Origin of the sequence: Tropicimonas sp. TH_r6 (assembly GCF_033101155.1) — a bacterium.
Classification (GTDB): Bacteria; Pseudomonadota; Alphaproteobacteria; order Rhodobacterales; family Rhodobacteraceae; genus Tropicimonas.
In genome coordinates this window covers 1-94,981 of record NZ_JAWMPX010000021.1, presented here as the reverse complement: position 1 = coordinate 94,981, position 94,981 = coordinate 1, and the positions used below count along the sequence as shown (strand labels likewise).

The following is a 94,981-nucleotide window of genomic DNA, read 5'->3' as shown; positions in this document are numbered from 1 at the left end:
AAGACGGAACGGGCTGGGCGGGGACGGCTCGCGCCCCTCGCCCTGCCTCGTCAGACCTGTGCTGTTCAGGGAGAAGGCAACCGGCCCAAAACTGTGCTGAACCGGCCGCACAGGCCGGTTCTGTTCGAAACCGGGTCGCACCCAATGTCAGAAATGGGTTGCGGCGCATGAAGCAATCGTGGGATCGGTCCGTTCGACGCGAAATGCTGGCTGGCCGTGATCACGCGGCCTGACGGGCCATCGAAGACGGTAAGATGAACGAAACGACCGGGAAATACAGAGCGCCGGCCCTGGAGAGGGGCCTGGATGTTGTTGAGCTGTTGAGCGAGCAGGACGAGGCGCTCTCCAAGAAGGAGATCTCCGAGAGGCTCGGTCTATCGGTCAACGAGTTGTTTCGGATGCTCTATGTCCTCGAGGAGCGCGGCTTCATCGCTGCCGACGAGGAGACAGGAAAGTTCCGCCTGACCCTCAGGACCTTCGAGCTGTCCAACCGGCATCCACCGCTGCAACGACTGCTGAGCGCTGCCAGCACGGAGCTCCAGGATCTGGCCGACCAGACGCAACAGGCCTGCCATATTGCTGTGCACCAGGACAACATGATGGTTGTCGTTGCCCAGCAGGACAGCCCCTACAAGATGGGTTTCACGATCCGGTTGAGCGCCCGGATCGATATCCACGGCTCTGGGTCCGGTCTTGCCTTTCTCGCGTTCCAGACAGACAGTCAGGCCAATGCCATTCTCGAGAAGTCGAACGCAACGGCCGAGCAGAAGCAGATGGCGCTGAGCCAGTTGGAGAAGATCCGCAGGCAAGGCTATTTCGTTGGCGCCAGCCCTCAGATCAGCGGCGTGACCAACATCACCTACCCGATCTTCAACTCGACGAAGAAGGTCGAAGCGGTGTTGACGATGCCGTTCCTGACGCTGAATTCGGACAGCCTGCACCATCAGGTTGTCAGCTTCGAGGACTCCCGCAAGGCGGTTGGCGAGACCGCCGAACGTCTCATATCGGCGATCGGCGGCGTCCACCCCGACGCACGGTAGCTTCCGTTCCTGAGTTGCATTCACTGCGCTGCGCCGGCTCTTCGGCCGCCAGCAGATCGTCCAGTTGACGGTCGTGCGGGGCAAACGATGAATCGTATTCTCGTTCATATATAAAATGGATTCTCTGAATCCATCCCTGGTCCTCTTTCATTTTCGCCAGCAGACCTGACGCAACCGCCCACTGGGCACAATCCCCTCATCACCACAAGAAGCACAAACATCTGTTAAAATTCACTTTTTAGGAATCGGTGAATTCAAGACGGTGCTGACTTGTGATTTTCATACTTGACGGACGCATTTTATTTCTGAATGCTTTGGTTGACTCATGAATGATCGCAACCATTCTCCAGGAGACCAAAATGGCGACTGAACGAAAGCAATACGTCTATACGATCAAGGATCTGCCCTTGACGCCGATCGTTGAAGACCAGGGGATCAGCACCCGCTTCCTGCTCGGCGACAACCTCATGGTCAGCTTCATCGAGAACCCGCCGGGCGCGATGTTCCCGATCCATCAGCATGAATGTGAGCAGATCATGATCATGACCGAAGGCACGGAAGAGCACGAGATTGACGGCAAGATCTTCCCGATGAAGGCCGGCGACGTCGCCGTCCACCCGTCCAACGTCCCCCATGGCGGCAAGTCCGAGACCGGAATGAAGGCGATCGACATCTTCGCGCCGCACCGGCCCGAGCATCTCGCCAAGATGACGCAATACGGCACCCTGCCGAATGAAGACGGCACCTATCCGGCCAAGAATAACCTGGACCAGTAGGTCATGCCTTACGATGCGGGAGGAGACTTGCATCGTCACACTGGAATGCAATGGGAGGAAACTATGAGCATTCTGACTAAATCCCTGAAGATCACGGCCTGCAGCGCGGTTCTGAGCGTGCTGGCCGCGAGCGCCGGTCTCGCCGAGATCACCCTCAAGCTCGGCCACTATGCCGAGACCAACCACCCGGCCCATGTCGCCGCCCAGCAGATGGCGGACAATGTCGCCGAGCGGACCGGCGGTGAGGTCAAGATCGAGATCTTCCCGGCCAACCAGCTGGGCGCGCCGAATGACGTTCTGGAGCAGAACGTGCTCGGCGCCATCGACATGTCGCTGCCCACCCAAGGGCACCTGTCGCGCTACTCGCAGAAATTCGCGACCGTCATGACGCCTTTCGCCTTCCGCGATCGCGAGCATGTCTATGAGGTGCTGGACGGACCCTTCCTCGAATGGGCCGGCCCGGATCTCGAAGAGCAGGGCCTTGTCTACCTGTCCAACTGGGACTGGGGCTTCCGCAACATCACCAATGGTGTTGGCCCGGTGAACACCCCCGAGGACGTCAAGGGGCTGAAGCTGCGCACGCCGCCTGAAATCCAGCTGCAATCGGCGATGTCGGCGCTTGGCGCCAATGTCACACAGATGGCATTCAACGAACTCTACCTGGCCCTGCGCCAGGGCGTCGTCGACGGGCAGGAGAACCCGCTCTCGGTGATCTACCACCACAAGATCTATGAAGTGCAGGACAACCTGGCGATCACCCAGCATGTCTACAACTCCATGGTCAGCGTCGTCTCCAAGGTCAGCTGGGACAAGCTCACCCCCGAGCAGCAGCAGATCCTCAAGGAAGAGAGTGCGGCGGCCGGCAACCTGATGCGCGAGCAGATGACCGCAGAAGATGCCAGCCTGATCGAGAAGCTCGAGGAGAAGGGCATGAAAGTGACCTATCCCGACCGCGCCGAATTCCAGAAGCTGATGGGCCCCGCGCATAAGGCCATTGGCGACTATGCCGGCGAAGAGAACATGAAAATGTTCCTCGAAATGCTCTGATCCAACCGTGCCCGGCGCGTGCATCTCGCCGGGCGCATTCTTCTCTTCGGGAGCATGTGATGACTGCCGCGCTGATCTTTGCTGGTCTGATCTTCCTGATCATGATGGGCGTGCCCATTGCGATCGCCCTCGGCGCCGTCTCCCTGGTGGCAATGGCCGACAACCTTCCCGCCCTCGGCCTGATGGCCCAGCGGATGTACTCCTCCACGACCGGCTTCACGCTTTTGGCGATCCCCTTCTTCATTCTCGCCGGAAACCTGATGAATACTGGCGGCATCACCGAAAAGATCTTCCGCTTCGCCAAGGCCAGCGTCAGCCATTACTGGGGCGGGCTCGGCCAGGTGAACATCCTCGCCTCCATGATCTTCTCCGGCATGTCCGGCGCCGCCGTAGCCGACGCCGCGGGCCTGGGCAAGATCGAGGTCAAGGCCATGGTCGATGACGGCTACGACCCGGAATTCGCCGGCGCGGTTACCGCCGCCTCCTCGACCATCGGCCCGGTCGTCCCGCCCTCCATTCCCTTCGTGATCTATGGCTCGCTGACCGGCGTGTCCGTCGGCAAGCTCTTCCTCGCGGGCATGGTGCCGGGCGTGCTGATGGCCATCGCAATGGCCGTGGCGGTCAACCTGATCTCGCGCAAGCGCAACTACCCCCGCCGCCCCAAGGCCGGATACGGCGAATGGTGGGCGAGCTTCAAGGACGCGATCCTCGCGCTGCTGACGCCGCTCATCATCATCGGCGGCATCCTCGGCGGCTGGTTCACCCCCACCGAGGCGGCGGTCATCGCCTGTATCTATGCCCTTCTCCTCAGCACTTTCGTCTACAAGGAGCTGACCTGGCGCAAGCTGCTGCACATCCTCGAAGACACGCTGCTGCACACGGTCCGGGTCATGTTCATCATGGCGACCGCCGGCTTCTTCGGCTGGGTCCTGACCCTCAACCAGGTGCCGCAAACCCTCGTCTCCGGGCTGACCACCGTCACGCAATCCCCGACGCTGCTGATGCTGATCATGATCGGCGTGCTGCTGATCCTGGGCATGTTCCTTGAAGGCATCGCCGTGATCCTGATCTGCGTGCCGATCTTCATCCCCGTTGTCGCCTTCATCGGCATGGACCCGATCCAGTTCGGCGTCGTGATGATCCTGGCCTCGATGATCGGGTTGCTCAGCCCGCCGGTCGGCATGTGCCTCTACGCAGTGGCATCGATCAGCAACGTCAAGGTCACGGCGCTGAGCCGCGAAGTGCTGCCCTACATCCTCGGGATCTTCCTGGTGATGCTGATGGTCGCCTTCATCCCCGCCATCTCCCTCTCCGCAACCTACCTGATCGAGTGATGCCATGATGGACGCAATTCACATGCTGGACCGCTGGATCTGCCGGATCATGGGGGCGCTCGCCGTGGCCCTTCTCTGCCTGCTCTTCTTCCTGATGTCCTGCAACGTGATCGCCCGGTTCGTTCCGGTCTTCTCGATGGGCTGGTTCGACGAGATCGTGGAACTGTCCTTTGCCTGGATGGTCTTTGCCACGGCCGCCGTGCTGTGGCGTCACAAGGCGCATCCCTCGATCGATATCCTCGAAGGGATGCTGGAGGGCCAGCGCGCCCGCTATGTCGTCTCGATCCTGATCGATCTGGTGAATATCTGCTTCCTGCTGGCCTTTACCTGGTACAGCTACTCGCTGGTGATGAACGCCTCGGCTTCCTCGCCGATCTTCCAGATACCGCGCAAGCTCTTCTACGTCATCATGCCCGTCACGGGCGCCTATATGACCACCGTTTCCCTGTTCTTCTTTGTCGACCATATCCGCGGGCTGCTGGCCCCCGGAGCCGTGGACGACACCCCTTCCCACTGATCCATTCGATCGAAAGGCACCCAATCATGGCCAAGATTCTCATCACAGGCGCGAGCACGGGTATCGGGGCGGAGACCGCGCGTCTCCTCGCGTCGGGCAATGAGCTGTTTCTCGTCTACAATCGCTCGGTGGATGCCGCCAAGGCGCTGGCCGCCGAGACCGACGCGCTCGGCGCCACCACGCATCTGCTTCAGAGCGACATCACCAGCGAGATCGCCTGCATCGATCTGTTCCGTCAGATCGGCACGCTGACCGACAGTCTGGACGTGCTGGTCAACAATGCCGGCGGGCTTGTGCGCCGCCAGGCCGCCGATGCGCTGGAATGGAAGCTCATGGAGGAGATCTATGCGCTCAACGTCTTCTCGCTGATGAAGATCACCTCGCTGGCCATCCCGCTCCTGCGCAAGGCCGAGGGCGCGAGCATCGTCAACATCACCTCCATCGCCTCGCGCCACGGGGCGGCGGGCGCGACGATCTATGGCAGCGCCAAGAATGCCGTGGATTCGCTGACGCGCGGCTGGGCCAAGGAGCTGGCACCGGCCATCCGGGTCAACTCGGTTTCCCCGGGCGTCATTGTCACACCGTTCCATGACAAGGTCTCCACACCTGAACAGATGGACGCCTGGGCCGAAGGCAACCCGTTGGGTCGCAACGGCCAGCCGGAGCATATCGCCTCCGCCATCAAGTTCGTCATCGAAAACGACTTCATCAATGGCGAGAGCATCGACATCAACGGTGGTCTCCTGATGCGCTGATCCAGCGCTCCTCCCGGCCGCCAGCCTCCTCTTTGCTTCGGCTGGCGGCCTCGAAAACAAATTCCTGCAAGAACCGAGGTGTCGCAATGACCGCTCCGTCGGACGGGCGTGCTCTTGTCTATGGAAATATCGACAGGATCATGGCCAATGCCCAAAAGTTCCGGGCCGAAGAAACCGTCTCTCTCATCGATCTTCTCACCGATGACTTCATGGCCGAACACACCGATCTCGACTCCATAGGCGCGCTGTTCGCATTGGCCGGGGAGCAAGAGGTGAGCGAGGACGCGCTTGCCCGCATTCCGGACGAGTTCTGGGAGGGGCTCGTCCGCGCGCATTCGGGCTTCGAGTCATGGTCGGACATGTTCACGGCAGCCACGCAGACGCTGGTTCGGCAGCGCCTGCTGGACGGCTGCGAGGCGTGATGCCGTCCGTTTCTCAGAGGCTCAGGACAATGTGCTCGACCGAGGGCTCCGACATGAGCGCCAGCAGCGTCTGCGTCTCTTCGCCGTTCCGGGCGCGCTGTGGAGAGGCCAGCGCGGCCAGCATCCCGGCCTCATCTTCGTACCGCATATCGAGGATGAGCTGCACATCGGACAGGGACGGATCGCCGCTCACGGGAAGCAAGGCGTCGGCCGAGAGGATGGCGGGGAAATCCCTGATGAGGGGAAGCATCCGCGCGTTCAGATGGGCGACGAACTCCGCCCGATTCTCGTCCGGCAATGTGCCGCGAAAAATGGCAAGTCGAGCCAGCATGACGCGCCCTTTCTATCATGTTTCGGAGCTTTCATGAACACAAGTTAATATAATTTTGTCAACCACTTAGGGAGGAAAAACTATGGTTGCCTACAACACTCTGATCGCGGGTGTATCGCTGTCTCTCGTTGCCGGTCTGGCGACGGCTGCGGACTATCCCGCGAAGGACGTGACGATGATTGTTCCATGGTCTGCCGGCGGCGGCACGGACACGATCGCAAGAAGCCTCATCGCGGAAGCGGAGGAATGTTTCGGCACCAATATCAATGTCGTCAACAAGACCGGAGCAGTCGGTGCGGTCGGCATGGGCGCCACGGCGGCGGCGCGCAATGACGGCTACACGATCGGGCTGATCACTTTCAATCTGTCGACCTATGGGCTGCTGAGCCAGGCGGATCTGAGCTACGAGGATTTCGACCTGATCCAGATGATCAACCAGAGCCCCGGCGCGATCACCGTTGCCGCCAATTCCGATTGGCAGACGCTGGGTGACCTGATGACCTATGCCGCCGAGAACCCGGGCGTTGTGACGGTCGGACATGCGGGCACCGGTGGCGCCTGGCACCTGTCGGCGGAAGCGCTGGCCTCCGAGCATGGCGCGGGCTTCAACTACGTCCCCTTTGACGGCTCGGCCAATGTGCGCACCGCGCTGATCGGCAACCATGTCGCCGTTGCCACGACCGGCATCGACGAGATGAAGCAGCTGCTCGAAGCAGGCCAGGTGCGTGTGCTGGCGGTGAACGCGCTGGAGCGGGCCGAGGCTTTCCCTGATATCCCGACGATTGCCCAAGCCGGCTACCCGCTGGAAGCGCCGATCAATGACTGGCGTGGTCTCGCGGCGCCCAAGGGTCTGAAGCCGGAGATCAAGGACGAGATCATCGCCCGGATCAAGACCTGCTACGAGTCCGAAAGCTTCCAGGCCCTTGCCCAGGAACGCGGCCTGCCGCTGGTCTACAAGGACCCCGCCGAGTTCGGCACATTCCTTGCCGATCTGGAAGCGAGCCTGTCCGTCGCGATTTCCAATCTGGGAATCGGCGAGTGATCGGCGCCACACAAACAAAAAGGGGGGCTCCCGCTTCGGGAGCCCTTCTTGAAAAGGCGGTTCTGGCCGTGCTGGTGCTTCTGGCAGCCAGCGCCTTTCACATTGCCGGCGATTATGGCGACGGAACGCGCAGTGGCGGAGATGTCTTTCCCCGCATGACCGCAGGTGCCGTTTGCGCGACTGGCCTCTTGGCCTTGTTCCTGCCATCGCCAGCAACAGAGAGACCGACGATCTCTCCGAAATCCCTGCGTATCCTGGCGCTCACGCTCGCCTTTCTGGGACTGATGCCGAGCATCGGATACCCGCTGGTCGCCCCGCTCTGGATTGGCGGCGCGATGTGGGTCTTCGGCCTGCGAAACCCATTCCTGCTTCTCTCAATTGCGCTCGGCTTGAGTGCCACGGCCTGGATCATGCTGTCCCGGCTCGCCTTCGCGCCGCCACCAGCCGGATTATTCGAAGCATTATTCTAAGGAGGCTTCGGAATGGAAGCACTGAGCATCTTTCAAGGCATGACGACGGTCCTGGGAGACCCGGTCACGTTGATCTTTGTCTTTCTCGGGGTCATCGCAGGCGTCTTTGTCGGCGCGATGCCGGGGCTGACAGCCACGACAGGTTGCGCGCTGCTTCTGCCTTTCACCTTCGGACATGAACCGCTGCACGGGCTGCTGATGCTGGTCGGTGTGTTCACCGGCGGTATCTATGGCGGCTCGCTCTCCGCGATCCTGCTGCGCACGCCGGGAACGCCCGCCGCCGCCGCCACGATGATCGACGGGTTCCCGATGTCCGAACGCGGCGAGGCCGGGCGGGCGATTGGCCTCGCCACCGTCGCCTCCTTTGTCGGCGGCAGCGTCGGTGCCATCGTCATGACGTTGCTGGCCCCCAAACTGGCTGCACTCGGCCTCGCTTTTGGCCCGCCCGAGTTCTTTGCGCTGACGCTTTTCGGCCTCGCCATGATCGTGGCCGTCTCCGGCGACAGCCTCGTGCGCGGAGTCATGGCGGCGGCGATCGGTATGTGGATCTCGACCATTGGCTTCGATCCCATTGCCGGTTCTTCGCGCTACACTTTCGGCATCCGCGAGTTGCTGGGTGGGGTGGAACTGATCCCGATCCTGGTCGGGCTTTTCGGCGTCGCGCAGGTCCTGGCGCGGGCCGAGAAGCTGCTCGTATTTCCCAAAAGCCCCGAGAAGGAGAAATTCCTTCCCCGGCTCTCCGATCTGGCACTGACCAAATGGACGGCGGTGAAATCCGCGCTGATTGGGGTGTTCGTCGGCTCCGTGCCCGGGGCGGGCTGCGATATCGCGGCTTTTGCCGCCTATTCCGAGCTGAAACGCAGCGAGGGCGTGGGCTCCGATCTCGGCAAGGGCAACCCGAAAGGAATCGTCGCGCCGGAAGCCGCCAACAATGCCGCAACCACTGGCGCGCTGATCCCCATGCTCTCGCTCGGGGTTCCCGGAGATGCCGTAACGGCCGTGCTTCTAGGCGCACTGACCATTCACGGCTTCGAGCCGGGCCCGGTCTTCTTCTCCTCCAACCTGGACCTGATCTACGCGCTGTTCGCTGGCGTTATCTTCGCGCAGCTCGCATTGCTGATCGTCGGCCTCAGCCTGACCGGGCTCTTCGCGCGGCTGATCCGGATCGACCAGCGGATCATGATCCCGGCGATCCTGTTCCTGTGCATGATCGGCTCCTACTCCGTGCGCTACAGCCTGTTCGACATGTATGTGGCCCTGATCTTCGGCTGCGTCGGCTTCCTGTTCGAGAAAGTGCGCATCCCCCTGTCGCCGCTCCTGCTCGGGGTCGTGCTGGGGACGTTGTCGGAGCAGAATCTCCGGCGCTCCCTGATCATGTCGCATGGCGATCTTGCGATCTTCGTCCAGCGTCCCGTGTCGCTCGCCCTGACCGCAGGCGCCTTCTTTGCGATTGTTTTCATGGTCCTGCGGCTGCGCCGATCAACTACCTGACGGCAGGCCAGCCAGCGGGACGTTGACACAATATCATCCTAAACCTCTGTAATTATTTTATAACTCTGACTTTTTACGTTTCAGAGCATCAGGAGTCTGACGGTCGCAATCATCATGTTCGGCACATTCTTTCCGGAATTACGTTACGCGCAACTCTCTATTTTGGGTTTTTCGTAACATTTCTTCTTGCTTCGAATCGCCCTTCACCTCATGTTCGACCGAGCGGTCGGCTAATGACCAGGGGGGAGAGCAAAGCCATGGACGCATTTATCTGCGACGCCATAAGAACGCCAATCGGGCGTTATGGTGGCGCCTTGTCATCGATCAGGACCGATGACCTTGCCGCGCTCCCAATTGCTGCACTTGTTGCGCGCAACAGCCAGGTGGACTGGGCCAGCGTAGACGAGGTGATCCTGGGCGATGCCAACCAGGCCGGCGAGAGCAATCGCAACGTGGCCCGGATGGCAGCCCTGCTGGCGGGGCTTCCGCAGGACGTGCCCGGGACAACGGTGAACCGGCTCTGCGCCTCCGGCATGGATGCCGTCGGCATGGCGGCGCGAGGCATTCGCGCCGGCGATTACGACCTCGCCATCGCGGGCGGCGTCGAGAGCATGAGCCGGGCGCCCTTCGTCATGCCGAAGGCGACCACCGCCTTTACCCGGGCAAATACGGTCCATGACACGACCATCGGCTGGCGCTTCGTCAATCCGAAGATGAAGGCGATGTTTGGCACCGACTCGATGCCGGAAACCGCCGACAATGTCGCCGCCGATTGGGGCGTGAACCGCGCTGATCAAGACGCTTTCGCGGCCCGCTCGCAGGCCCGCTGGGCAGCGGCGCAGGCAGCGGGAGCATTTGCGGAGGAGATCGTCCCCGTGGAGGTGCCGCAGCGCAAGGGCGCGCCGGTCATCGTCGATACGGATGAGCATCCCCGCCCGGGCACCACGGCCGAAATGCTCGGCAAACTCAAGGGCGTAAACGGGCCGGAGCTGACCGTCACAGCCGGAAATGCCTCTGGTGTCAATGACGGCGCAGCGGCGCTGCTGCTGGCTTCGGAGGAAGCGGCGGAGAAGAACGGACTGGAGCCAATGGCGCGGGTTGTGGCGATGTCCGCGGCCGGTGTCGCGCCGCGCGTGATGGGTATCGGACCGGTGCCTGCGACCCGCAAAGTTCTGGCACGGGCCGGGCTTACAATCGAGCAGATGGACGTGATCGAGCTGAACGAAGCCTTCGCCGCGCAGGGGCTCGCGAGCCTGCGTGAGCTTGGCCTGCCTGATGATGCCCCGCATGTGAACGCCAATGGCGGCGCGATTGCGATGGGTCATCCGCTGGGGATGTCCGGCGCGAGGCTGGTGCTGACGGCGGCCTATCAGTTGAAACGCACCGGCGGACGCTACGCGCTCTGCACGATGTGCGTCGGAGTTGGACAGGGCGCGGCCCTGATCCTTGAGCGCGTCTGAACGGGAGGGCAGACATGTACGCACAGATGATCAAGACGGCTCGGAGCGGGGTAAAATCCCGCGACGAGATGAGTGAACAGGAACGCGCATTCCAGGACAAGATCGACGCCGATATCAAGATCGAGCCGCGCGACTGGATGCCGGATGATTACCGCGCCACGCTGATCCGCCAGATCGGCCAGCATGCGCATTCGGAGGTCGTGGGACAGCTCCCCGAGGGCAACTGGATTACCCGCGCTCCGACGCTGGAGCGCAAGGCGATCTTGCTGGCCAAGGTGCAGGATGAGGCGGGGCACGGGCTCTACCTTTACTCAGCAGCGGAAACGCTGGGCGAGAGCCGGGACGAGCTGGTGCGCCTGTTGCATGAAGGCCGGATGAAATACTCCTCGATCTTCAACTACCCGACGCTGAACTGGGCCGATATCGGCGCGGTTGGCTGGCTGGTGGACGGGGCGGCCATCGTCAACCAAGTGGCGCTGCAACGGACCTCGTACGGCCCCTATGCCCGCGCGATGGTGCGGATCTGCAAGGAAGAAAGCTTCCACGCCCGCCAAGGCTACCATGCGATCATGAAGATGGCCTTCGGCTCACCGGAGCAGAAGAAACAGGCACAGGATGCGGTCAACCGTCTCTGGTTCCCGTCGATCATGATGTTCGGTCCGAATGACAGCGAGTCGACCCATTCCGAGCAGTCGATGGCCTGGAAGATCAAGGTGAAGTCGAATGACGAGCTGCGCCAGCAGTTCATCGACCAGACCGTTCCCCAGATCGAATATCTCGGCCTTGAGTTGCCCGATCCGGGCATCAAGTGGAACGAAGAGCGCGGCCATTACGACTTCTCGGACCCGGACTGGTCAGAATTCTTCGATGTCATCAAGGGCAACGGGCCCTGCAACGTGGATCGCATGACCGCGCGGCGCAAGGCCTGGGACGACGGCGCATGGGTGCGCGACGGTCTGCTGGCCCACGCGCAAAAGAAGACCGCTCGAACGGCCGCCGAATAAGCCTCAAGGGGAGGAAACGAATATGAGCAATGAATGGCCCCTCTGGGAGGTCTTTATCCGTGGCCAGCATGGTCTGAGCCACCGCCATGTGGGCAGTCTGCATGCGCCGGATGCCGAGATGGCGATCAAGAATGCCCGCGACGTGTATACACGTCGCAATGAAGGCGTGTCGATCTGGGTTGTCGAGGCGCGGCATATCTCGGCCACGGCGCCGGGAGAGAAAGGGCCGCTCTTCGAGCCTTCCGAGAGCAAGGTCTACCGCCACCCGACCTTCTTCGACATCCCCGAAGACGTGGGGCATATGTGATGACCCGCGATGAAGCCCTGTTTGAATACCTGCTGCGGCTGGGGGACAATACGCTGATCCTCGGCCACCGGGTCTCCGAATGGTGCGGGCATGCGCCCGTTCTGGAGGAGGATATCGCGCTCGCCAACACGGCGCTGGACATGATCGGCCAGACGCAGATGTGGCTCGGGCTGGCTGCGGAGGTCGAGGGCAAGGGGCGCGACGCCGACAAGCTCGCCTTCCTGCGCGACGCCTGGGATTTCCGCAACCTGCTATTGGTCGAGATGCCGAATGGCGATTTCGGCCAGACCCTGATGCGGCAGTTCCTCTTCGACGCCTTCCATTCCGTGCTGCTCGGTCGGCTGATGACCTCTTCCGACGAACGCGTTGCCGCGATTGCTGCCAAGGCGAGCAAGGAGGTGACTTATCACCTGGAGCGCTCTGCCGACACGGTTGTCGGCCTCGGCGACGGCACCGAGGAGAGCCATGCCCGGATGCAGGCAGCGCTGGACTACCTCTGGCCCTATGTGGGCGAGATGTTCCGCGCCGACGACGTGGACACGGAGATGGTCGCCGCCGGTATCGCGCCGGATCCGAGCACATTGCGTGCGGAGTTTGACGACATCGCCACGCGGGTGCTGTCGCAAGCGACACTGGAGATCCCGACGAGCAGTTTCGGCCACAAGGGCGGCAAGGATGGCAGTTTCCACACAGAACATCTTGGGCATCTGTTGAGCACCATGCAGTGGCTGCAACGGGCCTATCCGGGCTGCGAGTGGTAATAGGTCCAACGGTTGGACACTGCGCAGAGGGCAACGCCCGCCCATGGGGCGGGGCTGGCGCTGCCCGGCGTTGTCGCCGGGCGGGACATCTGGACAAGGCACCGCAATGACTGAAGCAATTCACAAGCCAAGCGAAGCCGCGATCTGGCAATGGCTCGACGCCGTTCCGGACCCCGAGATCCCCGTGATCTCGGTGGTCGACCTCGGCATCGTGCGGGGAGTCCAATGGCAAGGCGACACACTCGAGATCGCCGTCACGCCGACCTATTCCGGCTGCCCGGCGACCTCGATCATCTCGATGGATATCGAGACGGCCTTGCGCGACAGGGGCATCGACAAGATTACGATCAAGCAGCAGATCGCCCCTGCATGGACAACCGACTGGCTCACAAAGAAGGGCCGCGCGGAGATGGAGAAGTTCGGCATCGCGCCCCCGTCCCCCGCCCAAGGGCCCGAGCGCTGCCCCCATTGCGGCGGCACGGATCTGGAGCGCCTCAGCCAATTCGGGTCCACCCCCTGCAAGGCGCAATGGCGCTGCAAGGGCTGCCTCGAGCCGTTCGACTATTTCAAGTGCATCTAGGGCGCTTCGCACCGAAGCGCCGGGACCATCACATCGACGCGCCGCCGGGTCCGGAAGAGCACCCGCCGCGCATCGCACCGTAGGGAGGAGACCCCATGGCACAATTTCACGAACTGACCGTGCGGGAGGTCCGCAAGACCATCCGCGACGCTGTCGTCCTGACGCTGGAACCGGGAAACGGCGCGGCGGGGGAATTCGACTTCACCCAGGGCCAATACCTGACCTTCCGCCACGATTTCGACGGCGAGGAGTTGCGCCGCTCCTATTCCATCTGCTCCGGAAAGGATGACGGCACGCTTCAGGTCGGTATCAAGCGTGTCGATGGCGGCGCCTTTTCGACCTGGGCCAACGAGGCGCTGGAACCGGGCGCAGTTCTTGAAGCCATGCCCCCGATGGGTGGCTTCTTCACGCCGCTCGATGCAACGGCTGCGAAGCAATATCTCGGCTTCGCCGGCGGCTCCGGCATCACGCCGCTCTTGTCGATTATCAAGACCACGCTCGCCCGCGAGCCGCAGTCGAGTTTCACGCTGGTCTATGCCAATAAATCGGTCTCCACGATCATGTTCCGCGAGGAGCTGGAAGATCTGAAGAACACCTATATGGGCCGCTTCAACGTCCTGCATATCCTTGAAACCGACGCCCAGGAGATCGACCTCTTCACCGGGTTGGTGACGGAAGAGAAATGCGGCGAGCTGTTCAAGGGTTGGATCGATATCGAGCATGTCGACACGGCCTTCATCTGCGGCCCCGAGCCGATGATGCTCGGCATCGCCGCCGCGCTGCGCAGCTCCGGGCTTGAGGACAGCCAGATCAAGTTCGAGCTTTTCGCCTCTGCCCAACCGGGTCGCCTCGCGCGAAAGGCGGTTTCGAAGGACGCCAGCCGTGACAGCAAGGAGACCACCGCCGCCATCACGCTCGACGGCGCCACGCAGACCATAGCGATGGACAAGGACACCACCCTGCTCGACGCAGCACTGGCCAACTCCATGGATGCGCCTTTCGCCTGCAAGGCCGGCGTATGCTCGACCTGCCGTTGCCGGGTGCTGGAAGGCGAGGTGGACATGGTCGCCAACCACGCGCTCGAAGATTACGAGGTGGAGAAGGGCTATGTGCTCTCCTGCCAGTCCTTCCCGGTCAGTGACCGGGTGACCGTCGATTACGACCAGTAAGGAGCACCGACATGACCGAGATGAGCATCGAGAGCTACCTCGCCCAGGGCGGTGTGCTGACCTCGCCCGGCAATGCGCCGCCGCGCTACCGCGCCGAGCTGATGCGGCTGATGGCAAGCTTCGTTGACAGCGAGTTGGCCGGGGCGGCGGGCTTCGCGGATATCATCAATGAAGGGCCTGGTATCACGGAACGCATCGCCGCGTCCCGGATCGTGCTGGAGAAGCTCGACCATGCCGAACGTGTCCTGAAAATCATGGGTGATTTTGGCGCCGATACCGCGCGATACGCCAATCACCATCCCTGGACCGCCCGCCTGTCTCGTGAGTCGGATATCGGAGCCACCCGCACCGGGCAGGACATGCGGCTCGCTGTTTTTCACTACCCGCTTCAGGGGTGGGCCGACGCGGTGGTGATGAACCTGTTGATGGGTCTGGCGGTGGGTGTCCAGCTTTCCGAGTACCAGAAGATCTCCTACCAACCATTGGCCGAAGCCTTTCGCGCCATCGCCCCCAGGGAGGCACGCCACGCGGAGCTTGCCCGCGAGGGAATGGAAGCGCTGGCGGCGGATCTCGCCAATCTCGAAATGCTGCGCAGGTCGGCCGCCTATTGGTGGCCGCGCGTGGCGGCAAGTTTCGGCGCGGAAAGCTCGTCGCGCGCGGACAGCCTTGCCGCCTTCGGGCTCCGCAAGCGTTCAAATGGCGCGTTGCGGACGCAGTGGGAGACTGAAGCCAGCGCAGCGCTGGCACAACTGATCGGTGACGGCTGGCGCTAGGATCGACGAAGAAGACGCCAGCGAGACGGTCCACGCCGGATGGCTGCGCCGCGGTCGCACGATCCGGGAGGGGCGCGTGGGAGCACGCCCCGACACTTGGTAGGCAATCCGACCGATCTGGACGAAATGGGCCAGATGCCGTGCATTCGGTCAGCGAGGCTTGCCGCCGAACAGAGTTCGAGCGGCGAAGGCGCCGCTGCGCGGCGCGGTCGTGCCCCTGCGATGGGTTTCCGCCCGGGAAGACCGGACGCGCTCCGCTTCAGCCCCGCAACACCGCCGCCATGCGCGCCACACTCTCGTCGATCTCCACCTCGTTGAAAGCCGCGAAGCCAAGGACCAGCCCTTGCCGCGTCGGCGCACCGGCAAAGAAGCCGGAAAGCGGCCGCATCCGCAGCCCCACGGCTGCACATCGCTCGCTCGCCTCCACATCGGAGATCCGCCGTGCCAGTTCCGGCGCGAGCCCCGCCACGAGATGCATCCCCGAAGGCACATCTTCCACGGCCAGCAACCCTTCGCATCTTCGTTCCAACGCAGCGACCATCGCCCGCTGCCGTTGCGCATAGAGGCGGCGCATCCGGCGCAGATGGGTGGAGAAAAGCCCCTCTTCCATGAACCGTGCCAGCACCGGCTGTGCGACCAGCGCTGCCTGTGCTCCGCGCTGTGTGACCAGGTGTCGAGTCGGTCCTTCCAGAGCGGCGGGAATGGCGAGAAACCCGAGCCGAAGCCCCGAGAACATCACCTTCGAAAAACTCCCCGCATAGATCACCCGCCCGGCCTCATCGAGGCTCATCATCGCCGGCAGCGGCTGGCCGCGATACCGGTATTCGCCGTCGAAATCATCCTCGATCACCCAGCCGCCGGTCTCCGCCGCCCAGCCGAGCAGTCGCAACCGCCGCGCCAGGGGCAGGGTCATGCCAAGCGGGAACTGTCGCGACGGCGTCACCGCGACCGCCCGGATCTCGTCCCCGAGCAGCTCGGGGTCAAACCCATCCGCATCGACCGCAACCGGCCGGACCGTGAGCCCGGTCTCCGCGAAGGCGGACCGCAGAAGCGCATGTCCCGGCTCCTCGACGGCAACGCAATCGCCCGGCTCCAGCGCCGTTCGCGAAACCAGCTCCACGGCCTCCCGCAAGCCCGAGGTAATCACGATCTGAGATGGCGCACATCGGATCCCGCGCCAGTCCCGGAGATGCTGCGCGATCGCCGTCCGAAGCGGTGCCCAACCCAGCGGATCGATCCGCGCAAGTAGCGCGGGCTCGGGAGCGCGCCAGACCTGGTCGAAGAGCCGCGCCCAGTGGCGATGCGGAAAGCCCGTTACATCCGGAGCCGCACTGTCAAACGCGCGGAGCGGCTCTGGTCGCGGCAACGGCTGTGTCTCCTCCGGGGCCAATGGCGGCTGCGGCAGGGCAGACAACTCCGGCGCGATGAACATCCCCGCGCCGCGCCGCCCGACGAGATAGCCTTCGCTGACAAGCTGGTCGTAGGCGGTGACCACCGTCAGCCGCGAGACCGACAGCTCACCCGCCAGCAGCCGACTGGCCGGCAGCCTGTCACCAGAGCCGAGCCGCCCCTCGCGGACAAGCCGCCGGATGCCCTCCGCAAGCTGCGCCTGCAATGGCTGCGATACACGTCGATCCAGTGTTATCGCGAGCCATGAGGAGTCAGAATTGGACTTGTTCATTTCTCCAAATGTGGACATTTCATCAGTCCATGCAAGCGCCTATTCAGAACCGGAAGACGACCTTTTCCAGGAATGAAGACGATGCCAGAGGATCACGCCCCCCACCCCACCGACCGCGCTCGCCTGCGCCGCACGAACCAGCGCGGGTCCTATGACCCCGCCTCGCTCTATGCGATGCTCGATGCCAACCCGGTCTGCACCATCGGATACGTGATCGACGGCAAGCCCTTCGCCACGCCAACCCTGCAATGGCGCGAAGGCAGCCATGTCTACTGGCACGGATCTTCGGCCAGCCGGATGCTCAAGAAGTCACTTGGGCAGGAGGTCTGCCTCACGGTGACCTGCCTGGATGGCTGGGTGCTCGGCCGTTCGGCGATGCATCATTCGGTGAACTTTCGCTCCGCCATGCTCTTCGGAACGGCCTTCAGGGTCGAAGGCCCGGAGGCGAAGACAGACCGGCTCAAGACGATGGTCGATGGGTTCTTCCCCGGCCGCTGGGACATGCTCCGGCCGATGACGGATCAGGAACTGAAGGCAACGGCGGTCTTCGGCATGGAGATCGACGAGGGGGCAGCGAAGGTCCGCTCCGGTCCGCCGATCGACGACGAGGAAGATTATGCCCTGCCGATCTGGGCCGGCGTGGTCCCTACTCGGACCGAGTTCCTGCCGCCCGAACCCGATCCGCGAAACCTCGATGGGGTCGGGCTGCCCGATCATGTACGGGATTTCAGGACCGGCTGAAGCCGTGGGCCGTACTCCCGCCGGAGAGCAAACTGGCGCCGCACCGCCCGGTCCGCAGGAAAGATCATCCTTTCCGGACAGGTTCAGTGCGTTCACCGTCCCGCCTGTGGCGATCAATCCAGCTCGGGATCCCGGCGCTTGGCCCAGAACTTGCGCCAGCGCGAATAGATCGCAAGCCATGTGCAACCGAGTGCGAAGAGAATCGAGAGCGAGATCCACGGGGTGATCCGCACATCCGGTCCGTCCACCGGCTTCACGGAGATCGCGTTGGGATAGATCGACAGGTACTGGCTCCGCCAACCGTATTTCTTGATCGCCACCCATTGCGGATTGTCCCGGGTCGAGAGGAGATCCGAGGCTTGGGTGTGCAGGCTCGAGGTGTTGAACTTGAAATAGGGCGGCCAGCCCCAGCCCGTATCCTCGTTGCGATATTCCATCTCGCTGTCATTGGGACGCTTGGCGCTGATGAAATGGACATCCCGGCTGGCAATGCCGGTGGCTTCGCCAGTATCGGCATCGGCCCAGAACAGTGCATTGTCGCCCGGGTCAATCCTGCGGATATCGGCACTGACAATCCGCACCACGTCGTTGCGCGGCAAGGTGTAGTGCAGGAAACCCGCGATCACGGCCAGCAGGGCAAGCCAGAAGCTCCAGCGGACATAGAACCACATGAGGTCGTCTCCTCAGTTGTAATTGGTGAAATAGATGATGGTGCCGATCAGCAGGATCGGCACGACATACACGCCCAGGATCAGCTTGCGGCGCAGCGACTGATCGTATTCGTCAAGGCCCGCCTCGACGAACTCCTCCCGGTCCGGGTTGCGTCCGGCGCGGTGCCGCAGCCGGTCGAAGAGCGAATCATTGTCGTCTTCCAACCCGGCGCGGGCGACAGCCTCCGGATCATCCTCCTGAAGCTCATCCCATTCCGCTTCGAGCTTGTCGCGGCGAACGCTGCGCGAATAGAGCGACAGCGACACGTAGACAACGCTCAGCAGGGCGAAGAGGATCAACAGCAATCGGGCAAGCGCGGCCATCAGTGGCTCCGGAATGGGCGAGACGGGTTTGCGCCAGTGATAGCCTGCCCGGGCGGGAGACGCGACGCCAAACTGCGACACGCGAGCCATCCTGTCGCGGGCGCCCCCCATTGCCTGTCCGTCGGCTCGGGCCTAGCGTGCCGCCATGGCCAAGGATATCGACACAAGGCTCGCTGCCGCCATCGAGGCCCGGCGCGACGAGCTCATTTCGCTGACACAGGACCTCATCCGCATCCCGACGCTCAACCCGCCGGGACGCAACTATCGTGAGATCTGCGACTATCTTGATGGCCGCTTCTCGGAACAGGGGTTCCAGGTCGAGCTGGTCCGGGCCGAGGGTGCGCTGGCCGATAGCGATCGCTATCCACGCTGGAACATCGTCGCCCGTCGCGAAGGGCGGATCAGCGGCGAGACCGTGCATTTCAACTCCCATCACGACGTGGTCGAGGTCGGCAATGGCTGGAGCTTCGATCCGTTCGGGGCCGAGCTGCACGAGGGCCGCATCTATGGCCGCGGCGCCTGCGATATGAAGGGCGGGCTGGCCACTTCGATCATCGCCGCCGAGGCCTTCATCCATGCCTGCCCCGATTTCGCCGGCGCCGTGGAGATCTCGGCCACTGCGGACGAGGAATCGGGCGGATTCGGCGGCGTGGCCTACCTCGCTCAGGAGGGCTGGTTCGATCCGTCCCGGGTGCAGCATGTCATCATCCCCGAGCCGCTCAACAAGGATCGGATCTGCCTCGGCCATCGCGGCGTCTGGTGGGCGGAGATCGAGACGAAGGGCCGAATCGCCCATGGCTCCATGCCCTTCCTCGGCGATTGCGCCGTGCGCCACATGGGAGCGGTCCTGGCCGAGATGGAGGAAACGCTCTTCCCGCTGCTGGCCTCCAAGCGGACAGAGATGCCGGTCGTGCCGGAAGGGGCGAAGCAATCCACTCTCAACATCAACGCGATCCATGGCGGCGAGCCCGTCCAGGACGCGGATTACACCGGCCTGCCAGCACCCTGTGTCCCCGACCGCTGCCGCATCACCATCGACCGCCGCTTTCTGATCGAGGAGGAGATCTCCGAGGTGAAGGCCGAGGTTTCGGCGATGCTGGAAAAGGTCAAATCCGCGCGCCCGAGCTTCGAATACGAGATCCGCGACCTCTTCGAAGTCCAGCCGACCATGACCCCCGAGGGGGCCCCGGTGGTCCGTTCGGTGGCGAATGCGATCGAGAAAGTCCTGTCCCGGCAGCCCGACTATGTTGTCAGCCCCGGCACCTATGACCAGAAACATATCGACCGTATTGGCAGGCTGAAGAACTGCATCGCCTATGGGCCGGGCATCCTCGATCTCGCGCATCAGCCGGACGAATGGGTGGGTGTGCAGGACATGGTCGACAGCGCCAAGGTGATGGCCCTCACGCTCGCCGAATTGCTGCTCCCCGATCAGCAGGGCTGAACTTTGGGGGGCAGAGCGGCACCGACCGCCCCCCTGCCCCAGACACCATGATCGCGGACACGGAGGGCTCGCCCCAACAGGCCCGAACCGAACCTGACGTGGATCAGTTCGTCGGCGAGTAGAAGATCGGCGAGCCCCAGGCGCGCTCCTGGATCACCGCCGGGACGTCTTCCAGAAGCGGCAGGCCGTTGCGAACGGCGTCGTAGGTGGTCCAGCGCGGGGTCGGGATCTCGATCGCGCGGGCGTAGTAGAAGGCGATCGCCTGCGGGTCATATTCCGCGTCGGTCCAGCGCCCCATCAGGACGGGCGCGCCGATCTCGTTGGTGAACATCGCCGTCTCAAGGTCCACCGTGTTGCCCACGGGGGGCAGCTTGCCGGTGGCCGGGTCGATCTCGCGGCTCCCGGACCAGACCACGTCGATGATCTTCTCGTTGGCATCGCCGTATTCGTCGACCCAACCCTTGATGATCTGGATGCGGTCGAGATTGGCGCCCATCGGGTCCTTCTCGGCATGGACCGTGAAGCTCGGCGCGGCACCGAGCGGCGGCAGGTTACCGCCCATATGGGTGCCCAGCAGGTAGCCTTCCTCGGCCATCGCCACAGGGTCCGTCGGCTCCGAGAACCCCACGCCCCCGAACATGCGAACCTTGATGCGCGGCCCTGAGGTCGCGAAGGTCTCGCGCCGCTTCATCGCGTCCCAGATCGCGCCGCGGGTGTTCTGCGTCGCCCAGACCCCCGCGAGTGAGCCGATGGAGAGGTCCTGCCCGTCGATCCAGCCGGCCACGCTGCCGCTCCGGCGGCGTTCGACGCTGCCATCCTCGGGCCCATGCGCGCCGATGAAACTGTCCTCGGCCACGGCCGACATCATCCCGTTATGGTTGTCGGTGCCGCCGATGAAGCCGTATTTGAACGGGTTCACGCCGAGCGCAAATTCATAGCCGAGGCCGTCGATCAGCCCGCCGCGCACAAAATCCCGCTGGCGAAAGACACGCCCCGAATTCTTCTGGATCGAATCCGCGTTCTCGAATCCGGCGAACTCGTCTGCGGACCAGAACTTGCGATGCACCTCGGAATTGCCCTTCACCTGCATCATCTCGATCAGCGGCTCATAGGCTTGCCGCGTGCGGGCATAGTCGAGATCCATCGCCTCGCCGAAACTATCCGTGTCGGGGAACATCCGCCCCTTGGACGCGTTGGAATTATGCGGAATGGCGAGCAGCCGGCGCCCCTCGGTCTCCTGGTCCTTCATCCAGGCCCAGAGGTTCTCCTCCGCGTTGATGTCGATATAGCTCGGCACGCTGGCGGGCACGTTGCTGTCGCGGAAGAGCACATTGCGGTGCAGATTGGCGCCGTTGGGCGCGGCAGACCACTCGAAGCCGATCAGCGCAGTGAAGGTGCCGGGATCATTGGCCTCTTCGGCGGCATCCACGATCACCTGCCAAGCCGATTTGGCCGTTGCCGGACCCGCGAAGAAGGGCGGATGCTGCGGCGTGGCGGAGCGGTTCGAGGAGACGACATACTTGATGAACCATTGCTGCCGATCCTCGAGGCTCTCCAGCCCACGCAGCGCCACGAGATCCGCGTTGTCATGCCCGGGCGCGTCTTCGAACATGGTCGAGTACATCTCGCCCATATATTCCGCGTGATCGGTCACGGCGGCGAAATCGAGCGGGCGCGTGTGCTGGGCGGTGGTGCCATCGGGGAGGGTCACCGGCTCGCCGCGAGCGTAGGCGAGGCTGTCCGCCGGCATCAGCCGGGTGCCGCCGATATACGCGTCGAGCGAAAAGGCCGTGTGCAGATGCGTCTCGCCGAAATAGGCGTCGCGCAGCGGGTTGGGATCGGCGGCGGCAAGGTTCGCAGCGCCCAATAGCGCGGTCGCCGAAAGAAGACGCTTCAACATCACTTCGCTCCTGTGTCGGGTGTGTACCAGATCGGCGAGCTGTACGCCCGTTCCTGGGTGATCATACTGGCGTCGGACGGCATCTCGATACCAAACCGCACAGCATCATAGGCTGTCCAGCGCGGGGTCGGGATCTCGATGACGCGGGCATAGTAAAATGCGCTTTGCACCGGGTCCCAGTCCGGATCCTGCCAGACCGTGCCGAGTTCGGAAGCGCCGATGGTGTTGGTCCAGGCCGGGATCGACAGATCCACCGTGATGCCGACCGGCGGTACCGTGCCGTCCGCGCCGGGCACCCGGTCGTCCGACCAGGCGACATCATAGACCTTTTCGTGCTGTGTCGCCGACTCGTCGAGCCAGCCCTTCACGATCTGGATGCGGTCGAGATTCGCACCCATCGGATCGCGCAGGGCGTAGACAAGGAAGGAGGGCGGCCCATCCCCGGCAGGCAGGTCGGCGCCCATCGGGACGCCCTTGCTGTAGCCGACAAGCGCCAGGTCGCGACGCAGGGCATCGGCCGGCTCGAAGGAATGACCGCCGAAGAACCGCACCCGCATGCGCGGGCCGGTGGTGGCATAGGTTTCCCGGCGTTTCATGCCGTCCCAGATCGCTCCACGGCTGTTCTGCCCGGCCCAGACCGCTGTCAGCCCGCCGGTGATGTATTGGTGCGACATGAGCGCCACCGAGCCGTCGGCATGGGTCTTCGAGACGTGTTCGGCCCGGTGCGGGCTTGGCTCATAGGCGGTGAACTTTCCGTAGAAATTGTCATTGTCCGGTGCTGTGAGGCCTGTATGCGTATCCGACGCGCCAACAAGGCCGAACTTGAACGGGTTCGCGCCCAGCTCCGCCTGCACCGCAAGCCCGCGCGCCAGGCCGGAGCGCACATATTCCCCGGGCAGCATCTCGGGGGTCTTTGCTTCCGACGCATCGAGATTGCCGTAATCCCAGGTCTCGAAATCAGCAAACGCATCATCGGGCGAGAGCATCGGATGCGCCTCCCCGTCGCCCTTGATCTGGGTCGCCTCGTAGAGCGGCTCCCATTTCTGCCGCGCTTCGGCATAGGCGGCGTCGAGCGGGGCGCCTTCGGCGAAATCATCCTTCAGCGAGAACATCCAGCCATTCGACAGGTTGCCGTTATGCGGGATGGCCAGCACGTTGCCGCCTGTCTGCGCCTCGTAATTCTCCATCCAGGCCCAGAGGTCTCGCGGGTTGGGCGAGCCTATCGGCGGTGTCGTCGTATAGGGCACGATCTGTCCCGCACGCTCCGGTCCGTCGCGGAAGATGACATTGCGGTGCAGGTTGTTGCCCTGAACCAGCGAGGTCCACTCATAGGCGATGAAGGTGGTGAACTGGCCGGGATCGTTGAACTCTTCCGAAGCGGCGATGATGTCGTCCCAGACCCGGGCATAGGCGGGATTGCCGGGTTGGTAGTTCAGCGCCGGGGAGACCTCGCCTTGCGCGAAGGCCGCCACAAGCTCCTGCGCCGCCCGCATCGCGGTCTCGCCGCCCGCGTTGAACTTCTCGTTGAAATACCGCCCCTGCTCGTCCGCCATGATGTTCGGAGCGCCCCCGATTATGTCAGTGATGGCCCCCATCGCATCGGAATGGTCGGTGATCATGAAGAAATCGAGCGGCCGCGACAGCTTCACCGGCTGACCGGTATTGGAGGTCACCTGGTCGCCCCGGGCGAACCGATAGGCGTCGCGTGGCATGAGACGCGTTCCGCCGCCGCCGGCATCCCCGGACAGGCCGGTGTGAACATGGGTGTCGCCGAAATAGACCTGCGTGGGATAGGACCTGTCCGCATAGGGCGAATAGGGGCGACCGGATGGTCCGGACAGCCCTTCCGAGTTGATCGCGTCCTGTGCCGCGGCAAGACTTGCGGTCGTCGAAAGGGCGGTGACGAGAAGAAGTCGAAAAAAGGTCATGTCCTGGGATCCTTGAGTGGGAATTCCTGCAGTCTCGTGATGGTCGCCTGAAGCGGTCCCGGCGTGTCTACCGGGGGCGCAGCCTTTCCAGGATCTATCGGGATTCGGATTCATGCTGCGTGCCTTTGTTTCAAGCCTGCCCAATATGCGTCGTCCGGCATCTGCCGATCAAGCGCGGCGTGGCGGGCGTGTATTTCACAATGCCATTCAGCGCTTGATCGCGCGCATGGCCCAATCCGATGATGACCACCGGATACAAGACCCCATTCCCGACCGGCACGAAGATGGCGTCAGCACACCAAACCGGGTCGGGTCGGTCGATGCGCATCTTCCTCGACAAATGCGGCTAGACCGGATGCCGCGGGTGCGGTTGGCGAGTTCCGGGGCGTTTTTTGGTGAATTGACGATTTCACGCGGCGATCTTGTTCGGGTGCATGTGAGGCTTGGGATACGCTTGGTTGACTGTCCAATGTTTCCGGACCGCCTCCCTTTCATGAAGGGCGACCCCACCCGGCGGAAGCAACGCCGGGGAGAACTTGCCGGTCAGGAAAGCGCGCCATGGCGAGGAACCGGCCCGAGGCCGGTTCTTCGCTGTTCTGCCGACCCACGCTGATCGGCCTACACCCAGAACGGTGACGCCGTCAGACCCAGGGACGCGCCTGGGCTGCCACTTCTTCGAACGTATCGATGGCGGTGACTTTTTCCAGCGTCAGACCGATATCGTCGAGCCCGTTCAGCAGGCAGTGCTTCTTGAACGCGTCGACCTCGAAGGAGATCGTGCCACCATCGGGACCGGTGATGGTCTGGCTCTCGAGATCGACCGTGATGATGGCGTTGGAGCCGCGCTCGGCATCGTCCATCAGCTTGTCGACCTCTTCCTGCGGCAGCGCGATCGGAAGGATGCCGTTCTTGAAGCAGTTATTGTAGAAAATGTCGGCAAAGCTCGGTGCGATGACGCAGGAGATGCCGAAATCCTTGATCGCCCAGGGTGCGTGCTCGCGCGAGGACCCGCAGCCGAAATTGTCGCCGGACACGAGGATCTGCGCATCGCGATAGGCCGGCTTGTTGAGGACGAAATCCTCGACCTCGTTGCCATCGGAATCGTAGCGCATCTCGTCGAAGAGATTGACGCCCAGCCCGGAGCGTTTGATCGTCTTGAGGAACTGCTTGGGGATGATCATGTCGGTGTCGACATTGATCAGCGGCATCGGCGCCGCGATGCCCGTCAGGGTGGTGAACTTGTCCATGTCTGTTTCCTTCTGGCTCTGCCGGGGGACGGGGCCGCCCGGTGGCTCGGATCATGTGGACGCGGCCCGGCGGGGGCCGCGAATTTCATCTCAGAATTCGTCGCTATTGGCACGCAGGAAGAGGGCGAGCAGGGAGAGCGCCGCACCGTTCAGGAGCAGTTCGACGCCAAGCAGGATACCAAGCAGCTTCTCACTGGCCTGCAGGAAGTTGGCGAAGATGAACGCCGCCAGCAGGATCGAGAGCGACCCGGTTGCCAGCATCATCCAGTAGTAGCCCGTCTCGCGCATCCGGAAGGACCAGAAGAGTCGCAGCACGCCGGCAACCGCGATCACCAGCGTGATCACGGCAGTGAGCGACATTGTCCCCTCCAGAGGGTTGCGCATGAAAGACCAGCCCAGCAAGGCGATCAGCACACCCAGCCCCACCGAGAGAATCTTGTTCCAGACCCCGCTATCGGAGAAGCCGACCACGGCTTGCGCGGTGCCGGCCAAGAGCAGCATCGTTCCGGTGACCCAGACGATGGCGATGGAGACCGCCACTGCATTGGCCAGGGCAAGAAGCCCGAGCGCACCCGAGAGCAGTCCGGCGACCAGCCACCTGGCCCATTCACTCATCACACGTATCCCTGCCCAGTCCAGCATGCCCGATACAGCGACCTTACATCACTTCCCGGACATCTGTCAGCTTTCCGCTGATGGCTGCGGCGGCAGCCATGGCGGGGCTCATCAGATGGGTACGGCCCTTGAAGCCCTGGCGTCCCTCGAAGTTCCGGTTGGAGGTCGAGGCACAGCGCTCCTGCGGGGCGAGCTGGTCGGGGTTCATGGCAAGGCACATGGAGCAGCCCGCGAGTCGCCACTCGAAGCCGGCGGCTTCGAAAATCTCGGAGAGCCCCTCTTCCTCTGCCTGGGCCCGCACGAGACCGGAGCCCGGCACGACCATGCCACGGACGCCCTCGGCGATCTTCTTGCCTTTCACGATCTCGGCCGCGGCGCGCAGGTCCTCGATCCGGCCATTGGTGCAGGAACCGATGAAGACGGCATCGATCGACACGTCGGAGAGCGGCGTACCCGGCTCAAGGCCCATATAGTCCAGTGAGCGGCGCGCGGCATCGATCTTGCCACCTTCGAAATCCTCGGGGGAGGGAACGTTCGAGGTGATCGGCAGCACATCCTCGGGCGAGGTGCCCCAGGTGACGACCGGTGCGATATCTTCGCCCTTGAGGGTCACGACCTTGTCGAACTCGGCGTCTTCATCGGTGAAAAGCGTCTTCCACCAGGTCAGCGCGGCTTCCCACTGCGCCCCCTTCGGAGCATGCGGACGGCCCATGACATAGTCGAAGGTCTTTTCGTCCGGCGCGATCAGGCCGGCGCGGGCGCCACCCTCGATGGCCATGTTGCAGACCGTCATGCGGCCTTCCATCGAAAGGTCGCGGATGGCTTCGCCGCAATACTCGATCACGTAGCCGGTGCCGCCGGCGGTGCCGGTCTCGCCAATCACCGCAAGCGTGATGTCCTTGGCGGTCACACCGGGCTTGAGCTTGCCGGTAATCTCGACCTTCATGTTCTTGGACTTCTTCTGGATCAACGTCTGGGTGGCGAGCACATGCTCGACCTCCGACGTGCCGATGCCATGGGCCAGTGCGCCGAAAGCACCGTGGGTCGCGGTGTGGCTGTCGCCGCAGACGACGGTCATGCCCGGCAGCGTCCAGCCCTGTTCGGGGCCGACGATATGCACGATACCCTGACGGATATCATCCACCGGGTAATAGTGGATGCCGAATTCCTTGGCATTGGTGTCCAGCGCCGCGACCTGGATGCGGCTATCCTCGGTCATGTTGGACGGATCTTCCCGGCCTGCCGTTGTCGGCACGTTGTGATCCGGAACGGCGATGGTCTTCTCCGGTGCGCGCACCTTACGGTCAGTCATGCGCAGCCCCTCGAAGGCCTGCGGGCTGGTCACCTCATGGACGAGGTGTCGGTCGATATACAGAAGGCAGGTGCCGTCCTCGGCTTCATGGGCGACATGGGCGTCCCAGATCTTGTCGTAAAGCGTCTTGCCAGTCATGTGGGGGTCTCTCCCGGTTCGGGTATGTGAAATCGACATGCGAAGGGGCGCCGCGCGAAACGCGGGCGCCGGGCGCGCCTCAAAGGTGGCTTGTCACGCGGCGGGTCAGACCGTGGAAGCGCCATGGCAGGCGTGCGTGGTCGTCCATGTCGAAATTCTTGGCCATGGCCGCTCCGATACCGCAGCGAGACCGTGCAAGCAAGGCACAGTCGTGTGCAGACAGAATGCCGCAGGGCTTGATTTCCCGTGCCCGAGCGCTTTTATGCTCCTCTGTCTTTCCGAAATTGCAAGATTTGTGAGGCCTCCGATGTGTCGGGTCTATCGAAACGTCCATATTGCTCTGATCTCCGCCCTCCTGCTGGCGGTCGTTGCCTTCGAGGCTGGCGCTGTCCAGCACGTACCGACGGACCAAGCTGGCTTTGATCAGGTCTATTCTGCTCTGGAAATCCGCTGAAATGCGCGATTTCGAAGCCAATCGCGACGTTTCCGGCACATCTGCCCAGAGAATCGGCACTGTCGTTGAGGCGTCACGGTCTCAGTGCTATCGTGAAGACATGTCCAGCGTCGGGGCTCTGACGGCGCGCAATCTGGAGGGCAATGTCCTGTCTCACCATGCGGAGGCCGCCACGCAAACGGCGGCAGAAGAGGCATCCATGATGCCAGGCGAATTCGAATCGGCGCCGGAAGCTGCGCTGCTGAATCGCATCCTTTCCTCTCTCGATGAAGACAAGGCCGAGGACGTGGTCACGATCGACCTGCGCGGCAAATCCGAGATGGCGGACCATATGGTCGTCTGCTCGGGCCGTTCCTCGCGTCAGGTCGCCTCGATCTCCGAGAAGCTCGTGGAGCGCGTGAAAGCCGATTTTGGCATCTCTTCGAAGATCGAAGGCAAGGATGCCGGCGACTGGGTTCTGATCGACTCGGGCGATGTGATCGTCCATGTCTTCCGGCCCGAGGTGCGCGAGTTTTATCAGCTCGAGAAGATGTGGCTGACCCACGGCAAGGCGGACGCGAAAGCCTGATGCGCCTGCATATCGTGGCCGTCGGCCGTCTCAGGTCGGGGCCCGAAGCCGACCTGATCGGCGATTACCGCCGGCGGGCGGAACGGACCGGGCGCCCTCTTGGCATCTCATCGGTCTCGGTGATCGAGATTGATGAACGCAAGGGCGGCTCGAAATCCGGCGAGGCGGCGCTGCTCGAGAAGGCGCTGCCGAAGGGCGCGACAGTGGTTGCACTGGACGAACGCGGCAAGCTGCTCTCCTCTCCCGATTTCGCAAACAGGATCGCAGGCTGGCGTGACACGGGTTCCCAGGATCTCGCCTTTCTCATTGGTGGGGCGGACGGGTTGGACCAAGACCTGGTCGCCCGAGCGGATTTCAAGCTCTCTTTCGGCAAGATGGTCTGGCCGCATATGCTGGTCCGCGTGATGCTGTCGGAACAGGTCTATCGGGCCGTGTCGATCCTGGCGGGCGCGCCGTATCACCGGGTGTGATGCGAACACAGGACGAATTGAGCTGATACCGGACAAGGGGACTGCGCGCTGAGACGCACGGCCCCCGTCCTGTCGATTGAACTGCTCAGACGTATTCCGCCGCGTCCTGCTCGACCGCTTTCAGCATGTCTCCCATCAGCGAGGGATCGGCCGAATGAACCCGGTTCCAGGTCGGAATCGAGGGCGGCTCGGCCGGGTTGTCGAGGAAGATCTGCCCCGCCAGCACGACATTGCGAGCGAATAGCTCGATGGCGGCCTCTTCCTGATGTCGGTCGATCGAGAGTCCGTTCATCTTCGCGTCATTGTAGTAACACTCCAGCAGGTCGAGCGCGGAGCGGTAATACGTGGCCTTCAAGGTCCGGAAGACCTCTTCGGAGAAGACCGTCCCATCCGTGGCGAGCTTGCGATAGAGCGCCTTGCAGATATCGACAGACATCCGCGACAGCCCGGCATTGGCGTCCTCTTCGGAGAGCGGCTGGTGCTTGTGGTCATAGGTGTCGGCAATCTCGACCTGGCAGACCGATTTCGGCGCGAGGTTGCGCCAGCCTTCGGAGAGCACCCCGATCTCCAGCCCCCAATCCGACGGAATCCGCAGGTCGGCCAAAGTGGAGACCCGCATGGCGAATTCGCCCGAGAGCGGGTAGCGGAAGCTGCGCAGGAAATCGAGGTAGTCGCGGTCGCCGACAGTTCGCTTGAGCGCGATCAGCAGTGGCGAGACCAGCAGCCGTGATACCCGCCCGTTCAGCCTGCTGCCATCGGTGCGCGGATAGAACCCCTTGGCCATCTGGTAAGGGAAGGCGGGGTTGGTGACCGGGTAGACAAGGCGGGCCAGCATGTCCCGGTTATAGGTGGTGATGTCGCAATCATGGATGGCGACAACCGAGCTGTCCTGACAGGCCAGCAGGTAGCCGATGCAGGACCAGACATTCTTGCCCTTGCCGGGTTCGCGCGGCGCGAGATCCATCGCGCGCAGCCGGTCCTGGACGGCGAGCATGCGCGGGCTGTCATTCCAGATCACGGCATGGTTCTGCGGCAGCACCGAGAAGAATTTCCGCGCATGGCGGAACTGTTCCTCGTTGGCCCGGTCCAGCCCGATGATGATCCGGTGCAGATAAGGCGCGCCGGACAGCTCCTTGAGGATGTTCTCCAGCGCCGGTCCTTCAAGCTCCGAATAGAGCGAAGGCAGGATGAGCGAGATTTTTCGAGAGCCGGCGATGGTGACCAACTCGTGGGTCAGGTCTTCCGTCGTGCGGGTACGAAGGTTGTGCATCGTGGCGATATTGCCGTTCTGGTGGAAATCGGCCATGGGCGGGTCCTCTCAGAGCTTGAGCTGATAGAGCAGGTCGAGCACGGCGGAGTTCCAGCCCAGCGGGCCGGGCAGCGACGTGCGGCGAATGAGTCCGGCAGCTTCGCCGGGAAGGTCGGGGAGGGGCGTGCCGTGAGCGTTTGCGATGATCACACCGTAATCGGCCGCCTCGAGCATCTCGATATCGTTGGGCGCGTCGCCAAGCGCGAGCCGGGGCGGGTTGCCGTATCGGGCGGCAATCTCGTCCATCCGGTCAGCCTTGGTGCCACCGAAGGAGAGGGTCAGGAAACGCCCGCCACGCCGGGCCCGGACACCGAGCTTCGCAAGGGCGGCAAGGAACTCATCCGACTCGCCAGGACCGCCAAAAAAGAGGCCCGGCTCGGAGAACTGCCGCCTCGCGGCGCGACGTGCGGCCTCCGGATCGAGGCCGGTGGCCTGCGCGATTCCATCCGGCCCGAGATCGTAGAACCCTTCGAAGAGGGCGCGCAGATAGGGCGAGACCTCGTTGAGCGCCGCGATGAGCTCCGGGTATCGGCCAAGCTCCGGTGGCGCGCCCGGTGCAAAGGGCTCTCCATTGGGCGCGCCGTCCCAGATGGGCTGAGCTTGGTCGGCCGAGTAGCCGGGGAGCGGTCTCGCGTCCTTGCTGTCCCTCGAAACCGGTTCCAGAATGCCCGCGCCATTCTCCACGATGGCGGGAAAGCCATCGCAGCCGATCGCGCGCTGGATCTCGACAATCTCCGCAGCCGTCTTCGACGAAGCCAGGATCAGCGGGATGTCCAGGTCCCGAAGCCGCCCCAAGGCGGTCGCGGCCGGCTCGAAAGAATATGTCTCGTGGTCCAGCAAAGTGCCGTCGAGATCGGTAAAAACGATCAGCGGGGGCTGACCCATACGTCGCTCCTCAGTCGCGCACCGCCCAGCCGGCCAGCGCCTTTTCCAATGCGATGACCACGTAATAGAGCACAATGCCGAGAGCCGCGAGGGCGATCAGCACCGCGAACATCAGCGGGTAATCGGAATTGGTCTTGCCGGAATCGAACAGCGCCCCCAGACCTCGCCCATGCGGCGAGACGATCTCCATCAGGTTGGTGCCGATAAAGGCCAGCGTCACCGCGACCTTCAGCGCGCCGAAGAATTCGGGCAGCGTCTTGGGCAGCGCGATCTTCCAGAAGATCGTGACCTTGGACGCGCCGAGGGCGGCCAGGATGTCGCGATATTCTGGCTCCAGCGTGCTGAGCCCAATGGAAACCGAGACGGCGATGGGGAAGAAGGAGATCATGAAGGCGATCAGCACCGTGTTGAAGTCATGCGCGCCGACGAACATCAGCGCGACGATGGGAACGATGGTCGCCTTTGGGACGGCGTTGAAGCCGACAAGCAGCGGATAGAGCGCCTCGCGCGCGATCTTCGAGAACCCCATGATCATGCCGACCGCAGTTCCGAAGACGATGGCCAGTCCGAGCCCGGCCACGGTGCGCCAGAGGGTCTGCCAGGAATTGAGCAGGAAGAGATCGGCATATTTCACATAGGCTGGCCAGATATCGGAGGGGGAGGCCATCTTGTAATTCGGCCAGCCCATGAACCAGACCAGCGCCTCCCAGAGGATCAGGAAGACGATGATGGCGGCGATCGGGATGAGGACCTTGTGGAGGAGTCCGGAGTTCATGGGCATCAGGCGGGCTCCGCGGGGCTGCCCACGGGCGCGCGGCCCTGAGCGATTTCGATCTGGTGGCGCAGGGTGGTCAGCATCTCGGCGGCCTCGTGGGTGTAGAGATGTTCAAGGTCGCGCGGCCCGTTCATTGGCACATCCAGCAGATATTGCGCGCGCGCGGGTCGGCCCGAGAGCACGACCACCGTGTCCGCAAGGAAGATCGATTCACGCAGGTCATGAGTGATGAGCAGCCCGGTGAAGGGCTCCTTCTCCTTGACCTGATGCATGGTCTGCCACAGGTCCTCGCGGGTAAAGGCATCGAGCGCGCCGAACGGCTCGTCAAGGACCAGAACTTCGGGTTGATGCACAAGTGCCCGACAGAGCGACGCCCGTTGCCGCATCCCGCCGGACAGCTCGGAGGGCCGCTTGTCTTCGAACCCCTCCAGCCCGACCAAGGCGAGGAGATACCGCGCCCGATCCACCTGCTGTTTGCGGCTGGTCTTCGTCGGCACGATTTCCATCGGCAGCATGACATTCTGCAGGATCGTGCGCCATTCGAGCATGACCGGGTTCTGAAACGCCATGCCGACGGTCGAACGCGGAGACTTCACCCGTTCGCCATGCAGCCAGACCTCGCCCTCATCGGGCTTCAACAGCCCCGCGACGAGACGTGTCAGCGTGGACTTGCCACAGCCTGACGGACCGACCACGGCGCAAAACCCGCCCTCCCTGACCGAGAGGTCGAGTTTGTCGAGCACCTGGAGCGGTCCGCTCTTGGTCTGGAACGTATGGCTGACGTTCTTGATTTCGATAAGGGGAGCGTCACTCATGGCCTGCCTTCGCATAATCTTCCTGAGGCCACGGGGGCCGAGGGGCGCCCGACCCGAAGGTCGGGCGCAAGGGTCATTTCAGCGAAAAGAGGCCGTCCGGCAGATAGGACGCATCGAAATACAGCGCGGAATTGGCCGGGTTCTGGAACTCGTAGTTCTTGGCCAGTTGCTCCAGCGCCTTGTCCATGCGCGCGTCGTCAATACCGCCGAAGCCGTTCTCCATCACGTAGTCGGTCAGGACATTGGCTTCGAGACACAGCTCGAGGCGACGCTGTTCGAGCGCGGCATCCGCGGCCGGGTTCCGGGCGACAACGGCGGCGGCGCCTGAGGCGGGATCTGCGGCGACGTCTTTCCATCCCGCGGCAACCGCGGCGAGGAAGGCCTTGATCGTGTCGGGATTCTCCTGCGCGTATTCCATGTTGACGATGATGGCGTTGCCGTAAAGCTCCAGCCCATGGTCGGCCATGAGGATGGTCGAGATATCCGCCTCATCGACGCCTAGCCGCGCGAGATTGAGGTAGGAGGAGAAGGAGAAGCCGGTCACGGCCGCAACCTTGCCCTCGGCCAGCATCGGTTCACGGGTCGGGAAGCCAACGGGTTCGACGGTGACCTTGGACGTATCGATTCCGGCCGCTTCCGCAAAGGCCGGGAACTGCGCCCAGGCACCATCGGGGGGCGGAGCACCGAGGACCTTGCCCTCAAGGTCTTTCGGGGCTTCGACACCGAGAGACTTGCGCCCAACGATGGCAAAAGGCGGCTTGTCATAGACCATCATCACGGCGGTCACCGGGGCACTGGGGTTCTGGTCGAGGAACTTCACCAGCGAGTTGATATCCGCGAAACCCACGGGGAAGGCGCCGGTGGCAACTTTCGGGATGGCGTCAAGCGAACCCTGGCCAGCGGTGACCTCGACCTCGAGCCCGGCGGCTTCGAAATGGCCATTGTCGATGGCGGCGAAATAAGCGGCCGAAGGGCCTTCGAATTTCCAGTCCAGCGCGAAGGAAACCTTCGTGGATTCGGCATTCGCAATGCCGGCCGTGAGGACCATGGCGGCAGATAGGGCTGTAATGGTGCGGTGGAACACGCGCGTACCTCCTGTTGATTTTATTTGGGGGAGCCTGCTGTTAAAGTGCCAAGCGTGGGAGACGACGGCGCGGAAAGCCAGCGTGCACCGCCCGGAATATGTGAATTTGACTATTTTTTAGGCATATTTGCGGAAGATTCGAGCAATCGCTGCGGTGCAGCGTGCCGATTATCTGACCATTTGGTCGAATCCCTTGGTCAGCGATACTCTGCGGAGGTGATGAATTCCCCGAAAGATTCACACCAGATCAGCACGGTCGTGTATGCGGTCAGGTCGGTCCCCTCGGGCAGGTCCACCACAAAGCCGTTGAAGCTTTTGACATCCCCGACCTGCAATGCCGCTGCCTTGAGCGGCAGGAAGCCGGCCTCATCCTCGACGAAGTCCTGAACAAGGTAGAGCTTGTAATCCGGCCCCGGCGCGAGCTTTCCCATATGGACGATCCGCTCGTCGGAGAGTGCGATCTCGCCCTCGCCCCAATGCAGGAAATCGCTGCCGCTCAACTCACGGGTGAACGTGGCCTTGAACGCAGCGCCCTGCGACTGTTCCGCGAGCATCTCGGCGTCCGGCGAGGGCGGCGCGGTCAGGATCGGCAGGAAATAGATGCCGAGCGCAAAGCCGGCGGCAAGCGCGATGGAATGAGTCAGAAGCCAGAGGATGAAGCGACGCATGGGGCCTCCCTGTGTTGGTTTGGCGGGAGTGTGCGACGGATCGCGGGGCGGGTCCACGAAAAGGAAACGCGCCGCCCGATGGGAGCGGCGCGCCGTGTGATCCGGGCCCTGCTATCAGAGCGTGATCCGATAGGCGGCAAAGCCGTCCGCGCCGTCGCCGGCCGGTTCGATCGCCACGCCCTTGACGCCGTCGATGTGATCCGCCGCGCTTGGGCCGGTCTCGAAGAGCACCGTGGTGCCGTCCATCGGCGCGAAGGACCAGTTGGCATCGGCCGAGGGGCTGATCGTGCCTTGCTCGACAATGTAGCGGACGATCACGTCGCGGTTGGTATCCGGGGCTTCGAGGATCACGGTCTCGGCGCTTGCGCCCGGGAAGCTGCCGCCGCCACCGGCGCGGTAATTGTTGGTGGCGATGACAAACTCGGCGTCGTCGGCAACAGGCTCACCGTTGAAGGTCAGGTTGACGATCCGGCTGGCCTGCGGGTTTGCCTCCTCGCCTTTCGGGCCGAAGCGCGAGGGCTGGGAGAGATCGATCTGGTACTCGACCCCGTCGATCACGTCGAAATTGTAGGACGGGAAGGCGGGGTTGAGCAGCAGCGCGTCCTGCGAACCGGGCTCGATCTGGTTGAACATGCCGGCGGAGCGTTCGAGCCAGCCCTTGAGCTGGGCGCCGTTCACCTTCACCGCACGGACGGTGTTCGGATAGAGATAGAGGTCGGCCACGTTCTTGATCGCAACATCGCCCACGGCGACATCGGTGTAATATTCCGGGCCACCCCGTCCACCGGCCTTGAAGGGCGCGGCTGCGGAGAGCAGCGGCAGCGAGGCGTATTCGGTGCCCGCGAGCATCTGCTCGACATACCAACGCTGCGCGATGGAGACGATCTGCACGGACGGATCGTCAGCCACGAGCGCGAAATAGCTGTGCAGCGGCGCGTCGGTCTTGCCGACGGCACGGCGCACATAAGCCAGCGTCTCGTCATGCTCCGTCTGCACGGAGGCGAGCACGTCGGCGTCGTCCTCGGCCAGCGCCGTGTAGGAACGGTCCTCGTTGCGCTTGGCGATCGGGCGGGCTTCGGAGGTGAAGCTCACCACTTTCCAGCTATTGCCGTCGCGTTCCAGCATCAGGTCGATCAGGCCCATATGGGAGCCCCAGAACCCGCCCATGACAGCCGGTTTACCTTGCAGCGTACCCTTCTCGACATCGACCCCCGGCATGTCCGCATAGTCGGGCGACGGGAAGACGAGGTGATGGTGGCCGGTCAGCACGGCGTCGATGCCGTCAACTCCAGCGACCGCGGTGGAAGCGTTTTCCATGCCGTCGACCGGATCTGCCCCGGCAATGCCGGAATGCGACAGCGCAAGGATGAGCTCGGCTCCCTCTTCGCGCATCTGCGGCACATAAGCCTGCGCGGTTTCCACGATGTCGCGGGCCTCGACATTGCCTTCGAGGTGGCGGCGGTCCCAGTTCATGATCTGCGGCGGCACAAAGCCGATGACGCCGATCTTGATCGGGGCTTTGGTGCCATCGCCCAGTTCGATCTCGCGCTCGAGGATCACGTAGGGCTTCAGCATCGTCGTGTCGGCGATGGGGCTGCCGCCCATCTCCTTGACCACATTGGCGGAGACAATCGGGAACTCAGCGCCGGCCAGCGATTTCTCGAGGAAATCGAGACCGTAGTTGAACTCGTGATTGCCGAGCGTGGAGGCGTCGAAGCCCACGGTGTTCATCGCGGTGATGACCGGGTGGGTGTCGCCGTCCTTCATGCCGCGCTCATAGGCGATATAATCGCCCATCGGGTTGCCTTGCAGGAAGTCGCCATTGTCGAGCAGCAGCGAGTTGGTGGCCTCGGCACGGATGCCGTTGATCAGGCTCGCGGTGCGGGACAGGCCGACCGTGTCGCGCGGCTTGTCCGAGTAATAATCATAGGGGAAGACATGGACGTGCAGGTCCGTCGTTTCCATGATGCGCAGATGCGCCTGGTTGCCGGCGGCGCGGGCCGAATAGGGATGCAGCGCAATCAGCGAGGCGCCGGCGAGCCCGGAAGCGACGAAGCCGCGGCGGGAAATCTGGAATCGTGTGTCGGAAGCCATGGAAACACCTTTCGGTCTGAAGTCTGGCGCGGTCGTTAGCGCCGTCACATCACAGTAGCATGAAGCGTTCCGGGAAATGAAAACGAAACTGGTTTCGGTTCCGGCAGCGTCATGTTGCGTGGCAGGGTTTGCCATTGCCTGGCCCGCGTGGCTTAGTCCGCCCGGGCAAGACGGAGAGAATCGTGCGGATTGCGGAGCAGGTTACATTCGGAGGCGGCGCGCTGGATCGCTCCGCGCAGTTGCGGGAAGATGCCGATCTACTGGCGCGGATGCGGTCAGATCCGGGGACGCGGATCCTGCCCTTTTGGCGCGGCAAGCCGCAGATCCGTGGTGAGGGCGCGTTGGCCCTGGCGCCAGTCGCATCGCAAGACACCGTGCTGGAGGCGGCAACGGAGGAGGCGATCTTCCTCGGGCTGAGCGAGGGGCGGCCCTGGTTTGCCGCCGACATCTCTGCCTGGGAACCGGAGAATCTGGAGACCGACGCGCTCGACACCTTCCTCGATCCGAGCGAACAGCGCTTCCCAGGTGCGCCGGATGGTGTGCGTTTTGCTGAATTGCGGGGGGTCATGACCTGTCTGTCCCCGGCCGATGCGGAGCTGGCGGCAACGGCGCGCGGGTTGCTGGAATGGCAGAGGTCGCATCGATTCTGTGCCCGCTGTGGCGCGGAAAGCCTGCCCGCGAAGGCAGGCTGGCAGCGCGACTGCCCGGCCTGCGGCACTTCACATTTCCCGCGCACCGATCCGGTCGTCATCATGCTGATCACGTATGGCAACTCCGTGCTCGTCGGGCGTTCGCCCGCCTGGCCCGAAGGGTTCTTCTCGCTGCTGGCGGGCTTCGTAGAGCCGGGGGAAACCGTCGAGGCGGCGGTTCGGCGGGAGGTGTTCGAGGAGGCGGGGGTCCGCGTCGGTCCGGTATCCTTCCTTGCCTCTCAGCCGTGGCCTTTCCCGGCCTCGCTGATGCTGGGCTGCCGGGGAGAGGCGCTCGGTCGCGAGATCGAGATCGACCCGGTCGAAATCGCGGAAGCGCGATGGATGAGCCGCGAAGAGATGCTCCTGGCGCTGGCCGGCGAGCATGAGTCTGTTCGTGCCGCCCGACCGGGCGCGATTGCGCGATTTCTTCTGGAAAACTGGCTTGCGGATCGGCTTGATTGACGCAAGACGGACGTGGCAGGCGACGAAACAGCAGGGCTTGGTATGAAATTCACGACCCGGGAAGACATTGATGCGCCCATCGGAGCCGTCTGGACGGCGGTAACAGATGCGCGTCGCTTCGAAGACAAGGCAATCCGCAAGGGGGTCCAGGTGCAACGCCTGTCCGAGGACGCCGTGGACTTGGGCGCCAGCTGGACCGCGCGTTTCGACTATCGGGGCATTCGTCGCGAGATGGAGTCGGTCGTCACCGGCTTCGAGGCGCCGCGCCTTCTGGAACTGGACGGGAATGTCGGCGGTCTGGACGGGTTCCTGACCGTGGAGCTGTCAGAGCTGTCACCGGAAACGACGCGCCTGGAATTGACTCTGGAGATCAGGCCAGAGAGCCTGACCGCGAAGATGCTGGTGCAGACCATGCGCATGGCAAAGGGGCGCCTCGACAAACGATTTCGCAAGCGGGTTCGACACTTCGCGAAGCGTATCGCGAGGCAGGCGAAATCTGCGCAGGGTGCATAGAACGTGGCGCGCAAATCGGAGCACGGCTTGAGCGGAACCAGATCGGTCCTGTCGTTTCCGGCGGATCTTGCAAGGCTCCGAGCGGCCAACAGCCGTTGACAGGGACGAAATCGCAGCCCGGATTCAAGCCGAAATCGCCGGGTCAGCGATAGACCGGCGCTCGTTTCTGCATATTGGCCATGATCGTCTCGACCTGGTTGGGCGACCCCATCAACTCGGCCTGAAGCACCGCCTCCAGCCGCAGATGTTCCGCTGGCGTTCCGGCATAGATCGCGTCGACAAGCTGCTTGCCCGCGCGGATTGCGTCCGGTGATTTTGCGGCCAGTTCCTCTGCGAAGGCCCGCGCCTCGGCCAGAGGATCGTCGGCAAGCCGCGTCACCAGCCCGTATTTCTCCGCCTCGACACCCGTCAGGACGCGCACGGACATGATCAGTTCCTTGGCACGATCCGCCGGAAGCAACCTCGGCAGGCTCTGGGAAATCCCCATATCCGGGATCAGCCCCCATTTGCCTTCCATGATCGAGAAACGGCTGTCGGGCGTCGCGATCCGGAAATCCGCGCCAAGCGCGATCTGCGCGCCGCCGCCGAAACAGACCCCGTCCAGCGCCGCGATCACCGGCACCGGCACCTGTGACCAGATCATCGCCGGAAGCTGGAACCGGTTGGCCGCCTCGCCCTCGGGCGGGGTCAGCATCTCCTGTTTCACCGCGTCGAGCTTGCCGGCCATCGCCATCAGCGCGCCGGTATCCAGCCCAGCGCAGAAATCCGTGCCCTCGCCGGACAGGATCACCGCGCGCAGCTTCGGTTTGCCCGCCAGGTCCTTGCCCGCGGCAACCAGCGCATCCAGCATCTCCAGCGTCAGCGCGTTCTTCTTCTCCGGGCGGTTCAGGCGAACCTCCGCAATGGGCTCATCCGCGCCCAGCACGGTCACGAAGTGATCGGACATCGAAATCTCCTCAAGCTTTCGCATGACCAGAGCCCAGGAGTGAGTTTTGCGTCAAGCGTGACGGTGGGTCGGATCGTTGCAGGCATGGCCGATGGGCAGCGCATCGCAGCAGCGGTCCGAAGCGCTCTCCAGTTCCAGCACCGAATGCGTGATGCCGAACCGATCCACCAGCAACGCCTTCAGCGCGGATTTGACATCGCGCGGCGAGGCGTCCTCTTCCAGCACGACATGCGCTTCGAGCGATGTCTCGTGCTCGCCCATCTGCCACAGATGCATGTGGTGGATCTCGTCCACCCCCTCCAGCGCGCCCATCTCCGCCAGCACATCCTCCGCCGCGAGGCTGGTCGGGCTGCCGAGCATCAGGATGCGGATCACCGGACCGACCTCGCGCCCGGTATGCCAGAGGATGTAACCCGCGATCATCAGCGTCACGATCGGGTCCACCAGCCGCCAGTCATAGATCAGGATCAGCGTGCCGCCGATGATCACGGCAACCGAGCCCATCGCGTCCATCAGGTTGTGCAGGAAGGCGGCGCGCATGTTCACGCTGTCCTTCGACATCCGGTAGATCAGCAGCGCCGTCACCGTGTCCACGACCAGCGCGATGGCGGCGACGACGACCACGATCCAGCCCTGCACCTCGGGCGGGTCCATCAGGCGGTTCACGCCCTCGGCGGCAAGGTAGAAGGCGATGACGATCAGGGTCGTGTAGTTGATCAGCGCCGCGACCACCTCGGCGCGGCCATAACCAAAGGTCATTGAGGCATCGGCCGGGCGGCGGGCAATCCGGCGGGCTGCAAAGGCGATGACCAGCGAGATCGCGTCCGAGAGGTTGTGGATCGCGTCGGCGATCAGCGCCAGCGAGCCCGAAAGCACCCCGGCCACGATCTGCACGAAGGTCAGCGCGAAATTCACCGCTACGGCAGCAAAGACCCGACGGTCGCCGCTCGCGGGGTCGACATGGTGATGGTGGTGATGGTCATGCGGCACGGGTGATCTCTCCACAGCTTCTGCCTGCACGGGCAGGATTAGCGCCCTGCTCCGGAAGAGACCACCGGGTTTTCTCAGCTTCCCCGGACAACCCGTCGCAGGATCAATGCGCCTCGGCCCAGTTCGCCCCCTGCCCCGCATCGACCACCAGCGGCACGTCGATCTTCACGGCCGGTTCGGCGGCGGCTTCCATCACCTCGCGGACGCGCGCGACGGTCTCGTCCACGGCGCCCTCGTCCACCTCGAAGATCAGTTCGTCATGCACCTGCAGCAGCATCTTCGCCGGCAATCCGTCGATGGCGTCCTCCATCCGGATCATTGCCCGCCGGATGATATCCGCCGCCGTCCCCTGGATCGGCGCGTTGATCGCCGCGCGCTTGGCAAAGCCCGCGCCCGGCCCCTTGGCGCTGATCTCCGGGGTGTGGATGCGGCGCCCGAAAAGGGTCTCGACCCGCTTGTGTTCCTTCGCGAACGCGACGGTGTCGTCCATATAGGTCCGAATGCCGGGGAACCGTTCGAAATAGCGGTCGATGAAGCCCTGTGCCTCGCTGCGCGGGATGCGCAGGTTGCGCGCCAGCCCGAAGCCGGAAATGCCGTAGATCACGCCGAAATTGATCGCCTTGGCCTGGCGGCGGATGTCGGGCGTCATCTCGTCGAGCGGCACGTCGAACATCTCGGAGGCGGTCATGGCGTGGATGTCCTGCCCCTCGCGAAAGGCCTGTTTCAGGGCGTCGATCCCGGCGACATGGGCGAGGATGCGCAGCTCGATCTGGGAATAGTCGAGGCTGACCAGCACCTTGCCCTGTTCGGCAACGAAGGCCTCGCGGATGCGACGGCCTTCTTCGGAGCGCACGGGGATGTTCTGAAGGTTCGGATCGGTCGAGGCGAGGCGGCCGGTATTGGCGCCGGATTGCACATAGGAGGTGTGGACCCGCCCGGTCTCGGGATTGATATGCTCCTGCAATGCATCCGTGTAGGTCGATTTCAGTTTCGAAAGCTGGCGCCAGTCCAGCACGCGGCCGGGCAGTTCATGCTCGGTGGCCAGATCCTCCAGCACCTGCGCAGGTGTGGACCATGCGCCGGTCTTGCCCTTCTTGCCGCCCTCCAGCCCCATCTTGTCAAAGAGGATCTCGCCGAGTTGCTTGGGAGAGCCGACATTGAAGCTCTGACCCGCAAGTTCGTGGATCTCGGCCTCCAGCCCGGCCATTTTCTGCGCGAAGGCGTTGGACATGCGCGAGAGCGTGTCGCGGTCGACTTTCACGCCCGCCATCTCCATCCGTGCCAGCACCGGGGCCAGCGGCCGTTCCAGCGTTTCGTAGACGGTGGTGACCTTGTTCAAATGCAGCTGCGGCTTGAAGAGCTCCCAGAGTCGCAGAGTTATATCGGCATCCTCGGCGGCGTATTTCGCAGCCGTGTCGATCTCGACCCGATCAAAGGTGATGGCGCTCTTGCCGGACCCGATCAGCTCCTTGATCGGGATCGGCACATGGGAGAGGTAGCGCTCCGAAAGCGCGTCCATCCCGTGGTTATGCAGGCCGGAATGCATCGCGTAGGAGAGCAGCATCGTGTCGTCATAGGGCGCAATCTCGATGCCGTAGCGGGACAGGATCTTCGCGTCATATTTCATGTTCTGGCCGATCTTGAGGACGGCCTCGTCCTCAAGCAGCGGCTTGAGCAGGTCGAGCGCCGCGTTCAGCGGCATCTGCCCCTCGGCCAGTGCTTCCTCGGCGAAGAGCCCGTCCCCGGAGCCCGCCTTGTGCCCGAGCGGGACGTAACAGGCCGACCCTGCTTCGACGCTCAGGCAGATGCCGACAAGATCCGCGACCATCTCGTCGAGCCCGGTCGTCTCGGTATCGACGGCGACACGGCCCATGGCGTTGGCCTTGTCGATCCAGGCCTGCAGCGCGGCGGCATCGCGCACGATCTCGTATTTGTCGTGATCGAAGGGCGGCGCTTCCGGGGCGCCTGCTTCTGCGGCTTCGGCGGCGGGTTCGGCAATCGCTGGTGCCTCGACCCCGAGCTGGTCCGCGATCCGCTTGGAGAGAGTGCGGAACTCCATCTCGCCGAGAAAGCCCAGCAACGCCTCCGGCTCCGGGTCCTTCACCTCCAGGTCGTCCAGCGTGAAGTCGAGCGGGGTGCAGCAGTCCAGCGTGACAAGCCGCTTGGAGAGCTCGATCTGGTCGCGCTTCTCGAGGAGCGTCTGGCGGCGCTTGGGCTGCTTGATTTCCTCGGCGCGGTCCAGAAGAGAGTCCAGGTCGCCGTATTCGTTGATCAGTTGCGCAGCCGTCTTGATGCCGATCCCCGGCGCGCCGGGCACGTTGTCCACCGAGTCGCCGGCCAGCGCCTGCACGTCCACGACGCGGTCCGGGCCGACGCCGAATTTCTCTTCCACCTGCTCGACGCCGATCCGCTTGTTCTTCATCGCGTCGAGCATCTCGACCCCGCCGCCAACAAGCTGCATCAGGTCCTTGTCCGAGGAAATGATCGTGCAGCGACCGCCGGCCTCGCGGGCCTGGCAGGCCAGCGTGGCGATGATGTCATCGGCCTCAAACCCCTCGACCTCCTCGCAGGCGACGTTGAAGGCGCGGGTCGCGTCACGCGTCAGCGGGAATTGCGGGACGAGATCTTCCGGCGCGGGCGGGCGGTTGGCCTTGTAGAGATCATAGATCTCGTTGCGGAAGGACTTGCCGGAATAGTCGAAGATCACGGCCGCATGGGTTGGCGCGTCGGGTCCGGTATTCCCTTCGATATATCGGTGCAACATGTTGCAGAAGCCTGCCACGGCGCCGATGGGCAGCCCGTCGGACTTCCGCGTCAGCGGCGGCAGCGCGTGATAGGCGCGAAAGATGAAGGCCGAGCCGTCGATCAGATGAAGGTGATGTCCCTTGCCGAATGCCATTCCGCGTTCCCCGTGATGCTGCTTGCGCCTTGGTGCCATGTTCCGCCGCCAAGGGCCAGAGAGCCGGTCGCTCACGCGCAGAACACGGGACAGTGAAGCACGGCCTCGTGAGTTTAACATCACCGCCCGTTTCGCCATCGTTTCGAGACACCGCCCCGGTGTCCGATTTCGAAACGCGCAAAGGACATGACATGCGTCTCATCCCCTCTCTCGCCCTCGGGCTCGCCCTCTCCGCCTCGGCCGCTCTCGCGGGCGAGGAATACACCGCCGCCAACGGGCTGGCAGTGTCCGGCTATGATGTCGTTGCCTATTTCGGGCTCGAGCAATCCGAGCTGGGCACGCCTCAACCCGCCGCGATTCCCGGCCATGCCGACCTGACGGTCGAACATGACGGTGCCACCTTTGCGTTCTCCAGCGAGGAAAATCTCTCCATGTTCGAGGCCGATCCGGAGAAATACGTTCCGCAATATGACGGTCACTGCGCCTTCGGCGTCGCCAAGGGCGGCAAGGTGCCGGGCAATCCGAATCTCTGGCGCATCGTCGACGGCAAGCTCTATCTGAACATCACCCAGAACGTGGTCGGCTTCTGGGAAGAGGATATCTCCGGCAACCTGGAGCTCTCCGAGGCAAACTGGGCGGAGCTGGAGGCCCAGCCAGCGTCGACCAAGCCGATTCCGGAATTCGAGCCAATGGCGCCGGTGAACTGATCGGCCTCGATAGGGAATATACAGAAATGTCGCCGCGCGGTCGCCAATGGGCTGTCGCGCGGCATTCCTCTTTCCGGGCAGACCTGCGGCTCGGATCAGTTCCCGTCGCTCGCAGGTGTTGCCCCCGTGGCTTCGCTGCCCTCTGATCCGGATTGGGGCTCCGCTCCTTCGGTGGCTTCCGCCTCTTCCGCGGGCGGGTCTTCGGCGACCAGTTCGCCGTTTTCCCAGGCGCCCGAGCGTTCCTCGCCGCTGGCATAGCGCATGACGCCATCGCCCTGCGGGACATTGTCGAGGAACATACCGTCGTAGACATCGCCATTGGCATAGGTCGCCGCGCCGCGCCCTGTGATCTTGCCCATCTTCCATCCGCCGGTGTAGCGAAAGCCGCTCTCGGTGATCAGAGTGCCCTGGCCGCTGCGCTCGCCCGCGTCGAATTCGCCCTCATAGCTGCTGCCATCGGTATATGTGGCCTTGCCCTGTCCATCGCGCAGCCCGCTCGCCCAGTCGCCGTCATAGCTGTAGCCGTCGGGGTAGGTGATGACACCCTTGCCGTGATACTTGGCGCCCTTGAAGCCGCCTTCGTAGACGCCGCCATCCTGGTAGCGGGCCGTGCCATGGCCTTCCATGACATTTTCGACCCAGTCGCCGTCATAGGAATCGCCGCTGGGATAGGTGATGTTGCCGGTGCCATGGGCCATGTTGTTGCGGGTCTGGCCGATATAGATGGAGCCATCGGGATAGGTCACCTTGCCCTGGCCTTCCATCCGCCCGTCGACCCACTGGCCAGTATAGATGAAGCCGTCCGCGCCAGTGAACGTGCCCTCGCCTTCGCGTTTGTCGTCCTTGAACGCCCCCTCATAGACATCGCCATTGGGGTAAGTCGCCTTGCCGTGGCCATGGCGGCGGCCATCGACCAGCAGCCCCTCATAGACCTCGCCCGAAGGCTGGGTCAGCTTGCCAAGACCATTGATCTGGCCGTTCTTCCACGAGCCCTCGTAGGAGAACCCGTCCGGCTTGGTCAGGTTGCCCTGCCCGGAGCGCTGCCCCCGGCTGAGATTGCCCTCGTAGACCGTCTCGTCGGGATAGGTGATCTTCCCCTTGCCCTCCTGGATGCCAGCCACCCACTGACCCTCGTAGAGATAGCCGTCGGGGCGGGTGTAATTGCCCAGCCCCTCATGCAGCGCGTTGACGAAGGCGCCTTCGTAGCGCGTACCGTCGGGATAGACCGCGAGCCCCTGGCCGGTCATCTCGTTCTCGACCCACTCGCCCTCATAGGTACCGCCATCCGCGAAGGTGATCTTGCCGAAGCCATGCGGCTTGCCACGCGCGAAGCTGCCCTCGTAGACCGATCCATCCGGGAAACGGGCAATGCCCTGTCCGAGGATCTCGCCCTCGACCCAGTCGCCGACATATTCATAGCCGTTGGGCAGCCGGTAGGTGCCCTTGCCGTGCTGCAATCCGTCCTTGAAGGTGCCTTCATAGACACCGCCATTTTCGTATTGCTTCACCTCGACCGTACTGTCCTGCGCGAGCACGGGACCGGTCGCCAGGAAGGCCAGCATGGAAGCCAGAAGGAGCGGGTTTGCCTGTCGGGTCATCTTGTCTCCCCTTTTTGCTAGCGGGGGTCTGCCTTGGTCATTCAGGAGGCAACCCTACTTCCGCCCCCCTTGAGGAGCAACGCTTTTTGCCGTGATCCGGCGGTCAGGCGCTTCCATGCGCGCGCCTTTCTGCTAAGAGAGCCCCGGTCCGCCCCGACCTGCCCCGGTCCGCCGAAGCAAGGAGCCTCGTACATGACCCGTTTTCGCCTGACGCTGGCACAGCTCAACCCGACTGTCGGAGACCTGCGCGGCAATGCCGCCAAGGCGCGCGCGGCCTGGGAAGACGGCAAGGCGGCCGGCGCCGACATGGTCGTGCTGCCGGAGATGTTCCTCGCCGGCTACCAGTGCCAGGACCTTGTGATGAAGCCCGCCTTCGTCGCCGACTGCCAGCGTGTTCTGGAGCAACTGGCCACCGATTGCGCCGACGGGCCGGCGCTCGGCATCGGCCTGCCCTGGTTCGAGGGCGCGGCGCTCTTCAATATCTATGCCGTGCTCAAGGGCGGCGACGTGGCCACGAAAGTGGTCAAGCACCACCTGCCGAATTTCAATGTTTTTGACGAGAAGCGGCAGTTCTCCAGCGGCGATGTGCATGGGCCCACAACCGTTGGCCCGGTCCGGCTCGGCATCCCGATCTGCGAGGATGCCTGGCATCCCGATGTCTGCGAGACGCTGGAGGAGAGCGGTGCGGAGTTGCTCATGGTCCCCAATGGCTCGCCCTATTTCCGTGGCAAGCGCGAGATGCGGCTGACCCATATGGTCTCCCGGGTGATCGAGACCAGCCTGCCGCTGGTCTATCTCAACATGGTCGGCGGGCAGGATGATCAGGTCTTTGATGGCGGCTCCTTCGTGCTCAATCCGCATGGAAAACTGGTCCTGCAGTTGCCGCTTTTCGACGAGGCCATCGCCCATGTCGACTTCGTGCAAGGCGCGGACGGCTGGGAGGCCGAGGCGGGCGAGATGGCGCATCTGCCCGATGAATGGGAGCAGGATTACCGGGTGATGGTCGAGAGCTTGCGCGACTATCTCGGCAAGTCCGGCTTCTCCAAGGTGCTGCTGGGGCTTTCGGGCGGGATTGATTCGGCCATCGTCGCCACGATCGCGGCGGACGCGATCGGTCCGGAGAATGTCCGCTGCGTGATGCTGCCATCCGAGTATACCTCTGCCGAGTCGTTGGAAGATGCGGCGGGCGTCGCCAACGCGCTTGGCTGCCGGCTCGACGAACTGCCGATCTCCGGCCCGCGTGCCGCTGTCACGGAAGCACTCGGTCCGCTCTTCGAAGGCACGAAGCCGGATCTCACGGAGGAGAACATCCAGTCCCGCCTGCGTGGGCTGCTGCTGATGGCGCTCTCCAACAAGTTCGGCGAGATGCTGCTGACCACGGGCAACAAATCCGAGGTCGCGGTCGGTTATGCCACGATCTATGGCGACATGGCCGGCGGCTACAATCCGATCAAGGATCTCTACAAGATGCGGGTCTTCGAAACCTGCCGCTGGCGCAACGCCAATCACCGCGACTGGATGAAGGCCCCCGAGGGGATCGTGATCCCGCCGCGCGTTATCGACAAGCCGCCCTCGGCGGAGCTGCGCGAGGACCAGAAGGACGAGGACAGCCTGCCGCCCTATCCCGTTCTGGACCGGATCCTGGAGCTGCTGGTCGACGAGGAAGCCAGCATCCGCGAAATCCTGGACGAGGGCTTTGACGAGGCGGATGTCCGCAAGGTCGAGCACCTGCTCTACATCTCGGAGTATAAACGACACCAGTCCGCCCCGGGCGCGCGGCTGTCACGGCGGGCCTTCTGGCTCGACCGGCGCTATCCGATCGTCAATCGCTGGCGGGACCGTTTCGAAGGGTAGACGTCACATAAGTTCGATACGCCGCCGGCAAGGCTAGGCGAACCAGTTGGTAGCGGGAGGGTCAGATGAACGAAACCGGTGTTTTCCCCGGCTGGATGTCTGGCGACAGCGAAGAGGCCGCGCTGGCAAACAAGGCCGTGACCCGGCGGATCGAGAAGCTCATCAAGGCGGAAGAGCAACGCAAGGTTCTGGCGATCATTCGCCACTGGTCACCCTCCGACATCCTGTCGCTCTTCGTGCAGATGCGCTCGAGATACGCGCGTCGGTTGCTGGAATGGATGCCGGACGAGGCCGGGATCAAGGTGCTGGCCGAGCTGGACCCGCGGCTGCACGCGGTGCTGGCCGAAGAGGAGACCCGTTCGACCTTCCGCAAGCTGATCGAGGGCATGGAGCCGGACGAGGCCTTCCCGATTCTCGACGAGTTGCCGCATGACTTCGCATTGGAGATCCTCGCGGGCCATCCGCATGAGGCCGCCCTGCGCGCCGCGCTGGACATCGACGAAGACCATGCCGCCGCGCATATGAAGCGTGGTGTGATGACGGCGCGGATCGACGGCACGGTGGGCGATGTGATCGCGGAAATCCGGGCCAATGCGCGGGATATCGAGCGGCTGGAACGGGTCTATGTCGTCGATGAGCATCGCCGCGTGCGCGGAGAGGTGCGCCGGCGCGACCTGCTCATGCACGCCGATGACACCTGCGTGGCGGATATCATGGGCGGAGACGCCGTGGTCGTGGCCGCCGATGCCGACCAGGAAGACGTGCTGCAACTGGCGCGCGAGCGGCGCATCCAGTCCATCGGCGTGGTCGATGCGCAGGGGCGGCTGGTCGGGCTGATCACACAGGACGAACTGCGCCAGATCGCCTCCGAGGAGGTCGAGGAGGACATCCTGCTGATGGGCGGCGTGCACCCGGATGCGACCGAGTTCGACGGCCCGCTCAAGATCGTCGCCCGCCGCCTGCCCTGGATTCTCGGCGGGCTGGTGGGCGCGTCCATCGCGGCCTCCGTGATCGGCTCCTACGAGGAGGCGCTGACCCAGGCCGCGATCCTTGCGAGCTTCATCCCCGTGGTCATGGCGACGGCGGGCAATGTCGGCATCCAGGCCTCGACCATGTCGATCCAGGCGCTCGGCCCCGGGGTGACATGGCGCGGCGACTTCCTGCCCCGTCTCGGGCGCGAGCTGCTGGCCTCGCTAGTCAACGGCGCAGTTGTTGGCAGCGCCGTCGCCCTTCTCGTGCTGCTGGCGACGCGCTTCGTGGAGATCGAGAATGCCGCGAACCTGTCGCTCACCTGCCTGATCTCCATGACCCTCGTCACCATCATCGCCGCGAGTTTTGGCGCCCTGATCCCCTTCGCGCTCAAGGCGTTGAAGCTCGATCCGGCCGTCGCGACCGGCATTTTCATAACCACCGCAAACGACGTGTTCGGGGTTTTGATCTTCTTCACCGTCGCGTCGATCCTTTATCTCTGAGCCCGGTCCCTGAACATGCCTGACGACACCCTGACCCTCGCCCGCGCGCTGACCTTCGCCGCCGATACCCACCGCAACCAGCGGCGCAAGGGCGCGGCGCAGGAGCCCTATATCAATCACCTGATCGAGGTGATGGAGCTGGTGGCGCAGGCAACGGATGGGCAGGATGGGGAGATTCTGGTCGCAGCACTCCTGCATGACGCGATCGAGGATGCAGGGGTGACGGCGGAGGAGATCGAGGCCCGGTTTGGCGCGCGCGTGGCGCGGATCGTGGTCGAGAACACCGATGACATGTCGCTCTCCAAGCCTGAGCGCCGCGCCCGTCGGATTGCGGCCATGGGCGACAAGCCGGTCGATTCCCGGATCGTGAAGATCGCCGACGTGGTGTCGAACCTGCGCTCACTCGTCGTCTCCGCTCCGGCGGGCTGGGATGTTGAGCGCAAGCTGAACTACCTCAAGGGCTGCCGACAGCTGATCGAAGCGGGCCGGGGCGCGAATGCCGCGCTGGAGACGCTGTTCGACGAGACGGCGGTCGAGGTCGAGTCCTCGGTGCGGGGCGACCGGCCGATGACGATTGGCGGGCGTGAAGAGGCGCTGCGGCACCTTGAGGTGGAGATGGGCCAGCATGTCCACCTCGTCTACCTTCCCAACACGCAACTGCGCTGGCTGACTGGCGCTGATATTCAGAAGTTGGCGCAGGAAGCGGCGATCTTCTTCCCCTCCGCTGCGATCCACGAGGCGCATGCGACCTTCGACGGCAAGCTGCGCAAGATCCTGCTGGCGCGAATCCGGACCGATGACAGCGACGCTGTGGTCGCTTTCGGGCAGCGGCTCTGTCTTGCCTTCGAGCAGGAGTTCGTCGGAATCGAGGTTGGTGGGCGCTATATCCGGGTCTATGCGGACGATACGGAATGACGCCGTGGCTCGGTGGCAGAATGTCGAGGCAGCCCCCAAAAGCTGAGCGCATACGGCTGGACGGAAAGCGCCGCAGCCTCCACCCGAAGAACGGCTCTGGCCCTGACGCAATCAGGATCAACCGAGGTCACCCCGGCCTGTTCTCCCCGAGGTTCGCAACCCGCAAACTCTGCCATCCAGCCCCACCCGCCACCTGATCCGTTGACCGGCAATACGCAGCGCCTGTGCAGGCCCCTATGGCGCGGAAACCGCGGGCTTTGACCGAAATGCCTCAACACACAGTGCGACGCTTCAACATCCCGCCCGGACGCCACGCAGCCCTGTCTCTTCCCCGCCTGCCCGCAACTGTGCAGGGCACAACATGTGGATGTCGCGAAGATCACGCCTACAGGACGGCCATGATTTGTTCACAAACTTGATGCAAAGCGGCACCAATCCCCACCAAAAACCGCCAGAAACAAGTCGTTAACCTTAACCAAGTCTTGAGGGACGGCGGCGAACGCGGCAGTTGGTTTGGGAAGTTGGGGTAAAATGTCCGCAAAGGGCGTTTCCAAACCGGACAAGGCCGTGTCAGCGAAATGCGACCGTCCGGAATGGAAGGATCGAGCTGTGTTCTCGAATGCAACCAGTGCGTTCACGCGCGCAATCTTAGTAGGGGCGGTGATTCTGCTTCCATCCCTGCTGGTCCAGAATGTTGGGGTCGAGACACCCCAGATCATGGTGTTGGTCGCACTGGCTTGCGCGGTGCTGACCTTGGCCGAATATGCGTCCACGTATCCCAGCCTGATCGAGTTCCGCGACGCTCCGCCCTTCAACCGGATTCGCTACCTGTCCCTCTTTGCCACTCTCTTCGTCCTGTCGCTGCTGGCGCGTGGTGAGGTCGACCCGAACGGACTTACGCTCCTCGTGGAAGCGATCGGCTCCCTGATTGGCACGAGCCTGGATTTCCCCTATTCGCCGGTGCGACTCGTCCTGATCTCGATGCCCGACGGCGCGAGCCCGGCCGAAATCAACACGGTGCGCGCCGCGGCCGGCATGGCCTATCTCATTTCGCTGCTGGCAATCATCTTCTTCTACCTGATCCTGAAGCTGAAGAACTGGCCGTCCCGTTCCGGCGCCTTCAATGTCTGGATCAACCTGCCAACCTTCGATCCAACCGCCGGTGGCGATGTCGTCAAGCGGCTCAATCGGGATGCGCGCTTTAACCTTGCGTTAGGCTTTCTGCTGCCATTCCTGATTCCGGCGATCGGCAAGGCGGCCGAGTCGTTGTTCAGCGCCGCAATGCTGACCGAAACGCACACGATGATCTGGCTGGTATCACTATGGGCCTTCCTCCCGCTGAGCCTCTTCATGCGCGGCATCGCGATGTCGCGGGTGGCGGACATGATCCTGGAAATGCGCCGCCGCAGCACGGCGGTGGCCACGGCCGGACACGTCTACGCCACCTGATCGGGGCGCTTCTTGCGCTGTTCCTGGCACTTCCGGCAGGCGCCGAGACCATCCGCATCGCAACGTTTTCGCCCGAGTTGTCCCGCAAGGGGCCGGGGCTGCTGCTGCGTGATATCCTCAAAGGCAAGGACGAGCAGATCGCGGCCGCAGTCGCGGTGATCGCGGACGTGGATCCGGATATCCTGCTGCTGACCGGATTCGACTATGACGCCGGACAGGTCACGCTCAGCGCCTTCGCGGAGCGGCTTGAGGCGGCCGGCGCACCCTATCCGCATCTCTTCAGCCTGCGCCCCAATAGTGGCGAGGCGACTGGGGTCGATCTCGACGGCAATGGCCGCACCGGCGAGCCGCGCGACGCGCAGGGCTATGGCCGTTTTGCCGGAGATGGCGGCATGGCGCTGCTGAGTCGTTTCGAAATCGATCGGAACGGAGTGAAGGATTTCACCGACCTTCTCTGGAAAGACCTTCCCCGCGCCACGCTGCCACACCAGGGCGGCACCCCTTTCCCCTCCCCCGAAGCGCTCGAGATCCAGCGGCTCTCGACGACCGGCCACTGGCTGGTCCCGATCCGCTGGCCGGGGCGCGAGACGCTCACCGTGATGGCCTTCTCCGCCACCCCGCCGATCTTCGACGGACCGGAGGATCGCAACGGGTTGCGCAATGCCGACGAGCTGCGCCTCTGGACCCGGCTGCTGGATGGCGACCTTGCGGTGCCGCCGCCCCCGCCGCCTTTCGTTATTCTCGGCAATGCCAATCTCGACGCGGCGGACGGCAACGGGCTACGCGCGGTGATGGCCGATTTCCTCGCCGATCCCCGGCTGCAGGACCCGCGCCCCGCCAGCCCCGGCGGCGCCGCAGAGGCAGACCCAGCCCAAACGGGCGACCCCGCCCTCGACACCGCCGATTGGCGCGCTGTGGCCGAAGATGGCCCCGGCAATCTGCGTGTCGATTACGTGTTGCCATCCGCCGGGCATGTGCTCGCTGGAAGCGGCGTACACTGGCCGTCAGGCGACGCCGCGCTCGACACTGCGCGGACCGCTTCGCGCCATCGTCTTGTCTGGGTCGATCTGGTGGTGGAGCGCTGAGGCCAGCGCGACGTCCAGCGGGGTATCGCGAAACTCTGGCAACAGGGCACGGAAGGCCGCGCTGTCGAGAGTGTGCGGCTTGCGCCAGAGGTAGGACATCTCCAGCAAGTGCCGCCCAGTCGACCAGAAGGGCGCTGCGAAACGCACTGGCAACCAGGACATTCGAGCGAGTTTGATTGCCCGCCCGGTGATCCGCTCCAGCGCCGCCTGCAGTTCCTCGCCGGAGAACGTGTAGCCCGGGAAGGGAATATCCGCGAAACGCGGCAGCGCATCCGACATCTCCGCCAACGCCACCGCCGCGCGGGCCATATCCGGCAGGTAGGCCCAGCTATGCGGGATGTCGGTCGGCCCGGGATAGGTCAAACGCCCACTTGCGAGCTTTGCGGTGAGGATCTTGTCGAACCAGTTCCCGGACGCTTCGGTATCGAGGAAGTCGCCGCCGCGCAGGATCAACACCCGTGCGTTCGACGCCGCCCAGACGGCTTCTATCTCCGCGCGCGCCCGCCCGAGCGGGTTGGTCGCTTCATGCGGGGTCTCGGGCGCCAGTCGCGCCGGCGACCGCGCGCCAAAGGGGTAGACGTTGCCGGGCAAGATCACCCGCGCTCCGCTCGCCTCGGCGATTTCGATGAGCCGTGCGGTCTGGCCCGGAAGCTCGGCCTGCCAGCGCGGATAGGGCGGGTTCCAGCCATTCACGATGATATCGACGCCCCAGCAGGCATCCCAGAGCGATCCCTCCGCCCGGTTGTACCGGGTCACCTTCCAGCCGGCGGCCTCGAAGGCCGTCGCCGCATGGCGCCCGAAACGGCCGGTTGCGCCGAGGATGAGGACGTTTCCAGTCATGAGCTTTCCTTTCGGTGATGTCTGAGCCCGAAGTATCCATTCATTTTCGACAAGAACATTGCTCTAAAATGCCGATATGGTATTCATTTTTGAATGCCACACTCCGCTCCCTCCCCCGACTGGTCGCGCTTGCAATGTTTCGTCGCCGTGGCCGAGACCGGCTCTCTCTCCGCAGCGGCACGCCGGCTCGGTCAGTCGCAGCCAACGCTCGGGCGTCAGGTCAAGGCTCTGGAGGCCGAGCTTGGCGTTGCGCTCTTCGCCCGGCATCCGCGCGGGTTGGAGGTGACCCCGGCGGGGCTGGAGCTCCTGCCGTCCGCCCGCGCCATGCAGGACGCCGCCTCACGCCTCACCCTCGCGGCGGCGGGCCAGGTCGGGGAAGTCGCGGGGACCGTGCGGCTGACCGCCTCGGCCTTCGTGTCCATGCATGTCCTGCCGCCGCTTCTCGCCGAGCTGCGGCAAGTGGAGCCAGAAATCGAGGTCGAACTGGTCCCGTCCGACCGGAGTCAGAACCTGCTCTTTCGCGAGGCGGATATCGCCATCCGCATGTATCGCCCCGAGCAGCTCGACATCGTGACCCGCCATCTCGGCGAGGTCGAGCTGGGCCTCTACGCGGCGAGCCGCTATCTCGGCCGACACGGCCGGCCCGCACGGGTCGAAGAGCTGCCCGGCCATGACCTGATCGGCTATGATCACGACGAGACGATCCTGCGCGAGATGCGCAAAATGGGACTGCCGGCCGAACGAGACTGGTTCGCGCTGCGCTGCGACGATCACAATGTGCTCTGGGAGCTGGTCCGTGCCGGTTGCGGGCTCGGCTTCGCGCAGGTCAGCGTCGGAGACGCGGATCCCGATGTGGAGCGGCTCCTGCCGGAGATGCCGCTGCCCACGCTGCCGGTCTGGCTCACCGCGCCAGATGCGATGCGCCGCACCCCGCGCATCCGCCGGGTCTGGGACTTTCTGGCCGAGCGCCTGCGCCCCTTGCTCGCACTCTCGAAAGCCAACGGTTCTTGACCCTTGGCTGCCCCGGGGATAACCCCGCCGGGACACATCTTCCGAGGACATAGACCATGAGCACCCCTTCCCTTCTGATCCTGCCCGGCGACGGCATCGGCCCCGAAGTCATGACCGAGGTTCGCAAGATCATCGACTGGTACGGCGCCAAGCGCGATCTCGCCTTCGATGTCAGCGAGGATCTGGTTGGGGGCGCGGCCTATGACGCGCACGGCACGCCGCTGACCGACGAGACCATGGCGAAAGCGCTGGAGGCCGATGCCGTCCTGCTCGGCGCCGTGGGCGGGCCGGATTATGACGAGCTCGACTTCTCCGTGAAACCCGAGCGGGGGCTGCTGCGCCTGCGTAAGGAGATGGATCTCTTCTCCAACCTGCGCCCCGCCCAGTGCTTCGACGCGCTGGCCGATTTCTCCTCGCTCAAGCGCGACGTGGTCTCCGGGCTCGACATCATGATCGTTCGCGAGTTGACCTCGGGCGTCTATTTCGGCGAGCCGCGCGGTATCTCCGTCAACGCCGATGGCGAGCGTGAGGGCGTCAACACCCAGCGCTACACCGAGAGCGAGATCGTCCGCGTGGCGCGCTCCGCCTTCGAGCTGGCCAAGCGCCGGGGCAATAAGGTCTGCTCGATGGAGAAGGCCAATGTGATGGAATCCGGCATCCTGTGGCGCGAGACCGTGCAGAAGGTGCATGACGAGGAATACGCCGATGTCGAGCTCAGCCACATGTATGCCGATGCCGGCGGCATGCAGCTCTGCCGCTGGCCCAAGCAGTTCGACTTGATCGTGACCGACAACCTCTTCGGCGATCTGCTCTCCGACGTGGCCGCCATGCTGACCGGCTCGCTTGGCATGCTGCCCTCCGCGAGCCTCGGCGCGCCTGCGGAGAATGGTCGCCCGAAAGCGCTCTACGAGCCGGTCCACGGCTCCGCGCCCGACATTGCCGGCCAGGGCAAAGCGAACCCGATCGCCTGTATCCTCAGCTTCGCCATGGCGCTGCGCTACTCCTTCGACCAAGGCACCGAGGCGGATCGCCTCGAAGCCGCGGTCGAAAAGGTGCTGGCCGATGGGCTGCGCACGGCGGACCTTATGGGTCCGGATGGCGGCACCCCGGTTTCGACCTCCGCGATGGGCGACGCGGTTATCGCTGCGCTCGACGCCTCGCTCTGAGCTCCGGCGCTGTCAGCGCCATGTTATCTGGCCTCTCCGCGCAAACGGGGAGGCCTTTTTTTGTGCGTGGTCACGTCTTCTTTGAGCCGGTTGCGGACGTTTGGGCCGAGCCCTTGTGGGCGCGGAACCAAGCCGAAGGCGCCGTGCCAGCGCCGCGAAGGTCAGCACTGTCCGCAACGCAGCGTTCCGCTTGCCTGCCCAGCCTCCCCTCGCCTACCGCTCGGACGAACAATCCACATGGAGCGCGTATATGCCCCTCGACACAATCGCCGACATCATCCGTTCGGGCCTCTCGAAGAGCGATTTCACCGACAGCCTGAAATTCGACTGTGGACCAGCCGGCACGATTACGCTCGACAATGGCCAGGTCTCGCTTGAGGACCTTCCCGCCGCCTGCACCCTGAAGATGAGCGTCGAGAACCTCGAGAAACTGGTCAAGGGCAAGCTGAACCCGATGACCGCCGTGATGATGGGCAAGAACAAGGTCGGGGGCGACCCGTCCGTCGCCATGAAGCTCGGCAGGCTGCTGAAGGGCTGACCGTCGCGGGCGCCTAGGCCGGCTTCAACGCCCGCGCCGCGAGGCGTCGGTAATGCGGCATGGCCCCGTCCAGCACGCCCTTCAGCGCCACCGGAACCTCGGGCAAAGGTCCTTCGCGTCCGGCAAAGCCGGTGCTGTTCCAGACCGCGCCATACCAATGCGACGCCCAGACGCCGTCGCAAGCTTTCCCGCCCGCGGGCCAGGACAACATGGCGGGGTCGAAATCCAGCCCGATCTCGGCGCAGAGCGCCCGCAGCATCCCTTCGGGATCCTCGCGGATATCATGGCTGTCCACCACGACGGCCTTGCCATGCACCTGCTCGACATGATCGAACAGGTCCGCCTGTTGCCAGAAGCCGATATCATCCAGTGTCGGGTTCTCCCGCTTCGCCGCATAGCTCGCGATCACCCGCGCCGGGTGGCGGATCAGGAAGAGATTGACCATATCGTCCATCCAGTCCCAAGGCATGCCGGCAAAGACGTGATGAGTCATGTGCTTCTGGTAGAAGTGCGGCCTGTCGGCGGGAAGCGGCCCGGTGAGCTGCGCCACCACATCCGCCGGGTCCTTCGGCTGGGCGGCGAGAATTTCCGCTCGCATCGGGTGCTCCAACCCGGTCGCCGCGAGATAGGCCGCATAGAAGGGCTCATCGACCGCGGCAAAATCCGCCCGATTGGCAAAGGCATACATCATCGCCGTGGAAAGGTTTCGCGGTCCGGACCACATCGCGATGCGCATCAGGTGGCCTTCTCGGGCAGCGGGCCCGCCGGGATCATTTCGTCATTCTGTCTCATGACGCGGACGGTAGACGCGGGCGTGCGCGGGGGAAAGAGTGAAACAGGTTTCAACCCCGCGTGAGGTCACGGCTGCTTGAGTTGCGGATGATCCTTATGCCTGCGAAAGATGCGGAGCAACGAAAGGAGCCCAACATGCAAGCACTTGCGTCCAATGTGAAACCGACCCTCCTCGCCATCGCGATCGCCGTTGGCCTCACCGTTCAATGCGACCCGGCTGGCGCCAAGGCGCCTGACTGCCACACGGCCACTGCCGACTGCGTGGTGCAAGCCGGGATCGGGCGCGGCGCGCGCTGAGCGGCGCTTCAGCCGATCTTGAGCTCGGTGACCTCGACCAGTTCCGCGAAAGCCTCGATATCCTCTTTCGGCAGCATGTTCGGGCCAAGTTCGCCCAATGCGCCGAGGGAGAAGGCGGTCGAAAGCCGCGCGATCTCGGGCAGCGAGAGGCCGGAGAGTAGCCCATGAGTGATACCGGCAACCATGGCGTCGCCCGCGCCCACGGTGGAGACGATCCGCGCCTTGGGCGGCACGGCCAGGACGGCGGCCTCGGAGGTGACAAAGAGAGCACCCCGGTCGCGCATCGAGACCACCGACAGCTCTATCGCGCCATCGGCCAACGCCCGCGCCGCCGTGACGATCTCCTCCAGCGTGCCCAGCGAGGAGCCGACAACTTCCTGAAGCTCATCGATATTCGGCTTCACGACATGAGGTCGCGCGGAGAGCGCGCGATCAAAGGGGATGCCGCTGGTATCGAGCACGACCTTGCAGCCCCTGGCCTTCAGTTGCTCGACCATCTGACGATAGGTATCCGTCTGCACGCCCGTCGGCAGGCTGCCGGAGAGAACGAACCACCTGACACCGTCATCGGCCAGCGCAAGAACAGTCTCCATCACAGCAGAGACACTCTCGGCATCGGCCGTAATCCCGGGGAAGTTGATCTCGGTGATCAACTCCCGGATCCGGTCGACGAGCTTGACATTGACCCGTGTGGTGCCCGGCACCTTGACGAAACGGTCGGTGATACCCTTCTCCGCAAAGAGATCCTCGAAGGGTTCGAGATTGGCACGCCCGAGCAGCCCCGTTGCGACGACAGGATAGCCATAGGCGGAGAGGAACGAGGCGACATTCACCCCCTTGCCGCCGGCATCGGCATGTTCGGAGGTGACGCGGTTGACCCGGCCGGTGTGGAAATTGGTTGCCTGGGCGGTCTGGTCCAGCGCCGGGTTCAACGTGACGGTGGCAATTCGCGCAAGGTTCGCCATGGATCTGTCTCCTGTTCAGAGCCGAGCTTGCATGGTCGCGTAGTGATCCAAGCCCGTACAGGTTGCAAGCGCCATAGCGTCGCTGCAGAGACAGAGCCGATTGGGGCAAGCATCCGAGTGCAAGGTCAGGGTTGCGGATAGTGTTGCCGTTCGCTGCAATCGCAAAATGCGCAACCAGAGCCGTGCCAAGACCTGCCCGTGGGGTGGCGCTGCAACAGTTGAGGTCCGCACTTTTTCCCTGCCAAGTCCGAAAGAGATTAGAGCGTTGCGCGCGGGCAGCAAAGCGCCAGCCCGCCGGGACGGGCAGGCGCTGGCACGGCGCCTTCGGCTTGATTCCGTGCCAATCAGTGCGCAAACCAAACGTCCGCAGACTCTACTCTCCCTTGCATTCCCCACACTTGAACGGGACCTCCCCCGCTCCAACGCCCAGATCCAAGCCATGCACCGCGCGAAATCGCGCATTGCCCGCCCTGCGGCGCTGTTTCCGTTTCAATCGAGCGCTAACAGCACTAGGAAAGCGGCAACCAAGGAGACCTCCCGATGAGCATTCCCAAACCTGTCGTTCTGTGCATCCTCGATGGCTGGGGCATTGGCACCAAGCCGCCGGAAGAGGAAGGCAATTCGCCCGTCCTCGCCAGCACCCCGACTTTCGACAAGATGGTCGCAACCTGCCCGACCGCAACGCTGATCACCTTCGGCAATGATGTCGGCCTGCCGACCGGCCAGATGGGCAACTCGGAAGTCGGCCACACCAATATCGGCGCTGGCCGCGTCGTGGCCATGGATCTCGGCCAGATCGACCTCTCCATCGAAGACGGCTCTTTTCCGAAGAAGGAAGCCCTGCAAGGCTTCATCGCCAAGCTGAAAGAGACCGGCGGCACCGCCCATCTTTCCGGCCTCGTCTCGCCGGGCGGCGTGCATTCGCATCAAGACCATATCGTCGAGGCGGCCCGCGTGATCGCCGAGGCTGGCGTCCCGGTGCAGATCATCGCGCTGACCGACGGCCGCGACGTGGCACCGAAATCGGGCGCCGGACAGGTGGCGAAATTCGAAGCCGACCTGCCGGAAGGCGCGAAGGTTGGCGGCGTGGTTGGCCGCTACTGGGCAATGGACCGCGACAATCGCTGGGAGCGGGTGCAGAAAGGGTTCGACCTTTTCACCGCCGGCAAGGCCGAGTTCGACGCCGAAACCGGTGCGGCCGCCTGCGAGGCTGCCTATGAGCGCGGCGAGACGGACGAGTTCATCGGTGCCACCAGGATCGCCGGTTACGTCCAGCCCAAGGATGGCGACGGCCTGCTGTTCCTCAACTTCCGTGCCGACCGCGCCCGCGAGATCCTCGCAGCGCTTGCCGATCCGGAGTTTGCCGAGTTCGACGCCTCCGCCCGCCCGACCTGGGGCGCGATTTGCGGCATCGTCGAGTATTCGGACAGGCATAACGAGTATATGGACGTGATTTTTCCCTCGCAGGAGATCATCAACACGCTGGGCGAATGGGTCGCCAAGCAAGGCAAGACTCAGTTCCGCCTCGCCGAGACCGAGAAATACCCGCACGTGACCTTCTTCCTCAATGGCGGCGTCGAGACGCCCTATGAGGGCGAGGACCGCTTCATGCCGAAATCGCCGAAGGTCGCCACCTATGACCTGCAGCCGGAGATGTCGGCCCCCGAGGTGACGGCGAAATTCGTCGAGGCAATCGAAGCCGGCTACGACATGATCGTGACCAACTATGCCAACCCGGACATGGTCGGCCACACGGGCTCGCTGCCTGCCGCGAAGGCGGCGTGTGAGGCGGTCGATGCCGGTCTCGGCGCGGTCACGGAGGCGCTGGAGAAGGTTGGCGGATCGATGATCGTGATCGCCGATCACGGCAATTGCGAGACGATGTTTGCCGAGGATGGTGGCCCGCATACCGCCCATACGACGAACCTCGTCCCGGTCATCCTCTTCAACGGCCCCGAAGGGGCAAAGCTGCATGACGGTCGTCTGGCCGATGTGGCGCCGTCGATCCTCGAATTGATGGGAATCGAGCAGCCGGCCGAGATGACCGGCGAAAGCCTGATCGACAAATGATTCGAGCCTGTCTGCTTGCCGCATCGCTGTTGATCCCCGGTGCGGCAAGCGCCCAGACAGACCCGTCAGATCTCGCAGACCGGGCAGTCTCCCAGCTTGAGGAAGCTGCCCGTTCGCTTGAGCAAGCCGGGGGCGCGCGCAACCGGGTCCGCGCACTGACTTCGACCGTGCAGGCTTACGAGGAAGCATTGGCCGCACTCCGGTCGGGGATGCGGTTGGCTGCACGCGAGGAGCGAATCCTGGAAGCCGAGCTTGCCGCGCGGGACGAGGATGTCTCGCGGCTGCTGGGCGCGCTGACCACGATGGGCCGTTCGCCGGCGCCGTTGCTGCTGTTGCACCCCGCCGGACCGCTGGGCACCGCCCGTTCCGGCATGATCGCCTCCGATATCGCGCCGGAGCTGCAAGCCCGCGCCGATGCGCTGCGCGATGAACTTCGAAAGCTCGCCATGCTGCGCGCCCTGCAACAGAGCGCGGCCAACCAGATGCAGGAAGGGATGCTCGGCGCCCAACAGGCACGCACCGCACTTTCCCAGGCCATGGCGGACCGCACGGATCTGCCGAAGCGCTATACGTCCGACCCCGATCGCATGCGTCACCTGGTCGAGACCGCCGATTCGCTGGGTGGTTTCACGGCGGGATTGAGGGAGCTCGGCCCCGGCATCGCCGACCTCGCCGGCTTCACCGACCTCAAGGGCGAGCTGGCCCTGCCGGTCGATGCGATCGTGTTGCGCGGCTTCCGCGAGCCGGACGCAGCCGGCATCGCCCGCCCCGGCCTGCTGCTGGCCACCCGTCCCGGCGCATTGGTCACAGCGCCCACCGAGGGCACGATCCGCTATGTCGGACCCCTGCTGGACTACGGAAATGTGATGATTCTTGAGCCCTCTGACGGCATTTTGCTGGTGCTTGCGGGGATGGGACATGTCTATGGTGGGCCCGGCGAGGTTGTGCAGGCTGGTGCGGCACTCGGGCTGATGGGCGAGGCCGCTTCGGGCGAGTTTCTTCTGCCCGGGCAAGAGAGTGGTGGCGCCGGGCGCGATGAGACGCTTTATATAGAGCTGAGACAGGGCGAAGAGCCGGTAGACCCGGCCCCATGGTTCGCCGTGACGGCAAGAGAATGAGGATCGGATGAAGAAATTCGTGATGGCCGCGGTTGGCGGTATCCTGGCAGGCGGCGTTCTGACGACGCAGGTGGCCGGGCCGCTGATTGCGCAAGAAGCCGAGAAGAACAGCTCGATCTATGAACAGCTGGACCTGTTCGGCGACATCTTCGAGCGCATCCGGGCGCAATATGTCGAGGATGTCGACGAGAGCGAGCTGATCGAAGCGGCGATCAACGGGATGCTGATCTCGCTGGACCCGCATTCGAGCTATCTCTCGCCGGATGCGGCCGATGACATGCGCGTGCAGACGCGCGGCTCCTTCGGTGGCCTCGGCATCGAGGTGACGCAGGAAGAGGGCTTCGTGAAGGTCGTCTCCCCCATCGACGACACGCCGGCCGACGAGGCGGGCATCGAGGCGGGCGATTTCATCACCCATGTCGACGGTGACAGCGTGCTCGGCCTGACGCTGGACGATGCCGTGGACCTGATGCGCGGGCCGGTCGGCTCGGAGATCGTCATCACCGTGATGCGGCAAGGCGTGGACGAGCCGTTCGACGTCACCATCGTTCGCGACACGATCAAGCTCACCGCCGTGCGGACCCGCACCCAGGGCGACACGGTCGTGCTGCGCATCACCACTTTCAATGACCAGACCTACCCGAATCTCGAGGAGACGCTGAAAGAGGCGGTCGAGGAACTCGGCGGTATGGACAAGGTCAACGGCTTCGTCATCGACCTGCGCAACAACCCGGGCGGGCTGCTGACCCAGGCGATCAAGGTCTCGGACGGTTTCCTCGACAAGGGCGAGATCGTCTCCACCCGCGGCCGTAACCCTCAGGATGGGGATCGTTACAACGCAAGCGAAGGCGACCTCACGGAGGGCAAGCCTATCGTCGTGCTGATCAATGGCGGCTCCGCCTCGGCGTCCGAGATCGTCGCCGGTGCGCTGCAGGATCACCGCCGCGCCATTGTCATCGGCACCAAGAGCTTCGGCAAAGGATCGGTGCAGACGGTCATGCCGCTCAAGGGTGACGGGGCCATGCGCCTGACCACAGCGCGCTATTACACGCCGTCGGGTCGCTCGATCCAGGCGCTCGGCGTCTCGCCGGACATCATCGTCGAACAGCCGCGCCGCGATCCGAATGAGGAAACCGAGGAAGAGGAGGAGGATCGTTTCTCCCGCTCCGAAGCGGACCTGCGCGGACGGCTGGACAATGACAGCCTGACCGAGGATGAACGGCGCCAGATCGAGGAAGAGCGCCAGAAGGCAGAGGATGCCGCGGCGCTGCGCGAGGAGGACTATCAGCTCGCCTATGCCATCGACATCCTGAAAGGCCTCTCGGCACTGGAACCGTCGAAGTAAGCTCACGCAAACTTGCGGAAACGGGCGGCCTGCAAGGCCGCCCGTTCTCGTTTCAGGACGCGGCCACTGGGCGCGCCATCGTCAGGGCGCAAGCCAGGCAGCGATACGTTCGGGATTGGCCTCGATCCAGGTCCGGACAGCCGCCGGGATCGGCACCCCGTCAATCTGGACCGCGTAAGACAGGCGGGCGACATCCTCTGCATCCATGTCGATCCGCGACAGGAAAGCCGCCACGCGGGGGAACTCCGCCTCCAGCCGCAAAGAATAGGCGACATGCACGGATTTCACCGGATCGCCGGAAGCAACACGGGATTTCTCGAACCAGTCGTTGTCCTCATCCGGGGTCACGACATGATACAGGTCCGGATCATGGGCCGGCTCCTCCAGCATGGTCAGCGCATGGCTGATCTGCTGGTAATGGGGCGTGTAGCAATGGAACGCCGCGCCTTCACCTTCGGCCAGCCGCGCATCCAGTCGGGCCAGGAAATCCGGCTCGGGATCGCTCGTGTATTCCAGGCTCTCCGACAGGCCGTAGTCGCGCATCTTGACCTTGTGGATATAGGTCGAGGCCCACCCTTCGGCACCGATCCAGATCTCGTTCAGACCGTTGCCATCGGCGTCAAGCTCGCCGCGCAACCGCGGCGCCGCAAGATCCTGGAGGGTGCGGATGTCATGCTCCTGCGCAAACACGGTCGGCACGCAGAATCCGCTGCGGCCTTCGTAACTGCCCCGCGACAGCGCGACGCTGCCCTTCTGCCCGACATAAAGTTCAACGAAAAACCGTTGATTGGGCAGCCAGACATCCGGGTGGATGTCCATCCCGCCCTTGCCCTGGTCCATCCCCGCGAAGATCCCGGCATTGGCGCGCGGCGCGTAGCCAACCGGCTGGTCAAGTTCCTCGACTACGATCTGCCCGATGAGATTGGCCATGATCCGGGCGCCGAGCCAGCTCGGCTCTCCGACCATAACCCGCTCCCGCGCGTCGGTTACAGTTGAGGGAACGGCAAGGGCTCCGGCGAGGAGCATGGTTTGCAGGATCTTCGGCACTGCCTCAGCCGAGACCATTCACGTGCCGCCCGCCGGGTCCATGACCAAGCGAATCCTCGATGGCCGCGACAAGCTCGTTGCGCGCGACAGGTTTGGTCAATCGGATATCGCGCATCTCCTCGGCCGCTTTCCGCTCGTCGCTGTCGGTGGCATAGCCGGAGAGGAAGATCACCGGAAGCTCGGGCGACATGCAGCGGATGGCCGATGCCAGGTCCGTCCCCTGCAGCGACCCCGGCATGACGATATCCGTCAGGAGCAGGTCGAAATCGGGGGATTGCTTGAAAGTCTCGAATGCGGCGTCGCCGGAGGGCACCTCGACAAGCTCGTAGCCGGCACGGGAGAGCGTGTGGGCCAGCACCTTGCGCACGTCATACTCGTCCTCGGCCAGCAGGATCCGGGCCTTGCCGCCCTGTCTCTCGACCGGCTCCTCCTGGACTGTCTCTTCCGCCACGACGTCGTCCTGGGCCCGGAACAGGAGTTCTACGGCCGTTCCCTCGTCCGGCTCGGAGGTGATCCGTACCGAGCCGCCGGATTGCTCCATGAAGCCCTGCACCATGGAGAGGCCGAGACCGGAGCCCGCCGTTGGCGGTTTGGTAGAAAAGAACGGCTCGAAGATGCGCGGCAGGATTTCCGGCGCAATACCATTGCCGGTGTCGCTGACCACCAGCCGGACATAGGGCCCGGGCGCGAGCCCCTGGACCTCGCAGGCGGAATCGCCCTCAGCGAGCTGAACGGTCGATGTCTCCACGCAGAGTGTCCCACCGCCGGGCATGGCATCACGGGCATTGACCATGAGGTTAAGCAAAGCGCTTTCCGCCGAGCCGCGATCGATCCGAACCTGCGGCAGGCTCGCCTCCAACCGTGTTTCCAGATGGATCGATTCCGGCATGGTTCGACCAGCCCAGGTATAGGTCTCGCGCACGATATCGTTGAGCGCCAGCACGGCCGGCTCCAGCCGCGCCCGCTGCGCGAAGGACAGCATCTTGCGAGTCAGATCGGCACCGCGCTCGGTCGCCTGAAGCGTGTTCTGGACGAACTCGAACAGTTCGGGCCGATCCGGCGCGATATGTTTCAATTCCTCCCGCAGCAGTTCCTGGTTGCCCATCACCACCGCCAGCAGGTTGTTGAAGTCATGCGCAACCCCACCGGTCAGCTTGCCGATGCTGTCATTCTTCTGCGCCAGGTAGGCCATCTCCTGTTGCCGCTCCAGCTCAGCCGTGCGCTCGATATCCGCCGTGGCATCGACGATCAGCGCATACCAACGGATGGCGCCGTCCGGCTGGCGGATCGGGTGGCCGCGACCGTCCAGCCATTTGACGCTGCCATCGGGACGCGAGGTGGGCCAGACATGGTGCCAGGGACGGAAAGCCTCGGCTGACTCGGAAATGGTTGCGAAGAACTCTTCCAGCAAATGGTCATCCGTCATCTGTGACCAGAGTACCATGACATTCGCCTCGGCCTCCGACGCCTCGACGCCCCAGATCTCCCTGCAGCTCTCCCTGTTGACGAATTCGATCCTGTCGGCGGCGCTCGGCTTCAGCTTTCCCGGTGGCATCGTGTAGGAGACAACCGCACCGGGGATATTCTGCACAACGCCCGAAAGCCGCTCCTGAGCCGCCTCGAGTTCCTCGACCATCCGCCGCCGAGCGACCGCGTACCAGTTGGCGGCAAACGCCGGCACGAAGACCAGTCCGCCTAGCAAGACCAGCCACCCCCAACGGAGCAGCGTCTCTTCCCGGGTTGGCTCCCAGCCGCCGACCGGGCGCGCCAGGATGGTCCAACCGGCCTGTGGAAGCACAATCTCGGAGGAGACCGGCGCGCCGCCGATCACATCCGAATTGCCTTTCACCACGGTTCCGCTGCCTCCAGCCCCGCCTTCTTCCTCGAAGAGGATGGCATAGTCGATCTCGTTCTCCGGATCCGGCACGCCAGCCTGTTGCAACAGCAAGTCGAGGTCCAGCATTACGGACAGGATGCCCTCCAGTACCGTCAGTTCGCCAGCGCTGGACAAGACCGGGACAAGAACCGCAAGGGCCTGCACACCATTTTGATCCTGGAACGGACCATACAGCCGCGCGCTCCGGGTCGAGAGCATGCGCTCGGCGGAGCCGACCGCATGGGGCTGTTCCCGCAGGTCGAGCCCGAGACGCGCGCGATTGCCGTCCAGAGGGTGCACGAAAGAGACGACAAAGTCAGGTGCCAGTTCCACCCGGAGCACCTCGGGCCGCCCACCAAGTCTGTTTGCGACATGGCGGTCGAATGTGGGTTGTTGAAGCCCTTCCAGCGTTTCGAAGGACGCCGCAAGCCGACTGACATCCTGAATTTCGCCGTTCAAGAGCCGTTCGAAGCGGGAGCGGACATTGTCGAGCTCCGAACCAACATTTTCGGTCTTTTCTTGCAGCACGACGCGCCGGTTTTGCTGCTCGGCGACAGCCACAGCAAGCACGATCACCATCGCGATCAGAAGCGATGGAAAAAACCTGAGAATTGTCCGTGCTGCCATGCCTTGGGCCTTCGCCCCCCCCGTTACGCGCAAGTTTAGCGAAAGCGGAATGTGTGGCAAGCATACAAAAAGCTAGGAATCGTCACGATATTGGTAGTTTAGGCGGTCATTCGCCTATGCCACTGCCTCAAATTATCCCTCAGAGATACACGGTCGGCGTTTCGATCCGCATCACGCCAAGATCGGAGAGCCGTTGGGCCACCGCTTCCATCCCGTCTCGGGACGCAGTCGGCCAGACGGCGGCAGGGGGACGCACGCCGTGGGCCTGGAACGCATTGAGCCGAAGTCGGGGCGCCGGATCAAGCTCGTGCAAGAATTCCGTCAGGGCAACGATCTCTGCCTCCGTATCGGTCACGCCTGGAATGACGAGAAAACGGATCTCCTGAAGTTTCCCAGCCGCGTGCAGCAGGCGAGCGCTGTCGAGAACGCGGGCATTGTCCTGCCCCGTCAGGCGGCGATGGGTCTCGGCGTCGAGCGCCTTGATGTCGAGCATCACGCCATCCACGACGGGCAGGAGCCGCGCCCAGCCGCCCGGGCCGAGATAGCCGTTGCTGTCGACGAGGCAGCTCAGATGGGCAAGATCCGGAGCGTATTTGACCGCCGCGAAGAGCGCGACGAGGAATTTGAGCTGGGTCGTGGCCTCGCCGCCGGAGACCGTGATGCCGTCGAGGAAGGGGAGGTTTTCTCGCAGTACATCGAGCACCTCCGGCAACGACATCTCTCGGACCATCGGATTGGCATTGATCGGGCAGGCGCGCAGGCAATCGTCGCATTGGGTGCAGAGCGCCGGGTCGAACTCAACACGGCCCGCGCGGAGTTCAAGCGCGCCAGTCGGACAGGCGGGGATGCAATCGCCACAATGGGTGCAGAGTGCCATCGTGTGCGGATTGTGGCAGGTCAAACAGGCGAAATTGCACCCCTGCAGAAAGAGCACGAGCCGGTTGCCCGGCCCGTCCACGCAGGAGAAGGGCAGGAGCTTACTGACCGTAGCCCTGGGCGTATTCATGACCAATCACACGCGGCTTGCGCTCCAATATGCCGGTCACTTCGGCGGCTTCCGCGCCAAGACCGGTTGTATTGATGCGCGAACCTTCCTTGTTGCGGTATTTCTTCACGTCCGACAGCCGGATCATGTAGCCGGTGACGCGGACGAGATCGTTGCCGGCGACATTGGCGGTGAATTCGCGCATGCCACTGGCCAGCGCGCCTTTCGCCAGCGTGTAAAGCGCCTGCGGGTTGGCCTTCACGGTCTCGTCGATGGTCAGGATTTCGGAGATGCCGGACGGATAGAAGCGGTGATGCGGTGCAAGCGCCTTCACATGGGTCACCGGGTCCGGCTCTGTCCCGTAGGGGATGCGCACACCGGGGGTCGCTTCGAGATCGGAGCTGATTCCCGCCTGGGAATGCAGCAGCGCCCGGCCGCGCCAGGCATGTTTGACAGGCGTCGCCTCGACCTTCGCGGCCATCTGTTCCGAGATGCGATAGCCCAGTTCGTTCGCCTTCGTGTCGAAACCGTACTGGCCGGGCAGGCCGTCCTTCTCGCGCAGCAGGTTCACGGCCTCGGCCATGCCATAGATGCCAAACATGGCGGTGAAGCGGTCGCGGTCGATCCAGCCTTCCTCGACGATGAAATTCTCGAAGAAACCAGAGCGCTCGAAGAGCCAGGACATCCGCGTCTCGATCAGGCGGAATTGCAGCTCCATGTAATGCGGCAGGGCCCGTTGCAGGAAATCCTCCACGCCCTCGGAGCGGCGCGCGACCTCGTGCAGGTTGAGCCGCACCAGCGTCCCCGCGCCGCCCGCCGCCGGGAGCGCGTTGTAGCAGCTCACGATGCCATAGCCGCGCGCGTCGAAGGCGGCCTCATGCAGTGGGTGATTGGCGATATGCGGCTTGGAACAGGCGGCGATATTATCCGTCGCCATGCGCAGCAGTGTCTCGCCAGTGGTTTCAGGGTCGTAGAGCAGGGTCAGGTTCGGGGCGATCTGTTTCAGCTCGGCATCGACCTGCAAGATGGCGCGGGCGACGCGATTGTCCTCGGGGCCGATATTCGTGTGCAGGAAGGCATCTGGCAGGACGCGGTCGATATAGCGCCAGAGCAAGCGGATCTTCGTGACGAGGTCGTCATGGCCGACGCCGTCGCAGAACGGCAGCAGCAGCTGGTCCAGATGGCCGATGAAAACCGGCATGGCGGTGACAGATGGCGTGTGATGCCAGGCGATCATCAGGCAGTTGATCGCCTCGTCCAGCGTCCTTGGCGGGGCCAGTTCGAGATAGTCGGAGCCATTGGCCAGCAACACGCCGAAATCGGGCAAGACATAGCGCGGCTTGTAGGGCGCGTGACCCTCGACGAGATCGCAAAGAACGCCGTCCGCGAGCGCTTGAGCCGCCTCCGGGTCGCCCTCCGGATAAGGCAGCGCGTTCTCCGCTTCCAGCGAGAGGAAGCGTGCTTTCTGGGACGGATTCAGGGTCGGGTCGGTGACAATCTTTTGGATCTTGTCGAGATCGAGGGACATCTGCGGCTCCGGACAGGATGGGTCGTGCCAGCCTACCGCAAAAGCCCCCTCCGGGGAACGGACGAGATCGCCGCGTCCTCGTCGCCCCCGCCGCAGTCAGGCGGCGGCGTCGACACGCTCGACCAGCCGCAACAGTTCCTCGGTGACCGCTTCCGTTCCCATATCGCCGCCGAATTCCATCGGACGAAGCCGGTTCTCGGCAAACCCCGCCTCGACGGCCGCCTCGATCAGGACGCTCGCCCGTGAGCACCCCGGCGCGTCAAGCTTTTCGCCAAGGTAGTCGAGCATCAAGGCGCCGGACAGGATCGCCGCGAGCGGGTTGGCCTTGTCCTGCCCCATGATGTCCGGCGCCGAGCCATGGGCCGGCTGGAACAAGCCGATCTCGTCGCCGATCTCGCCGCAGGCCGCCATGCCCATACCGCCTACCAGCCCGCCTGCGAGATCCGACAGGATGTCGCCGAACATGTTCTCGGTGACCAGCACGTCGGCCTCCCACGGCTTGCGGATCAGGTCCAGCGCCTGGGCATCGACATAGCTGTGCGAGACCTCGACATCGGGGAATTCCGAGCGGATCTCGTCGAAGATCTTGCGGAAGAAGGCCAGCGAAGCAAAGACATTCGCCTTGTCGACACAGGTCAGCCGCCCGGACCGGCCCCGCGCCTTGCGTTTGCGCGCGAGGCGAAAGGCGAAGCGGTGCAGACGCTCGGTCACGCTGCGCGAAATCCTGAGAGTGTCATAGACCGCCTCGTCGCCGACCACCTTCGCGCGGCCATGCACGGCGGCGGAATAGAACAGCCCTTCGGTGGATTCGCGCAGGATGACCATGTCGATCCCCTTTGCGCGTGGGTCGGCCAGCCGTTGCGGCGCGTTCGGATAGGCCCGGACCGGGCGCATCCCGGCATAGAGCTGGTAGCGGTCGCGCAAACGCAGATGCGGCGAGATTTCGGTGCCGTCGGCGTGACGAATGGAAGGAAGGCCGATCGCACCGAGGAAGATCGCATCCCCCTCCCCTGCCCGCTCCTCACCGCCGGGCTCGATATCGGCGCCGGTCTCGGCATAGCAGGTTGCGCCCGCGCGGATCTCGAAATAGTCCGGCAAGGGAGCGCCCACGGCGTCGAGCGCGGCATCGACGACCCGGATTGCGGCCTCGGACACATCGATCCCGATTCCGTCTCCCTTGATGAGAGCGATCCGCGGCTGGGTCTTCACATCTGCCTCCCTGGAATCGGGTCCGTGGTCCATGCCACGCGCCCCGCACCGACCCGGTTCTGCCGGATTGGAACATCATTCACACTTGCGGAGCGTCACGTCAAATACTTTATCGTATACATAAAGGAAGGAAGGCTCGGGCTGGCGTCACAGCATTCGAACGATCCGCCTTGTGCCAGCCAGGTCCCAAGAAGATCAGGGCGCGGCGCGCGGATTCCAAAGCTCCAGACCGCCGGGACAATCCAGCGCTGGTTCGGCAGACTTGATTCCGTTCAGATTTTCGCCCCGACGGCACCGATCGGCGCAATGCCGTCAGGCAGATCCCCTAACGAACACGCGCCACCACGTAATCCGCCAGATCCGCCAGCATGGCGCGGATCTCACTCGGGGGAAGCACCTCCAGCGCCGATTTGGCCCGCCCTGCCCAGACAAGGGCTTCCTGCCGCGTGCTCTCCATCGTGCCATGTTTCCCGATCAGCTCCAGCGCATGGTCGAGATCGCCCTCGCGCTGGTCGCCTTTCTCGATACAACGAGACCAGAAGGCACGCTCCGCATCATCGGCCTTCGCCACCGCCTTGATCACGGGCAGGGTCAATTTCCGCTCGCGGAAATCATCCCCGACATTCTTGCCCGTCACACCCGCATCACCGCCGTAATCCAACAAGTCGTCCACAATCTGGAAGCTGATACCCAGCGCGTCGCCGAAATCGCGCAGCGCCGTGACCTGCGCTTCCTCGGCACCGGCAACCACACCGCCAACCTCACAGGCCGCCGCAAAGAGCGCAGCGGTCTTGCCACGGATCACCTGGAGGTAGATCGCCTCGGTTGTCCCCAGATCTTGTGCTGCAGTCATCTGCAGCACCTCGCCCTCGGCAATCACGGCCGAAGCGTTGGCGAGGATATCCATCACCCGCAGGCTGTCCGTCTCCACCATCAACTGGAAGGAGCGCGCGAAGAGGTAATCGCCCACCAGAACGGAGGATTTGTTGTCCCAGAGCAGATTGGCCGTCGGCCGGCCGCGCCGCTTCGCACTCTCGTCCACCACGTCGTCATGCAGCAGCGTCGCAGTATGGATGAACTCCACAGTCGCGGCCAGCTTTACATGGTGATCGCCTTCGTAGCCGCACATCCGCGCCGCCGCGAGCGTCAGCATGGGCCGCAGCCGCTTGCCGCCCGCCTCGACAAGATGCGCCGTCACTTCCGGAATGCGGGGGGCATGTTCGGAGGCCATCCGCGTGCGGATCAGCTCATTCACCCGCCCCATTTCGCCGGCCAGAACGGCGGCAAGGCGGTCATGCGGTTTCTGGCTGGCGTCGTCCACGCTCATCACGGTCTCGTAACTCCGCTCGACAAGGCGGTGGGCCTTCTCTTAACTCTTGGTCATGAAAGAGGTTTTACGCACGAACGACCCCACCGCGATCGCCTTCGCAAAATCCCTCCTCGCAGGCGAGGATATAGACTGCTTCGAAATGGACGTCCATATGAGCGTCCTCGAAGGGTCGATTGGCGTGCTTCCACGCCGATTGATGGTCCTCGACCGCGACCTGTTCCTCGCCCGGGCCGCCCTGCGCGACAACGGGTTGACGGTTACGGAGGATCGCTAGGATGTCAGCCTTGACCCGCGACAGGTATCTCGGCGGGACGCTGGAGCTCTGGCAACCCGTCGATGGCTATCGTGCCGGGATCGACCCTGTCCTCCTTGCCGCCGCCTGCCCCGCGAAACCGGGTCAGACAGTGCTGGAGCTTGGCTGCGGCATCGGCACAGCGGCGCTCTGCCTCGCTGCACGGGTGCCCGACTTGTCGCTGGTCGGCATAGAGCGACAACCGGAGATCGCCGCCCTCGCCCGCCGCAACGTGGAAGATTGCGGCGCACCGATGGAGATCGTCGAAGGCGATCTGCAGCACCTTCCGGCGGCGTTGCGCCAACGCAGTTTCGATCATGTCATCGCGAACCCGCCCTATTTCCTGCGCAGCGAGTCCCACGCCTCGTCCCACCCCTCCCGCGAGGCGGCGATGGGAGAGGAGACGCCGCTTCATGTCTGGCTGGAGGTTGCGGGAAAGCGTCTCGTCCCGAAAGGCTGGCTGACGATGATCCACCGTGCCGAGCGGCTGGCCGACCTGCTTGCCGGGCTCGACGGCTTCGGATCGGTCCAGATCCTGCCGCTCCAACCGCGTACGGACCGGGATGCGAGCCTTGTTCTGCTGCGTGCGCGCAAGGGAGGACGGGCCGCCCTGCGCCTGCATGCTCCACTCCTCTTGCATCGAGGGCGGATGCATGAATTCGACGGTGACGATTACACGGAAACCGTGTCGTCGGTCCTGCGCCGCGGTGCGGCCCTGCCGGGCTTTGGCGATTTCCCTAAATAGGTGCTTTGTTCCGGTTTTTACAGGCGCGACATAAAATATTCACCCAGCATGTCGGTTCAACGTGACACGACTCGAAATTCGTGCTGCACTTGATTCGCAAACAGACCCTAAAAGGAGAAGTAGGCTATGTCCGAGTCCGTCCGCGTTGAAGAACTCCGCAAGAAACACGCCACTCTTTCGGCGAAAGTGGAAGAGATTCAATCTGCCCCAGGCTCCGACGACCTCGAAATCGTAGAACTCAAGAAACAGAAGCTTAGAATCAAGGAAGAGATTACGCGTCTGACGACTGCGTGACCTTTCGGGGGCGGGTGCTGGCACGAGCGGCCAGCGCAGCGCCTCCAGTGATGAGCGCCGCCGCCAGAAGGAGTTTCGGCGTCGGCGCCGCCAGCCCGGCCAGGATGAGGGCCAGCGTCGACAGAAGCGGCGCCGCGTAGCTGGCAACCCCGAGAAGCTGGATGTCCCCCTGCTTCACCCCGATATCCCAGACATAGAACGCCAGACCGACCGGCCCCAGCCCGAGTGCGGCAACGCTGGCCCATGCCAGAGCGGTCTGCGGCACAACGGTTTCTTCCAAAGCAAAATGTGCGATCCCGGACAGCAGCGCTGTTGCCAGGCAGAAAATGGCGACGGTTTCCGTCGGTGTCTGCCCAAGACGGCGCGAGAGCACCGAATATCCGGACCAGAAAAAGGCGCAGAGCAGCGCCATCGCATAGCCGGGCAAGGCGCTGCCGCCAAAGCTCGTGCCGTCGCCGAGAATGATCAACGCCGCTCCCACAAATCCGAGCGCACCACCAAGCAGGTGTCCTGCACGCAGGCGTTCTCCGGGAAGCAGCCCGGACATCAGTACGATCAGGAGCGGCCAAAGATAGGCAATCAGCCCGGCCTGCGCCGGCGGAGCAAGGCGAAGGGCCGAGAAATAGAACAGGTGGTAGCCGAACAGTCCCGTCGTTCCAAAGGCATATACCTTCCAGCTCGTATTGCGGAGCCGGTGTGCGCCGCCCCCCAGGATGATCCAGAGCCCCCCGATCATACCACCGATGGCAAAGCTCATCGCGGTCAGTTGAAGCGGCGGAACCGGCGCGCTTCCGACGGTGAAAAGAGCCAGGAGCGACCATAGGAGGACAGCGATGAAGCCGATGGCTGTAGCACGGGTGCGGGTCATGGCACCCCCTTGCGAGAATTCAACGCTGGGGTCAACAGCCGGGGGGCAGGTTCGAGAAACGAAATGTGAACATCTTTGAGGCAAAAGAGACGGGAATCCTGCACTCAGAACGAGGCGCGCATGACTTCCGGGAGAATCCTTCTGTTCCTGACTTTGCCTCTGGCAGCGATCTTGCTGTCGGCGCCGGACAGGGCCGCAGCCGAACCCAGCCCACTCTTCGCGGAAGGCCCGCTGTTTCAGCAGAACGAAGCTCTTTTGACCATTTCTCAGCCCGCGCCCAATCAGGGTGCGCGCCCCAATGGCGCGTCTCTTTTCGTCGGTCGCGACGGCCGAAGCCTCTTTGCCCCGGTGCATCCGTCATCTGCACCGTCGTCGACCTGGGGCAAGAGACAACGCATCGTGCTGGGGTTGGTTCCGAACGCAACTGCCCAGACCCACCGGATTCTCCACCTGATCGCGCAAGCCGAGGCCGGACAGATGGGGTACGATGCGGTTCAGCATGGCGCAAAAATACTCCCGGCGCGCCGCCCGACGGCCCTGAGCCTTGCCGAGGTCTTCCAGTGGATCGAGGACACGCCGGGCCAGCAACACGCGATCGGGCGATACCAGTTCATCCCAAAGACCTTGCAGCGGCTGGTCAGCGATCTTGGGATCGATCGGCGAAGCATCTTCACACCGCAACTGCAGGACCGGCTGGCCAACCGGCTCCTGGAAGAGGCCGGCCTGAGCCGACTTGCTGCCGGCGAGATGACGCGCCACCAATACATGAACAACCTCGCGAAGATCTGGGCCGGGCTTCCGACGAGCAGTGGGAAGTCGCATTATCATGGCTATGCCGGGAACCGGGCGACCATGAGCTGGGCCAGCTTCGATGCCGAGATGGCACGAATCTTCCCCGGATGACCCATGTAGCAGAGAAATGACGTTCACCGCGACAGTGCCGCGCGCAGCGCTCGTCCCAAAGACCGATCTGCGCAAGACGGAATCGGTTTGCAGACAATAGATGTCGCGTTGAACGCATATTGATTCTCGACGCCAGTGAACCCGGCGGTCCATTGCGCAAGCCTATGGATGTCAACCGGCAGGGATGGAGGACGAAAGCCCCGCGCGAAGACCGGACTGCCGGGACCTATACGCGGTTCTTGAAGCTGGATGCGGCAGGGCTGCGCGTTTCGTGACCTCCTGTCTTTGCCGGGTCAGAGATGCCCGGCGAAGGCCGTCACGACCTCCTCATAGACGGCCCGCTTGAAAGGCACGATATTGTCCACAAGTTCTCCTGACGGCAGCCAGCGCCATTCGGAGAATTCCGGGTGCTCACTCTCGATCCGAACCTGTTCATCGGTCCCGCGGAAGCGCAAAAGCACCCATTTCTGTTTCTGACCGCGATATTTGCCCTTCCAGATCTTGCCGACCAGGTGATCGGGCAGGTCGTATTTCACCCACCCTTCCGTTTCGGTGACAAATTCCACGAGGTCGGCGGTCACGCCCGTCTCCTCCCAGAGTTCGCGCAGGGCTGCATCGCGATGTTTCTCGCCCTTGTCGATGCCCCCTTGGGGCATTTGCCAGGCAGGCACGTCACTATCGAGGCGCTGGCCAACGAAGACATGCCCGTCGCCATTGACGAGCATGACACCGACACAGGGGCGATACGGGAGCTTGGAGCGATCCTTGGTCATGTCGCGTTTATCGGAACGCCGCGCCCCGGAGGCAAGAGGCGCATTGCCTCGGGGCGCTCCGTTGAGACCGTTATCTCGACGCCAGAACGGCGCTGCATTGGTTCGGCAGATCCGACATCGTGAAATCCCGCGCGCTTTTCTTCTTCGGCGTTGGTTTCGCGGGCTTCGCGGATTTTGACGCCTTTGGCGGGTTCAAGTAGTCGGTCACCCACCATTCCAGAGTCTCGTCGCAACCCGTGCCGCCCTTGGACAGCTCCTTGACGGTCGGTTTCTGGGTCACACATCCCCGCGCGCCCTTGGGGCATTTCAGCCGCACATGGAAATGATAGTTGTGGCCGTAGATCGGACGGATCTTCTGCAACCACTTCCTGTCCTTGCGCTTCGCGGTCTTGCAGAACTGGATCTTGACCGGCGGGGTGACGAAGATCCGGTCGACCCGTGGATCCAGCGCCGCTTTCTTCAGAATCGCCGCGTGGGTGGCCGTCCAGTTGCCGTTGACCGATCTCTGGCTCTCGGCACGGACATTGATAGAGCTGATCTTCTCCCGATCACGCCGACTCAGCCGAAGGTTGGTCGCCGGTTTCATCCAGATATCGACATCGAGCCCGACCTGATGCGAGGCATGGCCAGAGGTCATCGGCCCGCCACGCGGCTGCGAGATATCGCCGACATAGAGCCCCTTCCAACCGACCGTTGCCGCATAGGCACTGAGATCCTTGATGAAGTCGATCATCTCCGGCTGGCCCCAATTCCGGTTGCGCGACAAGCGCATCGCCTGCCAGGTCGGGCCGGTCTCGGGAAGCTGCACATTTCCGGCCGCGCAACCTTTGGAATAAAAGCCGATCGGCTGGGATTTCTGCCGCGAGGCTTCGGGCTTCGCACCGAAGAGCTGGTTGGCCCTGGGCTCGGCTCCCGCAATGCTGGCGGACACGGCCAGAAGGGCGATCAGCCCTGCGCCGACGACTCGTCTGATGGTGAACATTCTGCTCTCTCCCCTTCGGCTTTGACCCAGAATAGCAGCAGCAGGCCAAGCAGGAAGAGAATTATCAGCGGCAGGATTCCCATTTGCTGGCTTCCGCTCAGGTCAGTCACAAGCCCGATTGAGAGTGGCGCGAGAAATGAGGTCGCCTTGCCGGCGAGCGCATAAATCCCGAAGGCCTGGGTCATGCGCGCCGGATCCGCCTGACGGCACACCATCGTCCGGCTTGCCGCTTGCAGCGACCCGCCCGCCGCACCGATCACCCCCCCGACCACATAGAAACTGAGATCCGGCAGGAAGCTCTCAGGGCCGACCGGGAGGCCAAATACACTTTCACGGGAAACGAAGACCACCGCCACCGTGACCGCCGTCAGTGCCAGAACGGAGATGACAATGACCGGCTTGGGGCCGTAGCGGTTGTCCGCGATACCGCCGAGCCAGGCGAAAAGCGCTGCGGAAATCACCGCGATGATGCCGAAAATGCCGGTATCGATGACGCTCCAGCCGAGGATACCGGCAGCATAGAGGCCACCAAAAATATAGAGACCGTTCAGCGCGTCACGGTAGAACATCGAAGCGCCGAGAAAGGCGAAGAGCGACGGCGCGGAAGGCAGCGAGCGCAGCGTGCCCCGCAGCTCGGGCCAGGCATCGCGTGCAGCGTCCCAGAGCGGTTCGGTGACGTGGGATTTCGATTCTCGTACCCAGGCGAAGAAGGGGATGACGAAGACCAGGTACCAGATCATCGTAAACGGGCCGACAAAGCGCGTGCCTTCACGCGTCTCCGGATCAAGGCCGAAGGCAGGAGCGAGGCCGAGCAGGGTCCTGCCCTCCGCATTTTCGGCGAAGAAGAACAGCATGATGACAAGAGCCACCACGCCCCCGGCATATCCGAAGGCCCAGCCAGAGCCGGAGATCCCACCAATTTCCTCGTCTTCCCCGAGTTCGGGCAATAGCGAATTGGTGAAGATCGTGGCGAATTCCATGCCGATGATACCGATGGCGAACAAGGCCAGAATCAGCGTGAGGTTTATCCCGTCCGGCACCGCAAACCAGACGGAGCCCGCGCCGATCAGGTAGAGCACGGAGAAACCGGCCACCCAGCCAATGCGATGCCCACCCTTGTCGGCCATGGCGCCGAGAAAGGGCGCCATCAGAGCGATAACCAGCCCGGCCGCGCCCACCGTGTAGCCCCAGGCCGCCTGCGCGGCCGCGCCGTCACGCATCACTTCCTTGATGTAAGGGGCAAAGATGAAGGTCAGGAGCAGCGTGCTGTAAGGCTGGCTCGCCCAATCGAAGAAGAACCATCCCCAGATACGTTTCCGGTGGGAAATCACTGCCATGCCTGCCCCGCGCGTTTCTGACGGCATAGAGCATGAAGCCATGTGCGGCGGCAAGCTGCGGCTGACGCTATTCGGCGTATTGCGCCAGTACGACCGTTTGCGGACCGATATCCTCGCCAAGGACGATCGCGAAAGCGATCATTGCAGCTTCATGATGCTCGGGCGCAACCATCGGCCCGAAGCGAACGGCACAGGCGAAGAGGCCGGCGATGAGTGCCAGGGCAGCTGCGGTTCCGCGGAGCAGGGACAGGAAGTTCATGACGGCCTCGGTCTGTTGGTCTGACCCGAAACTGCCAGCCGCCTTCGGCAAGAATGAGACCACGCTTTGACATTTGCCAGCGCCTCGCTCCGCAAAAGCCACACATCCGCCCCATTCGAGGCGCCGAAGCTATTGTTTCTGAATGGTAAACGCGTCGTTTCCCATTTTAGATCAATCGAAGAACGGCGTCATCTGGGCGACGATGACCGAATTCTCGGCCAGCGCGCGATCCATCATGGCTCGCTCATCCGCTTCGACTTCGTGGCCGTCCTCCAGCCGCTCCTGCAACGTGCCATAGCCGGTCACATCCAGCGGGGCGAGGTCGGCCTGTTTCAGGATTGCCACCGTCTCCCGGACGGCCTCCGCCTCATCGACGCCGGAGGCGTAGCACATCAGCGCAGCCCCAGTGGCGTTCTTGGGCAGCCCGTCATCCTCGTGGCGGCCGACCTGGACCAGCAGCGTGTAGACCTGCTGCGGCTTTTTCGGTTTCTTTGGCTTATCCTTGCTCATGCGCTGCCCATAGGAGGTCTTGCGCCGCTTGCCAAGGGCTCAGCCGACGCGCGCGCCGCTCTGACCGCCCGAGAAGCTCTCGTCCAGCACCGGCAACAAGGAGATCCCTTCCATCCGCTGCGGATCTGCCATGCGATTCGGCTGCGGAGCCCATCGCGGGTCCACCTCGTAGAGATAGCGCAGCCCGGCGAGGATCGGGCGCCCCGACATCTCGTCCAGACCCAGCCATGTCTCGACTGTCTCCGGCCAGAGCGTGATGGAGAACCACCCCTCATCGTCACGGCTTTGCACCGCCTGCAGCAGCAGTAGCGCCGTTGCTGGACGGAAGGCCATATGCGACGGGTTGGACGCCATGGCGAGCAGTGGCTCGAAGAGCGGACTGTCTCCGGTCAGCGGCTGTTGCGGGATGCCGGCCAGCAGCATCCGCAGTTGCGGCAGGACCAGCGGCGCCATCTGCGACCCGACAATCTCCTCGACAGCGCCGACAAGCTTCGCCCGGTCCCGGCTGGCCAGCTGCAACAAGTCGGAGACAACCTTCTCGATGCCCTGAGTCAGATGCGCCAGCTGCGGTTCCGGATCGGGCAGGCGCACCCGGCCGAGCGACGCGCCGGCCAGGAAGCTCTGGGCGATTGCCGCCCGGTCATGCGCCGGCAAGGCGAAATAGGCCGGATGGAAACTTGACCAGAACTGCCCCAGATCGTCCTGCCCCAACCCGCTTTGTAGCCGGTCCGCGAGCAGGATGGCGGTCGCGGCGGCAAAGGCGGCCGGGTCTGCCTCGGGTTGGGTGGCGGCGAAGAGCAGTGCGTCCAGCAACTGTTGGTCCTGCTCTGTCTCCAGCCGGGCGCCCTGATGCAATATCAGCCGCGTCAGCGCCTGCGCATCAGCACCGCGCGCCCGGTCGGCAGGCGGAATTCGGGCCTCTATGCCCTTTATCGCCGAACGGGGTTGCCGTCCGGCAGTCGCGCGCAGGTCCATGATGGCCTGCAGGGCTCGGAAACCGAGCATGGGGGATTGTTGTACCAGCATGATTGTTGACAATGCCGAACAAATCTGCCGGAAAATTGGCATATAGTTTATTGAAAATGTTCATTTTTTGATTCTAGCCCCCGATTGAACACACAGTCGAAACAATGCTGACATCAAGCGGCGCTTTGGCCAGAATCCCGCCACAAAGACACGCAGGGCCCGCCGGAATGGCGGGCCCTGGCTGTTTCAGGCGTCCGTAAAAGACGAATCAATCGCGCAGCAATTCGTTGATGCCGGTCTTGGAGCGGGTCTGCGCATCGACGCGCTTCACGATCACCGCGCAATAGAGGTTGATGCCGTTCTTCGAAGGCATCGAGCCGGAGACGACGACCGAATAGGGCGGCACCTCGCCATAGCTGACTTCGCCGGTCTCGCGATCGACGATCTTGGTCGACTTGCCGATGAAGACGCCCATGCCGAGCACGGAGCCCTCGCGGACGATGCAGCCCTCAACCACCTCGGAGCGGGCGCCGATGAAGCAATTGTCCTCGATGATGGTCGGGCCGGCCTGCATCGGCTCCAGCACGCCGCCAATGCCGACCCCGCCGGAGAGATGCACGTTCTTGCCGATCTGGGCGCAGGAGCCGACCGTAGCCCAGGTATCGACCATGCTCCCCTCGTCGACATAGGCGCCGAGATTGACGAAGGAGGGCATCAGCACCACGCCGGGAGCGATGTAAGCGGATTTGCGCACGATACAGTTGGGCACGGCACGGAAGCCGGCCTCAGTCCACTCGGCATCGCCCCAGCCCTTGAACTTGCTGTCGACCTTGTCCCACCAGTGACCACCCTGCGGACCGCCATCCTGCTGTTCCATGTCCTTGACACGAAAGCCGAGCAGCACCGCCTTCTTGGCCCATTGGTTCACATGCCAGTCACCGGTTTCCAGCTTCTCGGCGACTCGCAGCGTGCCGTGATCCAGCGCGGCGAGCGTGTCCTCGATGGCTTCCAGCGTCTCGCCGCCGGTATGCGGATTGATCGTGTCGCGGATCTCCCAGGCAGCCTCGATGGCCTGTTCCAGCTGGGCATTGGTCTGAGCGTTCGACATGGGGGCTTCCTGTTGCGTCTGTTCTGGTTGCGGCCTGCTCTACAATGCAGGCCGATCTCAGGCAATCCTTCAGCCGATCGGGTCCGGCGAGACATTGGCACCGCAGAGAAGCAGCGCGACCCGCTCGCCCGGCTCGGGCTGGTAGGCACCGCTGCGCAGGGCGGCGAGGCCGACCGCGCTCGCCGGTTCGACCAGCAGCCGCAGCTTGTCCCAGAGATGGCGCTGCGCTTCGAGGATCGCCGCGTCGTTCACGGTCACGGTTTCCACCAGTTGCTCGACCCCGAGCCCATGGCAGATCTTGCCGATCTTGCGCGCCCCAAGCGAATCCGCAGCGATGCCGGAGACGTTGATCTCCGCGTCGATCCCTTCGCGCATGGCAGTGTAGAACGTCGCGCAGCCCTCGGATTCCACGGCCACGACCTTCCGCTCCTCCCCGAACCAGGCCATCGCACCGGCGATCAACCCGCCACCACCAACCGCCACGAGAAGGGTATCCGCATCGAGCCCCTGAGCCTCCCACTCGCGGAACACCGTGCCCTGCCCCTCTACCGTCGCCGGCGCATCATAGGCATGGATCTGCAGCGCGCCGCTCTGTTCCTCCCAGGCCCGCGCCTCTTCCAGCGCATTGGCATAGGCGCCGGGCACGACGACGAGATCCGCGCCGGTTTTCTCGATCAGACGGATCTTCGAGATCCCGGCCACTTCCGGCACGAAGATCTTCGCCGGCAAGTCGAGCTTGGCAGCAGCATAGGCCACCGCCGCGCCATGGTTGCCGCCAGAGGCCGCCACAACCCCTGCGGGCGGGACATCCTGCGACAGGATCGCATTAAAGGCGCCGCGCGGCTTGAAGGTGCCGGTGTGCTGCATCTGCTCCAGCTTCACCTCGACCAGCCGCTCGTTCCACAGCGCGTGGGTTTCCATCAGCGGCGTGCGACGCAGCAGTCCGGCGGTCCGGTCCGCGGCAGCGTCGATGCGCTCTCTCCAGTCGTTCATTTAGCTTTCCTCTCGCAGCGGCTCGGTCTAGCGTCGGGAAACACAAAAATCACAGTGACGCGCCAGATGAAAGACGATCCATCCAACCGCTCCTTCCGCGATGCGCAGGAAGATATCAAGACCTCATCGGGTGTTCCGGACACGGAACAGACCCGTTCGCCGGCCTACAGGCTGGCTTATGACGATCTTGACTTCATCCTGCGCGACCAGCTTCGACCGATCCGGTTGCAGCTCGAGCTGTTGAAACCGGAAGTTGTCATGAAGGAGCAGGGGGTGGATTCCACCATCGTGCTCTTCGGCGGCGCACGGATCCTGCCCCCCAGCGAAGCGGAGAACGCGCCAACGCCCGAGATGGCCGCGATGTCCCGCTTCTATGACGAGGCGCGGACCTTCGCCCGGGTCATGACCGAGCGTAGCCTGGAACGGTCCGGCGGGCGAGACGACATCATCATCACCGGCGGCGGCCCCGGCGTGATGGAGGCGGGCAATCGCGGCGCGGCGGATGCCGGAGGCAAGTCGATCGGGCTCAATATCGTGTTGCCGCACGAGCAGGCTCCGAACGAATTTGTGACGCCGGAGCTCTGCTTCAACTTCCACTATTTCGGCGTGCGCAAGATGCATTTCCTGATGCGCGCCTCGGCCATTGCCATTTTCCCCGGCGGGTTCGGCACGATGGACGAGCTGTTCGAGACGCTGACGCTGATCCAGACCGGGCGCATGAAGCAGGTGCCATTCCTGCTCTTCGGCCGCGATTTCTGGGAGCGCGTGATCGATTTTGAAGCGCTGGCCGAGGTTGGCACGATCAGCCCGGAAGACCTCGACCTGTTCAAAATTGTCGAGACAGCCGAAGAGGCCGTGGCGGCGATCGACAGCTGGCAGAATGTCGGCGTCAAGCGCGGGGAAGTCCCCGGACGCTAGGATCCCGGCCACCGCAGGCACAGGGCAACTCGCCCTACCGTTGCGTCGCCGCGCGACGGATGACGAAAATGCCTTGGAAAAGAAAAGAGCTTTCAGCTATCGGTTGAAGGACGCCATGCGTCAACCGGGGAGTGAGGTCTTTACCAATGCACATGGAGCAGCCCTTCGGCAGGGACCTGCCACCCCCGCCTGACACGACGCCCGGGCGCATTGCGCGCCTGCAACACCTGATCGAGGCATACCGCTCATGACCAATCGCATTCTCTGGATCCTCATGGCCCTGCTGGCCATCGTTGGCGGCGCCTTTGCGCTGGCCAATCCCTTTGCCGCCTCGATGGCGGCCACCGTCATTGCCGGCTGGGTCTTCATCTTCACCGGCTTCTTCCAGGCCATCGCCGGATTTCGCGCCGAGGGCACCGGCGCCAAGATCTTCACCATTCTTCTTGGTTTGCTCGGCATCTGGGTCGGCATCACCCTGCTCGGGCACCCGCTCAAGGGCATGGTCGCGCTGACCACCGTCGTTGCCGTCATGTTCATCGCCTCCGGCATCGCCAAGATCGTGCTGTCCTTCTCGCTGGAGGACCGCAGTTTCTTCTGGATGATCATGATCTCCGGCATCGCCTCGACGGCGCTCGGCGTGGTGATCTTTGCCAACTTTCCGGTTTCGGCGGCCACGTCGCTCGGCCTGCTGCTGGGCATCAACCTGATTTTCGACGGCATCTCCGCCTTCGCAATGGCCTTTACCAGCGACGGACAGGCAGAAGGCGAAGCCTGATCGCACGGCAACCGAAACGGAGAAGGCCGTCGCGCGGGCAGCGCGACGGCCTTTTCTTTTATATGGCGTCTCCGCGAACCTTGTGGGTCGCATCTGCGGAGATGGCGGACCTTCGCCGCGGTCGCCAAAGGATTCTGTGGGAGCTGTGCCGGCACCTGCCTGCGGGCTCGCGCCGCGTCAGCCGAGCCCTGTCTCCGCCGCGATCTGCGCCCGACTCTTACGCGCCCGCTCGGTCGCGGATTTGAGCTGACCACAAGCCGCCATGATATCTTCGCCGCGCGGGGTGCGAATGGGCGAAGCATAGCCGGCCTTGTAGATAATGTCGGCAAAGCTCTCGATCCGCTCCCAGTCCGAGCGCTCATAAGGCGCGCCGGGCCATTCATTGAACGGGATCAGGTTGATCTTGGCCGGGATGCCGGCGATCAACTTGACCAGCCGGCGCGCATCGGCATCGCTGTCATTGACGCCCTTGAGCATCACATATTCAAAGGTGATCCGCTCCGAATTGCTCAAGCGCGGATAGTCCCGCAGCGTGTTCAGAAGCGTCTCGATATTGTATTTGCGGTTGATCGGCACCAGCCTGTCACGCACCTCGTCGGTGGTCGCGTGGAAGCTGATCGCAAGCAGGCAACCGATCTCCTCGGCCGTGCGGGCAATCTCCGGGACGATTCCGCTGGTCGACAGTGTGATCCGCTTGCGCGACAGGCTGATCCCCTCGTCATCCTTGACGATCAGCATCGCGTCCCGCACCGCGTCAAAATTGTAGAGCGGCTCGCCCATGCCCATCAGCACGACATTGGAAATCAGCCGCGACTCGTCTTTCGGCGCCCGCCCGGGTTCGGGCCACTCGCCGAGATCGTCCCGCGCCAGCATCACCTGCCCAACGATCTCGCCCGCCGTCAGGTTCCGAACCAGCTTCTGTGTGCCGGTATGGCAGAAGGAACAGGTCAGTGTGCACCCAACCTGCGAAGATATGCAGAGCGTCCCCCGGCCCTCTTCGGGAATGTAGACTGTCTCGACCTCGTGCCCGCCGGCGATGCGCAGCAGGTATTTTCGCGTGCCATCCTCGGAGACCTGTTTCGAAACGATCTCCGGCAGCTCGATCACAAACGCCTCGGCCAGCTCGGCACGATAGGCCTTCGCCAGGTTGGTCATCTCGTCGAAGCTGCGCACGCCCTTCTGGTAGATCCACTGCCAGATCTGGTCGATCCTCATCTTCGCCTTCTTCTCCGGCGTGCCGCTTGCAATGAGCGTCTCTCGCAGCTGCGCTCGGGTCAGGCCGACGAGATTGATCCGGTCGGTTTCGGGCAGCTTGCGGGCAATGGTCACGACATCCTGCGTGATGGGGGCGCTGGCGGACATGGGCTGATCCTTCGGGGTTGAGGTCCCGATATACAGACGGAAACCCGCTTTTCCAAGCCCTCGGCACCGCCCGATCTACGCCAGGCCAATTGCGCCGGCCCTGATCGGGCCGACAACCTGCCACTCGCAAGGGGCGAGTCAGGCTACTTGTTGCAGCGGCTTTCGGCTTCATCCATCGCCGCGGTGAAGCCCATCAGCGAGAAGGTGTCCTTCGTCCGCGTGCCGCGGCTGGACTGCGCGGAGAAGCTCGCCTCGGCGCCGCGTTTGAGCGCGGTGACAAGCTTGGCGTCATCTTCCGGCGAGGCCGGCCAGGCCCATTCGCCCTCGGTGAAGAGCTCAAAGGAGCTGTCCGAGACGTTGACCGTCACCGTGGAGCCGCCGGCGAAAGGATAGCCGCCGGTGAAGGACACCTCGCCCTTCGCGCCAGCACCGGGGCGGAAGGTCACGAAGAGCAGCACATCGCCGCGATTGACCGAGACTTCGCGGCCGTCCCGCGTGTTCACGATCGTCTTCGGCGAGGATACGCCCCAGCACTCGGTCGGGTCGTCTTCGACGAAGACGCTCCAGTCGGTCTTCGCGGCGACTCGATTGGTCGATTCCTGGGCGAAGGACGCGGTGGCCGCCAGAAGGACGGCGCCGGTCACGATGCCTGTCATGGTCCGGGAAATCATTTATTCACAGCCTCCAGCTGTCTCTGCCTCACATTTTGCCGCTTGCGGCCGGTTATGCCGGACTCTCCGTGAAGCGGCTGGGATTTCAACCCGCTGATCGGCATGGTAACGCAGATGTGCCGGCCGGGTGAAGCCCTCCCGGCGGATATTTGCCGGAAAGGATTGCAACATGGCCTCAGTGGAGATGGTCGAGATCTGGCGTGGAGAATTTCGCGAGTCGGTGCATCGCGGACATGCCGTGGTCTGCGACCCGTCGGGGGCGATCGTCGCGGCCTGGGGCGAGCCGGAGAAAACCATCCTGCCGCGTTCCTCGGCCAAGATGATCCAGGCCCTGCCATTGATCGAAAGCGGAGCGGCCGAGGCCTTCGGGCTGAGCACCGAACAGCTCGCACTCGCCTGTGCGAGCCATCAGGGTGCCGCGATCCACACGGAGCGCGTCTCGCGCTGGCTGACCGATCTCGGGCTCGGCGATGACGACCTGCGCTGCGGGCCGCAGGTGCCGAATGACCGCGCGGCACGCGAGGGGTTGATCCGCGGCGGGCACGCGCCCTGCCAGATGCACAACAACTGCTCCGGCAAGCATTCGGGCTTCCTGACCCTGTCGAAACATCTTGGTGGCGGGCCGGAATACATCGACCCCGCCCATCCGGTGCAGGTTGCCATCCGCGCTGCGTGGGAGGAGCTGACCGATGAGCCGGTGGCGGGCTATGCGATCGATGGCTGCTCGGCACCGAACTTCGCTTCCTCGCTGCAGGGGATGGCTCGCGCGATGGCCCGTTTTGCGGCGGCCCGCGACGGACAGGGAACACGGCAGACCGCACAGTCACGGCTGGTGCAGGCGATGATGCGCTATCCCGAGCTGGTGGCCGGTGAGGACCGTGCCTGCACGCATCTGATGCGGGCGATGGGCGGCAGAGGCGCGGTCAAAACCGGCGCAGAGGCCTTGTTCACCGGCATCCTGCCGGAGCTCGGCCTCGGCGTCGCGTTGAAGATTGAAGATGGCAACATGCGCGCTTCCAACAGCGTCATCGCGGCGATTCTGGTCAAACTGGGTGTGCTGGAACCGGACCATCCCGAAGTGCTCCGCCACATGACCCCGCGCATTCTCAACCGCCGCGGCGTGGACACCGGCCAGCTGCGGCCGGTGCCCGGAGTATTCTAGGGCCTACATGTCGAAGGCTTCGGCGACCTCCACATTGCCGGAGCCGTCCTGCACCATTGGGCACCCCTTGGCGTAGTTGACCGCCGTGACCATGTCCGGCGCCTGGATCAGCGTATAGCCGGAAATCGGATTGGCCCCGCCGGTTTGCTCGACCGAGCCCTGCTTGACCGTCCAGGACTGGCCCACCGGGTTGCCGCCATCGACGACCGCATCGCCCATCCCGGCATACCAGGCCTGCCAGGCTTCCATGACCTTGGCGCCTTCCTCTTCCGATTCCGGTTTCTTGCCGCCGTGATAGGCGAAGACGAATTTGGGCATCTTGGTTTCCTCCCTCTAGAGTCCCTCAGAAAATGTCTTTCAGGCCGCCTGCCGCTCCAGCTTGCGCAGGGACGACGTCCAGCCTTCCGTATGATTTTGCGCAGCCTCCGCGTCGGGCAGCCCGCGATGATCGATGACCAGATGAGCGCCGCGATCGGTGGCCGAGACCGTCATGGTAACATGACTTTCGAAACCGCGCCTGTCACCCTCGTCATGCCAGGCCCAGGTGAACCCAACCGATTTGGGCGGATCGACATGGGTGACTTGCCCCGACACCTTGAAGCGCCGGCCGTCGGGATTGAGCATGACCGAGAACCACGGCCCGAGCCTGGTGAAATCCATCTCATGCTCGGGAACGGTCATGCCTTCCGGCCCCCACCATTGCAGCAGCCCCTCGGGCGTGCTGACGAATCCGAACAATGTCTCCGGGCTGACCGGGAACTCCCGCTCCAGCCGGACGTTTTCAAGCGTCTCCATCTTCAATCCTCCGCTGATTTCAGCGCCTGCTCAAGGCGGTACAGGCTGCCTTCCCAGAATGCGCGATGTGACAGGGTCCAGTCCGAAATCGCCCGGATCACCACTGGATTGGCCGTATAGATCCGTTTCGGTCCCTCCACGCGCTGCGTGATCACACCCGCCTTGCGCAGCACTTTCAGGTGACGCGAGATCGCTGGCGCCGAGATCGGCGCAACCTCTCCCAGTTCGCCGGCCGTGCAGGCGCCCTGTTCAAGGAGCCGCTCCAGGATGGCGAAGCGTGTTTCGTCGGCGAGGGCTGCGAATGTTTCAGGCAGGTCTGTCATGACGACCAAGTTGCAGCGATTCTCAATTTAACGCAAGCGTTAATTAACTGATTCGCTAACTAGCTTGATGTAAGCAGCCTGAGCGCGAGAGTGAGAGAGACCACCACCAGCAATGGTTTGATCAGCCTTGCCCCTTTGCGCATGGCCATATGCGCGCCAAGCCGGGCACCGCCGATCTGGGCCACGGCCATCACGAGACCCGTCGCCCACCAGATATGACCGGCAAAGGCGAAGAGCAGCAGCGCGCCGAGATTTGAGGCAAGGTTCAGCAGCTTGGTATGCGCCGTGGCCTTGAGGATGCCCTGCCCGGCCAGCAATACGAAGGCGAGCATGAAGAAGCTGCCAGTGCCCGGGCCGAGGAGACCGTCATAGAAGGCGATGGCCGGGACGGCGGTGAGGGCGAACGCCGTGGCGCCGAGGCGCGGCGCCCTGTCGAGATCGCTCAGGCCCGGACGCAAAGCAAAGAATGCCGCGATGGCGATCAGGAGCCACGGCAAGAAGGCGCGCACACCGTCTGTCGGCAGGTTCGTGATAAGCAACGCGCCGCAGATAGAAGCCAGGAACGCGACCACCGCCGGCCAGCGCTGGCTCCAAAGGTCGACATGGCCGGCACGTCCATAGCTTATCGCTGCCGTGGCTGCCCCGAAGGCACCTTGCAGCTTGTTGGTCGAAAGCGCCTCGACCGGGCTCGCCCCGGCCATCAGCATGATCGGCAACGCGATCAACCCGCCCCCGCCAGCAATGGAGTCGACGAAACCAGCGGCAAAGGCGGCCATTGCAAGGAGCGCGACCAGCTCCGGCGCGACTTCAAACACCGACGAACTCGTCGGCGGAATACCCTTGAAGGAAGAGCAGCGCGGTCAGGTCACCATGGTTAATACGCAAATCGCATTGCGCGGCAACGCTGGGCTTTGCATGCAGCGCAACCCCAGCCCCGGCCAGTTCCAACATACCCAGATCGTTGGCACCATCGCCCACGGCCATGACCTCGGCAGGTGTTATCCCGAGCCGGGCACTGATCTCGTACAAGGCGGCGACCTTGGCCTCGCGCCCGAGGATGGGCTCGCCGGGCACCCCGGTCAGCTTGCCATGCTCGACCGGGAGCGTGTTCGCCCTGTGCTCGTCGAATCCGAGCGCTGCGGAGACCTTCTCGGTGAAGGCGGTGAAGCCGCCCGAGACAAGCGCCGCGTAGCCACCATTGGCTTTCATCGTCGCCAGCAGCGCCCTGCCGCCCGGCGTGAAGGTGATGCGCTCCTCGAAGACCCGGTCGATCACGCCCGCATCGAGCCCCTTGAGCAAGCCGACCCGCTCGCGCAGCGCGCCGTCGAAGCCAAGCTCGCCATTCATCGCCCGCGCGGTGATCTCCTTCACCCGTGCGCCGACCCCGGCGACATCGGCCAGCTCGTCGATGCATTCCTGCCCGATCATGGTCGAATCCATATCGGCCAGCAGCATCTTCTTCTTCCGCCCCTCGGCAGGCTGAACCGCGAGGTCGATCCCGAGCGCCTGCATGTCCTCCCAGACCTGCCAGCGATTCGCCGGAACCCCCTCCATCGGAAACTCAGCCGCCACATCCGGGGCCAGCCATTGCGCGTCCCCACCGCCCCAGGCATTGCGCAGCGCCTCGACGGCGGCGGCTTCGAGCTTTGGCGTTTCGGGGTTGGTCAGGAGCGTGGTGATATACATGGGTCTGTCCGGGTTCTGGTCCGAGGCTGCATAAATCAGGATCTCCGCCGCTTCGCCACCCCGGGCGGCGCGATTGGCGGAGAGGAAGATTGACCGCCCCCTGTCTCGGCGCGACACTCCGGGCAGCGTAAATGATTTCGGCGTTGGAGGTGTTATGGGGGTCTGGCAGAGATTACTCAGGAGGATCACGCCTGATCCCGCGGCCCTCGAAGCCGAAACGCGGAAATGGTGGATCACCTGCAAGACCTGCGGGAACAGCCAGAACCTCTGGGAGGCCGGCGGCGTACGCTACAAGGCGAAGGGCACCAAGACGAGCTATGGCCACTGCTCGCATTGCGGGCGCAAGCGCTGGCTGCGCATCCACAAGAAGGACTGACGGTCCGGCCCCGGAGTTTCCGATAGTGACATTGCAGGTCGTTTTTCTGTCCCGACCCGTCGGACACGCGCCATTTTCACTGTTGCCAGATGCCTCCCCGCCCCATATCAGCGGCGGCGGGACACCTCTCCCCAACGAGAGGCAGATATCTGGAAGGATACCAGAAATGGCTATTCAAGCTCCGGCCACGCGGCCGGTGAACCCGCGTTTTTCCTCTGGCCCCTGCGCCAAACCCCCCACATTTTCGCTCGATGTGCTGAAAGATGCCGCGCTTGGTCGTTCGCACCGCGCCGCCATTGGCAAGTCCAAGCTCAAGGACGCCATCGAGACCACCCGTGAAATTCTCGGCATCCCCGCCGACTACAAGATCGGCATCGTGCCCGCCTCCGACACTGGCGCCATGGAAATGGCCATGTGGTCGCTGCTCGGCGAGCGCCCGGTCGAGATGCTCGCTTGGGAGAGCTTCGGCGCAGGCTGGGTCACCGATGTCGTCAAGCAACTCAAGCTGGACGCCGAGGTTAAGATCGCCGGCTATGGCGAGATCGTCGATTTCACAACGGTCGATTTCGACCGTGACGTCGTCTTCACCTGGAACGGCACCACCTCCGGCGTCCGCCTGCCGAATGGCGACGCGATCCCGGCCGACCGCGCTGGCCTCACAATCTGCGACGCCACTTCGGCCGCCTTCGCAGTGGACCTGCCCTGGGACAAGCTCGATGTCGTCACGTTCTCCTGGCAGAAAGTGCTGGGTGGCGAGGCGGCGCACGGGATGCTGATCCTGTCGCCCCGCGCGGTCGAACGACTGGAGAGCTACACCCCCGCCTGGCCACTGCCGAAGATCTTCCGCATGACCAAGGGCGGCAAGCTGATCGAAGGTATCTTCCGCGGCGAGACGATCAACACGCCGTCGATGCTGGCCGTGGAGGACTATCTCTACGCGCTGACCTGGGCGAAATCGGTTGGTGGCCTGACCGGCATGATTGCCCGTGCGGACGCAAACACTTCGGTGATAGAGAAGCTGGTCGCAGAAAACGACTGGGTCGACTTCCTCGCCGCAGACCCGGCAATCCGGTCGAACACCTCCGTCTGCCTCAAGTTCACCGACGACCGCATCAAGGACGGGGCGAGCTTCGCCAAGGCCGTGGCCAAGCGGCTGGCCGATGAGGGCGTGGCCTTCGACATCGGCGCCTATCGCGACGCGCCCGCAGGGCTGCGCATCTGGTGCGGCGCCACGGTCGAGACCTCCGATCTCGAGGCGCTCGTGCCCTGGCTCGTCTGGGCTTTCGAGGCCGAGATCGCGGCCCAGTGACCCGTCCACAGTGATCTGACGCGCCGGGTCCGCCCGGCGCTCTCCCTGACATATCCCAATACTCGCCAAAGGAGCTTCCCATGGCCCCCAAAGTTCTCGTTTCCGACAAGCTCAGCGAAACCGCCGTCCAGATCTTCCGCGACAATGGCATCGAGGTCGATTTCGAACCCGCCCTCGGCAAGGACAAGGAAAAGCTCGCCGAGGTGATCGGCCAGTATGACGGCCTCGCCATCCGCTCGGCCACCAAGGCCACCGAAAAGCTGCTGGCCAAGGCCGACAATCTCAAGGTGATCGGCCGCGCCGGCATCGGGGTCGACAATGTCGACATCCCGGCCGCTTCGAAGAAGGGCGTGATCGTGATGAACACGCCGTATGGCAACATGATCACCACCGCCGAACACGCCATCGCGATGATGTTCGCCTGCGCGCGCCAGATCCCCGAGGCCTCCGCCTCGACCCATGCCGGCAAGTGGGAGAAGTCCAAGTTCATGGGCGTCGAGCTGACCGGCAAGACGCTGGGCGTGATCGGCGCCGGCAATATCGGCGGCATCGTCTGCGAGCGCGCCGTTGGCCTGCGGATGAAGGTCATCGCCTACGACCCCTTCCTCTCCGACGAACGCGCCGCCAAGTTGAACGTGACCAAGGTCGAGCTGGACGAACTCCTGAAGCGCGCCGATTTCATCACGCTTCACGTGCCCTTCACCGAGAAGACGGCCAATATCCTGAGCCGCGAGAACCTCGCCAAGACCAAGAAGGGCGTGCGGATCATCAACTGCGCGCGCGGCGGGCTCGTGGACGAGGAAGCGCTGGCCGATGCGCTGAAATCGGGCCATGTCGCCGGCGCTGCCTTCGATGTTTTCGCCAAGGAGCCGGCCACCGAGAACCCTCTCTTTGCCCTGCCCAACGTGGTCTGCACTCCGCATCTGGGCGCGTCCACGACCGAGGCGCAGGAGAATGTCGCTCTGCAAGTCGCCGAGCAGATGTCCGCCTATCTCAACACCGGCGCGGTCGAGAACGCGCTGAACATGCCGTCGGTCACGGCCGAAGAAGCCAAGGTCATGGGCCCGTGGCTGAAGCTCGCCGAACATCTTGGCGCCTTTATCGGCCAGATGACGGACGAGCCGATCAAGGCGATCAACATCCTCTATGACGGCAAGGTCTCGGAGATGAATCTCGACGCGCTCGGCTGTTCGGCCATTGCCGGCGTGATGGCCGCGTCCAACCCGGATGTGAACCTCGTCTCCGCGCCGATCCAGGCTGCCGAACGCGGGATCAACATCTCGCGCACCACGCAAGGCAAGTCCGGCGTCTTCGACAGCTTCATCAAGCTGACCGTCGTCACCGACACGCGCGAGCGCTCCATCGCCGGCACCGTCTTCTCCGACGGCAAGCCGCGCTTCATCCAGATCAAGGGCATCACCATCGATGCCGAGATCGGCCAGCATATGCTCTACACCACCAACGAGGACGTTCCGGGCATTATCGGGACGCTCGGCCAGATGATGGGTGAGAACGGCGTCAACATCGCCAACTTTACCCTCGGCCGCTCCGAGCCGGGCAAGGACGCCATCGCGCTGCTCTATGTCGATGCGCCGATCGACCCGGTCGTGATCGCCAAACTCAAGGCAACCGGACTGTTCCGCACCGTCAGCGAACTTCAGTTCAACGTCAGCTGACCCGAACAACATCACTCTGGTCTTGCGGGCGCGCCCATTCCGGGTGCGCCCGCTTTGCGTTCCCGTCTATCGTTCCAGCAAGGTCGGGAAAGAAAGTGACGCACGGCCGTCGGCATGCTAGGGCGCGAACATGCTGGCGATCTTTTTGAAAACCCTGCCCTTCTTCGGTCTGATCGCCACCGGCTATTTCGCCGGGCGCACGCGGTTCTTCACCGATGAGGCCACGGCCTATCTGACGAAATTCGTCTTCTATTTTGCCCTCTCGGCGATGCTCTTCCGCTTTGCGGCCAATCTCTCGCTCGGCGACGTGCTGAACTGGACCTTCATCTGGGCCTATCTCTGCGCCAGCACGCTGGTCTACGTGCTGACAACTGTGTTCTCGCGCCTGCGGGGGATCTCCTGGGAAGAATGCGCGGTGGAGGCGCAATGCGCCGTGATCGGCAATGTCGGCTTCCTCGGCGTGCCGATGCTGACGCTGCTGCTTGGTCCGCAAGCGATCGGGCCGGTCATGATGGTGCTGGCCGTGGACCTGCTTGTCTTCGGCTCGGTGATCGTGATCGTCATCACCGGCACGCGCGACGGGCGGATCGCGCCCGGTGTGCTGCTCTCCGTCGGACGCGGGCTGGTGCGCAACCCGATGATCGTCTCCATCGGCGCGGGCTTTGCCTGGTCGGCGCTGGAATGGCCGATCCCGGTGCCGATGAACGAATTCCTCGACCTGCTGGGCGCCGCCGCCACGCCCTGCGCGCTCTTCGCCATCGGGGCGTCGCTCGCCTCCAAGAGCGCCGAGCGCCTCTCCGTGGCGCTCTGGCTCTCGGGCGCCAAGCTGATCCTGCACCCGGCCGCCGTCGCGTTCATGGCGCTGGTCGTCTTCCCGATCGAACCCTATGCCGCGTCCGTCATGATCGCCTGCGCGGCCCTGCCGGTGGCCGGCAATGTCTATATCCTCGCACGCCATTACGGGGTCGCGCCGCACCGGGTCTCCACCACGATCCTGCTGACGACAGCAGCCTCCGTCGTGACCGTCTCGGCAATCATCGCCTGGCTCGGCTGACGGGCTTGCCGGAACCGCGCGCGCGGGCTACGCCTTGGGGAAATGCAGGAGGAGACCGCCATGGAAACGCTTTCCGAGAACCGCTGCTTCGGCGGAACACAGGGTGTCTATTCGCATCGTTCGAATGCCTGCGGCTGCGGCATGACCTTCGGCCTCTACTTGCCGCCTCAATCCGCATCAGGCCCGGTGCCGGTACTCTGGTATCTCTCTGGCCTGACCTGCACCCATGAGAACGCGATGGTGAAGGCCGGGGCGCAGGCCTACGCGGCGCAACACGGGCTGGCGCTCGTCTTCCCCGACACCTCGCCGCGCGGCGACGGAGTCACCGATGACGAAGCCTATGATCTCGGCCAGGGCGCGGGCTTTTACGTGAACGCGACGCAGGAACCCTGGGCACCGAATTTCACGATGTGGGATTACCTGGCCAATGAGTTGCCGCTCTTGCTGGAAGCGCATTTCCCTGTGGACATGACGCGGCAGGCGATCACCGGACATTCCATGGGCGGGCATGGCGCGCTGACGCTGGCGATGGGGCTCGAGGGTCGCTTTGCCTCCGTCTCGGCTTTCGCGCCGATTGCCAACCCGTCTGCCTCCGACTGGGGTCGCAAGCAACTCGGCGCCTATCTGGGCCCGGATGAGACGGTCTGGACGACGCATGATGCCACGCTGCAGATGCGGGCGGTGGGGTTCGACGGGCCGGTGCTGATCGATCAGGGCAGCGAGGACCAGTTCCTCGACCTGCTGAAACCGGAAGCCCTGGCCGAGGCGATGGCGGCGCGCCGGCAGGAAGGGACTTTCCGGATGCAGGCGGGCTATGACCACTCCTATTTCTTCGTCTCCAGCTTCATGGGCGCGCATATCGCCTTCCACGCGGAGGCATTGGGACTTTCGTGACAATCTATATCGATGCCGATGCCTGTCCGGTGAAGGCCGAGGCCGAGCGCGTAGCCACCCGACACAAGGTGCCGATGGTGCTGGTCTGCAATGGCGGCATCCGGGCACCGGCGAACCCGCTCGTCCGGGTCGTCTATGTCTCCGAGGGGCTGGACGTGGCAGATCGTTGGATCGCAGAGGAATGCGGGCCGGGCGACGTGGTGATCACCGCCGATATCCCGCTGGCCGCAGACTGCATTGAAGCCGGCGCCCTGGTGCTCAAACATGACGGCGAGACGTTGACAGACCGCAACATCGCCAATGTGCTGGCCGCACGGAACCTCGCCACCGAGCTGCGCAGCGCCGACCCGCTGGGCGGCGGCGGCGGCGGGAAGGCTTTCTCCAAAGCTGATCGGGCGCGGTTTTCTCAGGCGTTGGACAGGGTTCTGGTGCGCGGGCGTTGACAGCACCGGCCAAAAAGCGAGTGTGGGCGCAACCGGATTTCTGGAGTATGTCTCATGGCTGTGGAACTCGTCATCTATGACATCGGCAATGTGCTGATCGAATGGCAACCCGAGCAGTATTATGACCGCGTGATCGGACAGGAGCGGCGAGAGGCAATGTTTGCCGAGGTCGACCTGCACGGGATGAACGATCTCGTTGATCGCGGGGCCGATTTCCGCGAAACGGTCTATGCCTGCGCCGAGGAATACTCCCAATGGCGCGACGAGATCCGACAGTGGCATGACAATTGGATCGAGCTGGCCCAGCCGGCCATCGACCATTCGGTGCGACTGCTGCGGGCGCTGCGAGCCAAGGGGTTTCCTGTGCAGGCTCTGACCAATTTCGGCATTGGCAGTTTCGCGGTTGGCGAAACGCATTACCCCTTCCTGAAGGAGTTCGACAAGCGCCATATCTCTGGCCATATGCAGGTCATAAAGCCGGATCCGCGCATCTACGAAATGGTCGAGGAGAGCTGCGGCTTCCCGCCGGAAGGTATTCTTTTCGTCGATGACCGGGCGGACAATATCGCGGCTGCCGAGGCGCGGGGCTGGCAGGGTCATCTCTTCGAAGGTCCGCAAGGCTGGGCTGACCGGCTCGTCGCCGAGGGGCTGCTGAGCGCCAAGGAAGCGATCTAGAATAATCGCCGCCAGAGCGGCAGACGCAGAAAGCAAATCAACTTTCGGAACCGCGGCGACGGGGGCAT

95 protein-coding genes are annotated in these 94,981 nt (G+C 63.7%); 51 read left to right on the top strand and 44 right to left on the bottom strand.

Translation table 11 applies throughout. The features are described from left to right. The first annotated feature begins 254 nt into the window (after window positions 1–254). The 7 genes from R3X27_RS18425 (at window position 255) to R3X27_RS18395 (ending at window position 5,891) form a co-directional block, all read left to right on the top strand. Entirely contained in the window at window positions 255–1,040 is a 786-nt protein-coding gene (locus R3X27_RS18425) for an IclR family transcriptional regulator (protein ID WP_317710348.1), read from the top strand. A gap of 359 nt (window positions 1,041–1,399) precedes the next feature. Continuing rightward, window positions 1,400–1,816 carry a cupin domain-containing protein gene (locus R3X27_RS18420; protein WP_317710347.1) on the top strand — a complete coding sequence of 139 codons (417 nt, stop codon included), beginning with the start codon at window positions 1,400–1,402 and terminating at the stop codon, window positions 1,814–1,816. A 63-nt stretch (window positions 1,817–1,879) separates the two neighbouring features. Beyond that, a complete protein-coding gene (locus R3X27_RS18415; protein WP_317710346.1) occupies window positions 1,880–2,863 on the top strand; it encodes a TRAP transporter substrate-binding protein in 984 nt (327 codons plus the stop codon). A 59-nt stretch (window positions 2,864–2,922) separates the two neighbouring features. Next, window positions 2,923–4,197 (top strand): TRAP transporter large permease, encoded by a 1,275-nt coding sequence (locus R3X27_RS18410; RefSeq protein WP_317710345.1) that lies wholly within the window; start codon window positions 2,923–2,925, stop codon window positions 4,195–4,197. 4 nt (window positions 4,198–4,201) lie between these two features. Continuing rightward, window positions 4,202–4,714, top strand: coding sequence for a TRAP transporter small permease (locus R3X27_RS18405; protein ID WP_317710344.1), 513 nt, complete (start codon window positions 4,202–4,204; stop codon window positions 4,712–4,714). Window positions 4,715–4,740: 26 nt separating this feature from the next. After that, the gene (locus tag R3X27_RS18400) at window positions 4,741–5,469 is read left to right on the top strand and encodes an SDR family oxidoreductase (RefSeq protein WP_317710343.1); all 729 of its coding nucleotides are present in this window, start codon (window positions 4,741–4,743) and stop codon (window positions 5,467–5,469) included. Between the two features lie 86 nt (window positions 5,470–5,555). After that, window positions 5,556–5,891: a hypothetical protein gene (locus R3X27_RS18395; RefSeq protein ID WP_317710342.1), complete on the top strand. Its 336-nt coding sequence runs from the start codon at window positions 5,556–5,558 to the stop codon at window positions 5,889–5,891. Between the two features lie 13 nt (window positions 5,892–5,904). On the opposite strand, the gene R3X27_RS18390 is transcribed toward R3X27_RS18395, so the two are convergent. Continuing rightward, a complete protein-coding gene (locus R3X27_RS18390) occupies window positions 5,905–6,222 on the bottom strand; it encodes a hypothetical protein (protein ID WP_317710341.1) in 318 nt (105 codons plus the stop codon). An 82-nt stretch (window positions 6,223–6,304) separates the two neighbouring features. Between R3X27_RS18390 and R3X27_RS18385 the strand changes: the two genes are divergently transcribed. From R3X27_RS18385 to R3X27_RS18340, 10 genes are all read left to right on the top strand, one after another. After that, window positions 6,305–7,264 (top strand): tripartite tricarboxylate transporter substrate binding protein, encoded by a 960-nt coding sequence (locus tag R3X27_RS18385; protein WP_317710340.1) that lies wholly within the window; start codon window positions 6,305–6,307, stop codon window positions 7,262–7,264. A 68-nt stretch (window positions 7,265–7,332) separates the two neighbouring features. After that, window positions 7,333–7,734, top strand: a complete 402-nt coding sequence (locus R3X27_RS18380) for a tripartite tricarboxylate transporter TctB family protein (protein WP_317710339.1) — start codon at window positions 7,333–7,335, stop codon at window positions 7,732–7,734. A 12-nt stretch (window positions 7,735–7,746) separates the two neighbouring features. Further along, window positions 7,747–9,225: a tripartite tricarboxylate transporter permease gene (locus R3X27_RS18375; protein WP_317710338.1), complete on the top strand. Its 1,479-nt coding sequence runs from the start codon at window positions 7,747–7,749 to the stop codon at window positions 9,223–9,225. A 257-nt stretch (window positions 9,226–9,482) separates the two neighbouring features. After that, window positions 9,483–10,685 carry a 3-oxoadipyl-CoA thiolase gene (gene pcaF, locus R3X27_RS18370; protein ID WP_317710337.1) on the top strand — a complete coding sequence of 401 codons (1,203 nt, stop codon included), beginning with the start codon at window positions 9,483–9,485 and terminating at the stop codon, window positions 10,683–10,685. Window positions 10,686–10,699: 14 nt separating this feature from the next. Next, a complete protein-coding gene (gene paaA, locus R3X27_RS18365) occupies window positions 10,700–11,689 on the top strand; it encodes a 1,2-phenylacetyl-CoA epoxidase subunit PaaA (RefSeq protein ID WP_317710336.1) in 990 nt (329 codons plus the stop codon). A 22-nt stretch (window positions 11,690–11,711) separates the two neighbouring features. Continuing rightward, window positions 11,712–11,996: a 1,2-phenylacetyl-CoA epoxidase subunit PaaB gene (paaB, locus tag R3X27_RS18360; RefSeq protein ID WP_317710335.1), complete on the top strand. Its 285-nt coding sequence runs from the start codon at window positions 11,712–11,714 to the stop codon at window positions 11,994–11,996. Beyond that, the gene (paaC, locus tag R3X27_RS18355) at window positions 11,996–12,757 is read left to right on the top strand and encodes a 1,2-phenylacetyl-CoA epoxidase subunit PaaC (protein ID WP_317710334.1); all 762 of its coding nucleotides are present in this window, start codon (window positions 11,996–11,998) and stop codon (window positions 12,755–12,757) included. The genes paaB and paaC overlap by 1 nt, the downstream gene beginning before the upstream one ends. Before the next feature lie 106 nt (window positions 12,758–12,863). After that, window positions 12,864–13,337: a 1,2-phenylacetyl-CoA epoxidase subunit PaaD gene (gene paaD / locus R3X27_RS18350; protein ID WP_317710333.1), complete on the top strand. Its 474-nt coding sequence runs from the start codon at window positions 12,864–12,866 to the stop codon at window positions 13,335–13,337. Between the two features lie 95 nt (window positions 13,338–13,432). Next, the gene (locus R3X27_RS18345) at window positions 13,433–14,506 is read left to right on the top strand and encodes a 2Fe-2S iron-sulfur cluster-binding protein (RefSeq protein ID WP_317710332.1); all 1,074 of its coding nucleotides are present in this window, start codon (window positions 13,433–13,435) and stop codon (window positions 14,504–14,506) included. A gap of 11 nt (window positions 14,507–14,517) precedes the next feature. After that, on the top strand, window positions 14,518–15,279 hold the full coding sequence (locus tag R3X27_RS18340; RefSeq protein WP_317710331.1) for a Phenylacetic acid catabolic protein: 762 nt from the start codon (window positions 14,518–14,520) through the stop codon (window positions 15,277–15,279). Window positions 15,280–15,538: 259 nt separating this feature from the next. Here R3X27_RS18340 and R3X27_RS18335 read toward each other — a convergent pair whose 3' ends face one another. Beyond that, window positions 15,539–16,978: a PLP-dependent aminotransferase family protein gene (locus tag R3X27_RS18335; RefSeq protein WP_317710330.1), complete on the bottom strand. Its 1,440-nt coding sequence runs from the start codon at window positions 16,976–16,978 to the stop codon at window positions 15,539–15,541. 63 nt (window positions 16,979–17,041) lie between these two features. Between R3X27_RS18335 and R3X27_RS18330 the strand changes: the two genes are divergently transcribed. Continuing rightward, window positions 17,042–17,701: a pyridoxamine 5'-phosphate oxidase family protein gene (locus R3X27_RS18330; RefSeq protein WP_317710329.1), complete on the top strand. Its 660-nt coding sequence runs from the start codon at window positions 17,042–17,044 to the stop codon at window positions 17,699–17,701. Between the two features lie 113 nt (window positions 17,702–17,814). On the opposite strand, the gene R3X27_RS18325 is transcribed toward R3X27_RS18330, so the two are convergent. Continuing rightward, entirely contained in the window at window positions 17,815–18,372 is a 558-nt protein-coding gene (locus R3X27_RS18325) for a DUF1523 family protein (protein WP_317710328.1), read from the bottom strand. A 12-nt stretch (window positions 18,373–18,384) separates the two neighbouring features. Then, window positions 18,385–18,816: a hypothetical protein gene (locus R3X27_RS18320; RefSeq protein ID WP_317710327.1), complete on the bottom strand. Its 432-nt coding sequence runs from the start codon at window positions 18,814–18,816 to the stop codon at window positions 18,385–18,387. Between the two features lie 64 nt (window positions 18,817–18,880). Here R3X27_RS18320 and R3X27_RS18315 point away from each other — a divergent pair, with 64 nt between their 5' ends. Continuing rightward, window positions 18,881–20,179 carry an acetylornithine deacetylase/succinyl-diaminopimelate desuccinylase family protein gene (locus R3X27_RS18315; protein WP_317710326.1) on the top strand — a complete coding sequence of 433 codons (1,299 nt, stop codon included), beginning with the start codon at window positions 18,881–18,883 and terminating at the stop codon, window positions 20,177–20,179. Window positions 20,180–20,282: 103 nt separating this feature from the next. Here R3X27_RS18315 and R3X27_RS18310 read toward each other — a convergent pair whose 3' ends face one another. The 5 genes from R3X27_RS18310 to leuC all read right to left on the bottom strand — a co-directional run bounded on the left by R3X27_RS18310 (window position 20,283) and on the right by leuC (window position 27,319). Next, window positions 20,283–22,079, bottom strand: a complete 1,797-nt coding sequence (locus R3X27_RS18310) for a DUF3604 domain-containing protein (protein ID WP_317710325.1) — start codon at window positions 22,077–22,079, stop codon at window positions 20,283–20,285. Beyond that, complete coding sequence (locus tag R3X27_RS18305; protein ID WP_317710324.1) at window positions 22,079–24,007, bottom strand: DUF3604 domain-containing protein; 1,929 nt, start codon at window positions 24,005–24,007, stop codon at window positions 22,079–22,081. Before R3X27_RS18305 ends, R3X27_RS18310 begins: the two co-directional genes overlap by 1 nt. Before the next feature lie 641 nt (window positions 24,008–24,648). Continuing rightward, a complete protein-coding gene (gene leuD, locus R3X27_RS18300; protein WP_317710323.1) occupies window positions 24,649–25,254 on the bottom strand; it encodes a 3-isopropylmalate dehydratase small subunit in 606 nt (201 codons plus the stop codon). Window positions 25,255–25,344: 90 nt separating this feature from the next. Further along, complete coding sequence (locus R3X27_RS18295; protein ID WP_317710322.1) at window positions 25,345–25,869, bottom strand: HdeD family acid-resistance protein; 525 nt, start codon at window positions 25,867–25,869, stop codon at window positions 25,345–25,347. 43 nt (window positions 25,870–25,912) lie between these two features. After that, window positions 25,913–27,319, bottom strand: a complete 1,407-nt coding sequence (gene leuC / locus R3X27_RS18290; protein WP_317710321.1) for a 3-isopropylmalate dehydratase large subunit — start codon at window positions 27,317–27,319, stop codon at window positions 25,913–25,915. A 656-nt stretch (window positions 27,320–27,975) separates the two neighbouring features. Here leuC and rsfS point away from each other — a divergent pair. Further along, window positions 27,976–28,341, top strand: a complete 366-nt coding sequence (gene rsfS, locus R3X27_RS18285; RefSeq protein WP_317710350.1) for a ribosome silencing factor — start codon at window positions 27,976–27,978, stop codon at window positions 28,339–28,341. Continuing rightward, a complete protein-coding gene (rlmH, locus tag R3X27_RS18280; protein WP_317710320.1) occupies window positions 28,341–28,811 on the top strand; it encodes a 23S rRNA (pseudouridine(1915)-N(3))-methyltransferase RlmH in 471 nt (156 codons plus the stop codon). Before rsfS ends, rlmH begins: the two co-directional genes overlap by 1 nt. 85 nt (window positions 28,812–28,896) lie before the next feature. Here the strand turns inward: rlmH and R3X27_RS18275 are convergent, their stop codons facing one another. The 7 genes from R3X27_RS18275 to R3X27_RS18245 form a co-directional block, all read right to left on the bottom strand. Further along, window positions 28,897–30,117 (bottom strand): glycosyl transferase, encoded by a 1,221-nt coding sequence (locus R3X27_RS18275; RefSeq protein ID WP_317710319.1) that lies wholly within the window; start codon window positions 30,115–30,117, stop codon window positions 28,897–28,899. Between the two features lie 12 nt (window positions 30,118–30,129). After that, complete coding sequence (locus R3X27_RS18270) at window positions 30,130–31,005, bottom strand: HAD-IIB family hydrolase (RefSeq protein ID WP_317710318.1); 876 nt, start codon at window positions 31,003–31,005, stop codon at window positions 30,130–30,132. A gap of 10 nt (window positions 31,006–31,015) precedes the next feature. Further along, window positions 31,016–31,786 carry an ABC transporter permease gene (locus R3X27_RS18265; RefSeq protein WP_317710317.1) on the bottom strand — a complete coding sequence of 257 codons (771 nt, stop codon included), beginning with the start codon at window positions 31,784–31,786 and terminating at the stop codon, window positions 31,016–31,018. Beyond that, window positions 31,786–32,595 carry an ABC transporter ATP-binding protein gene (locus R3X27_RS18260; protein WP_317710316.1) on the bottom strand — a complete coding sequence of 270 codons (810 nt, stop codon included), beginning with the start codon at window positions 32,593–32,595 and terminating at the stop codon, window positions 31,786–31,788. Before R3X27_RS18260 ends, R3X27_RS18265 begins: the two co-directional genes overlap by 1 nt. Window positions 32,596–32,668: 73 nt before the next feature. Then, the gene (locus tag R3X27_RS18255) at window positions 32,669–33,679 is read right to left on the bottom strand and encodes an ABC transporter substrate-binding protein (RefSeq protein ID WP_317710315.1); all 1,011 of its coding nucleotides are present in this window, start codon (window positions 33,677–33,679) and stop codon (window positions 32,669–32,671) included. Between the two features lie 197 nt (window positions 33,680–33,876). Further along, window positions 33,877–34,347 (bottom strand): DM13 domain-containing protein, encoded by a 471-nt coding sequence (locus tag R3X27_RS18250; RefSeq protein ID WP_317710314.1) that lies wholly within the window; start codon window positions 34,345–34,347, stop codon window positions 33,877–33,879. Window positions 34,348–34,461: 114 nt separating this feature from the next. Next, a complete protein-coding gene (locus R3X27_RS18245; RefSeq protein WP_317710313.1) occupies window positions 34,462–36,441 on the bottom strand; it encodes a bifunctional 2',3'-cyclic-nucleotide 2'-phosphodiesterase/3'-nucleotidase in 1,980 nt (659 codons plus the stop codon). A 182-nt stretch (window positions 36,442–36,623) separates the two neighbouring features. On the opposite strand from R3X27_RS18245, the gene nudC reads away from it, so the two are divergent. Further along, the gene (nudC, locus tag R3X27_RS18240) at window positions 36,624–37,592 is read left to right on the top strand and encodes an NAD(+) diphosphatase (RefSeq protein ID WP_317710312.1); all 969 of its coding nucleotides are present in this window, start codon (window positions 36,624–36,626) and stop codon (window positions 37,590–37,592) included. A gap of 42 nt (window positions 37,593–37,634) precedes the next feature. Further along, entirely contained in the window at window positions 37,635–38,105 is a 471-nt protein-coding gene (locus R3X27_RS18235) for an SRPBCC family protein (protein WP_317710311.1), read from the top strand. A gap of 142 nt (window positions 38,106–38,247) precedes the next feature. Here R3X27_RS18235 and R3X27_RS18230 read toward each other — a convergent pair whose 3' ends face one another. The 3 genes from R3X27_RS18230 to polA form a co-directional block, all read right to left on the bottom strand. Beyond that, on the bottom strand, window positions 38,248–39,051 hold the full coding sequence (locus R3X27_RS18230) for a crotonase/enoyl-CoA hydratase family protein (RefSeq protein ID WP_317710310.1): 804 nt from the start codon (window positions 39,049–39,051) through the stop codon (window positions 38,248–38,250). 51 nt (window positions 39,052–39,102) lie between these two features. After that, entirely contained in the window at window positions 39,103–40,041 is a 939-nt protein-coding gene (locus tag R3X27_RS18225) for a cation diffusion facilitator family transporter (protein ID WP_317710309.1), read from the bottom strand. Between the two features lie 103 nt (window positions 40,042–40,144). Further along, window positions 40,145–42,940 carry a DNA polymerase I gene (polA, locus tag R3X27_RS18220; protein ID WP_317710308.1) on the bottom strand — a complete coding sequence of 932 codons (2,796 nt, stop codon included), beginning with the start codon at window positions 42,938–42,940 and terminating at the stop codon, window positions 40,145–40,147. A 191-nt stretch (window positions 42,941–43,131) separates the two neighbouring features. On the opposite strand from polA, the gene R3X27_RS18215 reads away from it, so the two are divergent. Next, window positions 43,132–43,647, top strand: coding sequence for a YHS domain-containing (seleno)protein (locus R3X27_RS18215; protein ID WP_317710307.1), 516 nt, complete (start codon window positions 43,132–43,134; stop codon window positions 43,645–43,647). A gap of 95 nt (window positions 43,648–43,742) precedes the next feature. Here the strand turns inward: R3X27_RS18215 and R3X27_RS18210 are convergent, their stop codons facing one another. After that, on the bottom strand, window positions 43,743–45,245 hold the full coding sequence (locus R3X27_RS18210) for a 2-isopropylmalate synthase (RefSeq protein ID WP_317710306.1): 1,503 nt from the start codon (window positions 45,243–45,245) through the stop codon (window positions 43,743–43,745). Window positions 45,246–45,437: 192 nt separating this feature from the next. Between R3X27_RS18210 and R3X27_RS18205 the strand changes: the two genes are divergently transcribed. The 5 genes from R3X27_RS18205 (at window position 45,438) to R3X27_RS18185 (ending at window position 52,020) form a co-directional block, all read left to right on the top strand. Then, the gene (locus tag R3X27_RS18205; RefSeq protein ID WP_317710305.1) at window positions 45,438–47,099 is read left to right on the top strand and encodes an NAD+ synthase; all 1,662 of its coding nucleotides are present in this window, start codon (window positions 45,438–45,440) and stop codon (window positions 47,097–47,099) included. Between the two features lie 65 nt (window positions 47,100–47,164). Next, window positions 47,165–48,571, top strand: coding sequence for a magnesium transporter (mgtE, locus tag R3X27_RS18200; protein WP_317710304.1), 1,407 nt, complete (start codon window positions 47,165–47,167; stop codon window positions 48,569–48,571). Window positions 48,572–48,586: 15 nt separating this feature from the next. Next, a complete protein-coding gene (locus R3X27_RS18195) occupies window positions 48,587–49,486 on the top strand; it encodes an HD domain-containing protein (protein WP_317710303.1) in 900 nt (299 codons plus the stop codon). A gap of 660 nt (window positions 49,487–50,146) precedes the next feature. Continuing rightward, window positions 50,147–50,935 carry a hypothetical protein gene (locus R3X27_RS18190; protein ID WP_317710302.1) on the top strand — a complete coding sequence of 263 codons (789 nt, stop codon included), beginning with the start codon at window positions 50,147–50,149 and terminating at the stop codon, window positions 50,933–50,935. A gap of 155 nt (window positions 50,936–51,090) precedes the next feature. Then, on the top strand, window positions 51,091–52,020 hold the full coding sequence (locus R3X27_RS18185; RefSeq protein WP_317710349.1) for an endonuclease/exonuclease/phosphatase family protein: 930 nt from the start codon (window positions 51,091–51,093) through the stop codon (window positions 52,018–52,020). On the opposite strand, the gene R3X27_RS18180 is transcribed toward R3X27_RS18185, so the two are convergent. Next, a complete protein-coding gene (locus R3X27_RS18180; protein WP_317710301.1) occupies window positions 51,940–52,860 on the bottom strand; it encodes an epimerase in 921 nt (306 codons plus the stop codon). The two genes, R3X27_RS18185 and R3X27_RS18180, sit on opposite strands and share 81 nt — an antisense overlap. A gap of 93 nt (window positions 52,861–52,953) precedes the next feature. Between R3X27_RS18180 and R3X27_RS18175 the strand changes: the two genes are divergently transcribed. The 3 genes from R3X27_RS18175 to R3X27_RS18165 all read left to right on the top strand — a co-directional run bounded on the left by R3X27_RS18175 (window position 52,954) and on the right by R3X27_RS18165 (window position 55,575). Then, window positions 52,954–53,871: a LysR family transcriptional regulator gene (locus tag R3X27_RS18175; RefSeq protein WP_317710300.1), complete on the top strand. Its 918-nt coding sequence runs from the start codon at window positions 52,954–52,956 to the stop codon at window positions 53,869–53,871. Between the two features lie 56 nt (window positions 53,872–53,927). Further along, on the top strand, window positions 53,928–55,037 hold the full coding sequence (gene leuB / locus R3X27_RS18170) for a 3-isopropylmalate dehydrogenase (protein ID WP_317710299.1): 1,110 nt from the start codon (window positions 53,928–53,930) through the stop codon (window positions 55,035–55,037). 250 nt (window positions 55,038–55,287) lie between these two features. Then, a complete protein-coding gene (locus tag R3X27_RS18165) occupies window positions 55,288–55,575 on the top strand; it encodes an SCP2 sterol-binding domain-containing protein (RefSeq protein WP_317710298.1) in 288 nt (95 codons plus the stop codon). A 13-nt stretch (window positions 55,576–55,588) separates the two neighbouring features. On the opposite strand, the gene R3X27_RS18160 is transcribed toward R3X27_RS18165, so the two are convergent. Beyond that, complete coding sequence (locus tag R3X27_RS18160; protein ID WP_317710297.1) at window positions 55,589–56,311, bottom strand: HAD family hydrolase; 723 nt, start codon at window positions 56,309–56,311, stop codon at window positions 55,589–55,591. 191 nt (window positions 56,312–56,502) lie between these two features. On the opposite strand from R3X27_RS18160, the gene R3X27_RS18155 reads away from it, so the two are divergent. Next, window positions 56,503–56,664, top strand: a complete 162-nt coding sequence (locus R3X27_RS18155; RefSeq protein WP_317710296.1) for a hypothetical protein — start codon at window positions 56,503–56,505, stop codon at window positions 56,662–56,664. A gap of 8 nt (window positions 56,665–56,672) precedes the next feature. On the opposite strand, the gene pfkB is transcribed toward R3X27_RS18155, so the two are convergent. Then, window positions 56,673–57,629, bottom strand: a complete 957-nt coding sequence (pfkB, locus tag R3X27_RS18150) for a 1-phosphofructokinase (protein WP_317710295.1) — start codon at window positions 57,627–57,629, stop codon at window positions 56,673–56,675. 540 nt (window positions 57,630–58,169) lie between these two features. On the opposite strand from pfkB, the gene gpmI reads away from it, so the two are divergent. Genes gpmI through R3X27_RS18135 form a run of 3 tightly spaced genes read left to right on the top strand, consistent with a single transcriptional unit; the run spans window position 58,170 to window position 62,162 of the window. Further along, window positions 58,170–59,699, top strand: coding sequence for a 2,3-bisphosphoglycerate-independent phosphoglycerate mutase (gene gpmI / locus R3X27_RS18145; RefSeq protein ID WP_317710294.1), 1,530 nt, complete (start codon window positions 58,170–58,172; stop codon window positions 59,697–59,699). Further along, window positions 59,696–60,817, top strand: coding sequence for a murein hydrolase activator EnvC family protein (locus R3X27_RS18140; protein WP_317710293.1), 1,122 nt, complete (start codon window positions 59,696–59,698; stop codon window positions 60,815–60,817). Before gpmI ends, R3X27_RS18140 begins: the two co-directional genes overlap by 4 nt. Window positions 60,818–60,824: 7 nt before the next feature. Continuing rightward, the gene (locus R3X27_RS18135) at window positions 60,825–62,162 is read left to right on the top strand and encodes a S41 family peptidase (protein WP_317710292.1); all 1,338 of its coding nucleotides are present in this window, start codon (window positions 60,825–60,827) and stop codon (window positions 62,160–62,162) included. 81 nt (window positions 62,163–62,243) lie between these two features. Here the strand turns inward: R3X27_RS18135 and R3X27_RS18130 are convergent, their stop codons facing one another. The 6 genes from R3X27_RS18130 to R3X27_RS18105 form a co-directional block, all read right to left on the bottom strand. After that, window positions 62,244–63,227, bottom strand: coding sequence for a glycine betaine ABC transporter substrate-binding protein (locus tag R3X27_RS18130; protein ID WP_317710291.1), 984 nt, complete (start codon window positions 63,225–63,227; stop codon window positions 62,244–62,246). Then, the gene (locus R3X27_RS18125; protein WP_317710290.1) at window positions 63,214–65,712 is read right to left on the bottom strand and encodes a response regulator; all 2,499 of its coding nucleotides are present in this window, start codon (window positions 65,710–65,712) and stop codon (window positions 63,214–63,216) included. The genes R3X27_RS18130 and R3X27_RS18125 overlap by 14 nt, the downstream gene beginning before the upstream one ends. Before the next feature lie 139 nt (window positions 65,713–65,851). Next, the gene (locus tag R3X27_RS18120) at window positions 65,852–66,718 is read right to left on the bottom strand and encodes a YjjW family glycine radical enzyme activase (RefSeq protein ID WP_317710289.1); all 867 of its coding nucleotides are present in this window, start codon (window positions 66,716–66,718) and stop codon (window positions 65,852–65,854) included. Continuing rightward, on the bottom strand, window positions 66,690–68,225 hold the full coding sequence (locus R3X27_RS18115; RefSeq protein WP_317710288.1) for a YjjI family glycine radical enzyme: 1,536 nt from the start codon (window positions 68,223–68,225) through the stop codon (window positions 66,690–66,692). Before R3X27_RS18115 ends, R3X27_RS18120 begins: the two co-directional genes overlap by 29 nt. A gap of 96 nt (window positions 68,226–68,321) precedes the next feature. Then, window positions 68,322–69,434 (bottom strand): isocitrate/isopropylmalate dehydrogenase family protein, encoded by a 1,113-nt coding sequence (locus R3X27_RS18110; RefSeq protein WP_317710287.1) that lies wholly within the window; start codon window positions 69,432–69,434, stop codon window positions 68,322–68,324. A gap of 325 nt (window positions 69,435–69,759) precedes the next feature. Next, window positions 69,760–70,761, bottom strand: coding sequence for a polyprenyl synthetase family protein (locus tag R3X27_RS18105; RefSeq protein ID WP_317710286.1), 1,002 nt, complete (start codon window positions 70,759–70,761; stop codon window positions 69,760–69,762). 55 nt (window positions 70,762–70,816) lie between these two features. Here R3X27_RS18105 and R3X27_RS18100 point away from each other — a divergent pair, with 55 nt between their 5' ends. The 3 genes from R3X27_RS18100 (at window position 70,817) to R3X27_RS18090 (ending at window position 72,095) form a co-directional block, all read left to right on the top strand. Then, window positions 70,817–71,038: a DUF2007 domain-containing protein gene (locus R3X27_RS18100; RefSeq protein WP_317710285.1), complete on the top strand. Its 222-nt coding sequence runs from the start codon at window positions 70,817–70,819 to the stop codon at window positions 71,036–71,038. Between the two features lies 1 nt (window position 71,039). Further along, entirely contained in the window at window positions 71,040–71,801 is a 762-nt protein-coding gene (locus R3X27_RS18095; RefSeq protein WP_317710284.1) for a tRNA1(Val) (adenine(37)-N6)-methyltransferase, read from the top strand. A gap of 126 nt (window positions 71,802–71,927) precedes the next feature. Further along, window positions 71,928–72,095 (top strand): YdcH family protein, encoded by a 168-nt coding sequence (locus R3X27_RS18090; protein ID WP_317710283.1) that lies wholly within the window; start codon window positions 71,928–71,930, stop codon window positions 72,093–72,095. On the opposite strand, the gene R3X27_RS18085 is transcribed toward R3X27_RS18090, so the two are convergent. Beyond that, window positions 72,073–72,963 carry a DMT family transporter gene (locus tag R3X27_RS18085; RefSeq protein ID WP_317710282.1) on the bottom strand — a complete coding sequence of 297 codons (891 nt, stop codon included), beginning with the start codon at window positions 72,961–72,963 and terminating at the stop codon, window positions 72,073–72,075. The two genes, R3X27_RS18090 and R3X27_RS18085, sit on opposite strands and share 23 nt — an antisense overlap. A 120-nt stretch (window positions 72,964–73,083) precedes the next feature. Between R3X27_RS18085 and R3X27_RS18080 the strand changes: the two genes are divergently transcribed. Beyond that, complete coding sequence (locus R3X27_RS18080; protein ID WP_317710281.1) at window positions 73,084–73,866, top strand: hypothetical protein; 783 nt, start codon at window positions 73,084–73,086, stop codon at window positions 73,864–73,866. A 293-nt stretch (window positions 73,867–74,159) separates the two neighbouring features. Here the strand turns inward: R3X27_RS18080 and R3X27_RS18075 are convergent, their stop codons facing one another. The 3 genes from R3X27_RS18075 to R3X27_RS18065 form a co-directional block, all read right to left on the bottom strand. Beyond that, window positions 74,160–74,639, bottom strand: coding sequence for an RNA pyrophosphohydrolase (locus R3X27_RS18075; RefSeq protein WP_317710280.1), 480 nt, complete (start codon window positions 74,637–74,639; stop codon window positions 74,160–74,162). A gap of 70 nt (window positions 74,640–74,709) precedes the next feature. Beyond that, window positions 74,710–75,621 (bottom strand): penicillin-insensitive murein endopeptidase, encoded by a 912-nt coding sequence (mepA, locus tag R3X27_RS18070; protein WP_317710279.1) that lies wholly within the window; start codon window positions 75,619–75,621, stop codon window positions 74,710–74,712. Then, window positions 75,585–76,958, bottom strand: coding sequence for an MFS transporter (locus tag R3X27_RS18065; protein ID WP_317710278.1), 1,374 nt, complete (start codon window positions 76,956–76,958; stop codon window positions 75,585–75,587). The genes mepA and R3X27_RS18065 overlap by 37 nt, the downstream gene beginning before the upstream one ends. Between R3X27_RS18065 and R3X27_RS18060 the strand changes: the two genes are divergently transcribed. Next, window positions 76,957–77,241, top strand: coding sequence for a hypothetical protein (locus R3X27_RS18060; protein WP_317710277.1), 285 nt, complete (start codon window positions 76,957–76,959; stop codon window positions 77,239–77,241). The two genes, R3X27_RS18065 and R3X27_RS18060, sit on opposite strands and share 2 nt — an antisense overlap. Window positions 77,242–77,388: 147 nt before the next feature. On the opposite strand, the gene R3X27_RS18055 is transcribed toward R3X27_RS18060, so the two are convergent. The 4 genes from R3X27_RS18055 to R3X27_RS18040 all read right to left on the bottom strand — a co-directional run bounded on the left by R3X27_RS18055 (window position 77,389) and on the right by R3X27_RS18040 (window position 80,794). Next, entirely contained in the window at window positions 77,389–77,727 is a 339-nt protein-coding gene (locus R3X27_RS18055; RefSeq protein WP_317710276.1) for a hypothetical protein, read from the bottom strand. Between the two features lie 39 nt (window positions 77,728–77,766). Next, on the bottom strand, window positions 77,767–78,732 hold the full coding sequence (locus tag R3X27_RS18050; protein WP_317710275.1) for a hypothetical protein: 966 nt from the start codon (window positions 78,730–78,732) through the stop codon (window positions 77,767–77,769). A 229-nt stretch (window positions 78,733–78,961) separates the two neighbouring features. Then, window positions 78,962–79,801: a 2,3,4,5-tetrahydropyridine-2,6-dicarboxylate N-succinyltransferase gene (gene dapD, locus R3X27_RS18045; RefSeq protein ID WP_317710274.1), complete on the bottom strand. Its 840-nt coding sequence runs from the start codon at window positions 79,799–79,801 to the stop codon at window positions 78,962–78,964. Window positions 79,802–79,870: 69 nt separating this feature from the next. Then, window positions 79,871–80,794 carry a threonine/serine dehydratase gene (locus R3X27_RS18040; protein ID WP_317710273.1) on the bottom strand — a complete coding sequence of 308 codons (924 nt, stop codon included), beginning with the start codon at window positions 80,792–80,794 and terminating at the stop codon, window positions 79,871–79,873. 66 nt (window positions 80,795–80,860) lie between these two features. On the opposite strand from R3X27_RS18040, the gene R3X27_RS18035 reads away from it, so the two are divergent. Together R3X27_RS18035 and R3X27_RS18030 are read left to right on the top strand one after the other, a co-directional pair. After that, window positions 80,861–81,712, top strand: a complete 852-nt coding sequence (locus tag R3X27_RS18035; RefSeq protein ID WP_317710272.1) for an LOG family protein — start codon at window positions 80,861–80,863, stop codon at window positions 81,710–81,712. A gap of 247 nt (window positions 81,713–81,959) precedes the next feature. Further along, window positions 81,960–82,487 (top strand): HdeD family acid-resistance protein, encoded by a 528-nt coding sequence (locus R3X27_RS18030; protein WP_317710271.1) that lies wholly within the window; start codon window positions 81,960–81,962, stop codon window positions 82,485–82,487. 177 nt (window positions 82,488–82,664) lie between these two features. Here the strand turns inward: R3X27_RS18030 and rlmN are convergent, their stop codons facing one another. Together rlmN and R3X27_RS18020 are read right to left on the bottom strand one after the other, a co-directional pair. Then, on the bottom strand, window positions 82,665–83,849 hold the full coding sequence (gene rlmN / locus R3X27_RS18025) for a 23S rRNA (adenine(2503)-C(2))-methyltransferase RlmN (protein ID WP_317710270.1): 1,185 nt from the start codon (window positions 83,847–83,849) through the stop codon (window positions 82,665–82,667). A 143-nt stretch (window positions 83,850–83,992) separates the two neighbouring features. Further along, complete coding sequence (locus R3X27_RS18020) at window positions 83,993–84,520, bottom strand: invasion associated locus B family protein (protein ID WP_317710269.1); 528 nt, start codon at window positions 84,518–84,520, stop codon at window positions 83,993–83,995. A gap of 169 nt (window positions 84,521–84,689) precedes the next feature. Here R3X27_RS18020 and R3X27_RS18015 point away from each other — a divergent pair, with 169 nt between their 5' ends. Next, window positions 84,690–85,682, top strand: coding sequence for an asparaginase (locus R3X27_RS18015; protein ID WP_317710268.1), 993 nt, complete (start codon window positions 84,690–84,692; stop codon window positions 85,680–85,682). Window positions 85,683–85,685: 3 nt separating this feature from the next. On the opposite strand, the gene R3X27_RS18010 is transcribed toward R3X27_RS18015, so the two are convergent. From R3X27_RS18010 to serB, 5 genes are read right to left on the bottom strand one after another with little or no spacing between them, the layout of a single operon-like run. Continuing rightward, window positions 85,686–86,000: a hypothetical protein gene (locus R3X27_RS18010; protein ID WP_317710267.1), complete on the bottom strand. Its 315-nt coding sequence runs from the start codon at window positions 85,998–86,000 to the stop codon at window positions 85,686–85,688. Window positions 86,001–86,039: 39 nt separating this feature from the next. After that, window positions 86,040–86,477: an SRPBCC domain-containing protein gene (locus tag R3X27_RS18005; protein ID WP_317710266.1), complete on the bottom strand. Its 438-nt coding sequence runs from the start codon at window positions 86,475–86,477 to the stop codon at window positions 86,040–86,042. A gap of 2 nt (window positions 86,478–86,479) precedes the next feature. Next, window positions 86,480–86,800 carry a metalloregulator ArsR/SmtB family transcription factor gene (locus R3X27_RS18000; protein ID WP_317710265.1) on the bottom strand — a complete coding sequence of 107 codons (321 nt, stop codon included), beginning with the start codon at window positions 86,798–86,800 and terminating at the stop codon, window positions 86,480–86,482. 59 nt (window positions 86,801–86,859) lie between these two features. After that, window positions 86,860–87,615: a TSUP family transporter gene (locus R3X27_RS17995; protein WP_317710264.1), complete on the bottom strand. Its 756-nt coding sequence runs from the start codon at window positions 87,613–87,615 to the stop codon at window positions 86,860–86,862. Beyond that, the gene (gene serB / locus R3X27_RS17990; RefSeq protein ID WP_317710263.1) at window positions 87,608–88,486 is read right to left on the bottom strand and encodes a phosphoserine phosphatase SerB; all 879 of its coding nucleotides are present in this window, start codon (window positions 88,484–88,486) and stop codon (window positions 87,608–87,610) included. The genes R3X27_RS17995 and serB overlap by 8 nt, the downstream gene beginning before the upstream one ends. Before the next feature lie 154 nt (window positions 88,487–88,640). Here serB and R3X27_RS17985 point away from each other — a divergent pair, with 154 nt between their 5' ends. From R3X27_RS17985 to R3X27_RS17955, 7 genes are all read left to right on the top strand, one after another. Next, window positions 88,641–88,862: a hypothetical protein gene (locus tag R3X27_RS17985; RefSeq protein WP_317710262.1), complete on the top strand. Its 222-nt coding sequence runs from the start codon at window positions 88,641–88,643 to the stop codon at window positions 88,860–88,862. Between the two features lie 166 nt (window positions 88,863–89,028). Next, the gene (locus tag R3X27_RS17980; RefSeq protein ID WP_317710261.1) at window positions 89,029–90,171 is read left to right on the top strand and encodes a phosphoserine transaminase; all 1,143 of its coding nucleotides are present in this window, start codon (window positions 89,029–89,031) and stop codon (window positions 90,169–90,171) included. An 80-nt stretch (window positions 90,172–90,251) separates the two neighbouring features. Beyond that, window positions 90,252–91,847: a phosphoglycerate dehydrogenase gene (gene serA / locus R3X27_RS17975; protein ID WP_317710260.1), complete on the top strand. Its 1,596-nt coding sequence runs from the start codon at window positions 90,252–90,254 to the stop codon at window positions 91,845–91,847. Between the two features lie 130 nt (window positions 91,848–91,977). After that, window positions 91,978–92,901 (top strand): AEC family transporter, encoded by a 924-nt coding sequence (locus R3X27_RS17970; RefSeq protein WP_317710259.1) that lies wholly within the window; start codon window positions 91,978–91,980, stop codon window positions 92,899–92,901. A gap of 60 nt (window positions 92,902–92,961) precedes the next feature. Beyond that, complete coding sequence (gene fghA / locus R3X27_RS17965; RefSeq protein ID WP_317710258.1) at window positions 92,962–93,795, top strand: S-formylglutathione hydrolase; 834 nt, start codon at window positions 92,962–92,964, stop codon at window positions 93,793–93,795. Beyond that, complete coding sequence (locus R3X27_RS17960; protein ID WP_317710257.1) at window positions 93,792–94,238, top strand: YaiI/YqxD family protein; 447 nt, start codon at window positions 93,792–93,794, stop codon at window positions 94,236–94,238. Before fghA ends, R3X27_RS17960 begins: the two co-directional genes overlap by 4 nt. 54 nt (window positions 94,239–94,292) lie before the next feature. After that, a complete protein-coding gene (locus tag R3X27_RS17955; protein ID WP_317710256.1) occupies window positions 94,293–94,913 on the top strand; it encodes an HAD family phosphatase in 621 nt (206 codons plus the stop codon). The last annotated feature ends 68 nt before the right edge of the window (window positions 94,914–94,981 follow it).

Coding starts and splice junctions, on each gene's coding strand:
- R3X27_RS18425 (WP_317710348.1), top strand. CDS start 255: ATGAACGAAACGACCGGGAAATACAGAGCGCCGGCCCTGGAGAGGGGC.
- R3X27_RS18420 (WP_317710347.1), top strand. CDS start 1,400: ATGGCGACTGAACGAAAGCAATACGTCTATACGATCAAGGATCTGCCC.
- R3X27_RS18415 (WP_317710346.1), top strand. CDS start 1,880: ATGAGCATTCTGACTAAATCCCTGAAGATCACGGCCTGCAGCGCGGTT.
- R3X27_RS18410 (WP_317710345.1), top strand. CDS start 2,923: ATGACTGCCGCGCTGATCTTTGCTGGTCTGATCTTCCTGATCATGATG.
- R3X27_RS18405 (WP_317710344.1), top strand. CDS start 4,202: ATGATGGACGCAATTCACATGCTGGACCGCTGGATCTGCCGGATCATG.
- R3X27_RS18400 (WP_317710343.1), top strand. CDS start 4,741: ATGGCCAAGATTCTCATCACAGGCGCGAGCACGGGTATCGGGGCGGAG.
- R3X27_RS18395 (WP_317710342.1), top strand. CDS start 5,556: ATGACCGCTCCGTCGGACGGGCGTGCTCTTGTCTATGGAAATATCGAC.
- R3X27_RS18390 (WP_317710341.1), bottom strand. CDS start 6,222: ATGCTGGCTCGACTTGCCATTTTTCGCGGCACATTGCCGGACGAGAAT.
- R3X27_RS18385 (WP_317710340.1), top strand. CDS start 6,305: ATGGTTGCCTACAACACTCTGATCGCGGGTGTATCGCTGTCTCTCGTT.
- R3X27_RS18375 (WP_317710338.1), top strand. CDS start 7,747: ATGGAAGCACTGAGCATCTTTCAAGGCATGACGACGGTCCTGGGAGAC.
- pcaF (WP_317710337.1), top strand. CDS start 9,483: ATGGACGCATTTATCTGCGACGCCATAAGAACGCCAATCGGGCGTTAT.
- paaA (WP_317710336.1), top strand. CDS start 10,700: ATGTACGCACAGATGATCAAGACGGCTCGGAGCGGGGTAAAATCCCGC.
- paaB (WP_317710335.1), top strand. CDS start 11,712: ATGAGCAATGAATGGCCCCTCTGGGAGGTCTTTATCCGTGGCCAGCAT.
- paaC (WP_317710334.1), top strand. CDS start 11,996: ATGACCCGCGATGAAGCCCTGTTTGAATACCTGCTGCGGCTGGGGGAC.
- paaD (WP_317710333.1), top strand. CDS start 12,864: ATGACTGAAGCAATTCACAAGCCAAGCGAAGCCGCGATCTGGCAATGG.
- R3X27_RS18345 (WP_317710332.1), top strand. CDS start 13,433: ATGGCACAATTTCACGAACTGACCGTGCGGGAGGTCCGCAAGACCATC.
- R3X27_RS18340 (WP_317710331.1), top strand. CDS start 14,518: ATGACCGAGATGAGCATCGAGAGCTACCTCGCCCAGGGCGGTGTGCTG.
- R3X27_RS18335 (WP_317710330.1), bottom strand. CDS start 16,978: ATGTCCACATTTGGAGAAATGAACAAGTCCAATTCTGACTCCTCATGG.
- R3X27_RS18330 (WP_317710329.1), top strand. CDS start 17,042: ATGCCAGAGGATCACGCCCCCCACCCCACCGACCGCGCTCGCCTGCGC.
- R3X27_RS18325 (WP_317710328.1), bottom strand. CDS start 18,372: ATGTGGTTCTATGTCCGCTGGAGCTTCTGGCTTGCCCTGCTGGCCGTG.
- R3X27_RS18315 (WP_317710326.1), top strand. CDS start 18,881: ATGGCCAAGGATATCGACACAAGGCTCGCTGCCGCCATCGAGGCCCGG.
- R3X27_RS18310 (WP_317710325.1), bottom strand. CDS start 22,079: ATGTTGAAGCGTCTTCTTTCGGCGACCGCGCTATTGGGCGCTGCGAAC.
- R3X27_RS18305 (WP_317710324.1), bottom strand. CDS start 24,007: ATGACCTTTTTTCGACTTCTTCTCGTCACCGCCCTTTCGACGACCGCA.
- leuD (WP_317710323.1), bottom strand. CDS start 25,254: ATGGACAAGTTCACCACCCTGACGGGCATCGCGGCGCCGATGCCGCTG.
- R3X27_RS18295 (WP_317710322.1), bottom strand. CDS start 25,869: ATGAGTGAATGGGCCAGGTGGCTGGTCGCCGGACTGCTCTCGGGTGCG.
- leuC (WP_317710321.1), bottom strand. CDS start 27,319: ATGACTGGCAAGACGCTTTACGACAAGATCTGGGACGCCCATGTCGCC.
- rsfS (WP_317710350.1), top strand. CDS start 27,976: ATGCCAGGCGAATTCGAATCGGCGCCGGAAGCTGCGCTGCTGAATCGC.
- rlmH (WP_317710320.1), top strand. CDS start 28,341: ATGCGCCTGCATATCGTGGCCGTCGGCCGTCTCAGGTCGGGGCCCGAA.
- R3X27_RS18275 (WP_317710319.1), bottom strand. CDS start 30,117: ATGGCCGATTTCCACCAGAACGGCAATATCGCCACGATGCACAACCTT.
- R3X27_RS18270 (WP_317710318.1), bottom strand. CDS start 31,005: ATGGGTCAGCCCCCGCTGATCGTTTTTACCGATCTCGACGGCACTTTG.
- R3X27_RS18265 (WP_317710317.1), bottom strand. CDS start 31,786: ATGCCCATGAACTCCGGACTCCTCCACAAGGTCCTCATCCCGATCGCC.
- R3X27_RS18260 (WP_317710316.1), bottom strand. CDS start 32,595: ATGAGTGACGCTCCCCTTATCGAAATCAAGAACGTCAGCCATACGTTC.
- R3X27_RS18250 (WP_317710314.1), bottom strand. CDS start 34,347: ATGCGTCGCTTCATCCTCTGGCTTCTGACTCATTCCATCGCGCTTGCC.
- R3X27_RS18245 (WP_317710313.1), bottom strand. CDS start 36,441: ATGGCTTCCGACACACGATTCCAGATTTCCCGCCGCGGCTTCGTCGCT.
- R3X27_RS18235 (WP_317710311.1), top strand. CDS start 37,635: ATGAAATTCACGACCCGGGAAGACATTGATGCGCCCATCGGAGCCGTC.
- R3X27_RS18230 (WP_317710310.1), bottom strand. CDS start 39,051: ATGTCCGATCACTTCGTGACCGTGCTGGGCGCGGATGAGCCCATTGCG.
- polA (WP_317710308.1), bottom strand. CDS start 42,940: ATGGCATTCGGCAAGGGACATCACCTTCATCTGATCGACGGCTCGGCC.
- R3X27_RS18215 (WP_317710307.1), top strand. CDS start 43,132: ATGCGTCTCATCCCCTCTCTCGCCCTCGGGCTCGCCCTCTCCGCCTCG.
- R3X27_RS18210 (WP_317710306.1), bottom strand. CDS start 45,245: ATGACCCGACAGGCAAACCCGCTCCTTCTGGCTTCCATGCTGGCCTTC.
- R3X27_RS18205 (WP_317710305.1), top strand. CDS start 45,438: ATGACCCGTTTTCGCCTGACGCTGGCACAGCTCAACCCGACTGTCGGA.
- mgtE (WP_317710304.1), top strand. CDS start 47,165: ATGAACGAAACCGGTGTTTTCCCCGGCTGGATGTCTGGCGACAGCGAA.
- R3X27_RS18195 (WP_317710303.1), top strand. CDS start 48,587: ATGCCTGACGACACCCTGACCCTCGCCCGCGCGCTGACCTTCGCCGCC.
- R3X27_RS18180 (WP_317710301.1), bottom strand. CDS start 52,860: ATGACTGGAAACGTCCTCATCCTCGGCGCAACCGGCCGTTTCGGGCGC.
- R3X27_RS18175 (WP_317710300.1), top strand. CDS start 52,954: ATGCCACACTCCGCTCCCTCCCCCGACTGGTCGCGCTTGCAATGTTTC.
- leuB (WP_317710299.1), top strand. CDS start 53,928: ATGAGCACCCCTTCCCTTCTGATCCTGCCCGGCGACGGCATCGGCCCC.
- R3X27_RS18165 (WP_317710298.1), top strand. CDS start 55,288: ATGCCCCTCGACACAATCGCCGACATCATCCGTTCGGGCCTCTCGAAG.
- R3X27_RS18160 (WP_317710297.1), bottom strand. CDS start 56,311: ATGCGCATCGCGATGTGGTCCGGACCGCGAAACCTTTCCACGGCGATG.
- R3X27_RS18155 (WP_317710296.1), top strand. CDS start 56,503: ATGCAAGCACTTGCGTCCAATGTGAAACCGACCCTCCTCGCCATCGCG.
- pfkB (WP_317710295.1), bottom strand. CDS start 57,629: ATGGCGAACCTTGCGCGAATTGCCACCGTCACGTTGAACCCGGCGCTG.
- gpmI (WP_317710294.1), top strand. CDS start 58,170: ATGAGCATTCCCAAACCTGTCGTTCTGTGCATCCTCGATGGCTGGGGC.
- R3X27_RS18140 (WP_317710293.1), top strand. CDS start 59,696: ATGATTCGAGCCTGTCTGCTTGCCGCATCGCTGTTGATCCCCGGTGCG.
- R3X27_RS18135 (WP_317710292.1), top strand. CDS start 60,825: ATGAAGAAATTCGTGATGGCCGCGGTTGGCGGTATCCTGGCAGGCGGC.
- R3X27_RS18130 (WP_317710291.1), bottom strand. CDS start 63,227: ATGGTCTCGGCTGAGGCAGTGCCGAAGATCCTGCAAACCATGCTCCTC.
- R3X27_RS18125 (WP_317710290.1), bottom strand. CDS start 65,712: ATGGCAGCACGGACAATTCTCAGGTTTTTTCCATCGCTTCTGATCGCG.
- R3X27_RS18120 (WP_317710289.1), bottom strand. CDS start 66,718: ATGAATACGCCCAGGGCTACGGTCAGTAAGCTCCTGCCCTTCTCCTGC.
- R3X27_RS18115 (WP_317710288.1), bottom strand. CDS start 68,225: ATGTCCCTCGATCTCGACAAGATCCAAAAGATTGTCACCGACCCGACC.
- R3X27_RS18105 (WP_317710286.1), bottom strand. CDS start 70,761: ATGAGCGTGGACGACGCCAGCCAGAAACCGCATGACCGCCTTGCCGCC.
- R3X27_RS18100 (WP_317710285.1), top strand. CDS start 70,817: ATGAAAGAGGTTTTACGCACGAACGACCCCACCGCGATCGCCTTCGCA.
- R3X27_RS18095 (WP_317710284.1), top strand. CDS start 71,040: ATGTCAGCCTTGACCCGCGACAGGTATCTCGGCGGGACGCTGGAGCTC.
- R3X27_RS18090 (WP_317710283.1), top strand. CDS start 71,928: ATGTCCGAGTCCGTCCGCGTTGAAGAACTCCGCAAGAAACACGCCACT.
- R3X27_RS18085 (WP_317710282.1), bottom strand. CDS start 72,963: ATGACCCGCACCCGTGCTACAGCCATCGGCTTCATCGCTGTCCTCCTA.
- R3X27_RS18080 (WP_317710281.1), top strand. CDS start 73,084: ATGACTTCCGGGAGAATCCTTCTGTTCCTGACTTTGCCTCTGGCAGCG.
- R3X27_RS18075 (WP_317710280.1), bottom strand. CDS start 74,639: ATGACCAAGGATCGCTCCAAGCTCCCGTATCGCCCCTGTGTCGGTGTC.
- mepA (WP_317710279.1), bottom strand. CDS start 75,621: ATGTTCACCATCAGACGAGTCGTCGGCGCAGGGCTGATCGCCCTTCTG.
- R3X27_RS18060 (WP_317710277.1), top strand. CDS start 76,957: ATGCCTGCCCCGCGCGTTTCTGACGGCATAGAGCATGAAGCCATGTGC.
- R3X27_RS18065 (WP_317710278.1), bottom strand. CDS start 76,958: ATGGCAGTGATTTCCCACCGGAAACGTATCTGGGGATGGTTCTTCTTC.
- R3X27_RS18055 (WP_317710276.1), bottom strand. CDS start 77,727: ATGAGCAAGGATAAGCCAAAGAAACCGAAAAAGCCGCAGCAGGTCTAC.
- R3X27_RS18050 (WP_317710275.1), bottom strand. CDS start 78,732: ATGCTCGGTTTCCGAGCCCTGCAGGCCATCATGGACCTGCGCGCGACT.
- dapD (WP_317710274.1), bottom strand. CDS start 79,801: ATGTCGAACGCTCAGACCAATGCCCAGCTGGAACAGGCCATCGAGGCT.
- R3X27_RS18040 (WP_317710273.1), bottom strand. CDS start 80,794: ATGAACGACTGGAGAGAGCGCATCGACGCTGCCGCGGACCGGACCGCC.
- R3X27_RS18035 (WP_317710272.1), top strand. CDS start 80,861: ATGAAAGACGATCCATCCAACCGCTCCTTCCGCGATGCGCAGGAAGAT.
- R3X27_RS18030 (WP_317710271.1), top strand. CDS start 81,960: ATGACCAATCGCATTCTCTGGATCCTCATGGCCCTGCTGGCCATCGTT.
- rlmN (WP_317710270.1), bottom strand. CDS start 83,849: ATGTCCGCCAGCGCCCCCATCACGCAGGATGTCGTGACCATTGCCCGC.
- R3X27_RS18020 (WP_317710269.1), bottom strand. CDS start 84,520: ATGATTTCCCGGACCATGACAGGCATCGTGACCGGCGCCGTCCTTCTG.
- R3X27_RS18015 (WP_317710268.1), top strand. CDS start 84,690: ATGGCCTCAGTGGAGATGGTCGAGATCTGGCGTGGAGAATTTCGCGAG.
- R3X27_RS18010 (WP_317710267.1), bottom strand. CDS start 86,000: ATGCCCAAATTCGTCTTCGCCTATCACGGCGGCAAGAAACCGGAATCG.
- R3X27_RS18005 (WP_317710266.1), bottom strand. CDS start 86,477: ATGGAGACGCTTGAAAACGTCCGGCTGGAGCGGGAGTTCCCGGTCAGC.
- R3X27_RS18000 (WP_317710265.1), bottom strand. CDS start 86,800: ATGACAGACCTGCCTGAAACATTCGCAGCCCTCGCCGACGAAACACGC.
- serB (WP_317710263.1), bottom strand. CDS start 88,486: ATGTATATCACCACGCTCCTGACCAACCCCGAAACGCCAAAGCTCGAA.
- R3X27_RS17985 (WP_317710262.1), top strand. CDS start 88,641: ATGGGGGTCTGGCAGAGATTACTCAGGAGGATCACGCCTGATCCCGCG.
- R3X27_RS17980 (WP_317710261.1), top strand. CDS start 89,029: ATGGCTATTCAAGCTCCGGCCACGCGGCCGGTGAACCCGCGTTTTTCC.
- serA (WP_317710260.1), top strand. CDS start 90,252: ATGGCCCCCAAAGTTCTCGTTTCCGACAAGCTCAGCGAAACCGCCGTC.
- R3X27_RS17970 (WP_317710259.1), top strand. CDS start 91,978: ATGCTGGCGATCTTTTTGAAAACCCTGCCCTTCTTCGGTCTGATCGCC.
- fghA (WP_317710258.1), top strand. CDS start 92,962: ATGGAAACGCTTTCCGAGAACCGCTGCTTCGGCGGAACACAGGGTGTC.
- R3X27_RS17955 (WP_317710256.1), top strand. CDS start 94,293: ATGGCTGTGGAACTCGTCATCTATGACATCGGCAATGTGCTGATCGAA.